Origin of the sequence: Streptomyces sp. NBC_01017 (genome assembly GCF_045162795.1) — a bacterium.
GTDB classification, from domain to species: Bacteria; Actinomycetota; Actinomycetes; order Streptomycetales; family Streptomycetaceae; genus Streptomyces; species Streptomyces machairae.
Genome location: NZ_CP108683.1, coordinates 10,528,731 through 10,644,073, shown reverse-complemented (window position 1 = coordinate 10,644,073; position 115,343 = coordinate 10,528,731). Strand labels below are relative to the sequence as shown.

General features: G+C 66.9%; 96 protein-coding genes and 13 pseudogenes (1 of these 109 only partly in view). 69 read left to right on the top strand and 40 right to left on the bottom strand.

Annotated elements, in window-relative coordinates; all coding sequences use genetic code 11:
• From OG331_RS48750 to OG331_RS48740, 3 genes and pseudogenes are all read left to right on the top strand, one after another.
• A pseudogene (locus OG331_RS48750) lies at nucleotides 1-16 on the top strand (transposase) (its annotated part extends 320 nt beyond the left edge of the window); the annotation flags it as partial.
• Nucleotides 17-31: 15 nt separating this feature from the next.
• Nucleotides 32-181 (top strand): annotated as a pseudogene (locus OG331_RS48745) (IS5/IS1182 family transposase); the annotation flags it as partial.
• Nucleotides 182-1,130: 949 nt separating this feature from the next.
• Nucleotides 1,131-2,735: a sigma-70 family RNA polymerase sigma factor gene (locus OG331_RS48740; RefSeq protein ID WP_406209683.1), complete on the top strand. Its 1,605-nt coding sequence runs from the start codon at nucleotides 1,131-1,133 to the stop codon at nucleotides 2,733-2,735.
• 150 nt (nucleotides 2,736-2,885) lie between these two features.
• Here the strand turns inward: OG331_RS48740 and OG331_RS48735 are convergent, their stop codons facing one another.
• Entirely contained in the window at nucleotides 2,886-4,208 is a 1,323-nt protein-coding gene (locus OG331_RS48735; RefSeq protein ID WP_406191488.1) for a transglycosylase family protein, read from the bottom strand.
• A 694-nt stretch (nucleotides 4,209-4,902) separates the two neighbouring features.
• Between OG331_RS48735 and OG331_RS48730 the strand changes: the two are divergent.
• The 3 genes and pseudogenes from OG331_RS48730 to OG331_RS48720 form a co-directional block, all read left to right on the top strand.
• Nucleotides 4,903-5,292: pseudogene (locus OG331_RS48730) on the top strand (transposase); the annotation flags it as partial.
• A 409-nt stretch (nucleotides 5,293-5,701) separates the two neighbouring features.
• Entirely contained in the window at nucleotides 5,702-6,262 is a 561-nt protein-coding gene (locus OG331_RS48725; RefSeq protein WP_406191490.1) for an ATP-binding protein, read from the top strand.
• A gap of 134 nt (nucleotides 6,263-6,396) precedes the next feature.
• Nucleotides 6,397-6,864, top strand: a complete 468-nt coding sequence (locus OG331_RS48720; protein WP_406191492.1) for a hypothetical protein — start codon at nucleotides 6,397-6,399, stop codon at nucleotides 6,862-6,864.
• 462 nt (nucleotides 6,865-7,326) lie between these two features.
• On the opposite strand, the gene OG331_RS48715 is transcribed toward OG331_RS48720, so the two are convergent.
• The 5 genes and pseudogenes from OG331_RS48715 to OG331_RS48695 form a co-directional block, all read right to left on the bottom strand.
• The gene (locus tag OG331_RS48715; RefSeq protein ID WP_406191494.1) at nucleotides 7,327-7,989 is read right to left on the bottom strand and encodes a DUF4360 domain-containing protein; all 663 of its coding nucleotides are present in this window, start codon (nucleotides 7,987-7,989) and stop codon (nucleotides 7,327-7,329) included.
• A 50-nt stretch (nucleotides 7,990-8,039) separates the two neighbouring features.
• Nucleotides 8,040-8,687: a DUF4360 domain-containing protein gene (locus tag OG331_RS48710; RefSeq protein WP_406191496.1), complete on the bottom strand. Its 648-nt coding sequence runs from the start codon at nucleotides 8,685-8,687 to the stop codon at nucleotides 8,040-8,042.
• A 2,172-nt stretch (nucleotides 8,688-10,859) separates the two neighbouring features.
• Nucleotides 10,860-11,008: pseudogene (locus OG331_RS48705) on the bottom strand (IS5/IS1182 family transposase); the annotation flags it as partial.
• A 937-nt stretch (nucleotides 11,009-11,945) separates the two neighbouring features.
• Complete coding sequence (locus OG331_RS48700) at nucleotides 11,946-12,875, bottom strand: RNA-guided endonuclease InsQ/TnpB family protein (protein WP_406191498.1); 930 nt, start codon at nucleotides 12,873-12,875, stop codon at nucleotides 11,946-11,948.
• A gap of 345 nt (nucleotides 12,876-13,220) precedes the next feature.
• The gene (locus OG331_RS48695) at nucleotides 13,221-13,562 is read right to left on the bottom strand and encodes an Lsr2 family protein (protein WP_406191500.1); all 342 of its coding nucleotides are present in this window, start codon (nucleotides 13,560-13,562) and stop codon (nucleotides 13,221-13,223) included.
• A 544-nt stretch (nucleotides 13,563-14,106) separates the two neighbouring features.
• Here OG331_RS48695 and OG331_RS48690 point away from each other — a divergent pair.
• Both OG331_RS48690 and OG331_RS48685 read left to right on the top strand, forming a co-directional pair.
• Complete coding sequence (locus tag OG331_RS48690) at nucleotides 14,107-14,934, top strand: transposase family protein (protein WP_406190463.1); 828 nt, start codon at nucleotides 14,107-14,109, stop codon at nucleotides 14,932-14,934.
• Between the two features lie 331 nt (nucleotides 14,935-15,265).
• Nucleotides 15,266-15,439 (top strand): hypothetical protein, encoded by a 174-nt coding sequence (locus OG331_RS48685; protein ID WP_406191502.1) that lies wholly within the window; start codon nucleotides 15,266-15,268, stop codon nucleotides 15,437-15,439.
• Between the two features lie 81 nt (nucleotides 15,440-15,520).
• Here OG331_RS48685 and OG331_RS48680 read toward each other — a convergent pair whose 3' ends face one another.
• A complete protein-coding gene (locus tag OG331_RS48680; protein WP_406191504.1) occupies nucleotides 15,521-16,570 on the bottom strand; it encodes a hypothetical protein in 1,050 nt (349 codons plus the stop codon).
• Between the two features lie 732 nt (nucleotides 16,571-17,302).
• Here OG331_RS48680 and OG331_RS48675 point away from each other — a divergent pair.
• From OG331_RS48675 to OG331_RS48660, 4 genes are all read left to right on the top strand, one after another.
• Nucleotides 17,303-19,498 (top strand): choice-of-anchor D domain-containing protein, encoded by a 2,196-nt coding sequence (locus tag OG331_RS48675; protein WP_406209498.1) that lies wholly within the window; start codon nucleotides 17,303-17,305, stop codon nucleotides 19,496-19,498.
• 64 nt (nucleotides 19,499-19,562) lie between these two features.
• Nucleotides 19,563-20,285 carry a choice-of-anchor D domain-containing protein gene (locus OG331_RS48670; RefSeq protein ID WP_406210836.1) on the top strand — a complete coding sequence of 241 codons (723 nt, stop codon included), beginning with the start codon at nucleotides 19,563-19,565 and terminating at the stop codon, nucleotides 20,283-20,285.
• A 271-nt stretch (nucleotides 20,286-20,556) separates the two neighbouring features.
• Nucleotides 20,557-21,567, top strand: a complete 1,011-nt coding sequence (locus OG331_RS48665) for a hypothetical protein (protein ID WP_406191508.1) — start codon at nucleotides 20,557-20,559, stop codon at nucleotides 21,565-21,567.
• Between the two features lie 575 nt (nucleotides 21,568-22,142).
• Entirely contained in the window at nucleotides 22,143-22,880 is a 738-nt protein-coding gene (locus OG331_RS48660) for a CAP domain-containing protein (protein ID WP_406191510.1), read from the top strand.
• Between the two features lie 165 nt (nucleotides 22,881-23,045).
• Here OG331_RS48660 and OG331_RS48655 read toward each other — a convergent pair whose 3' ends face one another.
• A complete protein-coding gene (locus OG331_RS48655) occupies nucleotides 23,046-23,672 on the bottom strand; it encodes a response regulator transcription factor (protein WP_406191512.1) in 627 nt (208 codons plus the stop codon).
• Nucleotides 23,673-24,449: 777 nt separating this feature from the next.
• Between OG331_RS48655 and OG331_RS48650 the strand changes: the two genes are divergently transcribed.
• The 4 genes from OG331_RS48650 to OG331_RS48635 all read left to right on the top strand — a co-directional run bounded on the left by OG331_RS48650 (nucleotide 24,450) and on the right by OG331_RS48635 (nucleotide 27,378).
• Complete coding sequence (locus OG331_RS48650) at nucleotides 24,450-25,907, top strand: ATP-binding protein (protein ID WP_406191514.1); 1,458 nt, start codon at nucleotides 24,450-24,452, stop codon at nucleotides 25,905-25,907.
• A 418-nt stretch (nucleotides 25,908-26,325) separates the two neighbouring features.
• Complete coding sequence (locus OG331_RS48645) at nucleotides 26,326-26,586, top strand: CopG family transcriptional regulator (protein WP_406191516.1); 261 nt, start codon at nucleotides 26,326-26,328, stop codon at nucleotides 26,584-26,586.
• Nucleotides 26,583-27,026: a PIN domain-containing protein gene (locus OG331_RS48640; RefSeq protein WP_406191518.1), complete on the top strand. Its 444-nt coding sequence runs from the start codon at nucleotides 26,583-26,585 to the stop codon at nucleotides 27,024-27,026. Before OG331_RS48645 ends, OG331_RS48640 begins: the two co-directional genes overlap by 4 nt.
• Before the next feature lie 106 nt (nucleotides 27,027-27,132).
• Complete coding sequence (locus OG331_RS48635) at nucleotides 27,133-27,378, top strand: hypothetical protein (protein WP_406191520.1); 246 nt, start codon at nucleotides 27,133-27,135, stop codon at nucleotides 27,376-27,378.
• A gap of 187 nt (nucleotides 27,379-27,565) precedes the next feature.
• On the opposite strand, the gene OG331_RS48630 is transcribed toward OG331_RS48635, so the two are convergent.
• The 5 genes from OG331_RS48630 to OG331_RS48610 form a co-directional block, all read right to left on the bottom strand.
• The gene (locus tag OG331_RS48630; protein ID WP_406191522.1) at nucleotides 27,566-28,765 is read right to left on the bottom strand and encodes an ABC transporter substrate-binding protein; all 1,200 of its coding nucleotides are present in this window, start codon (nucleotides 28,763-28,765) and stop codon (nucleotides 27,566-27,568) included.
• Nucleotides 28,766-29,281: 516 nt separating this feature from the next.
• A complete protein-coding gene (locus OG331_RS48625) occupies nucleotides 29,282-32,125 on the bottom strand; it encodes a helix-turn-helix transcriptional regulator (protein WP_406191524.1) in 2,844 nt (947 codons plus the stop codon).
• 66 nt (nucleotides 32,126-32,191) lie between these two features.
• On the bottom strand, nucleotides 32,192-32,362 hold the full coding sequence (locus tag OG331_RS48620) for a hypothetical protein (protein WP_406191526.1): 171 nt from the start codon (nucleotides 32,360-32,362) through the stop codon (nucleotides 32,192-32,194).
• 145 nt (nucleotides 32,363-32,507) lie between these two features.
• Nucleotides 32,508-32,942, bottom strand: a complete 435-nt coding sequence (locus OG331_RS48615) for a hypothetical protein (protein ID WP_406191528.1) — start codon at nucleotides 32,940-32,942, stop codon at nucleotides 32,508-32,510.
• Nucleotides 32,927-33,694, bottom strand: coding sequence for a DUF4255 domain-containing protein (locus tag OG331_RS48610; protein ID WP_406191530.1), 768 nt, complete (start codon nucleotides 33,692-33,694; stop codon nucleotides 32,927-32,929). The genes OG331_RS48615 and OG331_RS48610 overlap by 16 nt, the downstream gene beginning before the upstream one ends.
• Nucleotides 33,695-33,883: 189 nt before the next feature.
• On the opposite strand from OG331_RS48610, the gene OG331_RS48605 reads away from it, so the two are divergent.
• The 19 genes and pseudogenes from OG331_RS48605 to OG331_RS48515 all read left to right on the top strand — a co-directional run.
• The gene (locus tag OG331_RS48605; RefSeq protein WP_406191532.1) at nucleotides 33,884-35,437 is read left to right on the top strand and encodes a phage tail sheath family protein; all 1,554 of its coding nucleotides are present in this window, start codon (nucleotides 33,884-33,886) and stop codon (nucleotides 35,435-35,437) included.
• A 21-nt stretch (nucleotides 35,438-35,458) separates the two neighbouring features.
• A complete protein-coding gene (locus OG331_RS48600) occupies nucleotides 35,459-35,902 on the top strand; it encodes a phage tail protein (RefSeq protein ID WP_406191534.1) in 444 nt (147 codons plus the stop codon).
• A complete protein-coding gene (locus tag OG331_RS48595; protein ID WP_406191536.1) occupies nucleotides 35,899-36,297 on the top strand; it encodes a hypothetical protein in 399 nt (132 codons plus the stop codon). The genes OG331_RS48600 and OG331_RS48595 overlap by 4 nt, the downstream gene beginning before the upstream one ends.
• Nucleotides 36,294-36,446, top strand: a complete 153-nt coding sequence (locus tag OG331_RS48590) for a DUF6760 family protein (RefSeq protein WP_406191538.1) — start codon at nucleotides 36,294-36,296, stop codon at nucleotides 36,444-36,446. The genes OG331_RS48595 and OG331_RS48590 overlap by 4 nt, the downstream gene beginning before the upstream one ends.
• Nucleotides 36,447-37,262: 816 nt before the next feature.
• Nucleotides 37,263-39,854: a DUF4157 domain-containing protein gene (locus OG331_RS48585; protein ID WP_406191540.1), complete on the top strand. Its 2,592-nt coding sequence runs from the start codon at nucleotides 37,263-37,265 to the stop codon at nucleotides 39,852-39,854.
• A gap of 13 nt (nucleotides 39,855-39,867) precedes the next feature.
• The gene (locus tag OG331_RS48580; RefSeq protein ID WP_406191542.1) at nucleotides 39,868-40,323 is read left to right on the top strand and encodes a phage tail protein; all 456 of its coding nucleotides are present in this window, start codon (nucleotides 39,868-39,870) and stop codon (nucleotides 40,321-40,323) included.
• A 28-nt stretch (nucleotides 40,324-40,351) separates the two neighbouring features.
• Nucleotides 40,352-40,813, top strand: coding sequence for a phage tail protein (locus tag OG331_RS48575; RefSeq protein WP_406191544.1), 462 nt, complete (start codon nucleotides 40,352-40,354; stop codon nucleotides 40,811-40,813).
• Between the two features lie 16 nt (nucleotides 40,814-40,829).
• Entirely contained in the window at nucleotides 40,830-41,543 is a 714-nt protein-coding gene (locus tag OG331_RS48570) for a LysM peptidoglycan-binding domain-containing protein (protein ID WP_406191546.1), read from the top strand.
• A gap of 3 nt (nucleotides 41,544-41,546) precedes the next feature.
• Nucleotides 41,547-43,490: a phage baseplate assembly protein V gene (locus OG331_RS48565; RefSeq protein WP_406191548.1), complete on the top strand. Its 1,944-nt coding sequence runs from the start codon at nucleotides 41,547-41,549 to the stop codon at nucleotides 43,488-43,490.
• Nucleotides 43,491-43,711: 221 nt separating this feature from the next.
• Entirely contained in the window at nucleotides 43,712-44,125 is a 414-nt protein-coding gene (locus OG331_RS48560) for a GPW/gp25 family protein (RefSeq protein ID WP_406191550.1), read from the top strand.
• Nucleotide 44,126: 1 nt separating this feature from the next.
• Complete coding sequence (locus OG331_RS48555) at nucleotides 44,127-46,073, top strand: putative baseplate assembly protein (protein ID WP_406191552.1); 1,947 nt, start codon at nucleotides 44,127-44,129, stop codon at nucleotides 46,071-46,073.
• 47 nt (nucleotides 46,074-46,120) lie between these two features.
• Nucleotides 46,121-46,609 carry a phage tail protein I gene (locus OG331_RS48550; RefSeq protein WP_406191554.1) on the top strand — a complete coding sequence of 163 codons (489 nt, stop codon included), beginning with the start codon at nucleotides 46,121-46,123 and terminating at the stop codon, nucleotides 46,607-46,609.
• 719 nt (nucleotides 46,610-47,328) lie between these two features.
• On the top strand, nucleotides 47,329-48,630 hold the full coding sequence (locus OG331_RS48545; protein ID WP_406191556.1) for an NADase-type glycan-binding domain-containing protein: 1,302 nt from the start codon (nucleotides 47,329-47,331) through the stop codon (nucleotides 48,628-48,630).
• A 278-nt stretch (nucleotides 48,631-48,908) separates the two neighbouring features.
• Complete coding sequence (locus OG331_RS48540) at nucleotides 48,909-50,300, top strand: hypothetical protein (RefSeq protein ID WP_406191558.1); 1,392 nt, start codon at nucleotides 48,909-48,911, stop codon at nucleotides 50,298-50,300.
• Nucleotides 50,301-50,907: 607 nt separating this feature from the next.
• A complete protein-coding gene (locus OG331_RS48535; protein ID WP_406191560.1) occupies nucleotides 50,908-51,627 on the top strand; it encodes a GNAT family N-acetyltransferase in 720 nt (239 codons plus the stop codon).
• Between the two features lie 424 nt (nucleotides 51,628-52,051).
• Nucleotides 52,052-52,751, top strand: a pseudogene (locus tag OG331_RS48530) (Tn3 family transposase); the annotation flags it as partial.
• A 56-nt stretch (nucleotides 52,752-52,807) separates the two neighbouring features.
• On the top strand, nucleotides 52,808-53,620 hold the full coding sequence (locus tag OG331_RS48525; protein WP_406191562.1) for a DNA integrase/recombinase: 813 nt from the start codon (nucleotides 52,808-52,810) through the stop codon (nucleotides 53,618-53,620).
• 455 nt (nucleotides 53,621-54,075) lie between these two features.
• Nucleotides 54,076-54,549 carry a hypothetical protein gene (locus OG331_RS48520; RefSeq protein ID WP_406191564.1) on the top strand — a complete coding sequence of 158 codons (474 nt, stop codon included), beginning with the start codon at nucleotides 54,076-54,078 and terminating at the stop codon, nucleotides 54,547-54,549.
• Between the two features lie 161 nt (nucleotides 54,550-54,710).
• Nucleotides 54,711-54,926, top strand: a pseudogene (locus OG331_RS48515) (Tn3 family transposase); the annotation flags it as partial.
• Between the two features lie 102 nt (nucleotides 54,927-55,028).
• On the opposite strand, the gene OG331_RS48510 reads toward OG331_RS48515, so the two are convergent.
• The 3 genes from OG331_RS48510 to OG331_RS48500 all read right to left on the bottom strand — a co-directional run bounded on the left by OG331_RS48510 (nucleotide 55,029) and on the right by OG331_RS48500 (nucleotide 58,783).
• Complete coding sequence (locus tag OG331_RS48510) at nucleotides 55,029-56,918, bottom strand: ATP-binding cassette domain-containing protein (RefSeq protein ID WP_406209495.1); 1,890 nt, start codon at nucleotides 56,916-56,918, stop codon at nucleotides 55,029-55,031.
• 67 nt (nucleotides 56,919-56,985) lie between these two features.
• Nucleotides 56,986-58,116, bottom strand: a complete 1,131-nt coding sequence (locus OG331_RS48505) for an asparagine synthase-related protein (RefSeq protein WP_406191568.1) — start codon at nucleotides 58,114-58,116, stop codon at nucleotides 56,986-56,988.
• Between the two features lie 538 nt (nucleotides 58,117-58,654).
• Nucleotides 58,655-58,783, bottom strand: coding sequence for a hypothetical protein (locus OG331_RS48500; protein ID WP_328689944.1), 129 nt, complete (start codon nucleotides 58,781-58,783; stop codon nucleotides 58,655-58,657).
• Nucleotides 58,784-58,922: 139 nt separating this feature from the next.
• On the opposite strand from OG331_RS48500, the gene OG331_RS48495 reads away from it, so the two are divergent.
• Entirely contained in the window at nucleotides 58,923-60,308 is a 1,386-nt protein-coding gene (locus OG331_RS48495) for a hypothetical protein (RefSeq protein WP_406191570.1), read from the top strand.
• A 26-nt stretch (nucleotides 60,309-60,334) separates the two neighbouring features.
• Here the strand turns inward: OG331_RS48495 and OG331_RS48490 are convergent, their stop codons facing one another.
• Complete coding sequence (locus tag OG331_RS48490) at nucleotides 60,335-60,505, bottom strand: hypothetical protein (RefSeq protein WP_406191572.1); 171 nt, start codon at nucleotides 60,503-60,505, stop codon at nucleotides 60,335-60,337.
• Nucleotides 60,506-60,982: 477 nt separating this feature from the next.
• On the opposite strand from OG331_RS48490, the pseudogene OG331_RS48485 reads away from it, so the two are divergent.
• Together OG331_RS48485 and OG331_RS48480 are read left to right on the top strand one after the other, a co-directional pair.
• Nucleotides 60,983-61,614 (top strand): annotated as a pseudogene (locus OG331_RS48485) (adenosylhomocysteinase); the annotation flags it as partial.
• A 5-nt stretch (nucleotides 61,615-61,619) separates the two neighbouring features.
• Nucleotides 61,620-62,231: an NUDIX hydrolase gene (locus tag OG331_RS48480; RefSeq protein WP_406191574.1), complete on the top strand. Its 612-nt coding sequence runs from the start codon at nucleotides 61,620-61,622 to the stop codon at nucleotides 62,229-62,231.
• Nucleotides 62,232-62,733: 502 nt separating this feature from the next.
• Here OG331_RS48480 and OG331_RS48475 read toward each other — a convergent pair.
• The 3 genes and pseudogenes from OG331_RS48475 to OG331_RS48465 all read right to left on the bottom strand — a co-directional run.
• Nucleotides 62,734-62,976, bottom strand: a pseudogene (locus OG331_RS48475) (transposase); the annotation flags it as partial.
• A gap of 126 nt (nucleotides 62,977-63,102) precedes the next feature.
• Complete coding sequence (locus OG331_RS48470) at nucleotides 63,103-63,672, bottom strand: response regulator transcription factor (protein ID WP_406191576.1); 570 nt, start codon at nucleotides 63,670-63,672, stop codon at nucleotides 63,103-63,105.
• A 285-nt stretch (nucleotides 63,673-63,957) separates the two neighbouring features.
• The gene (locus tag OG331_RS48465) at nucleotides 63,958-65,172 is read right to left on the bottom strand and encodes a hypothetical protein (protein ID WP_406191578.1); all 1,215 of its coding nucleotides are present in this window, start codon (nucleotides 65,170-65,172) and stop codon (nucleotides 63,958-63,960) included.
• Between the two features lie 789 nt (nucleotides 65,173-65,961).
• Here OG331_RS48465 and OG331_RS48460 point away from each other — a divergent pair.
• Complete coding sequence (locus OG331_RS48460; protein WP_406191580.1) at nucleotides 65,962-66,615, top strand: class F sortase; 654 nt, start codon at nucleotides 65,962-65,964, stop codon at nucleotides 66,613-66,615.
• 217 nt (nucleotides 66,616-66,832) lie between these two features.
• Here the strand turns inward: OG331_RS48460 and OG331_RS48455 are convergent, their stop codons facing one another.
• The gene (locus OG331_RS48455) at nucleotides 66,833-68,056 is read right to left on the bottom strand and encodes an AMP-binding protein (protein ID WP_406191582.1); all 1,224 of its coding nucleotides are present in this window, start codon (nucleotides 68,054-68,056) and stop codon (nucleotides 66,833-66,835) included.
• A 270-nt stretch (nucleotides 68,057-68,326) separates the two neighbouring features.
• Nucleotides 68,327-69,001: a GNAT family N-acetyltransferase gene (locus OG331_RS48450; protein ID WP_406191584.1), complete on the bottom strand. Its 675-nt coding sequence runs from the start codon at nucleotides 68,999-69,001 to the stop codon at nucleotides 68,327-68,329.
• 451 nt (nucleotides 69,002-69,452) lie between these two features.
• Between OG331_RS48450 and OG331_RS48445 the strand changes: the two genes are divergently transcribed.
• A complete protein-coding gene (locus OG331_RS48445; RefSeq protein WP_406191586.1) occupies nucleotides 69,453-70,013 on the top strand; it encodes a hypothetical protein in 561 nt (186 codons plus the stop codon).
• Nucleotides 70,014-70,437: 424 nt separating this feature from the next.
• Here OG331_RS48445 and OG331_RS48440 read toward each other — a convergent pair whose 3' ends face one another.
• The 4 genes from OG331_RS48440 to OG331_RS48425 form a co-directional block, all read right to left on the bottom strand.
• Nucleotides 70,438-71,586 carry a glycosyltransferase gene (locus tag OG331_RS48440; RefSeq protein ID WP_406191588.1) on the bottom strand — a complete coding sequence of 383 codons (1,149 nt, stop codon included), beginning with the start codon at nucleotides 71,584-71,586 and terminating at the stop codon, nucleotides 70,438-70,440.
• Between the two features lie 38 nt (nucleotides 71,587-71,624).
• Nucleotides 71,625-74,495 carry a CDP-glycerol glycerophosphotransferase family protein gene (locus OG331_RS48435; protein ID WP_406191590.1) on the bottom strand — a complete coding sequence of 957 codons (2,871 nt, stop codon included), beginning with the start codon at nucleotides 74,493-74,495 and terminating at the stop codon, nucleotides 71,625-71,627.
• A 395-nt stretch (nucleotides 74,496-74,890) separates the two neighbouring features.
• Nucleotides 74,891-75,082 (bottom strand): hypothetical protein, encoded by a 192-nt coding sequence (locus tag OG331_RS48430; RefSeq protein ID WP_406191592.1) that lies wholly within the window; start codon nucleotides 75,080-75,082, stop codon nucleotides 74,891-74,893.
• A gap of 98 nt (nucleotides 75,083-75,180) precedes the next feature.
• Nucleotides 75,181-76,419 carry an IS256 family transposase gene (locus tag OG331_RS48425; protein ID WP_406209691.1) on the bottom strand — a complete coding sequence of 413 codons (1,239 nt, stop codon included), beginning with the start codon at nucleotides 76,417-76,419 and terminating at the stop codon, nucleotides 75,181-75,183.
• Between the two features lie 16 nt (nucleotides 76,420-76,435).
• Between OG331_RS48425 and OG331_RS48420 the strand changes: the two genes are divergently transcribed.
• Complete coding sequence (locus OG331_RS48420) at nucleotides 76,436-76,606, top strand: hypothetical protein (RefSeq protein ID WP_406191594.1); 171 nt, start codon at nucleotides 76,436-76,438, stop codon at nucleotides 76,604-76,606.
• 327 nt (nucleotides 76,607-76,933) lie between these two features.
• Here OG331_RS48420 and OG331_RS48415 read toward each other — a convergent pair whose 3' ends face one another.
• Nucleotides 76,934-77,368, bottom strand: a complete 435-nt coding sequence (locus tag OG331_RS48415; protein WP_406191596.1) for a hypothetical protein — start codon at nucleotides 77,366-77,368, stop codon at nucleotides 76,934-76,936.
• Nucleotides 77,369-79,007: 1,639 nt separating this feature from the next.
• Between OG331_RS48415 and OG331_RS48410 the strand changes: the two genes are divergently transcribed.
• Nucleotides 79,008-79,550: a hypothetical protein gene (locus OG331_RS48410; RefSeq protein ID WP_406191598.1), complete on the top strand. Its 543-nt coding sequence runs from the start codon at nucleotides 79,008-79,010 to the stop codon at nucleotides 79,548-79,550.
• 263 nt (nucleotides 79,551-79,813) lie between these two features.
• The gene (locus OG331_RS48405) at nucleotides 79,814-80,086 is read left to right on the top strand and encodes a transposase (RefSeq protein ID WP_406209492.1); all 273 of its coding nucleotides are present in this window, start codon (nucleotides 79,814-79,816) and stop codon (nucleotides 80,084-80,086) included.
• 104 nt (nucleotides 80,087-80,190) lie between these two features.
• Here OG331_RS48405 and OG331_RS48400 read toward each other — a convergent pair.
• Nucleotides 80,191-81,415, bottom strand: a pseudogene (locus OG331_RS48400) (RNA-guided endonuclease InsQ/TnpB family protein).
• 25 nt (nucleotides 81,416-81,440) lie between these two features.
• On the opposite strand from OG331_RS48400, the gene tnpA reads away from it, so the two are divergent.
• A complete protein-coding gene (gene tnpA / locus OG331_RS48395; protein WP_406191600.1) occupies nucleotides 81,441-81,872 on the top strand; it encodes an IS200/IS605 family transposase in 432 nt (143 codons plus the stop codon).
• Between the two features lie 93 nt (nucleotides 81,873-81,965).
• Here the strand turns inward: tnpA and OG331_RS48390 are convergent, their stop codons facing one another.
• Nucleotides 81,966-82,226: a type II toxin-antitoxin system RelE/ParE family toxin gene (locus tag OG331_RS48390; protein WP_406191602.1), complete on the bottom strand. Its 261-nt coding sequence runs from the start codon at nucleotides 82,224-82,226 to the stop codon at nucleotides 81,966-81,968.
• Complete coding sequence (locus OG331_RS48385) at nucleotides 82,219-82,485, bottom strand: type II toxin-antitoxin system Phd/YefM family antitoxin (protein WP_406191604.1); 267 nt, start codon at nucleotides 82,483-82,485, stop codon at nucleotides 82,219-82,221. Before OG331_RS48385 ends, OG331_RS48390 begins: the two co-directional genes overlap by 8 nt.
• Nucleotides 82,486-82,710: 225 nt before the next feature.
• Here OG331_RS48385 and OG331_RS48380 point away from each other — a divergent pair, with 225 nt between their 5' ends.
• Nucleotides 82,711-82,962 carry a type II toxin-antitoxin system Phd/YefM family antitoxin gene (locus tag OG331_RS48380; RefSeq protein WP_406191606.1) on the top strand — a complete coding sequence of 84 codons (252 nt, stop codon included), beginning with the start codon at nucleotides 82,711-82,713 and terminating at the stop codon, nucleotides 82,960-82,962.
• Entirely contained in the window at nucleotides 82,950-83,348 is a 399-nt protein-coding gene (locus OG331_RS48375) for a PIN domain-containing protein (RefSeq protein WP_406191608.1), read from the top strand. The genes OG331_RS48380 and OG331_RS48375 overlap by 13 nt, the downstream gene beginning before the upstream one ends.
• On the opposite strand, the gene OG331_RS48370 is transcribed toward OG331_RS48375, so the two are convergent.
• On the bottom strand, nucleotides 83,287-83,583 hold the full coding sequence (locus OG331_RS48370; protein WP_406191610.1) for a transposase: 297 nt from the start codon (nucleotides 83,581-83,583) through the stop codon (nucleotides 83,287-83,289). The genes OG331_RS48375 and OG331_RS48370 overlap by 62 nt on opposite strands.
• A gap of 171 nt (nucleotides 83,584-83,754) precedes the next feature.
• On the opposite strand from OG331_RS48370, the pseudogene OG331_RS48365 reads away from it, so the two are divergent.
• The 3 genes and pseudogenes from OG331_RS48365 to OG331_RS48355 form a co-directional block, all read left to right on the top strand.
• A pseudogene (locus tag OG331_RS48365) lies at nucleotides 83,755-84,197 on the top strand (IS200/IS605 family accessory protein TnpB-related protein); the annotation flags it as partial.
• Nucleotides 84,198-84,371: 174 nt separating this feature from the next.
• Complete coding sequence (locus OG331_RS48360; RefSeq protein WP_406191612.1) at nucleotides 84,372-84,764, top strand: hypothetical protein; 393 nt, start codon at nucleotides 84,372-84,374, stop codon at nucleotides 84,762-84,764.
• A 5-nt stretch (nucleotides 84,765-84,769) separates the two neighbouring features.
• Nucleotides 84,770-85,438: a nucleotidyl transferase AbiEii/AbiGii toxin family protein gene (locus OG331_RS48355; RefSeq protein ID WP_406191614.1), complete on the top strand. Its 669-nt coding sequence runs from the start codon at nucleotides 84,770-84,772 to the stop codon at nucleotides 85,436-85,438.
• 264 nt (nucleotides 85,439-85,702) lie between these two features.
• Here the strand turns inward: OG331_RS48355 and OG331_RS48350 are convergent.
• Nucleotides 85,703-86,233, bottom strand: a pseudogene (locus OG331_RS48350) (IS6 family transposase); the annotation flags it as partial.
• A gap of 143 nt (nucleotides 86,234-86,376) precedes the next feature.
• On the opposite strand from OG331_RS48350, the gene OG331_RS48345 reads away from it, so the two are divergent.
• Together OG331_RS48345 and OG331_RS48340 are read left to right on the top strand one after the other, a co-directional pair.
• The gene (locus tag OG331_RS48345) at nucleotides 86,377-86,607 is read left to right on the top strand and encodes a FitA-like ribbon-helix-helix domain-containing protein (RefSeq protein ID WP_406191616.1); all 231 of its coding nucleotides are present in this window, start codon (nucleotides 86,377-86,379) and stop codon (nucleotides 86,605-86,607) included.
• Complete coding sequence (locus OG331_RS48340; protein ID WP_406191618.1) at nucleotides 86,604-87,005, top strand: type II toxin-antitoxin system VapC family toxin; 402 nt, start codon at nucleotides 86,604-86,606, stop codon at nucleotides 87,003-87,005. Before OG331_RS48345 ends, OG331_RS48340 begins: the two co-directional genes overlap by 4 nt.
• A 184-nt stretch (nucleotides 87,006-87,189) precedes the next feature.
• Here the strand turns inward: OG331_RS48340 and OG331_RS48335 are convergent, their stop codons facing one another.
• Nucleotides 87,190-87,981, bottom strand: coding sequence for an SDR family NAD(P)-dependent oxidoreductase (locus tag OG331_RS48335; RefSeq protein ID WP_406191620.1), 792 nt, complete (start codon nucleotides 87,979-87,981; stop codon nucleotides 87,190-87,192).
• 119 nt (nucleotides 87,982-88,100) lie between these two features.
• On the opposite strand from OG331_RS48335, the gene OG331_RS48330 reads away from it, so the two are divergent.
• Nucleotides 88,101-88,712 (top strand): TetR/AcrR family transcriptional regulator, encoded by a 612-nt coding sequence (locus tag OG331_RS48330; RefSeq protein WP_406191622.1) that lies wholly within the window; start codon nucleotides 88,101-88,103, stop codon nucleotides 88,710-88,712.
• 776 nt (nucleotides 88,713-89,488) lie between these two features.
• On the opposite strand, the gene OG331_RS48325 is transcribed toward OG331_RS48330, so the two are convergent.
• Both OG331_RS48325 and OG331_RS48320 read right to left on the bottom strand, forming a co-directional pair.
• Nucleotides 89,489-90,889, bottom strand: a complete 1,401-nt coding sequence (locus tag OG331_RS48325; protein WP_406191624.1) for a hypothetical protein — start codon at nucleotides 90,887-90,889, stop codon at nucleotides 89,489-89,491.
• Nucleotides 90,890-91,729: 840 nt separating this feature from the next.
• Nucleotides 91,730-92,704, bottom strand: coding sequence for an EAL domain-containing protein (locus OG331_RS48320; RefSeq protein WP_406191626.1), 975 nt, complete (start codon nucleotides 92,702-92,704; stop codon nucleotides 91,730-91,732).
• Nucleotides 92,705-93,070: 366 nt separating this feature from the next.
• Here OG331_RS48320 and OG331_RS48315 point away from each other — a divergent pair, with 366 nt between their 5' ends.
• The 4 genes and pseudogenes from OG331_RS48315 to OG331_RS48300 all read left to right on the top strand — a co-directional run bounded on the left by OG331_RS48315 (nucleotide 93,071) and on the right by OG331_RS48300 (nucleotide 98,027).
• A complete protein-coding gene (locus OG331_RS48315) occupies nucleotides 93,071-93,391 on the top strand; it encodes a hypothetical protein (RefSeq protein WP_406209489.1) in 321 nt (106 codons plus the stop codon).
• 903 nt (nucleotides 93,392-94,294) lie between these two features.
• A complete protein-coding gene (locus OG331_RS48310; RefSeq protein WP_406191630.1) occupies nucleotides 94,295-95,608 on the top strand; it encodes an alpha-amylase family glycosyl hydrolase in 1,314 nt (437 codons plus the stop codon).
• A 412-nt stretch (nucleotides 95,609-96,020) separates the two neighbouring features.
• Nucleotides 96,021-96,908: a hypothetical protein gene (locus OG331_RS48305; RefSeq protein WP_406191632.1), complete on the top strand. Its 888-nt coding sequence runs from the start codon at nucleotides 96,021-96,023 to the stop codon at nucleotides 96,906-96,908.
• 313 nt (nucleotides 96,909-97,221) lie between these two features.
• Nucleotides 97,222-98,027 (top strand): annotated as a pseudogene (locus OG331_RS48300) (IS5 family transposase).
• 7 nt (nucleotides 98,028-98,034) lie between these two features.
• Here the strand turns inward: OG331_RS48300 and OG331_RS48295 are convergent.
• Nucleotides 98,035-101,460, bottom strand: coding sequence for a response regulator (locus OG331_RS48295; RefSeq protein WP_406191634.1), 3,426 nt, complete (start codon nucleotides 101,458-101,460; stop codon nucleotides 98,035-98,037).
• Between the two features lie 285 nt (nucleotides 101,461-101,745).
• Here OG331_RS48295 and OG331_RS48290 point away from each other — a divergent pair, with 285 nt between their 5' ends.
• The 10 genes and pseudogenes from OG331_RS48290 (at nucleotide 101,746) to OG331_RS48245 (ending at nucleotide 107,617) form a co-directional block, all read left to right on the top strand.
• Complete coding sequence (locus OG331_RS48290; RefSeq protein WP_406191636.1) at nucleotides 101,746-102,768, top strand: BMP family protein; 1,023 nt, start codon at nucleotides 101,746-101,748, stop codon at nucleotides 102,766-102,768.
• Between the two features lie 90 nt (nucleotides 102,769-102,858).
• Nucleotides 102,859-103,338, top strand: a complete 480-nt coding sequence (locus OG331_RS48285; protein WP_406209487.1) for a helix-turn-helix domain-containing protein — start codon at nucleotides 102,859-102,861, stop codon at nucleotides 103,336-103,338.
• Entirely contained in the window at nucleotides 103,254-103,562 is a 309-nt protein-coding gene (locus tag OG331_RS48280; RefSeq protein WP_406210834.1) for a transposase, read from the top strand. Before OG331_RS48285 ends, OG331_RS48280 begins: the two co-directional genes overlap by 85 nt.
• Nucleotides 103,563-103,752: 190 nt before the next feature.
• A pseudogene (locus tag OG331_RS48275) lies at nucleotides 103,753-104,013 on the top strand (DDE-type integrase/transposase/recombinase); the annotation flags it as partial.
• 235 nt (nucleotides 104,014-104,248) lie between these two features.
• Nucleotides 104,249-104,497: a type II toxin-antitoxin system VapB family antitoxin gene (locus OG331_RS48270; protein ID WP_406191640.1), complete on the top strand. Its 249-nt coding sequence runs from the start codon at nucleotides 104,249-104,251 to the stop codon at nucleotides 104,495-104,497.
• Nucleotides 104,494-104,907, top strand: coding sequence for a PIN domain nuclease (locus tag OG331_RS48265; protein WP_406191642.1), 414 nt, complete (start codon nucleotides 104,494-104,496; stop codon nucleotides 104,905-104,907). Before OG331_RS48270 ends, OG331_RS48265 begins: the two co-directional genes overlap by 4 nt.
• An 85-nt stretch (nucleotides 104,908-104,992) precedes the next feature.
• A complete protein-coding gene (locus OG331_RS48260) occupies nucleotides 104,993-105,823 on the top strand; it encodes a hypothetical protein (RefSeq protein ID WP_406191644.1) in 831 nt (276 codons plus the stop codon).
• A complete protein-coding gene (locus tag OG331_RS48255; RefSeq protein ID WP_406191646.1) occupies nucleotides 105,820-105,942 on the top strand; it encodes a hypothetical protein in 123 nt (40 codons plus the stop codon). The genes OG331_RS48260 and OG331_RS48255 overlap by 4 nt, the downstream gene beginning before the upstream one ends.
• Before the next feature lie 885 nt (nucleotides 105,943-106,827).
• Entirely contained in the window at nucleotides 106,828-107,010 is a 183-nt protein-coding gene (locus OG331_RS48250) for a hypothetical protein (RefSeq protein ID WP_406191648.1), read from the top strand.
• A gap of 124 nt (nucleotides 107,011-107,134) precedes the next feature.
• Nucleotides 107,135-107,617 (top strand): hypothetical protein, encoded by a 483-nt coding sequence (locus OG331_RS48245; protein ID WP_406191650.1) that lies wholly within the window; start codon nucleotides 107,135-107,137, stop codon nucleotides 107,615-107,617.
• A gap of 72 nt (nucleotides 107,618-107,689) precedes the next feature.
• On the opposite strand, the gene OG331_RS48240 is transcribed toward OG331_RS48245, so the two are convergent.
• Entirely contained in the window at nucleotides 107,690-108,073 is a 384-nt protein-coding gene (locus OG331_RS48240; protein WP_406191652.1) for a hypothetical protein, read from the bottom strand.
• 159 nt (nucleotides 108,074-108,232) lie between these two features.
• Nucleotides 108,233-108,604 (bottom strand): hypothetical protein, encoded by a 372-nt coding sequence (locus OG331_RS48235; RefSeq protein ID WP_406191654.1) that lies wholly within the window; start codon nucleotides 108,602-108,604, stop codon nucleotides 108,233-108,235.
• Between the two features lie 1,006 nt (nucleotides 108,605-109,610).
• On the opposite strand from OG331_RS48235, the gene OG331_RS48230 reads away from it, so the two are divergent.
• Together OG331_RS48230 and OG331_RS48225 are read left to right on the top strand one after the other, a co-directional pair.
• Nucleotides 109,611-110,213, top strand: a complete 603-nt coding sequence (locus OG331_RS48230; RefSeq protein ID WP_406191656.1) for a hypothetical protein — start codon at nucleotides 109,611-109,613, stop codon at nucleotides 110,211-110,213.
• Between the two features lie 239 nt (nucleotides 110,214-110,452).
• Nucleotides 110,453-110,611, top strand: a complete 159-nt coding sequence (locus OG331_RS48225; protein WP_406191658.1) for a hypothetical protein — start codon at nucleotides 110,453-110,455, stop codon at nucleotides 110,609-110,611.
• A gap of 47 nt (nucleotides 110,612-110,658) precedes the next feature.
• Here the strand turns inward: OG331_RS48225 and OG331_RS48220 are convergent, their stop codons facing one another.
• Entirely contained in the window at nucleotides 110,659-110,952 is a 294-nt protein-coding gene (locus tag OG331_RS48220; RefSeq protein ID WP_406191660.1) for a transposase, read from the bottom strand.
• Nucleotides 110,953-111,502: 550 nt separating this feature from the next.
• On the bottom strand, nucleotides 111,503-114,319 hold the full coding sequence (locus tag OG331_RS48215) for a hypothetical protein (RefSeq protein WP_406191662.1): 2,817 nt from the start codon (nucleotides 114,317-114,319) through the stop codon (nucleotides 111,503-111,505).
• A gap of 660 nt (nucleotides 114,320-114,979) precedes the next feature.
• Between OG331_RS48215 and OG331_RS48210 the strand changes: the two genes are divergently transcribed.
• Nucleotides 114,980-115,162 (top strand): hypothetical protein, encoded by a 183-nt coding sequence (locus OG331_RS48210; RefSeq protein ID WP_406191664.1) that lies wholly within the window; start codon nucleotides 114,980-114,982, stop codon nucleotides 115,160-115,162.
• Nucleotides 115,163-115,343: the final 181 nt, after the last annotated feature.

Below are 115,343 nucleotides of genomic sequence, written 5' to 3'. Positions count from 1 at the left end.
GTCATCGCTATCCCACAGGCCAGGAGCCGCGTTGGTTCCGCATCCTGCCGCACTCGGCTTGCCGCACGCCTTGGTCCAGTGGGCCGCGATGCTCATCGTCACCCGAGGGTGACCGTTGTCCCGCGCGCCGCCCTGCCGTGGTCGGCTGGTGCACCTACGCAGGCACAACACGCTCGCGCGCAACTACTGGGCTACGGACCTACCTGCCACGACTGTGCCATGTTCCACTCGGGATTGCAGGTCCGCAGAGTGAGCCATGCACCGTTTGCCGGCGAATTGCCCTTGTTGGTACTGCACTTCGCCCATGCATGGTCCACATGCGGTCTTCGTCGTAGAACCTCTGCGGCCGGGAATCGCGTAGAGGTTGCACGTCTTCGTCCGTCACTCGATGGCCAGGGACGGATTGACGATCCTCGGCTCCAGGGCGCGAGACGTCGGCTGCTCGTGTCCCGCCTGCCTACAGCGCGGGATTCCTTGGGCGAAGACGGCTTGCCTCACTCGTTTGTTGCGCGTCTTCTTTCTTCCGCGACTGCTCACGCTACCGCCGCCGAGCAACCGCGGTGTTGAGTTCCACAGCCGAGCAGCGGCTGTCCTGCTCCGGCAGAAGTTCGCAGCGTCCTCCCTTTGGGGCGGCCGAAAGGGAGGACATCCGGGTGTGCCGGGTCGTCCTTTGCGACCGGCTGGACGGACCGATTACAGTCACCGAGCACCAAGCAGGGCGGGGCGCTCCAGGATGCGCCCGCCGACCATGCGACGGTCGCCGCGTACACGGTCGCCATGGGAGGCGGCTGCCCCGGCCCATATGGCGTCGGCAGACGGCGACTTGAGCGATCTTGAGGGGAGAACGGACGGGCGAGGGATCAACGTCTGCAGGCCTCCACAGCGGTCGCTGCACCCGTCACAGCCGGCACGGTCCGAGATCGTTCAGCGCCTCCCGGCATCAGCGGTCTTGACACCGCCTGCAGGTCTCCACATGCCTCTCATGCTGCGATTCACTTGTGGCGCCTGACTCTCATCCCTCTCGCCGATACCGCCAAACAGCACACGATTTTTGTTATCTCGCAGCCGCCCCCGGGGCTCCCAGACGAGGGCTACATCGCTGCCCGCGGACAAGCAGGGTTGATTCAGACATGCATACACAACTGGAAGTCGAACTGGTGAGGGCCGCACAGAATGGTGATGCGCAAGCACAGGAGGAACTCGTCACCATGCACCTCCCGCTCGTCTACAACGTGATCGGGCGGGCGCTCAACGGTCGTCCGGACACCGACGACCTGGTCCAGGACACCGTGCTGCGAGCCATGGTCGGCTTCAGTGCCCTGCCTTCGGCCGGCAGCTTCCGCTCCTGGGTGGTGGCGATAGCGATGAACCGTGTGCGGGCCTACCGGCAGGATCACCACACCCACCGCGAGGGTTGCGAAGGCACGGGCCTGGAGGCCGCTCGCGAACTCGACGACCCCTCAGCGGACTTCGTTGCCCTGACCGTCACGCACCTGAAGCTGTCGGGCCAGCATCTGGAGACGGCGGAGGCTTCCCGCTGGCTGGAGGGCGAAGACCAGGACTTGCTGTCGCTGTGGTGGCTGGAGTGCTCGGGCGAGCTGACCCGTGCAGAGGTCGCGCAAGCAGTGGAGCTGTCCGCCCAGCACACTGCCGTGCGCGTGCAGAGGATGAAGGCGCATCTGGAGTCCGCCCGCGTTGTGGTGCAGGTGTTGCAGGCGACGACGCCGTGCCCGGAGCTGTACGAGACGCTCAGAACCTGGAACGGGGAACGGAGCAGCCTGTGGCGGAGGCAGATATCCCGGCACGCAGAGAGCTGTCGGCGCTGCTCCGAGCTGCAGCGAGGTATGTCTCCGCCGGAGGGCCTGTTGGCAGGCCTGGCCCTGGTGCCTCCCAGTGCCGCTCTGACCGCTGCCACCCGGGAGTTGACCACGCAGGTAGTCGCGTCGCTCCCGCTACACAGCACAGGGTCGGCAGTTGCGTCGTCGAGGGGACCACGCAGTGACCGCCTGCAGACCCGACGACGCCAGTTCCGCCGTCGTGCCGCCGTGGCCGGGGTGGTTGTGGCACTGGCGGCATCCGGCGTCGCGCTGTATGTGTTCCTGCACCCCGGCGGCTCGGCCTCGAGCGGCAATCACATCTCCGATGCTGAGCTGCCTGTCGTCTCCCCTTCCCCGGCCGTCAGCCGCACACCTTCACCGCCCGTCTCCAGATCCGCTTCCGCGAAGCCGTCGGTCTCGCGGTCCAGCATTTCGGCGCCTCGTCCCTCCGCCCCAACACCCAAGGCGCCGCCATCGACGCAGCAGCCCGCAGTCCCGGCCCCCGCGCCCGAGTCGGCGCCCGACAACGGCGGTGCCTCCGGCGAGGAAGGGCAAGTCATCGCGCTGGTGAACAAGGAACGGACAGCGGCGGGCTGCGGTCCTGTGACCTCCAGCGCCCAGCTCGCCGGCGCGGCCGTGAACCATTCGAACGACATGGCGGAACGGGGCTTTTTCGACCACGTCAGCCCGGACGGGACAGACCCCGGTGACCGCATCACCGCTGCCGGATACAAGTGGTCCACCTACGGCGAGAACATCGCGAGGGGCCAGCAGACGGCCGCGGAGGTCATGGACGGCTGGATGAACAGTCCAGGCCACCGTGCCAACATTCTCAACTGTTCTTTCAAGGAAATCGGCATCGGCATACATGACGGGGCGGGCGGCCCGTGGTGGACACAGGCATTCGGGGCCCGCTGAGGCATCCGTCCGGCAATGCCGGACGGAGGCAAGGTCCCGGGCGGATCCGGTGCCCTGGCCGATGCGGCAAGTTCTGCGCGACGCACGGGGGGCGCCGGGCACGGACAACGTGCTCGGCGCCCCCCGTGCGACCCGGTCGTGGCGGACTGCCTAGATCTTCACACCGTGGCTGCGCAGGTAAGCCAGCGGGTCGACGTCCGAACCGTAGCCAGGGCCGGTGCGGATCTCGAAGTGCAGGTGAGGGCCGCTGGAGTTGCCGGTCGAGCCGGACGATCCGATGCGGTCACCTGCCCCCACCGCCTGGCCGGTACTGACATTCAACGAGGACAAGTGGGCGTACTGGCTGTACATGCCATCGGCGTGCCGGATCACGACCTGGTTGCCGTAGGCGCCGCCCCACCCGGCGGATACCACTGTGCCGGCCCGAACAGCCGTGACCGGTGTCCCTGTGGCAACGGGGAAATCCACTCCGGTGTGATAGCCGCTTGACCAGCTCGAGCCGGCCGCGTGGTACGGAGTGCTGACCGCTGTGGAACCGACGGGACCCGTCAGCCCTGCGGACGAGGCCGGTGAGTCGGCTGCGCTGCCCGACTGGGAGCTGCCCCCGCTCGCGCGATGCTTGCCTGTTCCAGTCTTGTGGGCATCCTCCCCGCCGGTCCGAGAGGTGGAATCGTCTGCCCGGTGCCGTCCGGGCCCCTCCGACGAGGCCGCCGCCTTACGCATGGTCAGTTCCTGCCCGGCGTAGATGAGATCAGGATCGTTTCCGATCACGTCCCGGTTCGCGGCATACAGTGCAGACCAGCCGCCGCTGACGCGATGATCATGGGCAATATGCGACAGAGTGTCACCGGACACCACGGTGTAGGACCGCGTCGAGGTGCCAGAAGGGTGCCGCGAGGCCTTGTCACCGGCATCCGGGTCCGCTCGCGGCTCCTGTCTGTCACGCTTCTGGCCGTGATCTTGTGAAGGCGGCGACGATTCAGTGGTGTCCGGCTGGGCGCTTGATGGCGCCCCCCCATTTTCCCGTGTCAGTCCAGCCTTCGCAGAACAGACGGGCCATGCGTTCGGCCCCTGGCCAACGAGAACCTTCTGGGCAATCGCGATCTGCTGTTCCTTGGTGGCCAGGTCAGCGCGCGAGGCGTACTGGCCGCCGCCGAATTCCGTCCAGGTGCTCTGCGTGAACTGCAGTCCTCCGTAGAAGCCGTTGCCGGTGTTGATACTCCAATTCCCGCCGCTCTCACACTGCGCGACGCTGTCCCAGACACTTGCTGTACTGGCGCTGGCACTTGAACTGCCCAGTGCCGAAGGAGCGAGGAAGGCTGCCAGCCCGATCAGACCGGCAGCCGCGGTGCGGGGAGGCTGCTTCTTCCAGGGCGGGTCGGACTTGCGCGCATGGCGCGGCTCGTAGCGGGCCCTGCGGCCCGAGGAGCGCGTCCTCGGCACGGCCGGAGGCGCGGGCGGGGTGGACGGCATAGACGATCTCCTCATCTTCTTACGCAACGTCACGGGATGCGTGCAGCGGCGAACAGGCCGACGCCACGGCTGACAGTCAGATCGGTGGTGACTTCTGCACCGAGCGGTGATCGCGTCAACGGATCCGCATGCCCCAAGGGAGGGTCACGTGAGACCCGTATCGAACCGACTGCCGGGACACCTCGGGAGAGAAGCACATCAGCCACTGTGTGCGGAACAACTCATTTCCCTGCCTCCCCGAGGGCCGTAGGCACACGACGGGCCGAAGGAGCTACATGCCGCCGCAGGTTTCCTGCCGCGCCAGGGAGTTGGGCAGGAAGCAGCCGTCGACGCAGACACCGTGCAGAAAATGGGTGATCCGGCTCCGTCCGGAGGGGCCCGCGTTTCATGTCGGGAGGAGGCGGCGTGAGGTGTCTGCCCATTGAAATCCGAGGAACACGAGATGGCCGTGCGGGACTGCGTCACTGCCCGCCGTGTAGCCCCCCAGGGCAACCAGGCAGGACGCGAGGGGATCGCTCATCCCAGCCCAGCGGATGGCGTCCCGCCGAGTGGTGTAACGGATCTTGTGCTGGGAAGTGCGCCGTTTGCGTGCTCTCGCGTGCGTCGACTGCCGGTGAACGCTCCCCTGGGAACGGGGCAGGCCACCGTGCAACTGTCCTTGGTGAACTGCCAGTTCGGTCCAAGGGGGTGCCCGGTGGCCTTGTCCCGGCATGACCTGCTTCGCCTGCTTGAGTCACTACGTTCGGCAGATGGTCTTGAACTCGTCCGCGAGGTCACTGAGCGGCTTTTGCAGGAACTGATCGAGGCCGAGGCCACTGCCCGGATCGGTGCGCAGTGGGGCGAGAGGACCGACACCCGCACCACCTCGCGCAACGGACACCGGGAGGAGACCGTGACCACGCAGGCCGGCGACCTGGAGCTCGCGATCCCGAAACTGCGGACAGGCAGTTTCTTCCCGGGCCTGCTCGAGCGTCGGCGCCGGATCGGCCAGGCCCTCTACCCGGTCGTCATGGAGGCATACGTCCACGGCGTCTCCACCCGCTCGGTCGACGGCCTGGTCAAAGCCCTCGGCTCGGACACCGGCAACCACGTTCGCAGACATGCCACCCGTGAAGCGGTCCGGCATCGCACCCCACCGGGCGATCATCAGGCTCCTCATCAGCGGTCAAGCTGTGCCCCGAAGCCCGGCGGCACCCCCCAGGTCATCCGTACTCATCCTTACGACAGGGGGCACACCGCCATGCCAGACCCAGAGGCACCGCTCCCGCCCCGCTGCCGACTCACTTCACGCGACGAGATGGTTACCTCTCGGCCTGACGGTGTGCCGCTCATGGGCACGTCATGCAGGCTCTCGGCACCCGTCCCCCTGGAACCCTGGGGACCCCCTGCCCTGTCCTCCTAGGGACTGACTAGGGACACCTCCCGAGGCAGGCGACCGTCCCTGGTCGGCACTCTGAAATAGCACGGATTTTCCGATTTCGGAGTTGATCCCCATGCTGACAGTCTCCACCATCCGCTCCGGCCAGGGCCGCATGGACACTGCCGGGACGCCCCACGACACCCGGCCTGACCAGCACAACAACATGGAAAGCCGCAGCAAAGCAAGCGCTCAGCCGGCGCCGGCCGGAGGTAGGCCCCCCAAAAGGGACAGCCACGAGACCTGCCAGTGCGTGCACCTTTCCCACCGGCCGGCCGCGGCGCGACACGCCCGTGAAGCCATTCAGCACGAGCTGCACAGCCTGGGGCTGGACGAGGCGAGCGACGCGTCCATCCGCGAATGCGCTGACGCCGTTCTCCTTATCGTCTCCGAACTGGTCACCAACGCCTGCCGCCATTCTCCCGGGCCGGCGGACCTGCGCACCAGCTGGCACGACCGCGTCATGACCGTGGAGGTGGACGACTACGGCCGAGACCTGCCTGTGGTTGTTGATGATGACAAGCGGGGAGCAGAGGGAGGCTTCGGCATGAGTCTCGTCGATGCCCTGTCAGACGGCTGGGGCTTCCGGTCCCGGGACGGCGGCAAGACCGTTTACGCCCACGTCTCCTTCCCCTGATTACAAATGCTGCAACTCATCCCGTCTGCAGATCATGCCGCGCCCTCATTCCGGCAACCGATACCCGCGCGGCCAGCCCCACTTTCTCGACCCGCCCTCCCCCCTCCAGTAACTGTCGCAAGGACTGATCAAGCATGTCGACTGCCCTGATCGCACGGCCGACGCCCTCCGGATTCACCGGACGCTTCTGCACCCGGGGAGGGTCGCCAGACCGGCTGGAAGGCCTGCTACTGCGTGCCGTGACGCACTACTTTCATGGCCACGTCGCAGTCGCCCAGGCCTACTTGATCGACGCCCACCCAGCCGGCTGGTACAGGATAGGCGGCGACTTCACCTCAGAAACCGGCTACCGGCACGACAAGAAGGAAAGCCTGGCCAACCTGTGCTATTGCCACGGAGAGACCAAGGCCCCGCCCCGGGAGCTTGACGCCACCGGCGCCGCGGAAGCGGGTGTTGACTGGGCCTACGTTCTGGAAACGGACCATCTGAAGATCCTCACGCCCGTCCGGAACGGCTGGTACGAAGTCCGCAGCACCCCCTGGCCCTACCTGCCCCTGGCCGTCCAGCACTCGGACCTCATCCCCGCGATCAGCGCAGCCTAGTACTCCAGTTGCAGTTCGCTATCGCCGCTGGTCAGGAGCCTGTTTCCGAGTGCAGCGACCTGACGGCCTCTCATGTGGCGGGAGTTCGTGACCGGCCCGGGACTTGAACGGTCGCCCAGTGCTGGACCGCGGCGCTCCCTTGACTGTGCCCTGTCCGCGCTGGTTGGCAACCGCGCACTGCGCTTGTTCCGCTTTGACAGACACCAGCGGTGTGTTGGTCAGGCTGCGAGTGCGGTCTCATATGCGGCGGGACTGCGGTAGTCGAGACTGCTGTGAAGCCGGTGCAAGATGTACCAGCTCTCGAAAGGGGCAGGCCCGCCGATGGCATCGGCGGGCCTGCCGTTTTCTTTGTGTGGCGCAGCTTGAGGGGTGGAAGCTGCGTCACCGGGGGTGGGCTATCCGGGACACCTGAGCGCTCGTGGTCCGCTCGGCTGTCCCGATGTCAGGTTTTGGCGGTGCAGGTCAGGCCGGGTTTGGGCATTCCTGCCAGGCCAGGTGGTACACGGTGCTGACGCTGCCGTCGGTGGAGTCCATGGTCATGAAATTCGTCTGGGTCAGCGGGTCGGAGGTGCCGGCATTCACGCGGAGCTCGGTGTTGATGTTGAAGTTCCGCTTCTCCCCGCAGGGCGCCCACACCAGGTCGGCGTATTCGGTGCGGTCGGTCGTCTGCCAGTTGTCGTCGAACGGTCCCTTGAACTGGTGGGACTTGTATGTCGTCTGGGGCATGCCCTGGAAGTAGTAGCTGGCCCGTTCTATGGCGTTGGCGCCGGGTTGCAGGAAGGCGTATCCGCGGTAGTCGGCCTGCACGATGGCGTAGGTGAAGCCGGACGGCACGTGAACGCGGAGGTTGAGCTGGCAGTTCTTGCGGAAGTCCGTGGGAGAGGCGTTGGAGCCCACCTGGGCGAGGTAGTCGCTGTAGGTGACGGTGAAGGCTGTGTTGTCGGGGGCCACGGCCACCTGGGCGGTGCCTTCCGGGCAGCCGGAGCCGTTCACGGTCGCCACCTCAATGACGATCTTGTCGGGTGGCACGGTGATGCCCGTGGGGGTGTGGGAGGCACTGTGTGCAGGCGTGGCGAGGCCGAGCAGCAGGGCCGCCGCACCACCGGCGATCATGGTCCGGTGCATGGTGTCCTTTCTTGGCCTTTGGGAGACTGCGGCGAGGTGGAGCGCAGCCGTCAGGTGGCCGGACACTCCTTCCAGCGCAGGTGGTACTTCGTGCTGACGCTCCCGTCGGTGGAGTCCATGCTCATGAAGCTCAGCCTGTCGGGGCCGGAAGTGCCGGTGTAGACGCGCAGTTCGGTGTTCACGTTGAGGTTGCGCTCCTCGCCGCAGGGCGCCCAGACCAGGTCTGCGTAGGAGGTCACGTCGCTGGCCTGCCAGTTGTCGGCGTAGGGGCCGTTGAACTGGTGGGTGATGCGGGCCGTCTGGGGCATGCCCTGGAAGTAGTAGCTCGCACGCTCCTGGGCGAAGGCCCCGCGCTGAAGGTAGGCGAAGCCCCGGTAGTCGGCGCGGGCGATCGCATAGGTGAAGCCCTGCGGGATGTGGAACTTGAGGCCCAACTGGCAGTTCTTGCGGAAGTCGATCGGGTTGGAGCCGGCACCGGCCTGCGCGAGGTAGTCGCTGTAGGTGACGGTGAAGGCCGTGTTGTCCGAGGCGGTGGCCACGTCAGCGGTGCCCAGCGGGCAGCCCGAGCCGTTGACCGTCTGGACCTCCACGGTGATCTGGCCGGGCGGATTGGTGGACGGGGACTGCGCCTGGGCGGGGGTGACGCTCAGAGCGGCCCCGACGGCCAGGGCGCCGGCCAGCAAGCGACGTAATGCCATGACTTCTCCTCAGATGGATGACGCTATGGCGACGCCAGCCCCACTTGTGAAGCTAGCGTGGGCATGCCATCACAGAGATGTGGGTGACGTGAATATCCGTGCAGGATCCGGCCCGCTGCGCTAGGGGAGCATGACGAGTTCCCATCACGGGCCCATGATCTTGGCAAGCAGCGTCTTACCGCGCCCAGCTGGCCGGTAACCGAGCCGCACGGCATACAGCTCGGACCAGGTCCAGGCCTTTCAAACGGCCGAAAAGAAGGCTGCTCGGTGCAGGGCAGCGAGCGGAAAACGCCGCGCGGGCAGCGGTCGCCGGCCGATCCGCCCAGGGAACTGCGGCACGGCCCTCCTGCGGCCACCGCAAGCAAGTAGTCAGGCCGCGGTAGCCCGGCGGGCGCCGACTGTCGGTGACAAGAGAAGAAGAGCCAGGCCCTGATCTCACAGAGCCTGGCAATGACATCACCGGATTTGACCGCGGACATAGAGGAGTGACGCCTTGGTCCTCCGGTGGTGATCTCGGCAGTCACCCAACATTGACCAGGTGGAATTGGGCCTCGGATACACTCCCTGACCGCACAGCGCGATGCATAGCCTGGTTCACCGCTTGCGCGGCAGGCACGGATGACCGGCGACACCGCCCGCCTCACAGCTGGCGCGTGAACGCGGTGGCGTGCATCCCGCCACGTCCTTCAGACGTGCATACCGCTTGAGGTGGCCGTCAGTCCGATGGACAGTTGGGGATATGAGCCCCCGCCGACCCGTGCACAAGTCCCCATGGTGGATCGCCGGAGGCGTCACCGTGCTCGCGTTGAGCGGCACCGGTGTATTCATGCTGGCAGCCGAGGACGACAGCACACCACGACCCGTGTCATCAGCCACCGGTGACCTGGTCCCGCCCACCGCCAGGACACTGTCCCCCGCACCGCAACCAGAAGCATCCAGCACAGCAAAACCACACACCACAACCACACCCAGTCCCCAGCCACCGCCAACAGCGACGACCTCACAGCCCCCTCCGACGAGCACCACGACGGGGCTCTCTCCCTCGACAGCCGAGCCATCGACCCAGCCACCGCCGAAGCCGGCGGACAGGGAGACAGCCACACCGCCTCCCCCCTCGCCCACCGCCAGCACACCCCCCGCCACGATGTGGGTCACCTCCCCAACTGCCGTCGCCGCCGCTCAGCGCATGTACACCTCAGGAACGGTCGGTGACCCGGCATGCTCCCTGTCGGCCGTGGGCAGGCCCGACCCCCGCCTCGTTCCCCCAGTTCCCCGCATCGATGTGGGCGTTTACCGCGACTACTGGTGCCTGATCTGGAAGCCCTGACAACAGACCAGAGGGTCGACGCCCGGGATCCGCGATCAGAGTCAATTGGCTCAACAGGCGACTCACCCAGCGGTGGCGAGCTTGACGTGCGAGAGCGCCTTCCACGGGCCGCCGGGATTGGATGACCTCGTCGTGAACAGGTCGATCGTCGTCTCCCTCAGGACGTTGACTCCTTGTACGTCAGCAGCGTGATCGGCCCGCCGTTCGGCTGCTTGCAAGAAGGCGGGGCAACTAGCCAGGTTCCGTCTTCAAAGATCATCTGGATGGTGGATCATGATGCCGCGGTACGTCGTCATGAACTCACTGACCAGAGTGGGATCTACCCGCTCCGCTGATACCTCGGGCCGCAACGGGGCGGCCTCGCGTGGAAGACCGGCAGGTCATCAACCGGATGGTCTACAAGATCCGCACCGGGATCTCCTGACGTGACCTGCCAGAACGCCACGGGCCGTGGAAAACCGCGTACACCCCCTTCCGCCGCTACACGCTCGACGGAATCTTCACTCGGGCCCTGCAGCAGACCCAGGCCCGTGCGGACGCGGACGGCAACATCGACTGCCTGGTCCAGATCGACTCCACCATCATCCGCGCCCACCAGCACGCCGCCGCCACCGGCCGAAAAAAAGGGGCGGCATCGTCGGGACGAACCGGACGATCACGCCCTCGGCCGATCCCGATGCGGACCGATCACCAAAATCCACCTCGCCTGCGACGGCAGGACCCTGCCCGCTCGCGATCCTGCCGACGCCCGGCCAACGCCACGACAATGTCTGCGCACGCCCTCTCCCGGAGCGGATCCGTGCACTCCGCACCGGCCCGGGCCGGCCGCACTGCAGGCCGGACCCTGGTGGTCGGCCGCCGCGGCAACCGTGCCTCAGTCGGTGCCGTTGCTGGTCGGTCTTTTCCGGGATGGGTGCGCAGGGCCGCGTTTTCGCAGGCGGGCCCAGAAGCCTCGGGAGCTGTAAGCCTTGTCTGCGATGACCTGGTCGGGACGACTTCCGCGGGATCGCCACCCGATACAAGAAGACCGCCACCTCCTACAAAGCAGCAGTCACTCTCGCATCATTCCTGCTCCGGGCAAGATCCGTTTGAAGACAGACCCTAGTTCTGGCAGGGTCCGCATGGACCTTCATGTCAGATAGAGAGTTACGTAACGAACTTGCTTCGGCGGCGAACCCGATTCAGTGCGACAAGAGAAGTCGCTTCCAACTACGGTGACGCGACCGCACTCCAGGAGGTCGGCGACTATTCGCTTGCTCAACTCCATGTGCGCGATAACGTTCCCGTCCTCGCCCGTCAGCTGAAGACCGACCTTTACATGGTTGGTCGTTGCGTGGGAATTGGGCATGACCCCTACCCCTCCAAGTGAGAGTGAAATGGAATGATTTGCGCGAGCGAGTCATTAGAGGCGGAAAGTCGCCAAACGCCCGCTTACGCTGATCCCCTCGGTCGAAGGTGGTCCTGCCAGGGGTCTTGTGCCGCCGCTCAGTACGGCAGGGGCCGTCCAGAAGGGGTTCGCAGATCGAGTGGGCGGTCACTGCTAGGAGGCCGCTGAGGGGGCCTGACACGGATCTGATGCATCGGGGCACCTCTAGGAGAGTGGTCGGGACGTCATCTGTTCGTTCCAGTCCACACGAGTCAGCCCTCCCTGGCGTCAGGGCTTGTCCCTAGTCCTCTCCCGGGGTGCTGCGTACGTCCGGCTAGGGTTCGGCTGTCGGATAGCCGGTTCTCCCTACCGGGAACCAGGGAGGGCCGTTTACGGGAGCCTTCGCATCAGGAGGCCCCGCGGCAGCTGAAGGCCTCCTGGACCGCACCATGGCACTCGCCGCCCTGCCGTAAAGCCGCAGGAGCCACGCCGCTGAGGGTTCTCAAACGGCGGTCGAGAAGCCGTCCCCGTCCCCGCGGGTTGTCCAGTTCCGTTGCTCAGAGTCTCAGTGACTCTCGGCTTTCCAGATGTTTCCGTCTGGAAGGTCCGTGTCGGTGTCACCCCTGCGTGGGTTGTGCTTCGGTGTCCTGACGACGGTCTCCCGTTTCCTTTGCCGCTGGTGCGGCAGGTTCGCGCCATCTGCCCGTCCGCCCCGGCCGGTGTTCGGGCCGGGGTGTTGGCGACGGGTCTCACGGTCGGCTCCACGGGGTTTCGACACGCGGGGCGTGTCCTGGTCTCCGGCCACTCGGGGACCAGTCGTGCGGGCCGCTGCGAGGGCGGCCAGGTTGCGGGCTGCGTTCTCGTCCCGGTCGATGACCAGGCTGCAGAGATCGCAGTGAAGACTCGGACGTGCAGCGGCAGTTTGGCTTTCGTCGCGCCGCAGTCCGAGCAGGTTTTTGAGCTGGGGAACCAGCGGTCGGCCACGATGGTGGGACACGCGTTGCGCCGGCCTTTGCAGAGCAGTTGGCGGCGGATCTTTTCCGAACCCGGCGTCGGCGACGTGGCGGGCGAGTCGCCGGTTGCGGAGCATTCCGGCGGCGTTGAGGTCTTCGACCACGACCGTGCCGTACTCGTTGCGGATGCAGGTGGTGAGTTTGTGCAGGGCGTCGGTGCGCAGGTTCGCCACCCGGTGGTGCACGCGGTTGCGGTCGGCGTTGGCTTTCTCCCACCGTTTCGAGGGCCTCCGCCCGCTCCTGCGGTCAGGGCCCTGCCGCCGTGCGACCCGGCGGGAATGCAACCTCAGCAGCCTGAGGGCACTGTCGAGGTGCCTGGGGTTGGGCTCGTAACGGATCTGTCCGGTGCTGTCGGCCAGGACCGCCAGGTGCTTGACGCCCAGGTCGATCCCGACCGCCGCATCCGGCCGGTCGACGCAGGTGATCTCCCGGGCCGTCTCCACCCGGAGGGACACGAACCAGCGTCCACGCTCGTGCCGCACGGCCGCGGACAGGATGCGGGCCGTGCCCGCCCGGATGCGAGCCTTGACACGGTGAGCGGGCTACCAGGAAGATCTTCGGACGCAAGCGGCACATCGTCACCCGGCCGCGGCAAGCCGACGCGCTCACGCATCAACGCGATGGCCTGGATGTGACGTCCAGCGATAACCAGTTCGTCCACTTCCCGCTGGTCTCCGACCGGAAGCCGACCCCGCAGAGCATCGTTCATCCATACATTGAACCGCTCAGCAGTATCAGCTGACTCACCAAATTTCCGCAGGTCAGGCATCACCCTCATCACCCCCTCGCCGGTATAAAACGTGAACTCGTGAGGGTGCGGGCCGAATTCAGTTGTGCGCTGCTTGGTACTTCTCAAGGACCTCCCGGGGAACCCGACCACGGTCGTTCACCGTCAGCCCCTGTCCCCTGGCCCACTCACGCACCTTCCCGGCATCCGGGCCGCCTTCGGCGCCCGATGCTCGCTGGCCTGTCCGGCGCCGCACATTCCCCTTCACCTTGCGTCCGCTCTTGAGGAAGGGGCCGAGGGCATCCAGCAGTTTCTGGTGGCTCTCCGTTCCCAAGTCAATCTCATAAGAGATGCCGTCCAGGCTGAACAAGTGCAGAGCGACGTCTTCTCCCTGCTTACCTGTGATGTCGTCCGTGTAGATGACGACAGTGCGCTGCGCCATAACTACCACCCCTCCGTCGTTTCGCCGAATCGTGCATGTTGCGATGGCTTGACAATACCCGAAAGGGGACGGTTGGTGGGATGGTCGGGGAAAATTGACCACGTTCGGCCAATCGGCATCGGATTCCGGGACCTCACGGATTCCGAGTCGAGCGTGATGCCGTCGAGCGCCCCGGATGGGCATCAACTGGATACACCCGCGACAGAAGATGCTGCACATCCGGCATCGGGGAGTGTTCGTCCCGGTGGGACATTTTGACTGAAGTTGAGATGGTGTCGTTCCCGGGATTGCTGAGCTCAGTTCTAGCGCAGCTCTCCAGGTGAGCTGATTTCGGCCGTGGAACCTGGCTGGGTCTCGGTAGCGGGCCACGGCCGAAGCCTCTCCGAGCTTGCCGTCGGGCAATGAGCCTTTCCCAGTAAGGGGTCGTCGCTCGCTGTGATCGCGATGCTGGTGCTGTGGCCCGTGGGCTCCCCAAGTCCGGGCAGGCGTAAGGCCCCTGGTAGGAACGATCTTGCGAAGGATTGTTCTGACCGAGGGGCCCCACGTGTCGACCAGTGTCACATACACCGCCGTGCTCGATGTGAAGCGGTCCACCGCCGAGCACCTCGCCCGGTTGCTGCGCGATCACCGTGTCGCGGCCGGGACCCGCAAGGGCAGGCGTGCACTGGGCTGCTTCCGCCAGGCGGTGTTGATCCTGCGCTGGTTCATCGACGGCACCCGCCTGTCCCAGCTTGCCCGCGACAACCGCCTGTCGGCCTCCACCGCCTACCGCTACCTTCATGAAGGACTGGCCGTTCTGGCGGCCGGGGCACCGGACCTCGCGACCGCGCTGGAGCGTGCGAAAGCGGCCGGGCTGACACACCTGAACCTCGACGGCACCGTCATCCGCACCGACCGCGTCGCCGCTCCCGGCCCCAACGGCGCAGACCTCTGGTGGTCCGGAAAACACAAACACCACGGCGGGAACGTGCAGGTCATCGCCACCCCGGACGGCTGGCCGATCTGGGTCTCCCCGGTCCGCCCGGGCCGCGAGCACGACACCACCTGCGCCCGCCACCACGGCCTGATCGACGCCCTCAGCCGGATCGCCGCCGAGCTGGACATGCCGACCCTGGTCGACCTCGGTTACGAGAACGCAGGTGACGGCTTCCGCCACCCGGTCAAGAAGCCCGCCGGAAGCGAACTGACAGAGGCCCAGCAGACCTACAACAAGGTCATGCGTAGTATCCACGGTGTCTGCGAGCGCGCCAACTCCCTGCTCAAGACCACCTTCAAGGCCCTGCGCAGGGTCAGCCTCGACCCCAGCCGCATCACGAAGATCGCTGCAGCGGCCCTCGTCCAGCTTCAGCTCGAGTACGACCGCACCATCTGAACGATCACACAACGTCATGATCCGTTACTGGGAAAGCCTCAATCTGGGTCGAAAGCGCACCGACGCGGAACCGCCCGGACTTGCGGGGCCGAGGACCCGGAATAGCCTCAGCCGGACCGCCTGTCTGGCCGTTTCACCACGGGCACGATCCGCGTCGACATCGACGGCCGGCACGTGACGCTGCCCCGCCTGGGCAGGATCCGTGTCCACGGGCCCACCGTGAAGCTCCTCGCACGCGTTCAGAGCGGGACGGCCCGCGTCCTGTCGGCGACCGTCCGGCACGAGCGCGGGCGCTGGTTCGTGTCCTTCCGGGCCGAAGTGAAGCGCGACCTTGCACGCGTCGACCCGTCCGGACGAGGCGGTCGGGATCGACCTGGGTGTGAAGACGCTCGCGGTGATGGCCGACAGTGTTGGAGAGATCCGTGAAGTGGCCAGTCCGAAGCACCTGGAACACCGGATGGGTGGCAGTGCCTGGCAGTGCGGCGCGAGGCACGTCTTCGGGTGATCCGGGTCCGGCGGCCGGGCAGGGCTCGACGGTGTCGCCCACAGTGCAGGCTGGGGCCTCTTCCTACCTCACCAGGCGGGGTCAGGGTGTGCTGGTGGTGCTCGATGACAGGGCGCTGGGGCTGGAGGCGTCGGGGGCGGGTGAGGTCTTGGTGGGGCTCGGCGAGGTGGGTGCGGGCGATGAGGGGGTGGGTGGCCTGGACGTCGTGGGTGGTCTGGACGTCGTGGGTGGTCTGGACGTCGTGGGTCTGGAGGGGAGGGGCGTCTTGGTCGCCGGCCGAGTGGTGGTGGGGGGCGGGGGCGACGTCTTCTTCGGTGCCTTCGCAGACGAGGAGACCGTGCTGGGCTGCGTCTGGAGTGCGGGGGGCGATGTGGCGCCGGTGGATACGGGTGGGAGGGCGGCTGCCCCGGCAGTGGTGCCCAGGGGAGCGGATGTGCCGTTGTAGTGGGTGATCCAGCTGAGCACGACCGACAGGTAGGTCTGGGACGGGTTGTAGGCGAGGATGGCCCTTCTCAGACCTTCTGGTGTGGCGAGGTCGCCTCCTGCCGCGCAGACGTATCGGGCCGCCGTTGACGCGGCGTCATAAATGTTTTGCGGATTCGGTGTCACTCCGGAACGGGTGCTGGTGGCCCAGCGTGCCCATGTGGAGGGAATGAACTGCAGGGGCCCGACGGCACGGTCCCATCGTGTGTCGCTGTCCAGCCGGCCGTCGTCGGTGTCGGCGATGGCGGCCGTGTTGTTCGAGCCGTCCAGCACGGGGCCGAGTATGGGCTGCAGGGTGGTGCCGTCCGCTGTCAGTGCGCCGCCGTGGGCGTGATCGGATTCGACTTTGCCTATGCCGGCGAGCACGGTCCAGGCCAGATGGCAGGAGGGGTTGCTGATCCCCGTCGCGTTGGCGGTCTGGATGTAGGCGTTGGCCACGGCGGGTGGGATGTCCGCGACTTGGGCGCTGGTGGACGTCGCGGCGGCCGCCATCGTCGGTGCACCGACGATGGCGGGACCGGAATTGGGTGGTGGGGAGGCGAACGGGATGCCTCCGCCGTCGGCGCCGGTGTCCGGGAAGGCCGGGCCCGTCCGGGGGGTGGAGAAGGCGACAGCGCCCAGGGCCAGGCCGAGAATGGCGATGAACACCAGCAAGCTCGTGTTCCGGGCGTACTGGGTGCGCCGTGACGGCCGTACGGCGGTCGTGTGCCGATGCGCTCGGTGCCTGGGGGCACTTTTGTGGGGGGCTGTGCCCATGGCCGCTCCCGGTGGGGCCGGCCGTGGACATGCGGGTGGATACCTGCGGTCGCGGCACGGCCGCAGCGTCGTAAGGGATGTTGGGCGTATGCCGGGCCGCGGTCCCCGGCATACGCAGGAAGTGTCGCCCGCGGGCCGGGCGGGTTCCAGGGCGTTTCAGGCAGACACTCGGCAGGCCTGATCATGCCTTTGTGGCTGGCCGGGAGGGCATCTTGGCCGGTGTTCGCCGAGAACGGCTCGGGAACGCCGGGTGCGGCCGCACTCGGCGTTGGATGCGGCGGGGACGGGCTGCCCTGGCGGGCCGGTGGAAGCAACCAGCGGTGGAATTGCGTGGGTTGGGAACCGCTTGCGGGCTGGTTGCCTTCTCGGCTCTGTCCCCGCCGCGTCCGTGCACGGTGTCGGCTTAGCTGCAGGTGCCCGGCACCGGGAGTGGGGCGGGCTGCCCTCGAGTGGGTGCGGGCCTCGGTGCAGCCGACGGGGAAATCTCAACGGTCCGAAGAGCGGGTTGGAAGGCGTCTGGTGCAGCGGCGCACGGCGAGTAGCGTCGTTCGTCCCGCCGGTATCGAAGGAGAGCGGATGTGGGCTGCATCGGACGTGGCAGTGTCGCGTCTTTCACGTCTGCTGATGGCTGTGGTGGTGCTGACCGGGGTGCTGACGCTCAGCGCCCGGTCTGCCCCGCGGGTCGCCGCTGTCGAGCCGTCCGCCGCGCCGGGTGTCGTGGAGACGATGTCCCGGGACGTGACCGGTGCTGCCCGCTCGGGCGGTGATGCCTCTGTATCGGCGGACGGACGGTATGTCGCGTTCACCAGTTCCGAGGAACTCGATTCGGATATCTCCACGCTTCGGCGCAATGTGTACGTGCGGGACCGCCTGGCGGGTGAGACGTTTCTCATCTCGCGCGGTCAGATCGTCGCCGGCGACCGGGTGTTCGGGGAGCAGAGCGCCGACGGCGACAGCTACGCTCCCTCCATCTCCGCGGACGGCCGGTACGTGGCTTTTATTACGACAGCCACGAATTTGCACACTGGGGATACGGATCGCAGCCCCGATGTGATCATCTGTGACCGCAATCCCAGGGGTGACGGGGTCTTCGACCAGCGAGCCCCGACCGGGTTCATGGATTACCGGTTCGTCTACGCAGGCAAGCCGACCATGGTCAAAGGCGAGCGCATCACGGGAAACCGGGAGGCGGTGCCCAGCCTGGCCGCGCAGGGCACGGCCGTGGCGTGGCAGAACGTTGTGCCCGCGGCCTCGGGGGGTCGCGAGCACAGCGAGGTGTTCGTCACCCGGCTGGCCAAGGACCAACGCGGGCGGGTCAATCCGGCCGGTGTCCACCGAGTCCGTGTCCGGGTGCCGGGGCAGCGTGTCGTGGAGGCTTCTTCTCCGGCGTTGTCCGCCGACGGGCGTGATCTGGTGGCCACGGTGGTGCTGGCGTCCTCTCCCACGACTGGGGTGAGTGGAGTAGTGGGCATCGATCTGGCCACCGGCCGGCAGTCGCGGCTGGATGTGGATGAGCATCATGCGCCCTTCAAATCCCGTCCCGGTGCTCTTGATACGCGGGCCGGGATGCCGGGCGCGGGGGAACCGGTGGTGTCCGGCAGCGGGCGCGTGGTGGCGTTCTCCTTCACCCCCTCCCCCGGCGCGCCCTCGCAGGTGGTCCTCGTCGATCGCGACCTCGACGGGAACACGGTTCTTGGGCCGGGCGCCGGTGAGGAAACGCAGTCCCAGGTGGTGTCCCGGGACACGGACGGCTCTGTCGTGGACGGGACGCGGCCGGGACTGTCCGCGGACGGCCGGTACGTGGCCTTTGTCAGCACCGACCCTCGCGCCTATGGGGTGGAGGGGCCGGCAAGGGGCGAGGCCCGGGTGGTGGTGCGAGACCGGCACGCGGACGCGGAGCGTGGCCGCGGCGCCCGGGCGGGGCAGCTTGGGCAGGCGGTCGCGGTGGATCAGGCGGTCGGCACAGCCGGCGGCGCGCCGGTGCTGTCGGCCGACGGTGCCGTGGTGGCCTTCACTTCGGCGGGCAGGAGTGCGGGCGACCGGCGGGTTCTCGCTCATGCGTTCCTTCCCGGCCTGAGGGCGTCCTCGGGGATGCGGTGGGAAGACACCGCCGTCACGCAGCACAGCGAAGGTGTGCTGACGCTGGAGCACACCGGCTTTGGGCCCTTGTCCATCGGGGCTGTGCGGGTCGGGGGGGTGCATGGGGACGATTTCCAGGTGCTGCCCTCCAGCACCTGCCGAAAGGCGGTGCTGCACCGGGGGGATACCTGCCGGGTGGCGGTCCGCTTCGCCCCCGAGGCGCCAGGAGTGCGCTCAGCCGCCGTCAGGGTGTCTTTCCGTGGGCCGGGTACGGGGCTGACCGTGCCGGTGCGGGGGCTGGCTCTGGCTGAGGTGCGCAGTGTTTCCGTGGACGACGAGGCGCCGGACTTCGGGGCGCGCGGTGTGGGCGGTGCGGCACTGGAGCGGCCGCTGACCGTCACCAACAGCGGCACCGTTCCCCTGACCGTCTCCTCCGCCAAGATCAACGGCCCCGGCCATCCGGACGACTACCGCATCACCGACAACACCTGCACCACCCCCCTGCCCCCCACCCACACCTGCACCCTCACCCTCACCCACACCCCCAAGCCCCCGGCCCCCGCAACGCCGCCCTCACCCTCAACACCACCGCCCAGGACCTCACCATCCCCCTCAACGCCACCGGCACCAGCGGAGCCCTCAGCGTCGACCAGAGCACCCTCGGCTTCGGGCCCACCGGCATCAACAACCAGAGCACCCCCCGCACCCTCACCGTCACCAACAGCGGCACCGATCCCCTGACCGTCTCCTCCGCCAAGATCAACGGCCCCGGCCATCCGGACGACTACCGCATCACCGACAACACCTGCACCACCCCCCTGCCCCCCACCCACACCTGCACCCTCACCCTCACCCACACCCCCAAGCCCCCGGCCCCCGCAACGCCACCCTCACCCTCAACACCACCGCCCAGGACCTCACCATCCCCCTCAACGCCACCGGCACCAGCGGAGCCCTCAGCGTCGACCAGAGCACCCTCGGCTTCGGGCCCACCGGCATCAACAACCAGAGCACCCCCCGCACCCTCACCGTCACCAACAGCGGCACCGATCCCCTGACCGTCTCCTCCGCCAAGATCAACGGCCCCGGCCATCCGGACGACTACCGCATCACCGACAACACCTGCACCACCCCCCTGCCCCCCACCCACACCTGCACCCTCACCCTCACCCACACCCCCCAAGCCCCCGGCCCCCGCAACGCCACCCTCACCCTCAACACCACCGCCCAGAACCTCACCATCCCCCTCAACGCCACCGGCACGCTGCCCGAGGTGGTGACCTCGTCGGCGGAGGCCTCGGCGGAGACAGTCATCACGGTCACGGGACGGTACTTCGCTCCTCGTCAGCGGGTCACCCTGCGCGTGGGTGACCGTGTCGAGCAGGCCAGAGCCGACAGGGAAGGGCAGCTGCTCGTGCGCCTGATCGCGTCGGCGGCCGGCACGAGTGGGCCCCGCGCCCTGAAGTTCCGCGTCGAAGATCCCGACGCTCAGGGGTCGGCCCGCTGCTGCTTCACTCCGACGCGTTGATGCCGCCTGGCGGCCTTCCACAAAAGAGGCCAGGTCACCCCGCAGATGCCGCGGCCCCGCCCTACCCCTGGTCCGCATCCCAGGGTCGGCATTAGGGCCTGCCCCCGATGCCTCGCTGGGGCAATGAAAAGTGTTCTTAAAGGCATACCGATGCTGCACCTGCCACACGGCACAGCGACCTCCTGACCTCTCAGCCGGCCTGCAGTTGCCCTTTCGCACCCGCACGCAGGGAACCATCCGCGCCGACGGGCCTCCCCCAGACAGGAAGATCATGGAACACGTTCCGTCCTCAGTCCTCCAGCGGCGCCGCGACCAGAAGCGGCGCGCTTACCTCGCCGCCATCGGAAGGCCTGCACTGTGTGCTGACTTCCAGGACGTCCAGGCATACATCCGCAAGCTGTACTTCGAGGGCGGAATGTCGGCCGAGCAGATGCACAAGCAGTCCGGTGTGTCACTCAACATCGTTCTCTCCGTCATCCGCGGCCACCGGGGCATAGGAGAAAACGGGCGCCCCACACCGATCGTGGCGATGCGCCGCACCACGATCGACCGACTGACGGCAATGCAGTACGAGCCCCCCATGATCAGCAAGCACGGTGCGGGGGCACGAGTCAATCCGCAGACCACCCTCCGCCGCATACAGACCCTGATCGCTCAGGGATACAACCTCAAATGGCTCAGCCGGCAGCACGACAGCGTCAGCGACCAGCACCTCTCCACGCTGCTCACCCAGACCAAGGGCCGCCGCTACATCATGGCGACCACCGCCCACGCCATCGCAGAGCTCTACGACAAGTACCACAACGTCGACCCCGCCCACGTCGGCATCAGCCAGGCCCACATCGTGCGGGCCCAGCACACCGCCCAGCGCCGGGGATACACGCCCCCCAGCTGCTGGGACGCCGACACCATCGACGACCCTGACGCCGTGCCCGAATGGACCGGCGCCTGCGGAACGGAAGAGGGCTATCTGATCCACAAACGAGAACGGCTGCCCGTGTGCCCCGCCTGCGCCGTCTACCGCAAGAACTACACCTACTCCCGAAAGTACCTAGCTGCCATGAGTTTCTCTGCCCGCAAGCTCGACCAGATCCTCAACGAGCCCGGACGCGCGCCCCTGCGGATAGCGCGATCACTGGGTCACCCCAACGGCGACACCCTCGAGATGTGGCGCAAGGGCACCCGCCGCCCGCAACATCGAAACGTCGCCAAGCTCGCCGCCCTGCTGGCCGTACGCCCCGAAGATCTGTGCGACATCCTCGCCCCGACCGCTCAGGGCTGAGGGCATCCCACGGCCCCTGCCCGGACGACCGTAAACGAATCCGGGTCCCGGTTGAATGCCGCAGGCACACCAAGGAGGCCATTCCCCGTGAATGCGTTCCCGATCCGCGGTCGGTACCGAGCTGCAGGACGGCTCACGGCCCCTTCCGCACACTGCCCGCACACGAACCGAATCGGCAGCGTCCTCGACCCGCCGCGCACCCGGTCTGGTCTTCTCCCCCGCGGCCCCGGCCCCGAACACCGACGGCCTGCCGACGACGGTGCGCCATGCCGTTACGGATCTGTTCCGGCAGCCTCCGTCAGCCCCACCAACTCCAGCTCCCTGCCCACCGGCCCGCCGTTCAAAGGGACACCCACCACGGCGGGCCGAGAAGCTCCCCGCAATCCCCGCCGCAGCACGTGCGTGATCACCCAATGCTCTGCGCCCCGCGCCTCCAGCAACCCTCCGGCAGCCTCCCCACGTCTGCTGCCTCCCGCCCCCCAGCAGGCCGTTGCGGGCAGCGCATCCCGCGCACCCGGTGATGGCCGCCCCCCACGCAGCGCCGCATCGTGTGCCGCAGCACCTCAGGGAGCCCTGTGGCCCCCGCGCCCCTCGGCGCGTGGATGAAAGCCAAGCGAGCTGCCGGACGGCGTCCCCCGGGCGGCCTGTACAAGCGGGCCAGACGCCGGCGGCGGGCAGCCGTCGCAGCGGTCATCGTCGCCCTGTGCGTATCCGCAGCCGGCGTGACACAGCTGCTGAGCCGTTCCACGCACACTCCAAGCTCTCCTCGCGGGCCGGTCACTCCCACGCCGTCAACCACCCTGCCCGAAGGCCTCCGGACCGGTCCGCCCGCTGTCACCCTTCCCACAGCAGCCGGGACCACGCCGGCCGTACCCTCGGCCGGCACCCCGACACCACACTCCACCACGCCCGGGCCGACCGACCCCGCCCTGCAGGTCATCACCCTGCTCAACGCCGAACGCACGAAGGGAAAGTGCCGGCCGATCACCTACAACAGCACGCTGGCCAAGGCGGCCCAGGTCCACTCGGCCGACATGGCTCTGCGCGGGTACTTCGATCACGTCGGCCCTGACGGCATCGGCCCCGGTGAACGCCTCACAGCAGCCGGCTACCGCTGGAGCGCCTACGGCGAGAACATCGCCCGGGGCCAGGCCAATCCACCAGCGGTCGTCAAAGCCTGGGTGACCAACCCGCACAACCGGGCGAACATAGCCAACTGTTCCTTCACGCAGGCCGGCGTCGGCATGTACTCGGCACCCGGCGGCCCGTGGTGGACACTGATCCTGGCCTCCACCGGAGCACGGGCGCAGTGAGCCCCAGCCGCCCACCGCTGCTGCGACAACACCATCCCGTCCGGCGGTTCGTCCGCTACCCACCGGTTGTTGCTGTGCCGGGGCCGCACCGGCAGACAGACACTGTCAGGACGGGCGCCAAGGGGCTCGATGGTCCGGCGGCGGTGCAGGACGGCCGGAGGCGGGTCAGATCCATCCCTCCCGCGTTGCGAACGCCACGGCTTGAGCCCGGTTCTTCAGGTGGTAGCGACTAGTGACGTCGTGCAGCACACTCTTGACCGTCCGCTCCGAGTAGTTCAGACGCCGAGCGATCTCGCGTGTGTCGAGCCCTTCGGAGACGAGACGCAGGATGCGTGTCTCTCGTTCCGACAGGCCCGTGGGGGTTCCGCCGAGCGGAACGGGGGCGTCGCGCTGCATCCGACTGATCTGCTGAAGCAGCCGCCCCAGCAGGTCGGATGGGAATGTCGCCTCCCCCGATGCGACACTGACGATGAGCTCAGCAAGCCGATCAGCCGTGGCCTCACCGCGCCGCACGAAGGCACACACCCCGGCCTCCACCGCTTCGATCAGTCTGTCCTCCGGCAGATCATCCGTGATCAGCACGACCCTTGAACACCCTTGGCTGTTCAAGGCATGCAAGGCCTTGAGTGTGGTGTCGGTGAACGGGTCCGCGACTTCCACCGCAACTGTGCGGCTGCCTATCTCCGTGCGGTCGATGAGCGTGACCTCAGGCCGGCTCGTGAGCGCTGCTTCCAAACCCGCCTGCGACAGAGGGTCTTCGGCATGAACGAACGCCGGTATCCGCGTGGTCACTAACGCTCCCGTCCTCAGCTGCACCCAGAACCTGGCCACATGTGAGAAGGCAGGGCGCGCGCCACCACTGGCTGGCTTCATATCTCCTCAAGCGCAGCACGGTTGAAGCGGCGGCAGTGACGCAACAAAGTTTTCGCTGGAGACATGTGTTCTCCATAGGTACCAGGCAGTCAGCACGCGAACGATGTCCAAAGGGGCAGTCATTGGGGCATACTTCGACGCGGCCCGTGTCGTCCCGCGGGAGGCGCCTGCCGGAAAATCACGATGCCCCTTACGGGCGATCCGCCTATGCCTGCACCCGGCCCTCGCCGCAACCGTCATACTGGACGGCACCGTTGCTCAGAGTCTCAGTGACTCTCAGCTTCCAGACGTTTCCGTCTGGAAGGTCCGTGACGGTGTCACCACTGCGTGGGTTGCGCTTCGGTGTCCTGACGACGGTCTCCCGCTTCCTTTAATCCCCGTGTGAGGCCGGTCCGGGTACGGGGCGCCGCCCGCCTTGCCGCCACCACCCTGCCCGGAGCAGTCTCCCTCGACCTCGCAGTCGTACAGGGCTGCTCATTGTGTCCGGACTCCCGGGCCAACTCACGAAGCAGCTCCAGCCACCAGCGTTGGATCGAGGCGACAGCGAACGCCCGCGGGTCGTGACCGGTGTCGAGCGGCGAGGGCCGACACATCCACGCTACGACCGACGTACGCGGGAATCAAAGATAGGTGCGCGTATAATAGGTGCAGTAATTATTGACCGGGAGGAGGTGTTTGGTGGAGAAGCCGGCAGGCATGTTCGATCGCAATTTCGAATGGTCGGAGCTGGTGCGGTTCGCCTCCTACGGGGGACCGGAGGCGACGCTCGGGGTGGTCTCCGGGCGGCGACGTCAGGGCAAGACGTACTTGCTGGACGGATTGTGCCGTACAGGAGGGGGCTTCTTCTTTGCGGCGAGTGAGGCGACCGAGGCAGAGTCGCTGCGCCAATTCGGGGTGGCATTGGCGCGCTACGAGAGGGGGCGGGTGCCGTACCGGTTCGCGCACTGGGAGGAGGCGGTGGAGGTCATGATGGGCCTGGCCACTCCCGGAGCGGGGCCGCTGGTAGTGGTGCTGGATGAGTTCCCGTTCCTGGCCAAGGCGTCGCCCGAGCTTCCCTCGCTGCTGCAACGGGCGTTGGGGCCGCAGGCCCGGCACGAGGGTGGTCCGGTGCGGCTGCTGCTGTGCGGTTCGGCGCTGTCGTTCATGGGGAGCCTGCTGTCGGGGACGGCCCCGCTGCGCGGGCGGGCCAGCCTGGAACTGGTCGTGCCCACGTTGGATTTCCGGCTGGCCGCTCAGTTCTGGGGGATCGCCGATCCGCACCTGGCGCTGTTGGTCAATTCGGTGCTGGGTGGGACTCCGGCGTATGGGCGGGAGTTCGTATTGGGGGACGCGCCAGCGGATCTGGCGGACTTTGGGCCCTGGGTGCTGCGCAATGTGCTCAACCCGGGGCGCCCGTTGTTCCGCGAGGCCCGGTTCCTGCTGGCGGAGGAGCCGGATCTGCGGGACACCGCTCTGTACCACGGTGTGCTGGCCGCCATTGCCCAGGGCAATCACACGCGCGGCGGCATCGCCAGTTACCTGGAGCGCAAGTCCACCGACCTGGGGCACGCACTGACCGTGCTGCAGGACACGGGGATGATCATCCGCGAGCCGGATGCGTTCCACGGTAAGCGCTCCGCCTACCGCATCGCCGAGCCGATCCTGACTTTTTACCACGCCCTGATGCGTCCCGAGTGGAGCGACCTGGAGCGTCCCGGGCAGGCCCCGCGGGTATGGGAGCGGTCGCAGGCAACGTTCCGCAGTAGGGTCGTGGGCCCGCACTTCGAACAGATCTGCCGCACTTGGATCCGCTGGTACGCCACCGAGGACACACTGGGCGGCCGTCGCACCCGCGTGGAGTCGGGCACCGTTCCCGACCCGGCGGCCAAGACCAGTCATGAGCTCGACGCCGCAGTATTCGGGCGTGACCACGAGGGCCGCGAGGTGCTCCTGGCCATCGGAGAGGCCAAGTGGAACGACACCATGGGCCTGGGGCACCTGCGGCGCCTGGAGCACATCCGGGCCCTGTTGCAGGCCCGCGACGGCGTGCAAGCCCAGCACACGCGCCTGTTCTGCTTCAGCGGAGCCGGTTTCACCGATGAGCTACGCGCCCTCGCCGAACGGGACCGCGGCATCCAGCTGGTCGGACTGGACAGGCTCTACAACGGTGATTGACGACGCGTGAGGCACAGGTGGCGGACCTGCTCGGTCGGTGAGCGGTGCCACGCCGTCACGCCTACGGCCGGTGAGAAGGAGGAAGGGCCACTTAGCACCATCCTTGCGCAGCCGCTTGAGCTCCTCGCGCTCGGCGCTGGTCAGCTCACCGGCCTCGCCCTCGCCCCGGTCCGCCAGGTCCGCGAACAGCAGCAGACGATCGAGACCGTTGCTCAGAGTCTCAGTGACTCTCAGCTTTCCAGACGTTTCCGTCTGGAAGGTCCCAGGCAGGACACGCCATCAGGCACCGTTCCCCACTCGGAGAACCGCACACCGTCACGGCACAAGACAGCAGAGACCGAGACACACTGATGGACTACTCAGCAGCTGCCACCCCTGCCGGTATACATCAACCTGGTACATACGCTACGTTTGGTACATGTCCATGAAGCGAACCAATGTCTACGCCGATCCGGAAGACCTCGCCATCATCAAGGAAGCTGCGAAGCGGCGCGGCATCAGCGAGGCCGAGATCATTCGTCAGGGCATCCATCTGGCAGCCATGGCCAATCGTGTCTGGGACGAACCCCTCTTCTCCCGCACCTTCGAAGGGGCTGGTCGCACCCCCAGTAAGCATGAGGTGCGCAACACCGTCGCCGACGCTGTGCGTCGCGAGACGGGGTCCGGGACGGCTGCGTGATCATTGTCATCGCGGACACGTCCGGGCTCCTTGCAGCGCTCGACTCCGCCCATCCCGAACACTATGCGTCGAACGAAGCGATCATGGCCGCGGGCCTTCTGGTGATGTCCCCGCTGCTGCTTGCCGAGATCGATCACGTCGCCACGCGTGAAATCGGCCGTGACGCGGCGCTCAGCGCAGTCGACGACATCCGGCACTGGATGCATCGAGGCCGTGTCGTCATGCCCGAGATCACGGAAGACCACTTGGGTGTCGCCCAGTCGGTGCGCGCCCGCTATCGCGACCTGGACCTGGATCTTGCGGATGCGGTGAACGTGGCCCTTGCCGCTGAGTACGACACCGACGCCGTACTCACTCTCGACCGTCGCGACTTCCGGGCTGTGCGCCCGCTCGGCCATCACAAAACATTCCGGGTGCTGCCCGACGACCTTCCGCTCTGATTCGGCGGCGTCCGGCCGGGCACTGTCAGGTTGAACGGGCTCGGTCTTGGACTGCGTAATCGTCCGTCTGGTCGAGGCCCCTCACTGGCCGCTCAGGCTGGCCGCTATGTTCGGCCTTTCCACCGCCGGCGCCGAACCCGACTGCCTGTGGCAGGCCATTGTCGGCAGCAGCACACCCGCCGCCGGGCAGCAGCACCGGGCCACGGCGCCCCAGCCCGCAACCGGGCACACTGCCACCACCACCGTCTACCACAACCATGACGGGGAACGGGATCGGAGCGACGTCTCGTGGGAGACGGTGCCGCCGCGCTGCCGACATGAGCTCATCGACCTCGCGGTAGCTGAGGGGTAAGCGGAAGTACAGCCACCGCACACAGTGCGAGATCACCTCGACCGGGTACCGGTGGTTGCTGCACGACGGCACCACAGGTGACACGACGACTTCACTCCCGGACACGGACACCCCGAAGGTCATCCCCTGCCCCACCCGACAACGTGACAGAACCCTCTGGTCGGATGTAGGCAGCCCTCTGGCTCTTTCAGTTCTCAGGGAGGCCGTTGGCGGGCGGCGGGGCGGAGGGGGCGGTATAAGGCTGTACGGGGCCGTCTTCACTGTCGGTAGTCAGGGGCGTGCCCTGCGGTACGATGGCGTTGCCTTTGATTACGCCGATCTGAGTGCCGGTGTAGCCGGCGTGGGAGGTACGGCTGTAGTCAAGCGGTGTGACCCCCGGGCCGGATGAGAAGCCGCCCTTTTCCAGCGTCTCCACCAGCGACTGCCGGGTGAGGTCTCTGCCTGTCCGCTGCAGTGCTTGCACAAAGAGGTACGCGGTGGCTACACCGATCTCCGTGTAGCGGGTCAGAGGCTGTCCCGGCAGGTAGCGATCGCGGATCATCTTCACGAGCTGGATCCATTTGTTCGACGTTTCGGCGATCGGTACAAGCCAGGCATCGGTGACGATCCCTTGGATGAGAGGGTTACCCTCGCCGCGAGGACCGTCTCCAGGAGCCGCGGATTCAAGGAGGCTGGACAAAGTCGTCGGATCAGAGCCGGAATAGCTCACCACCAGTTTTGCGGTGTTGCCGGACTTCTGTTGGGCCAGGCGAAGCAGCGCTGTATAGCTGGGCAGGGAGAAGCTCACAATGACGTCGGCCTTAGCGCGGTCGATCGCCTGCATCTGCTGGGTGATGTCATTGAAGCTGGGCTGGTAGCTCTCGCGGGCGACCACAGAGATCCGTGGGATGACCGTGTCCAAGCCTGCGACGCCGCTTTTACCTAGGTCATCGTCCTGGTAAAGGTAGGCCACTCTTTTCCCGGGGAAATTCTTGTTGATATAGCTACCCAGAATTTTCCCCTCCCGACGGTAGTCGGAATACCAGCCGAAGAGATATGGAAATTTTTCAGGGTTGTTCCAGCAGGGGCAGCCAGAAATCGGAAACAGGTCAGGCACCTTCTTGTCGTTCAAATAGTCGACGACTGCCTGGTGGGTGACAGTACCGAAGCCACCCATGACGGCGAATACCTTATCCCGTTCCACCAGACTGCGCACGACCCTCACAGTGTTGTCGGGACTATAGGCGTCGTCCCGATAATTGAAGATAATCTTACGGCCATGGATGCCGCCGTTGCTATTGACATAATCGAAGTACGCTTTGGAGGCTGGGGCGATCTGGCTGGCGGCAACAGCTATCGGTCCGGTGAGCGACGTGTGACTGCCAATGGTGACCGTCGTGTCGCTCACGCCGGGAGTCGATGACTCTTTATTCGTGTCGCTGCAAGCTGTCGCAGCGACGACGAGGAGTGCCAGTGCCGCAGCGACAACTGAACGCCTTTCCATGGCCCCTCCTCCGCCTCTGACAGCCCGGCCGATGGAGACGGGGCGACCGTCTGTGCTGCCTGGTGCCAGCATCACCACAGTCTGCTGCTCGGCCAGGTTGAGCAAGTCGGCCCGCACGGCGCCGGCTGCATCCTGCAGTCAGTCGGGGCCGTGCGTCGATCCCCCCACCCACCGCCACCTCATGACAGCCGGCCGGTACCGCTTCGAGATGATGATCCGCTTCACCCTCTGGAACCACATCACCGGCCGGCACCGGCCTGCCCGCCACGACCTGAACCACAGGCCCCCGGCCCCGTCACGCCCTCAGCCGACCACGCCCCCGACAACGTGACAACTGCCCTTTCGTGCCCGCCCGGCCTCGCGCGTGTGGACGCCTGCTCACAGCGAGCGTGCAACGCAGAGTGACAAGGGGAGCCGGCTTCATGGCGTGCGGGCCGACGGGTCGGTCGGCGGCTGACCGAGCGCGGCGCGGAGCTGGCGGCGGGAGCTCAGGCCGAGCTTGGTGTAGACGTGGCCGAGGTGGTATTCGACGGTTTTGATACTGACGTAGAGCCTGTTGGCGATTTCCTGGTTGGTGTGGCCCTGGGCGGCCAGGTGGGCGACGGCGTGTTCGCGTTCGGTGAGGCTCGTCAGATCGGCGGGGTTGTCGAGGCCGCCTGTGGGCGGATGCAGTCCGCAGGCGATCAGATCCTCGGTGGTGCGCTCCAGGTAGGGGGCTGCGTCCAGGACTGTGAAGGCCCTGTGGGCGCGGCGCAGTTGGTCCGCGGCGCTCTTGCGGTCTCCGGTCGCCAGCAGCAGGCGGCCGTGGGCTTGGTGGAGCAGGGCCCGGTACAGGGGCAGGTCGTCGTGGGGTGCGGGGGCAGTGAGGGCTGCGGCGTAGTGGTCGAGCGCGGCGTGCGGGTCACGGTGGGCCTCGGCCAGGCGTCCCTTGAGGTAGGCGGTGGCCGAGTGGAGGCAGGCGGCGGTGGCTTGCGCTGACGCAGTGAACGCGTCCAGCCGCTTCAGGGTCTGCTGCGCCTGCTCAATGCGGCCGGCGCCGATGAGTGCCTCGGCCTCCAGGGGGAGCCACCACAGTTGCCAGGCATGCAGAAACCCGGGAGCGATGTCGTGCAGGGGACGCAGGGCGCTGTGCATGTCGTTGGGTTCGCCGCGTGCCTGGGCCACTGTGGCCTGCGCCAGCAGGGAGTACAGGCGATCGACGCGGCGCCAGCCCTGAGGGGGGTCGGCGCGGCAGTGGTACGAGGCGACCTGCCAGCGGCCACGCCCGGCGGCGACGGCGGCGGCCACGGCGTGGGCGGGGGCCATGCCGTAGGGCAGGTCCTCGAGCTCGGTCAGGGTCAGGGCGTAGTCGGCGGCGGCGGTCGCGTTGTCCCAGTCGCCCAGCAGGTAGTGGCAGATGGCGAGCATGTAGTGGTCGGCCGGGTAGACGGTGGGGGCATGTCCGGCTCGGGTGCGGGCGATGAGCGTGGTGAGATCCCCGCGTGCCGCGTGCAGGGCGCCGGCCATTACCTGGCAGGTGCCCCGGGGCCGCAGCAGGGGGGTGGCGGTGGCCGGCACGCGAGCCGGCTCGGGAGGCAGGTGCGTCAGTGACTGCAGTTGCTGCAGGCCGGCCTGCGGGCCGCTGGCCATGAGGGTGGCGGTGGTCAGCAGGGACTGTGCGCCTTGCGTCACGTGGCCGTAGGGGAAGCCCAGCTGCAGGGCATCGCGGATGGGAGCGAGGGCTGCTTCGCCGTTTCCTTGCGCGGTGTACAGGCTGCCCAGCCACATGTTGGCCAGGGTCTGTACCCAGGTGTCCTGGGCGGCGGCCGCGGCCTCGACGGCATCGCTCAGGTGCCGTTCGGCGGCAGCGGACCCGCCGGGGTGGTGTTGTGCGAGCTGTCCCAGGAGGGCCGAGCGCAGCGGGCTGGGTGTGCAGTGCTCGACGGCGTCGCGGAGTTTGACGGCGCGGCTGAAATCGTTGCCGAGGATGAGGTGGGCGGCGGCGTTCAGCAGGTCGTCTTCTTGTTCGGTGCGCTTCTGGGACAGATCAGCAGCCCACAGCAGGAGGGTTGCTGCGCGTTCCGGTCGGCCTGCTGCGGCCTGTTTTCCGGCTTCGGCGCGCAGGTCGTGGATCAGGGGCTGGTTGCCGCGGTGGCTTGCGGCGACGCGGTGGGCCCAGGCGGCCGAGTGGTCGACCACAGCTGCGGCGGCCGCGTGCAGGGCTCTGCGGCGGACAGGGGAGAGAGCTTGGTAGACCGTCTCGCGCAGCAGGGTGTGGCGGATCTGCACGGGTGTGGTGGGGTCGGTCGGCCACCATTGCACCAGACCTGACGTCAGCAGCGGGCCGAGTGCCTGTTCGGCGTCTTTGACTGCGGCTACCTGACCGACCGCCCCGAGCGGGACCCGCACGTCCAGGACCGCCAGGGCCTCGGTCAGGGCGCGGCTGTCGTCGGGGAGCCGGTCCAGCTGGCGGTGCACGACGGCCGACAGCGAGGAGGGGACGGGCAGAGCGCGTTCGGGGTCGGCGAGACTTTCGGTGGCTTGGGCGTCGGCGACGACGGCCTGGATGTAGAGGGGGTGGCCCTGGGTGTGCTGGTGCAGACGCTTGGCCGTCGCCGGTGCCAGGATGCGGCCTCGCAGCGCGGCCAGGTGGGCGACATCTTTGACTCCCAGCCCTTCGACGACGATGGTGCGGGCGCGTTCCACGCCGGCGGGCAGGCGGCTCCACACCGTGGTGGCGCTGTCTGTGCCGGGTACCTGGAGGGGGGGGTGGGCGGCGGGTGAGCCGGTGCGGGCCGCCATGATCAGGGTGACGAAGTCGGAGGACAGGCGCCGGGCGACGAAGCTGAGGACTTTCGCCGATGCCGGGTCCGCCCAGTGGGCATCGTCGATCACGATGGCCACGGGGGAGGACTGCTCGGCTTGTCCCAGGAGCTGCAGCAGCTGCGCGCCGACCTCGGCGGCGGAGGAGGAGGGCAGCAGGGCGTCCAGTGCGGGAAATTCCCTCAGGGCGGCGCGGTCGGCGCGGCGCAGAAGCTGATCGATTGCGCTCAGCGGCCAGTCCTGTTCGGCGGGGTCGCATCCCGCCCACCACACGGTGGTGTCCGCAAAGGCGCCCAGTGCCCGCCGGATCAGGGCGGTCTTGCCGATGCCCGAACGGCCCTGGACCACCACCAGCCAGGGCACCCCGCGGCGTCCCGCCTCGAGGCACTCCCGCAAGGTCTTCAGTTCCTCGTCTCGGCCGACGAACTCTCTCGGAGGGCCCGACCCGGCGTCCTGCGTCACCCTTCCGCCTTCCCGGCCATCCGGCCTACCGCGTTCATGCGATGCCCTACCGCACAGCGGCCGCTGTCATGGCTGCCGGCCAGGGGAACGCCCGTCGAGGTAGTTGTTGATGGAATCGGCCAGTCGGCGCAGCGCCGCACGGTCGAGCGTGTCCTCACGGCCGAGACTCAGCAAAATCTCGGCGCGGACCTTTCCCTGGCTGCGCCGGTTCTGCGCCAGTTGCAGATACGTCACCACACTGCCGTCCCGGTTCTTACGCTGTGTTCTTCTCAGGTACACCACCCATCATGACGCAAAAGCGGGCAATCTATCTGATTCTCCCCTCCGGCCTCTCTCCGGGCAGGCCGGCAACGGGTGCCCGGGGGTCCGAGGCGGACGCCGGTCACTGCCCGCGGGCCACCGTATTGGTGGTCTGGAAGATTGCCTCGCCCTGCTTGACCGGAACCGGATCGGGGATTGAGCCAAGCGGGGTGACCTGCATGGCCGGCGACTCAACGGTGAAGATCGCATCGAACATGGCGCCCTTCAGCAGCATCGGCTTGTGGTCGTTCGTGACCATCTGCGTCATGTTGATGGGCTGCAGGATGAGCTGCAGGGTTCCCGTTCCGGGGACCACGAACGGCGGTGAGATGTACGCCATCGGCTGCCTCAGCGCCGGGGGCAGTTCGTCACCGACCAGGCACGCGGCTCTCTTCGTGATCTTCACGGTGGCGCTGGTACCGGTCAGCGGACACGGTGCCTCCAGCTCGGGGACGACGGCGGGAGGGGTGATGGTGACCTGGAGCAGGTCACCAGTGACGATCAGCTGGTCTCCCATGGACTGTCTCCCCTTTCTTCTGCCGGCGCCTCGCTCGGCGCCGGCGGGTCGGTCTGCGGTGGGGGTGCGCTCGGGGCCGGCACGTCCGGATCGGTGCGGGTGCCGATGCGTTCCCTGATGCGCACGGTGGTCCAGCGCCGCACCGGCGAGGCGGCGGGCCCGGGCATGACGGGAGGGCGTGCCTGCGCCGGGTCGGAGGAGGGGGTGATGCCCAGATCCAGAATGTCGGGGGGGCTCGCGAGCTCCAGCGGCCGGTCAGGCAGCAAAGGCGCGGTCACGACCAGGTCGAGGCAGGCACGCGGGGGCATCTGCAGCGCCGACCACAGCTTCCATCCGGGCGCGACGGGGTCGAGGACGGCAGTCCGCAGGGGGACCGGCCGTCCGACCGCCGCCAGGGACGAGCTCAGGCACGCCGTCGGCAAGGACTCGTAGTTGACCAGCGCGGCCAGCACAGCTCCCAGCAGCCGGTGTTCGTCCTTGACCGACGGCGCCAGGGCGGTGACGAGGTAGGACAGGTCGTAGCGGCGCAGGGGCAGATGCCGCTTGATCACCTGGTGGTGCTCGTCGCGGACCTCCCCCCACCCGGCGGCACGCCCGCCGGCGTCTTCGGCCACGTGGTACAGGAACAGGCAGACCTGCGGTGCGTCGGGGCGTCCGTCGGCACCGGGCGGCGCGTCGAAGCTGACGGCGGTGCCCTCGGGCAGACGGTCCGTGAGGAAGGCGTGCAGGCTGGCATCCACTTCGTGGAACATGTCCGCCACTGTCTCGCGGGGCCGGGCCCGAACGCACTCCGCTGCGGGGCCGCCGGGCGGACACAGGCCGCTGCACGATGACGCAGAACTGGGTGTCTTGCTGGCCACCCTGCGGTCCATGGGAGAGGCCGGGTACGGGCTGACAGTCTTCCTGATGTCAGCCGAACCTTTGTTGCTGCAGGAGGGCATGTGCCCAGTTACCTCTCACCTGGTGTGTACATGGAGGAAGTTTCCTCCGGCTCAAAACCCATCGAGGGCGTGGGCACCGCGGTGTGCGCGTTTGTCGGCTTTGCACAGAAGGGCCCATATAACGAGCCCACCCTTGTGACGAACTGGACGCAGTTCACCCAGGCCTTCGGCGACTTCACAGAAGGGGCTTACCTCGCCCACGCCGTCTACGGGTACTTCCTCAACGGCGGCGGCACCGCCTATGTGGTGCGCATCGGAGGAGGGCAGGAGCAGGAGCCCGAAACGGCTTCGCCGGCCCAGGCCGAGCTGACCGCCGGTTCCGGGGACAGTGCCCGGCCTGCGCTCGTGGTGCGGGTCAAGGAATCCGACGCCGAGGCTGCGCCATCGCTGTCCGTGGTGGTGACCGAGCCGTCCGAGCCGGCCGAAGGAACCTTCAAGCTGGTGATCAAGCAGGACGGCAAGGAGAAGGAGACCTTCGACAACGTCACGGTCAAGAAGGGCCCCCGCAATGTGGTCCACGCCGTGCGTCAGCGTTCCCGGCTGATCGTGATCGAGGAGGCCAAGGGCGCCGCCCAGCTGGTGCCCAACCACGGCGAGGTCGACCTGCCGGCGCCGGCGGCACCGGATTCCGAGTCCGCTCCCGAACGGGTATCGGCCAGCGACTACGTCGGCGACTCCGGCGACCGCACGGGCTTTGCCGGCCTGGAGGCGATCGACGAGGTCACCATGCTGAGTGTCCCGGACCTCATGAGCGCCTACCGGGACGGCCTGATCGACCTGGAAGGGGTCAAGGCGGTCCAGCTGGGGATGATCGCCCACTGCGAGCTGATGGCCGACCGGATGGCCATTCTCGACCCTCCGCCGCAGATGAACGCCCAGCAGATCAAGACCTGGCGCTCGGAGACGGCCGGCTACGACTCGAAGTACGCCACGCTGTACTGGCCGTGGGTGAAGGTGATGGACCCGGCGGCGGGCAAGGCGGTCCACATTCCCCCCTCGGGCCACCTCGCAGGGGTATGGGCACGCAACGACGCCACCCGCGGCGTCCACAAGGCGCCCGCCAACGAAGTCGTCCGCGGAGCGATCTCCCTGGAACTGAACATCACCCGTGGAGAGCACGACCAGCTCAACCCCATCGGGGTCAACTGCATCCGCGCCTTCCCCGGCCAGGGCATTCGTGTCTGGGGCGCGCGCACCCTCGCCAGCGACGCCGAGTGGCGCTACATCAACGTCCGCCGCCTGTTCAACTTCGTCGAGGAATCCATTCTGCAGGGAACGAACTGGGTCGTCTTCGAACCGAACGACCAGAAGCTGTGGGACTCGGTGAAACGCACCGTCACCATGTTTCTGCGCGGCGTATGGCGCGACGGTGCCCTCTTCGGCCGGATTCCCGATCAGGCCTTCTTCGTCAAGTGCGACGAGGAGAACAACCCGCCCTCAAGCCGTGACCAGGGAATCCTCAATGTGGAGATCGGCATCGCCCCCGTCAAACCGGCCGAATTCGTCGTGTTCAGAATCTCGCAGTACGCCGACGGCGCGGGACTCGAGGAATAAAGCCGGTAAAGGAGACATGTAATGGCTCAACCGCACGATGCGATAACCGCCTCACGGTTCGCCGTGGTGATCGACGGATACGAAATCGCTTCCTTCTCGGAACTCTCCGGCATCGTCACCGAAGTGGAACCGGTGGACTATCTTTCCTCCTCCGACAAGGAAATCATCTTCAAGAAACTGCCCGGCAAGGCGAAGCCCCCCACCGTTGTACTGAAGCGAGGCAAGACCTCGGGCCTGGAGCTGTGGTCATGGCACCAGACGGTGCTGCTCGGCGACCTCACCGCCGCCCGCAAGAGCGCCTCACTGGTCATGTACAGCTCCGACGGCACCCCTGTCGCCCGCTATTACCTGCAAAACGCCTGGCCGTCCAAGCTGGAGGTCGGGGCGCTGCGGGCGGGCAGCAGTGAGGTGCTCATGGAGACCGTCACCCTCGTGTGCGAGCACCTGCAGCGGGTGGCGCCGTGACCGTGACCACCACCGCCGAGGGCGGCATGCGCACGCAGTACCCGTTCGTCCTGCCCCGCGGCTACGTCGACGAGGCAGGCCAGGTGCACCGCGAGGGGGTGATGCGGCTGGCCACAGCCCGCGACGAGCTGCTGCCGCAAACAGACCAGCGGGTGCGGCAGAACCCGGCCTACCTGACCGTCCTGCTCCTGGAACGCACCGTGACCAGTCTGGGGTCGGTGTCGGAGGTGGACACCTTCGTCATCGAAAACCTTTTCGCTTCCGACCTGGCGTTCCTGCAGGACCTCTACCGGCGCATCAACCAGGACGGCCACACCGAGGCCGCCGTGTCCTGCCCTGCGTGCGGTCACGACTTCGCCGTGGACGTAGCGGGTGATGCCTCGGGGGGATCGTGACGTACGCGGCTGACCGCCTGTGGGAGGAAGCCGCGTACGTCGCCTATTACCTGCACTGGCCGTTCGAGACGATCCTCGATCTTGAGCATCCGGTGCGTGAGCGTCTCATCGAGGAAGTCGGAAAGATCCATACCCGGATGGCCGGATGACCGGCAGCAACAGCACAGAAAGGAGTCGCCATGCGGTGGCCGCTTCGCCGTGCCGGCACCCGGCAACCGGCCGCGGATGGCAGCGTGCCCGACAGGTCGGCCAGTGACACGGCGCGAGCCGACGGGCAGGCCAGGGCCGGCCGGGACTGGGCAGCGCTGCCCGCCCTGCGTCCTTCGGTCCTTGCGCCGCCCGCGATCGCCGTACCGGTCGCCGGCCTGCCCGACGTCAGCGGCACCCGTTCTCTGCTGCACCGCACGGCGGTCCCCCTCGATGAGCCCGCTCCGGCGGGTCGGGTCGAGGGACTGGCCGCCCCGGCGCTCGCCCCCTCCCAGCCGCAGCCGCCCGCCGCCCGGCGCCGCGCCCTGCGCCTGCCCCGCACGGCGGCGCCCGGGCCCCCGACGGCCCAGGCGCCGGCGGTCGAACCGCTGCCGCAGCCCGCCGCCCGGCCGGTGCGGGCACTGAACCATCCTCGCCCCCAGCCGTCGGCCCCTCTGACCGAGGCGGTGGATGCCTGGGTGGGCCAGCCGCAGGAGCCCGCCGAGCCCTACAGGGCCCCTGGGTGGCTGCGGGCCGCCGGCAACGCACCCTTCTTCCCTGCGCTGGATCAGCCGGCCGCGGCTGTGCCGGACCAGCCGGCCGCGCCGTCGCTGCCCAGCCGGGACGAGCCGCTGAAGGGCATGACGTCCTGGACGGCGCCCTGGCCTCTGCCTTCCGACGAGGCCGCCCAGCCCCCGCCTGCCTCAGGCCCTCCGGCTCCTGCGCCACTGCAGCCGGCGCCTGGCAGCGGTGCGCCCAGGCCGTCCCGCAGGCGCAACTTGGGCCAGAGCCGCCGGCTCGGCCTGGGCGCGCCGCTGACCCAGCCGCCCGGCGAAGCCCCTCTTACCCATCCGGCCGAGGAGCAGCACAGCGATTCCGACGACGATGCGGAGGAGGAACCGGCCGCCGGCCCGCCTCCTGCTCCGGCGCCGCAGCCTGCCGCCGCACGGGAAACGCCTGCTGCGCCGCAGCCTGCCGCCGCACGGGAAACGCCTGCTGCGCCGCAGCCTGCCGCCGCACGGGAAGCCCCTGCTGCGCTGCGGCATCCGCCTGCGGCGCGTGAGACGGCCACGGCGGCGCCCACGGCGCCGGTGGTGCGCTACCAGCCCGGTCCGACTCCCGTGCAGCCCCAGCCGCATGCCCAGGTCGTGCTGCCGCCGGCCGACCCGCCCGGTGTCGAGCGGGTCCCGCCCGCCGTCGCCGCTACGTTCCAGGCCAGCTACCACACCGACATATCGCGCGTTCCCGTCTTCCGCGGCCCGGAGGCCGCCACCGAGGCCCGCAGCCGCAACACGCGGGCCTTCAGCCGCGGCGGGGCGGTCTTCCTGCCGGCCGATGAAGGTCCTCTGGACAGCCCCCGGGCCCGTCCCCTGCTCGGACACGAACTGGTGCATGTGGTGCAGCAGCGCACTCTGGGTGCCGCCCTGCCGCACCCGCACACGCCGCACGGGCAAGCCTTGGAAGCCCAAGCCCGCGCCGGCGAGGGAGTGCTGTCGGCCGGCGCCGGACCTGCCGCGGGCCCGGCAGAGCTGATGCACTCCCCCGCCCTGGATCCCTCCCGGTATATCGGCAAGCTCGCCGAAGAGCTGCTGCGGCAGGGCCTGGCCCACCATGACGGGGCCGGCCACCTCGTGCTCGGCTCCGGAGAGGCCCTCGACTCCGTCGACAGCTCCGCCGCCGTCACCCAGCACTTCGGCGAGGAGCAGCTGCTCCAGGTCAAACTGCAAATCCTCAGCGACCTGAACCACGACCGGTACAACCGGATCGAGGACCTGCGGGACAACTTCGCCATCGGGGTGCACGAGGCGGAGCTTGAAATCTGGAAACACGCGTCCAAGGAGGAACTCACCGATCCTGTCTGGCTCAAAAACAGGCGGGTCGAGGCGATGAACACGGCCGTCCGCTGGAGGACGGACGGAAAGACCGGGTTCACCGACGAAGACATCAGCCGTAAAGAGGAACGAGAATTCGACGCGGCGGTCCGGCTGTTCAACGAGCTCGAGGGCGACGGCAGCGGATACGGTTCCCTGCCCAAGATCCCCCAGATCATCGGGCTGACCTGGCGCGAGGCCGAGATCCAGCTGCAGCCATTGCTGAAAAAGCTGAGGAACCCGATCACCAGGCGCTACCGGGAGAGCACCTCCGAGAAAGACATCGTGATCGGGGTGTCACCCGGGGAGGGAAAGACCTACCTCGAGGAAACCCAGGTCATCGTGACGATCTCCAGCGGCCGGAGTCGGGACGCCGCGTTCAGCGATGCGGCCACCTCAACCCTCCAGACAGCCACCGCAATGCTGGGCCTGAAGTGGAAGGACGAGTACGCGCAGAACGTCCGCCAGCAGTTCGGCGTCTTCCAACGCGACGAAAAGACGGAAAAACCGGCTTCCGAGACGTCGGAGAAGTCCGGGAAGAAGTCCGCAGGAAAGACGTCTGCGCCGCCCAGGAAGGACGCAGAGAAGCAGACGGGGACGTCGCCCGGCACTTCCCCTGCCGCTACCGGCAGCCCGGGCACCTCCTCTGCCGCGCCGACCACGCCGGCCACGACCACGCCGGCCACGCCGGCCGCCTCCACGCTCCCCGTCCTGCCCACCGGATCCGCCGGGGTGGTGGAGGGGGACGGCGCGGCCGGCGCGGCAAGCGGTGCCGCTGCGGCCGAGAAGCCGGCCCGCCCCAGCGCTGCAGCAGCCAAGATGCCTTCGGCCTCCGACGAGCACCCCTTGCGGATGCCTCAAATCGTGGGCATGACACTGGAAGAAGCGAAAAGGGTACTGCAGCAGGCCGGCATCACCCACTACAAGATCACTGAACGGCCTTCGGCAAAAGCCGAAAAAGACATCGTGATCGAGGCCCCTCCGGAAAAGACATTCCTCGGCACGAAGAAATCACCTATCTATCCCTCCATCATTGTCTCTTCCGGGCACTCCTACGGAGCACTGGCCGCCGAAGCCGGCATGGAACTGGCCGGAACACTGGACGCCCTGACAGGCCTGAAAGTCTTCGGGAAGAAACGCAAGCAGATCCGACAGGCTTTCGGCGTCTTCGAGTCCCCGGGCGAATGGGTCGATCCCGCCCGCTCCGAAGCGGGCCAGGACGCCCTCGACCTCGACTCCGGCACCGAACCGGCCGCGACAGGCACCGCGGCGGTCACCACGACGGGCACCGCGACGGGCACCGCGGCGGTCACCGCGGCCACAACGGCCCTGACCACCGCAGTCGCATCGGCCCCGCAGGCCGGTAAACAGCAGATCGCCACGGACGCCCTGAACCTGGACGAACTGGCCGACCGGCTCTACAGCCGGCTGCGCAGCCGGCTGGCTGCGGAACTGAGAAACGACCGCGCACGCGCGGGCATGCTCAGCGATTACAGATGAGAAAGGAAATGAAATGGGCAACCTCGATCAACTCGCCCTTGCCAACCGGTTCAAGGTGGTTCTCGAAGACAACACCGTCGACCTCGGCTACTGGTCGTCGGCGTCCGGCTTGGACGTCTCATGGAATCTGTGTGAATACCGTGCAGGTGACTCGGGAAATCGCCGGACTTATTTTCCCGGGTCCACAAAGTACTCCGACATCGTCCTGCAGCGAGCGGCCTGCCAGGACACGATGAAGGTGCAGGATTGGCTCAAGAACTGCTCCTTCGCGAACTCCCGGAAGCGGTTCACCGGGACCATCGAGCTGGGCGACAGCGAGAACCTGAAGATCGCCAGCTGGGACCTGGTCAACGTCATGCCTCTGAAGTGGGCGGTGGAAAAGTTCGAGGCCTCCGCGAGCAAGGTTGCCATGGAGACCCTGACTCTCGTCCACGAGGGATTCCTCTCCGACGAAACGCAGTTCCAGTGACCCCACCGCAGGGAAGGCGTGCAGACCCATGACAGACGCTCCGCCCCTGGGCATCACTCAGAGGTTCCAGGTCGACGTGGACGGCATAGGCCTGGGCGGCTGGAAAAGCTGCAAGGGAATGACCGTCAGCTTCAAGCACAAGTTCCACTATGAGGGAGGACTCTACGACCAGCCGGCCGCAGTGCTTCCCGAACAACTCGAATATCAGGTCATCACGCTCGAGCGGGCCATGTCGGCCGTTGACTCCCCCAGGGTCCAGCAGTGGCTGAGGGATATCTCGCAGCTATGGATGGAGGATCCTACGGGGGGCACCTACCGGGGCTGTACGGCGACGATCAAACTGTACGACGCCTCTTTGACCGAGGTTGTTGCCGTCTGGACCCTGCGCAACGTGTTCCCTGCGAAATGGTCGGGTCCGTCTCTCGACGCCATGGGAACCGCTGCCGTCGCCCTGGAATCTCTGGACCTTGTCCACCAGGGATTCCTGTAGCCAAGGGATGTAGAAAGTGACTGCTCCTCCCCAATACACCAACTGGGCGCCTGGCCATGACCGTGCCAAGCTCGTGTCCATCTCGCCGGCGGCGCCCGGCTTCGTGCTGTTCAACTACAACCCCCTCAAGATCCAGTTCAAGCGGACCCCGAAGACCAGCTCGCGCGCCATGGCGGAGGGCGCCAGCCCCACTCTGCTGGAAAAGAGCCCGCTGGCCGGCATTTCGATCGGCGACATCATCCTGTCGGGCCAGGACACCAAGGCCCGCTGCGACTTGCTCATGGGCTGGTGCGCGCCCCCCACGATCCTGGCGTCGCTGAAGATACCGGGGTTCCCGATCGCCACCGAACTGCCCCTGCTGTCGTTCCAATGGGGTCCACCTGCCGCGGGGTTTTTCTACCTCGTCAGGCTGGAGGACGTCACCATCGCCTACGACCGCTTCGACAAATTGGGGCTCCCCCTGCGCGCTACTGTTTCCCTCTCCATGCGGGAGCAGCCCAACGTTCTGGGAACCCTGCCCACCAACCCCAGTTCCGGAGGGCTGCCCGGGCGCAGCAGCCATCTGGTGCGTGAGGGAGACAACCTCACACAGATCACGACCGAGCATTACGGCCATCCCAAGCACTGGCGGGCTCTGGCGAAGGCCAACGGGATCGATGATCCGCTGCGCGTGAAGCCCGGGCAGTACGTGTATCTCCCCAACATGTCCGAGATCACCGATGAGGGATGACTGATGTTCTCCAATCTTTTGTCGCAGGCCGCGGAAACCGTTCGTCCCGGTGTGCTGGTCGGGGAGGTCTTCCCGGCCGCGCTGCCGTTGTCGCCGCTGGTCTCGGACCGGCTTGTCCGCGTCTCCGTGGACACGCACCTGCACATGCCGGACATGTTCGAGCTGGTCTTCCTCGAGAGCAGCACGACCAACTCGGCGATGGAGAGCGGTCTGATGATCGGCTCCTGGGTGGTGATCACGGGGAAGGCAGCGGGCGTGCCCGACGCCAGTGAGCTGATGGGCGGAGAGGTCACTTCCATCGAGGCCGTGTGCGAGAACATGCAGGTCCTCACCGTGGTCCGCGGCCTGGACCGGTCCCACCGCCTGCAGCACGCCCGCCGCACCCGGGTCTTCACACAGGAGACGGACTCCTCCATCGCTATGCAGATCGCCGAGGGGGCGGGCCTGGTCCCGATGGAGGTTGAGCCGACGCTCACCATCCACACACACATGCCGCAGGTGAACCAGACCGACTGGGAGTTCCTCAAGCAGCGTGCGCGGGAGATCGGCTATGAAACCGGCGTGAGGGACGGGGTGTTCTACTTCCGCAAGGCCTCCGGCTCAGGGCTTTTGTCCCTGCTGCCAGGGTTCGATCTCACTTACAAGAAGAACCTGCTGTCCTTCCAGCCCAGCGTCACCTCCGCCAACCTGACGTCCATGGTCGAGGTGCGCAGCTGGGACAGCGACAATGCCAAGGCCATGGTGGCTCGCGAGGCGGTCAGCGGCTCGACAGCCGACCTCATGGACATCACCTTGAAACCCGCCGTTCTGGCATGGCGCGCCGCCGGCCTCAATGTGCCGATTCCGCCGCCGCCTCCAGCAAACCCCCGGCTTGCCGCGCAACTGCTCTCCCTGCCCAATCCCAATGCTTTCGTGGTCAACGACCGTCCTGCCGGCGACGGTCTCCTTCCTGAAATGGCTGTCGCCGATGCTGCCGCGGGGCTGGCCGAGCAGATCGGCAGCACGTATGCCGAGGCGGAGGGGGTCGCCATCGGTCACCCTGACATCCAGGCCGGCCGCGCCGTGAGTGTCGACGGAGTTCCCCTGCAGTTCGAGGGCAAGTGGTGGGTGACGCGGGCCCAGCATGTCTTTGATGCCGACGACGGCGGCTACCGGACACGTTTTTGGGTGAGCGGCCGGCACGACCGGTCCCTGCTCGGGCTGACCTCTATGGGCGCCAGCCAGGGCGCGCCGCCGCGTATCGAAGGCCTGTTGTGCGGCATCGTCACGGACACCGGCGACACCGGCCTGCCCCCCAAGGGCCGGGTCAAGGTGATGCTGCCCGTGCTGTCTCCCAGCTATGTCACCGACTGGGCGCGGGTGGTGCAGGTGGGCGCCGGAGCCGACGGCGGGGCGTACTTCCTTCCCGAGGTGGGCGACGAGGTTCTGGTGGGCTTCGAATTCGGTGATGTGCGCCGCCCTTATGTCATCGGTGGCCTGCTCAACAACAACAGCAGCTACCACTTGGACGGACTGGGCGGCCCCGCGGTGATGCCGCCCGTGGCCGGGCAGGTGGTCAGGCGGGGCTTCGCCTCTCCGACAGGAAACCGGCTGACGTTCCACGACGTGGCGACCGTCGGGGGCCCCAGCCTGCAATCCTCTGTGGTGCTGGGCACCAAGTCCGAGAACATCGCCCTGTCCATCGACCAGAAGATGGGCACGGTCACGCTGTCGTGCAAACCCGTGCCGCCGGAGAGCTCCAATCCCGCTGGAACAATCACCATTGAATGCGGCGAGGGCGGCACGATCAACATCAACTCCGGGCAGGGCGGCAAAGTCAATGTCGAGGGCGGCGCCGAAGTCGCGGTCAAGGCTCTCAAAATCAGCCTCACTGCTGAGACCTCCATCGAGATGAGCGCTCCCCAGTCGATCGCTTTGAAGTCTCCCTCCATCGACCTCGGAGCCTGACCCCGCATTCCCCGGAGAATCCCATGCACCTCTCGCGGCACCACTGCTCAACCGCCCACCCCGGCAGGCGGGCCCTGCTGTCCCCAGGCCCTGCCCGCAGCAGTGGGAGCCATCCGAGGCACCGGGACGGAACAGAGCGCGCATCTGCGCCGTGTGCGGCACCTTGCCTGCCCCGGGCACCGCACTGCACCCTCCAGGACCGGCCGAAGGAGGCGTGAGCGATGCACAACACTCGCCCCGACTTCACCGGCATCGGGTGGGCCTTTCCGATGAGTACCACCGCCAGCGGCGGCATCGCCATGGTGGCCAATGACGACTGCCTCATCAAGGCCATGCGGCTCATCCTGTCGACCTACCCGGGCGAACGGCCCATGCGCCCCGAGTTCGGCTGCCGTCTCAGGGACTATGTCTTCCGCGGCGCGAGCATCCAGACCGCCGCGGAGATAGCCGGTGAAGTGCACAACGCACTGTTGCGCTGGGAACCACGCGTCATTGTCGAGAGCGTCGACGCCTACCCTGATCCGGACGATCAGGCCCTGATCTATATCGACATCCGGTACACGACCAAGGCCACCAACGACCAGCGCAACCTGGTCTTCCCCTTCTACAGCATCCCCGACGAAGGGAGCGACTGACATGGTCCTACCTGCGCCTCACCTGGACGACCGCCGTTTCCAGGATCTCGTTGACGAAGCCAAGCGCATGGTCATGCAGCGCTGCCCCGAATGGACCGACCACAACGTCTCGGACCCGGGCGTCACCCTGATCGAGACCTTCGCCTACATGACGGACCAACTGCTGTACCGGCTCAACCGTGTCCCGGACCGCCTGTACATCAAGTTCCTGGAACTCATCGGCGTGTACATCCTGCCGCCCACCCCCGCACGCACGGCCCTGACGTTCTGGCTGTCCGCGCCCGCCCGCACCGACCACGTCCTCCCCTCCGGCACCCAGGCCGCGACCGTGCGCACCCAGACCGAGGACCCGATCGTCTTCACCACCGTCCACGACCTGCTGATCGTTCCCACTTCTTTGCAGCACGTACGCACCTATGCCGCCGCTTCCCAGTACGCCGTCCCGGACAGGCTCACCGGCAACACCGGCTTCCCTGCCTTCAGCACCACCCCCAGCCCGGGCGATGCGCTGCTGATCGGCCTGAGCGATGCCGCTCCGCAATGCTGCGTGCGGCTGAACTTCACCTGCCGTATCGACGGCGTCGGCGTCGACCCCAGCGACCCGCCGCTGACATGGCAGGCATGGGACGGCGAGGACTGGGCCGACTGCGCCGTCCTCAACGACGAGACCGGTGGCCTCAACCGTGACGGCTCCGTCGTCTTGCACCTGCCCCGCCGGCACGAAGTGAGCGTCATCGACAGCGAGCGAGCCGGCTGGCTGCGCGCCATCGTCACCGAAACCGAAGAGGGCCAACCCGCCTACAGCTCCTCTCCCCTCGTCCAGGACGTCAGCGCCGATACCATCGGCGGGTCCGTGGAGGCCATCCAGGCAGATGTCGTGCAGGACGAAGTCCTCGGGATGTCCGAAGGCGTGCCCGGACAGACCCTGTCCGTGCTGCGCACCCCCGTACTCGGCGGCTCCTACCCGGCACAGCTCAAGATCAGCTCCGATGACGGCTGGGACGACTGGGAGCCGGTCCGTTCCTTCGCCGCCAGCGGTCCCGCCGACCGGCACTTCGTGCTGGACGGCTATACCGGCACCGTTCACTTCGGGCCTGCCGTGCGCGAACCCGACGGCACCATACGGCAGTACGGCGCCGTCCCTGCGCGTGAGGCAGTGATCTGCCTGCACCGCTACGCCACGGGCGGCGGACGGCGCGGCAACGTCTCCAAGGGAGCGGTCCAGACACTCAAGTCATCGGTCCCGTTCGTGGCACGAGTGGAGAACCTTGATGCGGCCACCGGCGGAAGCGACGGCGAAACCATCGAGGAAGCCAAAACCCGCGGCCCTCTTTTGCTGCGGTCCCGCACCCGCGCGGTCACCGCCGAGGACTACGAGGTCCTCGCCAAAGGCGCAGCCCCCAGCACGCGCGTGCACTGCCTGACCGCCGGTGAACAAGCCGTCGACGCAGGCTCGGTCAAAGTACTGGTCGTCCCTTCAGCCGCCAGCGACAACGGCCGCGTCCGCTTCGAGGACCTCGCACCGCCCGCCGAACTGATGCGCCGCATCGCCACCCGGCTCGACCAGGTCCGGCTGATCGGCGTACGGGTCCTGGTCGAGCCGCCCCGCTATCAGGGCATCACCATCGTCGCCAGTGTCACCGCCCGCCGCCAGGCAGACCAGGCTGAGGTGCGCACCGCAGCGCTCGACGCTCTCTACAACTACCTCAACCCCATCACCGGCGGCCCCGACAGCACAGGATGGCCCTTCGGCCGCGACGTGCAGACCGGAGAGATCCACGCCCTGCTTCAGCGCCTTCCTGGCGTCGACATGGTCAATGAAGTCCGTCTGTTCGGAGCCAACCCGATCACAGGGGAACGCGGGCTGGAGACCAACCACCTGACCCTCGCGGACAACAGCCTCATCTACTCCTACCAGCATCACGTCCGAATCGAGGAAGCTCGATGAGAGGAAGCGTTCCCGGACTGGCCACTCCGTACCCGCTTGGAACCCTGATGCCGGCGGTCTACCAGGAGGATCCCTTCGCGATGCGCTGGTTGGCCGGGCTGGACGATGTCCTCTCACCCGTCCTCTCCACCCTCGACTGCCTCGCCGCCTACTTCGATCCGCACTACGCTCCCAGCGACTTCCTGGAATGGCTGGCCAGTTGGGTCGGCATCACCATCGACAGCAACTGGCCGACCGAACGGGCCCGCAAGGCGCTCGCATGCGCTGTCGAACTCCACCGCACGCGTGGAACCATCACCGGCCTGCGCGACTACATCGAGATCCTGACAGGCGGCACTGCGGAGATCGCCGACAACGGCGGCGTCGCATGGGCGACCGCCCCGGACATGCCGATGCCCGGCGAAGACACACCTCGGCTGGCCATCCGCGTGATCGTGCCCGACCTCGAAGCAGTGAACATCGCAGTGCTGGACGACCTCATCACGGCCGCCAAACCCGCTCACGTGGTGCACCGGCTGGAGGTGGTCTCAGCATGATCGTCTGCAAGCAGTGCGGGGCACACAACCAGCCATCCGATACCTTTTGCGGCTCCTGCGGCAGTTTCCTGGAGTGGACCGGGGAATCCGTCAAGAAGCCCGTCATTTCCGAGGAGGTCATCCAACAGGCCGAGGAGGAGGCCAAGGCACCGAAGCGGGGACTCCTGGCGCGCGTGCAGTCCATGATCTATGCCGACGTCGGAAAGGCAGAACCGGCTGCGGCGGCATCCGGGCCAGGCGGCATGCCCGGGCGTCCCGGAATGCCGGGCATGGGCGGCCCCCCCGGCATGCCCGGACCACCCGGCATGCCCGGGCGTCCCGGACCACCCGGCATGGGCGGCCCACCCGGCATGCCTCCACGCCCCGGACCACCCGGCATGGGCGGCCCACCCGGCATGCCCGGACCCCCCGGCATGCCCGGGCGTCCCGGCCCCCCCGGCATGGGCGGCCCACCCGGCATGCCCGGACCCCCCAGCATGAGCGGCCCCCCCGGTATGCCGGGCGCACCCCCACGCCCCGGACCACCCGGCATGGGCGGCCCACCCGGCATGCCTCCACGCCCCGGACCACCCGGCATGGGCGGCCCACCCGGCATGCCTCCACGCCCCGGACCACCCGGCATGGGCGGCCCACCCGGCATGCCTCCACGCCCCGGACCACCCGGCATGGGCGGCCCACCCGGCATGCCCGGACCCCCCGGGATGAGCGGCCCCCCCGGCATGGGCAAACCCCAGGACGAGGACGACGATCTCGACGACCTCCTGGACGACGAAGACGAAGACGACGACCTCCTGGACGACGAAGACGACGACGACGAAGACGACGACCTCCTGGACGACGAAGACGACGACGACGAAGACGACGACGAAGACGAAGACGACGAGGACGACGAGGACGAAGACGACGAAGACGACGAGGAGGACGAGGACGACGACGAGGACGACGACGACGAGGACGACGACGATCTCGACGACCTGCTGGACGACGAAGACGAAGACGAGGACGACGAAGACGAGGACGACGACGAGGACGAGGACGAGGACGACAGTGCGTCCTCTAAACCAACGGGCAGGGCAGCAGCGGCTTTGTTCCTGCCGGTCCGGCAAGCGCCAGACCTTCCGCAACGCATGCCCGGACCGGACAAGACTGCTGAACTGCCAATCGCTGATCAGCCCGAGCCTGTTCTCCCTCAGGTCGCCCCGAAGAAGCGTCCGGCCAAGGCCCGGAGAACGCAGCCCGGTCTGCAGCCGGGAGACAAGATCTGCGGTGAATGCGGTACCGGAAACTCCCCGGCCCGCAAGTTCTGCGGACGGTGCGGCACCTCCCTGGAGACAGCCGAGGTCGTGGGACTGCCTTGGTGGCGTCGTCTCATGCCGAAGCGGAAGCCGAGGACGCTCAAGGCAGGACAGCGTCCCGGCCAGCCCGGCGTCAAATCAAGGCGCGGGCCCGAGATGTCCAAGATTCTCCGCCCTCTCCGCCTGATCCTGGGAATAACATTTCTGCTTCTGACTATCACCTACGCAGTCCTTCCTCCGTTCCATACATGGGTAAGCCAGCACATCAATTCGATGAACCGGAAAGTTACGGCTGTCGTGCACCCACGTTACGACCCTGTGCGACCGACAGGGGTCACAGCCAGCTCTCAGCTGGCCACGCATCATGCGCGCCTCGCAGTTGACCAGTACAACAACACGTACTGGGCGGCCCCTCGTGCAGGGCCGGAAAAGTCCCTCACATTGAGCTTCAGTCAACCGGTGGATCTCGACCGCGCGCTCTTCACCAATGGCGCAAGTGATAAGTTTGCCGACTTCGACCGGCCCAAGGACCTGCACCTGGTTTTCTCCAACGGGGAGTCTCATGATGTGCAGCTCAAGGACCAGTCAGGACCTCAGCAGGTTCGCATAAAGAACGGCGGAGGTGTCACGTGGGTGGAGATCCACGTGCTCTCCACGTACAAGTCGGTCAGCGGCAACAGCGTTGCCGTCACAGAGATAGAGCTCTTCAGCAAGCAGCGCGCGTGAGCACCGCGTCGCGGTCGACGCTCCCCGTCCTCGAAACCCGTCTCGCACCGCCGCCTTGCCGGCATGGAAGGGCGCATCGGGCGCACTGAAGGGGCAGCGGCGGAGTCGCCCCGGGCCTTGCGCCCGTGCAGGACCCAAGCCGAGTCCGCTGTCACCGGCGGGCGCCGGCATCCCGCCTGACAGGCAGCCATCGCAGGTATTCGGGGCAGGAAGAACTGCCCTTGTTTCCACCTTCTTCGCTGATGTTTTGGTCGTTCCGCCACCGGAGCATGCTGGGCATGACAGTGCTCCTTTCAATGACCTCTGCCGAGGTGCAGGTGTCCCCTGGCGGGGAGGCCGTGTGTTCTGTTGAGATCCGCAACGTAGGGTTTGTCGTCGATCATTTCAGCATCGAACTGATCGGCGACTTTGCAGACTGGGCGGATATCGAACCCAAGGTTGTCAATCTGCTTCCCGACTCGGAAGTAACGGCACAGATCAAGTTCAAGCCCCCGGAAACGTCGGCGGTACTAGCCGGCGAAAAGCCCTTCGCTGTGCGAGTCACCTCGCGTGAGGACCCCGAGAGTTCTGTCGTCGAGGAAGGAACTGTCACCGTCGACAGTTTCACCAAAATATCTGCGGAGTTCACCCCCAAGGGTTCACGCGGCTCACGTAAAGGCCGCCATCGGCTCGCCATCGACAACGAGGGAAACATACCCACCCGGGTCGACATCACGCTCCTCGACCCGGAGCAGCAGCTGGACTTCTCCATAAAACAACGGTGGGTGGTGACCGAGCCTGGAACAGCGACGCTCATTCCGGTCAAGGCCATTCCAAAGAAGCGGTTCCTGAAGGGGCCGCCGAAGACCCATCCGTTCCAGGCGTCGGTCACCGGGAAGGGTTTCGATACCGTGACCGCCGATGCGGTCATGGTGCAGGAGCAGATCTTTCCCAAGTGGCTTCCCACTGCTTTGGTCGCCCTGGTCGCCCTCGCGATCCTTTTTGCGGTTCTCTGGCTGACCGTCCTGCGCCCTGTCCTGAAGTCGGAGGCACGGCAGGCAGCAGCGGCCCAGGCGAGCGAGCTGTCGCAAGGCGTGGCGCAGGCCAGTCAGCAAGCAGCCAATGCGAGCCAGAATGCGCAGGCAGCTTTGAACGCCACCGGAGCCACACCCGTGCCCTCCTCGCCTGCCGCCCCCAGCAGCGGGTCCTCAGGCGCGCCCAATGGTCAGCAGCAAGGCGGAGGGACGACGGGCGGGGACGGCGCCTCCACAGGTGGCGGCGCCGGTTCGGGCAGCACCCCGGGAGGCGGCGGTTCGGGAGGCGACGGCGGTAGCAGCGGCCAGCCCACCCCGGCCGCTCCCAGTCCCGTCGATTTCACCCTGCGCACCTTCGTTCCGGCCGGGAACGGAGGAACATTCAAGACCTTCAGTTATACGGCTCCCAAGGGGAAAACGCTGCTCATCTACGACTTCGTCCTGTCCAATCCGAACGGCGACACCGGAAACCTGGAAGTGCGCCGTGGAAACGTTATGCTCATGCCCTTCGGACTGGAGAATTTCCGAACCCAAGACCAGAACTTCACTCAGCCCATCAAGATTCCTGCGGGCCAGCCGGTTGTGCTCGCTGTCGACTGCCACAATGAATCCCGGGCGTGTACGCCTGCAGCGTACTTTTCCGGTCAGCTCCAGTGACTTCAGAAACGCAGAACGCGAGGTGCCCTTTGCCCCAGACGAACGGAGGAAGCGCGGACGATTTCCATCCGGACGATCCGCCGACAGACGATCCTCACGAGTTGTCCTGCGCAGTACCCGAAAATGCTGTCGGCGCCCCTCCCAACCACAATGCATACGCCGCCGCCTATCGCACTGGGATACTGCGGGCGTTTTCGTCCCCCGAGTACGCTCTGCTGTGCCGATCGGACGCTTCCCAGCAATATCTGGACAGATTCATAGACGAGTATGCGGCGGCCTACGCGGAACGCGCGTTGCGGGGGTATGAGCAGTGGCCACCGGCCAGCCTGCCGCCCTCCTGACCCGGGCCGGGCCCCGGGTGCGTGGCTCCCAGGAGTGCGTGCGCAGCCGCCTGCGCAGGATGTCTTCGAACGTGGGCCGGACAGGCACTCAGGGAGCGGCCCGTGTGTGTTGTCTCCCGGCGGGCCCGCGGCTTCCCCAAAGTCTGCACGTCGGTCTCTTCGGACATACCCCCCACGGCGGGACAGTGAAGCACTGTATCCGTCCGCGGCGTCCGGGGACATCGGCGTCTGCCGCCCCGACGCGACAGCGCGCCTAGGAGTTCACGATGCCGCCAGGCAAGCTGCCTCTCGTTGTGGACGCCCGGTCAGCAGGGCCGGGCGTCGTTCCTGCGCCGACCGCAGCCCATCCTGTCGTACCGGCCGGCATCACCGCGCATCGGTCTTTTGCCGTTGATGTGCCGCCGGCCGCCTCGGCGGGCTGCCGCGGCGCAGGCACGCCGCCGAAATCCGCTGCGTCGGGGCATGCTCCTGCCGCGCTGGTCTACCGCGAGCTCGACCTGCGCGCCTTCGTGGACGAGGCAACCGAGATACAGGGCCGAGCCAACGGCTTCACGGACGAGGAACGCGGCCGACGTCGTCGTGTGATCGCCACCCGGGCGGGCGAAGCGCATACGTGTGCCGTGGGCGCCTTCTCCGAAGGCCGGCTCGTCGGCTTCTGCTATGGAGCCCCCTTCACGCTGCAGTGGCCCTGGGCTGCCACGATCGCACCGGCCGTCCACAGCTGCAGCTTCGCTTTGCTTGGCACTCCGTTCGTCGTGCTGGAACTCCACGTCATGCCGTCCATGTGGCGGCTCGGCGTCGGCTCCGCGCTGCTCAGGCAAGTACACCGCCACACCAAAGCGCGCTGGACGATGCTCACCCGCAAGGCGTCCTCCCAGCAGGCCGAGCTGTTCTACCTCTCCCAGGGATATGCGGGGCTGCCGATCCAGCTGGGCCAGTACACGGTGATGGCTGCCCAACTGCCGCTGGGACATACCCGGGGATGATGTCCTGGGAAGACCGTTTCCCCCTGTCTCTGCCTTGCTTTCTTGAACCCTGCCAGCCCGGTTGTAACTTTCTGCGGATCCAGCGCACCAGGTAGGCGTTGATGCGCCGCAGGAGGGGCTTGAGGGCAGCTGACCCGCGACTGACTGCGACTTGCGGTCAACGCTGCGAACTGCGACGTGGCTGCTGCTGGTTGTCAGCGCTGATCGTCGTTGAGCACTCTTGCACGGCCCGGAGACGGCCCCGGGTGAACCGGTGCTGTCTTCGGGCCGTCCGGGCTCGGATCCTCATCTTCATCTCGGGTTCTGCGAGCTGTACAGGTCCAACAGCTGCTCGCGGAGGTCGCGCTCCTCTTCAGTCGGGTGTTCTCCGCCCGTCAGAGCCTCAACCCGCCTCCGCGCAACGCCGCGTGGGAGGTACGCTGCCCTCGAAGGGGCTGGCGCGGATGCGAAGGTCAGCATCGAGGTGCAGCCCAACGGGCGGGCCAAGCTCAACGTGGACGGGCTCGGAGCGCTCGGGGTACCCAAGTCGCTGGCCTGCTGCGGCGCCGGGTGGAGAAGATGCTCCCGAAGATCGACCTTCCGGACCTGCTGTTCGGGGTGCACTCCTGGACCGGGTTCCTGGACGCCTTCGTACACCTGGGCGACGGCAAGACCCGCATGAAGGACCTCACCACCTCGGTCGTCGCCTGCTGGTGAGCGAGGCGTGCAACATCGGTATGACCCCGGTGGTCAACCCCGGCCACGAGGCGCTGACCCGCTCCCGGCTGGTCCACGTCGACCAGTACTACCTGCGCGCCGACACCATCGCCACGGCCAACGCCGCCCTGATCGAGGCCCAGGCGAAGGTGCCGATCGTGGCGCACTGGGGCAACGGGCTGCTCGCCTCCGTCGACGGCCTGCGCTTCGTCGTCCCGGTGAAGTCCATCAGCACCGCCCCGAATCCGAAGCACTTCGGCTTCAAGCGCGGCATCACCTGGCTGAACGCCGTAAACGACCAGGTCTTCGGGATCGGGCAGATGGTGGTCCCGGGCACTCCCCGCGACTCCCTGCACATCCTGGACGCCCTGCTGAACCTCGACGGCGGGGTGAAGCCGGAGATGGTCGCCACCGACAACACCTCGTATTTAGTTACATGGACACCTTGCCTCTCGTTGAGGGGCAAGGGCGGCCGTCCGAGCCGTTGTGGCAGACGGAGGAGCCGCGCGAGAAGGCACTGGAGCGCACGCTCGCGCTGCCGTTCACAGCGGACACGGACACCAACCAGCGCACACGCCGCCGCGGTCTGATCAAGCTGCTCGACTGGCTGGAGGACCAGCCCGGCCGCACCTGGCAGGAACGCTGGACGGCCAGCGGAGCCGAGGAAGCCGGCCGGGAATGGCCGCGGGTGCCGATGCAGTGGCTCGCCGAGCACCAGCGAGCACGCAAGTACGACCGAGCCGATCTGTGCTGCGGCATGATCCCGCTGCTGGGCGGACAAGTCGCACGCCCCGCCTACCGGTGGCTGCTGCGGCAGCGCCCTTCCCAACTGCTGGCGCACATCCGCAGCGTCACCGATCCCGACGGCTTCGCGGCGCTCAAGGACCAGTTCACGGCCACCGGCCACGCGGGGGCCAACGACTGCAACAACGCGCTCAACCGCGTCACCTGGATCGTGACCTGCAAAGACGGCACCATCCGCGACGTCACCATCGGCGACTGCGTCGAACTGCAGCACGCCATCGGCGAGCACCAGACCAACGGCTACCACGGCAAGCACCTCTTCTATCAACTCCTGGCAGGACTCGGCGTCTTCGGGCCCCGAGGCCCCCGCCCGGCTGAAGACCGTGATGCTGCCCGGACAGTTAGCACCGGCGGCCCTGGTCGACCGGCTGGGCATCGCCTGCACCCCGATACGCGACCTCCTGGTCGACTACCTCACCGAGCGCGCGGTGGACGTCGACTACACCACGCTCGAGGACATGGCCCGCTCGTTGGCCGGACTGTTCTGGCGTGACCTGGAGAAACACCACCCCGGCATCGACTCTTTGCGGCTGGACGCCGACACCGTCACCGCCTGGAAGGAGCGCGTCGGCATGGTCCGTGACCGTCACGGCGTCCCCGTCCGGCCGCGTGTCGGCGTACACCATCTTCAGCTGGGTCCGGGCGTTCTACCAGGATCTCGCCCGCTGGGCTGCCGAAGAACCGGCCCGGTGGGGCCCGTGGGTCGCTCCCTGTCCGGTCCGCGACAGCGACACCGACCACAGCAAGAACCGCGCCCGCCGCAAAGCCGCTATGGACCAGCGCACCCGCACAGCGGCGCCACCGCGACGAGGTCCAAGCCCTGCGGCAGGCCCTCGAAGCCGCCCAGAGCGAGAACCTCGAACTGCGACGCAGCCTCGGCCCCCGACACACCACCCGCCCTGAGAGCCCCTACTCCTGACGCCCTCACACATCGATGGCCCTGCGGGCATGGCTCACAAACTGCTGCCGTTTATTCGACGCATGGCCGAGGTAACTCCTGATGCGATTCGACTGGTTCGCGTCAATCGCATCGCCGCTCTCCCGTCCAAGGATTCTCGCCTGAATCGCTGCCACACAAGCCGACAGCGACTGTCGCAACTCGCCAGCCATCCGGGCCAATTCCTCCGGACCTTCAAGCTCGACTGCGGTCTGGGTATCCGCCAGGTCCGCTCGAAGCAATCTGCGGGTCTCTTCGAGAAGGTGACGCAGTCCATCGAGATCATGACCTGGCCTGGCCAGCTCAGCCTCGATACCCCGCAGGGCCTCATGAACCTCGTCGGCCTTGCCCGTGAAGGCGGCATAGGCATCACGGCGGAGCTGACGACGCCAGTGACGATGCTCAGCTCGAACCTGCCGCTGCCCCGCTATCCCAGCAATAGTTGCAGCCAGGGTTGTCCCCATCACTCCCACCCCAGCTCCTAGAACCGCTGCCGTTCCAGCATCCATGCGAAGAGTGTGCCAGCGAGGCTCCCTGAGCGTTTGTCACCTTCAAAGTCGCGATCAGGGACAGTCACTTGCAGATGCGTCCGCAAGTGCTCTAGCTGCGCGAATACCAGCCGTTCACCCCCTTTGCCCCAGATACCCTCTTGACGACGAAGTACATTGACGCCGCGGTCGCCCAGCTGCGTGCTGAGGGCCACGAGATCAGCGATGAGGATGTCACCCGCCTGTCCCCGCTGAAGTTCAAGAACCTCAATGTCCTGGGCCGCTACAGCTTCACCCCCTCCACCCCGCGCGAGGGCCTGCGCCCGCTGCGTGACCCGGACGCCCTCGAGCTCGACGAGGACGACGACGGCAGTGGGGACGAGTGGACGCCTCCGGAAGCCGGATCGGCCCCGGTGCTGTCCCACGGGGGGAGGGCAGCACCGGGGCCGACGGTTGAATCACCCTAGCCGGATTGCTCACCGGTCTTGGGAGAGTTTGTACAGCTCAGCAAAGATTCCGCCCGCGTCCAGGAGCGCCTCGAACGTGTCGGACTCCGCGACGCGCCCCTGATCGAGGACGATGATGCGGTCCGCGATCCGGGCGTTCTCCAGGTTGTGCGTGACGAACACGGCGGCCTTGCCCACGGCGAGCTCCTTGAACCGGCGGATCACCAGGTGCTCGGCGCGCGGGTCCATCGCGGACGTCGGCTCGTCCAGCATCAGCATCGCGGCATCCCTGTAGAACGCTCGCGCGACCGCGATGCGCTGCCACTGCCCGCCGGACAGGTCGGTGCCGCCCCAGTTCGAGCTGGCGACCAGGGTGTCGAGCCCGTACGGGACCTTGGCGATGACGCTGTCCGCGCCAGCCGCCTTCGCCGCGTCCAGCAGCAGGGCGTCGTCGGCGGTGCGGGGCTGGCCGAGGTGGATGTTGGCGCGCAGGTCCATCGGCCAGCGGGTGTAGTCCTGCGGCACCAGGCCGACGCGGGACCACACGCTGTGCGGGTCGGCCCCGGCGAGGTCGGTGCCGTCCCAGGTCACCGTGCCGCCGCCGTTCGCCACGCGCAACCCGGTCAGCAGGGCGGACAGCGTGGTCTTGCCGCTGCCGTTCTCCCCGACCAGCGCGATCAACTCGCCCCGCCGCAGGGTCAGAGAGACGCCGTCGACCGCCGGGGCGTCGGCGCCGGGATAGGCGTACGTGACGTCCTTCGCCTCGATCACGGCAGGCGCCCCGGCCGGGATCACCTCGGTGCCACGTACGGCGCGCAGGGCCTTCGCCCGGCGCAGAAACACCTGCCAGTCGTCCAGATACAGCGACGTACGGAACAGTCGGGCGGCGGCCATGACCAGCGAGGTCAAGGCGCCGGTGGAGGTGCGCACCGCGATGAAGGCAGTCGCCGCGATGGCCAGGTCCATCCGACCAGTGGCCGCCAGCCAGCCGAGCGTGACCCAAGTCGTGCCGAGCATCAGCCCGCTGACGGCCGAGCCGAGCAGCGTGACCCGCAGGACCCTCGGTGCTGCCGCACGGTGGGTGGCCTTGATCCGGTCGGTGATCTGGCGGTACCAGGACTGAAGGAAGCCGGCCATGGTGGTGGCGCGGACCTCGGCGGCGGTGCGACGGTCGGTGGAGTAGTACCGCAGCAGGTAGCGCAGGTGGTTGTCCGAGATGTTCTGGTAGTCCGCCCGGTGCTGAATCCTCGCGGTGGTGATCGCCGCCGCGCCCTTGGGCACCACGGCCAGCACCAGAAGAGGCAGAAGCAGAGGGTGCAGGACCGTCAGAACCGAGGCCGCGGCGACGAGCTGGGCGAGCGCGGAGACCAGGGCCTGAGCGTCGCCGATCAGGTTCTCCGTCGCCTCGGCGCCCTTTCCAGCGGCCTGGAGCCGGTCGGTGAAGCCGGGCCGGTCGTACGCCTCCAGCTCCACCTCCGGGGCAGCAGCCAGGATCTGGAGGTCCGCCTCGGTCGCGACCTCCGGCGACAGGCGGGCAGAGGCGTACACGGCGAGCGCGTCGGCCCCGGCCCGTACGCCGGTTGCCACGGCGACCACGATCAGCGCGGGGGTGGCCGCGCTCACCCGGTCGGCGACCTGGCCGCCGGCGAAGAGGTGGTTCATCGCGCCGGGCAGCGCTCCGAGCGCGACGGCCGAGGAGACTGCGACGACCAGCTGGCACAGACCGAGCCAGAGCATCGCCGCTCTGTCGGCGGCCCAGCCGAGGCGGGCCGCGGCGGCGAGCGTACGGGGCAGCCGGGCGGCCATCCGCCACCAGGAGGCGTTCGCGATGTCCTCGAAGTGCGGGTCGCTCTGGTAGCCGACCTGCTGCGGGGAGCCGGAGGATTTCGGGGCGGGCGAGGACTGTGTCACCCGCCCCATCCTGGTGCGTCCGCCGGGACGGCCGGAGCCTTTTGAGCCGAACTCGCCTGCGTGGTGGACGCTGCGTCTACAGGGCCCGCAGAGCCAGCTCGACGGCTGTGATCAGGAACAGCCCGGTGCGGTACGGCGCCGCCTCATCGGGGCCGAGGGCCGCCCGCTCGACGGTCTCCGAGAGCACGGCCGCATCAAGGAATCCCTGCTCGACCAGGTGCAGGTCCTTGCCCCAGCCGCGGAGCAGGCCGCTGCTGTACTCGTGCACGGCCCGGTTCATCAGGTGACCGAAGTTCTCCCGCATCACCGGGTGCACGACGGCGTCGGGGAGGCCACGGGCGGCGAAGCGTTCGGTCAGCAGCTTCTTGTCGCGCTTCCACTCCAGTGGGAGGCGCTGGCCGAAGCGGACCAGGTCGGGGTCGGTGAACGGGGCGAGGGTCCACAGGCCCCGGCGCGCAAGGAGCGGGGTGGCGACCTCCAGGGCGACCAGCGCGGTCTCCGGCGCCACGGTGGCTGGGGAGATCCCGGTGTTCACCTCGCCGAGCAGGTCGCGGACCCGTTCGCCGCACCAGGCCGGCGCCTCCGGCGTACGGACGGGGCCGCCGTCGGGGCGGCGGACGCGGGCGACTTCGTCGCCGCCGAACCCGGCCACCACCGTGGTGATGCCGCGCGCCATCAACGCCTGGGCGAGCGCGTCGGCGGCCTCCAGGTGCGGCTCGTCCAGCGGACTGATCGCCTCGGGGCAGGCCCGGCGCAGCCCGCCCGGGGCGAGCGGCGGGTGGTCGGTCGCGGGCACCGTGATGTCCGGGGCGAAGCCGGTGTGGTCGATGACCATGCGGCGCCGCGCGATCTGCTGCGGCCCCGCCTCGCCGCCGATCAGCAGCGCGCACGGCGTGATCAGGCCCGGGTGCGCGAGCGCGAGGGAGACGGCGAGGTTGGTGGAGTCCTTCCCGCCCGACAGCTGCGCCGCGGTCTGTGCCGCGGTGAGGGGGCGGCGGGCGTAGATGTGGTCGACGAGCGCCTCGAACGCTCCCACCAGAGCCGGGCCGTCGGTGCCCTCGACGAGTGCGGAGGACTGGGCGTGCTCGGCCGCGGCCGGGTAGACCAAGCGCAGGCCCTCGGCGTCCGCGTACGCCGACGAGCGTTCGGACAGCCGCTTGATGCTGGTGAACAACGTGTCGTGCCCGTAGCGGGGATGCCCGGTCACCAGCCGCATCACCTCCCAGCCGTCCCGGGGCCTGGTGGGCGGACAGGTCCATCAGCTGCCACGACCCGGCCAGCCGCCCGTTCTCGTACGCGAGGTAGAGCGGGCACACCCCGCCAAGCCCGGTCTCCAGCCGCAGCCCGTCCGGGCCCGCCTCGACCCATACGGACTGGAGCGGCCACTGGCGGCACTCCTCTATGGCGCGGGCGTACACCGCGGCGTCGACCCGCACCGGCGCCATGGACCGCAGCAGGGAGGCACGGCCGGCAGCCCGCTCGCGTACCACCATCAGCGTGGTGGTGCCGTCGGTGACCGCCCGCGCCTCCAGCGCCAGATTGGCCAGCGGGCGGATGCGGTCCTCTCCCCGTACCCAGCAGCCTTCGCCCTGCTCACACCACTGCCACGGCCCCGAGGCCGTCCGCAGATCGACCGTGCATGTCAGCATCCCCTGACTCCCTTCGTTCCTCCGGTGGGCAAGCGACGGGGCCCGCGCGGCTCTCGGCCGAGCGCGGGCCCCGGTGGTGCTCGTGGTGCCGGTGGATCAGTCCTCGAACCGACCCTGGTCCGAGCTCTCCTGCGGCTTCTCCTCAAAGCGCGCGGTGTCACTGGGTACGGCGGTGATCTCCGGCCCGGCGAACACGGACTCCCACGGACGCGTCTGGTCCTTCATCACGGTCCCCTTCCACTCGACCCATCCCGTTGACGGAACGTCATCGGGCTTCGTCAATCAGTGAACTGGGCAAGGGAGTTGGCGGGTAGCGTACGGAGCACGCGGAGCCGTATATCGGGTATACGAGGGCGGGGACCCCATGACCCAGCGCACGGCGAACCACCAGCTCAAGAAGCTGATCGACGAATCCGGCCTGCCGTACGACGGCGTCGCGCGCGCCGTGAAGGCCGTCGCGTCGGAGAGCGGCCAGCGGCTGGGGACCAACAAGTCGGCCGTCCACCACTGGACACTCGGCGCCGTGCCGGAGGGGGCGACCCCCGGATACCTGGCCGAGGCGCTCTCCCGGCGCCTGGGCCGCCGGATCACCCGCGAAGACCTCGGACTCGGTTCCCCCATCGGCGGCGAGGATGAAAGCATCGGGCTGACGCTGGACTTCGACCCCATCGAGACGCTGACCGCCATCGGGAGCGCAGACGTGAACCGACGCCGTTTCCTTGCCGCCTCCGCCTTCTCCATGGCTGCCTCCGTCCTCCCGCTGGAGTCTGTCCAGGAAGCCGCCGCCCGCACCCGCACCGTCAGCGGCGGCGCGCTCGCCGGGCACGCCGACGTCACGGCCGTGCGCGACATGGTGAAGCTCTTCATGGACATGGATGAGCGCCACGGCGGCCAGCACGGCCGCTCGGCGTTCGTGCAATACCTGATCACCGACGTCCGCGACCTCTGCCGGGCCCGCTTCAGCAGCGAGGAAGCCCGCGCCGAGGCGCTGTCCGTCGCCTCCGCCGCGGCCCACCTCTGTGGGTGGAAGGCGTACGACAGCGGTGAGCAGGGCCTCGCCCAGCGGTACTACATGCAGTCGCTGGGGCTCGCCCGGGAGTCCGGAATCCCAGGTCAGGACGGGTTCGTGATGCGAACCATGTCGCAGCAGGGCATGAAGCTGCACCGGCCCGAGCACTGCCTGGCCCTGGCCGAGACCGGCTGGGCCAGGGCCAAGGGACGGGTGGACTCGCAGGTCGAGGCGCTGTTCGCCGTCACCCACGCGCACGCGCTCGCCAAGACCGGCCAGCGTCAGGCCGCGCTTGCCGACGTCGACCGCGCCCACGCCGCGCTCGCGGCCGGAGCGGCGACCGGGGACGAGGTGCCGTTCTGGGCGCTGGTCTGGGGGCCGCCCGCAGCCACCGTCCACTCCCGTACGGCGAAGGTGTTCGAGACGCTCGGCGACCGCGGCAACTCTGCACGGAGCTACGCGACCGCCGCCGCGAGCCGGCCCGGGGCAACGTACGCACGGATCATCGCGCTCGACCTCGTCGCCCAGGCCGAGCAGCAGGCCAAGCAGGGCGGCATCGAGCAGGCGTGCGCCACCTGGGACCGGGCCATCGACGCCATGGCCGGGGTGAAGTCCACCCGCACCCTCAAAGCGGTCCGCTCGCTGCGCGGGGACCTGCGCCCGTACCGCTCGCGCGGCGTGCCGTGCGCCGCCGAGCTCGACGAGCGCGCCCGCCTCTTCCTCGCCTCCCGCCCCAACTGACCGCCGCGCGGTGCCGCGCTGTAGCGTCAGCCGGACTGATCTCCGGGGCGGGAGGACAAATCCGTGACGGGCCCGCTCCGGTCTACCTCCGCCGACGCCGGGTCCTCTTCCTCGTACGTACCGAAGGGGCCCGGCTCCCCGGCGGGCACTCCGAGCATCGGGGCACCGCCCTTGGTCCGGTAGTAGCTGGCAAACATCGCACCACCGTACGACGCCCGTCGGGCGCGGATGGCCGGTCCGCCTTCATGCAGCCTGATGCGATGTCAGTGGCCCGCGCCACACTGGGCTCCTCGCTGATGAAGCAGGGGGCCGATGGCGTTCAGGGCTGTACACGCGCAGTGGGGGACCGTCTTCGCGCATCTGCCCGATCTCGGCTGCGGACGCGTCTGGGATGCGGTGTGGAAGGTGCGCCCGTCCGCGCCGCTGACGTGCGACGAGTGCGGAACACGCGATGTACGCGAAGACCTCCCGCGCGGGGTTACGGTTCTTCGCCCACGCCCCGGGCACCCCCACTTGCGCACTCGCCCTGGAGTCCGTCGCCCACCACCTGCTCAAGCTGGAACTGGCGAACGCCGCACGCGACGCTGGCGCGCACGCCGAACTCGAAGTACGCAGGCCCGACGGCCGATGGCGGGCCGACGTGCTGGCTACCGACCCCCTCACGGAGCATCGCCTTCCTCGTCGGACAGTCCGTGGTCTTCTCGACCGAGGCCGTCATGCGCGGCCGCGGCGACATCCTCCACGGACGGCCCGCCCTCGTGATCGGCTTCGGCAAGCTCGGCTCCTCCATCGCCCGGCTCCTGCAGGCCAAAGGAGTGCAGGTCACCGTCTTCGACATCGACCCCGTCCGCCGCACTCAGGCCCTGTCCCAGGGCTTCACCGTCGCCCGCGACCGCGAGACCGCCCTGACCGGCGCCAGCCTGGTGCTCTGCGCGACCGGCGCGATTCCCTGCGCGGCGAGGACTTCTCCCACCTGCGCAACGGCGCCTACGTCGCCACCGTCACCTCCAGCGAGGACGAACTCGACCTCGCCGAACTCCCCGACGTCTACACCCGCACGATCGTCGGCGACCACGTCACCCGCTACCGGACTACCGGCCACTGCTTCTATCTGGCGAACGACGGCAACGCCGTCAACTTCATCCACGGCGCCAGCGCTGGGCCGTTCATCTTCCTGATCCAGGCCGAGATCCTCGCCGCGATCAGGATGCTCACCCGCGAAGACCTCGCCCCCGGCATCCATGAGGTCCCCGCACCCGACCGTGAAGCCATCGCGGCGACCTGGCTCTCCTACTTCAACAGGTGATCAACATGCCCGTCACGGCCAACCACATCCGCACCACCCTCACCGCCTACCTCGACCAGCACCCCGAGGACAAACGCGAGATCGACGTCATCCGCGGCCTCCTCGACGACAGCGACGACCTCACCAGCCGCAAAACGTCCCCCGGACACGCCACCGCCGGGGCGATCCTCGTCGGCCCCGACGGCCGCATCCTGCACATCCACCACAACGTCACAAAGCTGTGGTTGCTGCCAGGAGGCCACCTGGAGCCCTCCGACGAGACGCTCCTGCAGGCCGCCGGTCGCGAACTCACCGAGGAGACTGGCATCCCGCCCCACGTCGTCACCCCACTCGGCGAGGTCCCGCTGCACGTCGATGTCCACCCCATCGACGCCAACCCGGCCAAGGACGAGCCCGCCCACCAGCACTTCGACTTCCGATTCCTCTTCCGCACCACCGCCGACATCGGCGAACTGCAGACCGAAGGAGTCTCCGACGCCGCCTGGCGCACCATCGACGAGATCACCGACCCGAAGCTCCGCGACCGCATTGCCACAGCCCTCCTAGACGCCGACAGCGACGCCGTGATGAACGGCCAGCTCCCACTCACCGAACCCTGGCCAACCGCAGATTGGTGACAGACCGACAGGTCTGCAGGGACTCAGGGGCTGAAGGGACAGAACTTCAGCCATCACACTGCGATCCGCGACCGCATCGACGGCCGACAGCCGCATTCAGAGGTGTCGGCCGTCGTCGTCCATCCAAAAGCCGGATTGTCAGTGGTGCGGGGGACCCTGATCCCATGAGCGCACCTTCGTCCCGCACCACGGCCTTCGAGCAGCAGATTCCCGACCGTCTGTCCGTCGTCGGGCCCGGCTGGCGTCCTGGGATGCACCCGCTTCCACGGGGATCCACATGGCACCTGGATCAGAACGCTTTGCGATCACTGCCGACGTGACCCTGCCAGATGCGGGTGACTCACAAGCCGGTCTCGAAAGTTGTCAGCGCCAAGTCCTGGATGGGCACACAACCCTCGGCAGACAGCGCCTTGCTTCTGTCTCATGAGACAGCCTGAGCGCGAAGAAAGGTTCCAGACGTTGTCGAAGGACTTCTGGATGTCGAGGTCGATCACCCAGTGCTGTCGAACGTGCCGGCCGCATCCCGCGGCACCTTCACCCCGACTGGGCCGACGTCGGTGAGCACGGTCTTCGTCCGGGTGCCGTTGCGGCTGTTGCCGCTGCCCGTCGCGTCGGGCTTGTCGCAGCCGACGTGGCCGGTGATCTCGCCCTCCGGGGCGGACTCCGGGACCCGCTTGGTCGGCTGCTGCAGCCCGCCCTCCCCGGTCAGCTGCGGCCCATCACTGCGGGCTCGGCCGACCGGCATCGCGACCAATTGGTCTCGCTCATCAGGGAAGCGTCTCCTTGATCACCGGATCCGCCGATGATTAGACACTCCCTCCCATCGCCCGTCAGTGGCCGAGCTGAAAGGGCTCAGTGCGTGAACGCCTTGTCAGATGAGGCCCTCGCGCAGTGCGTAGGCCACTGCTTGCGAGCGGTTCTTGAGTTGGAATCGGCTGGTGATGTCGTGCAGGACGTTCTTGACGGTGCGTTCGGAGTAGCACAGCTGGGCGGCGATCTCTCGCGTGTCGTAGCCGTCTGCGACGAGGCGCAGGATGCGCGTCTCGCGGTCGGACAGGCCGTTCAGGTGAAGGTCCATGGGGGTCAGAACCTGGCGTTGCAGGCGTCCGACCTGCAGCAGCAGACGTCCTAGCAGGTCGGGTGGCAGGACTCCTTCTCCCGCGGCGGCGCTCACGATGAGTTGTGCCAGGCGCGGTGCGGTGGCCTCCGAGCGGCGGACGACGGCACATACTCCGATCTCGATCACGGACATCAGACCGCTCTCGTCGAGTGTGCCGATGACCAGGACGATGCGCCGGCAGCCTTTGCGGCTCAGGCTGCGCAGGGTGCGCATGGTGGCCTCGTCCAGGCCCTCGGCCGCCTCGATGACGACCGCGTTGTCATCGATGTGTTCCTCGTCGACCAGGAGCACTTCAGGGCGGCTCTTGAGTGTGGCTTCCAAGCCTGCTTCGGATATGGGGTCCTCAGCGTGTACGTAGACTGGGATGCGCGTGGGCATGGATCGGTCGACCTCCCCGGAGGCGGGTAGTGCGGAGCCCTGCCGTTGGATGGTCGGGATGGCGCCAGGTGTTCTGGGCTGTCCTTCTCCGGCGGGGACCCGATGGATACCTGAACGGTTCGCTGAGCCGCAGTGGTGTGCCGGAGAAAGTTCCGGTAGTCCGCGATGTGCATAGCCTGCGCGACGTGTGCCCACCGGCACCCCAGGGGGCTGCCCTAGTGGTCCTTCCTAGGGACATGGGATGCGGTGGTGTCGTGCGCGGGTGCGATGTCCTGCCGGGCATCCACGCGGTCCTGGACGGTACGGCGCGGTCGGTGCGATACCGGCGGGCGGTTGTGGCGGCGCAGCATGCACAATCCCCCGCCCCAGAGTGCGCAGGACCGCCGACAGGTAGAGCAACGTTTGGGCTGCCGTGAGCGGGGAGGCAGGCAGTGGCTGAGGGCGGGGGGTCGGCGGCAGCTGCCCGGGCGGAGTGGCCGGGGCGGGGCCGGCTGTCCATCCTGTGGGGCTGAGGGCCCCGTCCGTCCAGCCCAGCAGTGGGGCGGGCAGGGCGGCGCTGGTCGTGTGCTGCGGCAGGTAGGCGGGAGGTGCCGGCAGGGGCAGGCCTGCAACGGCCGAGGACAGCCAGGCGGCCGGCAGCACGGGGCCCGGCCCGAGCTGGTCATAGATGAAGTCGTAGCGGTAGGGCACGAATCCGCGGGAGGCGTAGTGGGCGTAGGCGGCGTTGCGTGTGTAGCGCGCCGTCTGTCCGGGACGAGGCTGCTCGTAGAGGCTGAAGCGCTGGTGGGAGACCTCGTCCCAGCCTGCGAAGATCACCGTGTGGGGGGAGGAGAGAAGGATGTCTCCGGGTTGCAGGTCGGTGGCTGGGATGGGGTGGGCGACGGTGCCCAGGTTGCCGGTCCAGTAGTTGGCCCTCTGGTCCAGGCGCCAGGCCATGGACACATAGCCCGAGCAGTCCTGCCGGTAGGTGCCCAGTGTGTTCGTCCACCACGAGGTCTGGCTGTAGGGGACGCCCTCGATGACCCATTGCGCGGCGCGCTGGATGACTTCGGCACGGCTGATCAGGCCCAGGGGTGTGACCGGATACGAGGCAGGCGCGGGCGCCTGGGGCACGGGCCCGCCCTCGGGAGCCGGTTGCGGAGGTGGGGACGACATGGAGGGTGGAGGGGCGGCCGCCGACGGCTCCGCAGAGGTGGGGACAGCCGCCGGCGGCGGGGTGGGCTTGCGCGCCGGAGGGGTGGACTGGGGGGTGGCCGAGCCCGGCGACGGCGCGGGCGGCGGTGAGCTGTTGGCTGATACCGGGAGCGGCACAGAGGTCGAGGCGGCACCGCCCGTCGTGCCGGCGGCGGACCGGTTGCTCGGCAGGCCGGCTGCGGACGGAACCGCCCCGAGTGCAGGTGCCGCCACCAGCAGGACGGCGATCGCCGCAAGGAGCGCGCCCATCAGGCTCAGTGGGTTCGGGCACTGGAGTGCGCAGGGCATGCGGCGCCCTCTCATGGCAGGGAGGGCGTGGTGTCGGGGCTTGTGCCGGACAGCGGACCAGGGCGTTGACGCTTCGATCGCCCGTGTGCGCGGGACCGGCGCCAGACAGCGGATCCCACTGGCCACTCCTCTTGGTCGAGACGTTTTCCCGCACCCACGATGCCGCCCTCCTTCTTCCGCAAAGCGCAAGTACAGGGCCTGGGCAGAAAGGAACTGTCCCTCTCCATGCTGGGAATAGCGAGAAGTGGTGTAAACGCTTTTCGGGCAACTGTCAGGGTACGGAGAGGGGGGCGGGCGGCTTCCCGGAACGACGGGGCGGCAGGAGCCGGCGGAAAGGGTATGACGGGTGCGGCGGGAACGTGGCCGCGTTACCCGTGAAGCCGGTGGGCTGTGTGGGCGCCGGCCGGACCGCTTTTGGCGGGGATATGTCTGCCAGGCGGCGGGTTCCTCTTTCGGCCGCAGGTTGTTATTTGCTCCGCGGGTGCCGACACCTCGGCCCTTTCGGGCAGCGCTCACGGCCCTTCCTGCGGCATCCCCGCTCCTGCACGCGGGCCGACGCTCCTCCTAGCGTGGCTGATACCCCCCTCCCCGGGGGCCGTCCACGCCTGTCCGGTCCCCTCCCAGGTCGGGCGCTGGACGGCCCCGGGCGGGCTGCCGGCGGCAACTGTTTTGCGCGGTCGCCGCCGGCACCTGCCCCTTTTCGTCGGCTCCTCGTGGCGCTCAGCCCGCCATCTGGCCTCAGGACTGCACATGACCCTTGCCTCTTCCCCTCAGCCGACCCGCCATGGCCGGCAGCGGCTGTCTGCCGCATGGCTGGGAACACGCACGGCGGCAGCCATGATGGTTGTTGCTCTGAGCGCTGCTACGGCGGGCTGTGCCGATCTGTCTTCGCCCGGGACCACCGATGCTCCGGTTCCGGGGCAGTCTGTTCAGGCATCAGCGATGAAGGCGTCGGTGCCCCTGCGCGTCGAGATCCCCGATGCGAAGATCAGCAGCCGCATCATCTCGCTGGGCCTCAACAAGGACCGCACGGTCGCTGTGCCTCCGATCCAGAAGAACGACCCGGTCGGCTGGTACAAGAATTCGCCCACTCCCGGCGAAACGGGCCCCTCTGTGCTTCTCGGCCATGTCACTGTCGGGCGGTACGGCAAAGGGGTCTTCTCCCGGCTGGAAGCCGTCGACAAGGGCGATTCCATTCTGGTCACGCGCAAGGATAAAAGTACGGCACGGTTCACCGTGGACCGCGTCAAGAAATATCCGAGGAATAAATTTCCAACGGATCAAGTCTATGCGAACACGGCCACGCCGCAGCTGCGGGTCATTACCTGTGCCGGCAGCCTCAATTCACGAACCGGCCAGTACAAGGAAAACCTCATCGTCTTCGCCAGCCTCGCATCCGGCTGAGGCGAGGCCGGGGCCTTAACGTCGCCCCTCTGCGCTGCCCTGTCCGGCCCGCCCGGGGCGAGCGTCGGACAGCAGGACCGAGGCCGGATCCGGCAGCAGCGATGCACCGCCGGCTCGACGGCCCCGCAGCACCCCCGGGCAGCTCGCGTCGCCGCAAGGCGGCTTGGAGGCGTCTGGCCGCACCTGCGCCTTTCCGGCCGCAGGCAGCGGGCGGTGTTCAGCCTGTCGCTGCGGGCTGGTCCACGCGGCAGACCGTGTGGTGGAGATCGCCGTCGGCGTCGGCGTAGCCGTACTCACCCGAATACACGACCAACTCGGCCGCGCCTTGTGCGGTGTCGGCGGGATGGTGGCGGAAGACAGCGGCGGTGGCTTCCGGGTCACGCCAGTATCCCTGGGCGATGGTCGGCCCGCGGTGTACGAACTGGCCGCGGGTGCCCGGCGGGCAGGGCCGTCCGTTCTCGTCCACGACCAGGACGTCGCTGTTGGGGACGGGCCGGCCGATGGAGCGGGGCTTGGTGTCGATCAGAGGATGCTGCAGGCATGTTGTGTGCAGTGTCTCGGGGTGACCGTACAGGGCGAAGACCTCCACCTTGGGATGGGCGGATCTCATCGCCTTGAGCGCGGCCGGCGGCAGACCTTTCCCGGAGTGGGTGAGGTAGCGCAGACGGGGATAGGCCTCGCGCAGGAACGGGGAGCGGCTGCCGGTCAGGGCCGGCCAGAAGGAGGGCAGCAGGGCAAGTCCGGTGACCTCGGCGGTTTTGAGGAGATGGCACAGGCTTGAGGCGGAAGTGAAGCGGGGGATGACGACGGCGGCGCCGGCGGCGAAGGTGGCGAGCACCTGGTTCAGACCGTAGTGGCTGCTCCACGCAGGCAATGTCAGGACGCGGTCGCGTCCCGTCAGGCGCAGGCAGTCACACAGCGTGAACGCGCCGGCCAGGAGGTTGTCATGGCTGAGCATGACGCCCTTGAGGGGGTCTTCGGTGCCGGAGGGGTAGACAAGTGCTGCCAGGTCGTGGCCGATGACGCGCTGCACTGCCCTCAGCGGCGGTCCCGCAGCCGCATCCGCGGTGACTATGGATCTGCCGCCGGCAGAGTAGCGGCGCACGAGCGCGCGGCGGTGGCGGGAGGTGACCGCGAGGACGGCTTGGGCGTGCTCGATGATGCCTCCGACCCGGGGCGCGGGAAGCTGTTCGTGGATGAGGACCGGGATCAGACCAGCCATGTGGGCGCCGAAGAACAGGGCCAGGCTGCGGGTCTCCGGTGGCAGGACGAGCGCCACCCGATCGCCCGGGCGGGCTCGTCCGGCCAGGAAGCCGGCACATCTGCGGGCGAGCACGGCGAGTTCGCTGTAGGTGAGGGCCTGGTCGTCCTCGACGACAGCCAGAGCCCACGGGTTCTTGCGAGCTGCCTGCAACAGGAGATCGGGGACGACGTACTGCACCACACACCTCCCTGCGGTCAGAAATGAGAGCCGGGCGGCCCGGCCGCTCTGCGGTGCACCTCGGTACACCGATGAGGAAAGACTGGCGCGTGAAGTGACCGAGCGTGGTGCCCGAAGAGGTGGACCATCAGGCGCCGACGAGTGATGAGTTGGCCTGCCCAGCTGCGCCCACCGCGCGAAGTCCTCTGTCAACTCCTCAGCCACGGCACGGATGCGCCGGCTCTGCAGCCCGTCGCCAAGGAGGCCCAAGCAGACCTCGGGCAGCGGTCTTTACGGCCTGCGCTCGTAGGCGACCAGGGTATCGACATGGCAGAAGCCATGGGCCTGCAGGAAGCTGTCCATCGCGGCATTGTCGTGGTCGATGTACACCGCTACACGGCGCGCATCGCGGGTAATCGCCAGGTCGACGCATTCGCGCAGCAGGCGGCTTCCCATGCCGCGGCGGCGGTGGCCCGGGCTGACACTGAGCTGCCACAGCAGGGCTGTGTCATCCGGGCAGGCAAGGACGACGGCGGAGGCTGCCGTGCCTGCACCATGCCGTATGCGCAGCCGCCAGCCGTGCGGGCTGCGCACCCGGGTGACGTCGGTGGGCGGCTCATCGGGCAGGCGGGCGGGTCGCCCAGGGAGGAGGAGGTCGTCCAAAAGGAGATAGCGCTGGCGGGCGTACGGCACGAAGCGGGCGCCCATGAGCAGGTCTGCGAGCCGGTGGTGGTGCCCGACGGGCAGTCCCGGCACCAGCGCCAGGGCGCAGATCGCGGGCTCGCTGAAGGCATACAGGCGCCGCGGGCCCAGTGTCTGGCAGGCGTGGGAGAGCAGGGCCGATATGACGCCGGGGTCGTCGTCCTGGGCGTGCAGCCAGTGGATCAGCCCGCTGCCGTCGAAGGCCCGCTGCGACAGCGCCACGGCCCCGACGACAGCGCCGGACGGGTCCACGCCGGCGCACATCTCAAAGTGTCCTGGGGCAGCCAGGTGCTGTGCCGATGCAGCTGTCAGAGCAGGTTCCCCGGGCAGCCGCGCACGGTTGATCAACTCCCGCAGTGCAGGAAGGTCAGCGCTGTCGCCGGGGCGAATGGCCGGGAGGGCGGGCATGGCAGTGCGGTGCTGGGCCATTCATATCTCTCACAGGGTCGTGCGGCAGGGGCAGCGGCCGACAGCCGCACGCCTTCGACTGTGCCCCTCCCCCGGGACCTGCTGCCCCAGGGGAAGCCCCTAAGGAAATGGTTATGGGGCCACGTGTGGGCGGGGAGGGATCCGTCGCGGGACAAGCCCCGGTGGCATGCCGTACAGGAGACGGAAGCGATGTTTGCCCCTTCGTCTCCCCCAAAAGGAAGTGCTGACCAAAGACTCAAGCGTTAACCTCGGCGTTGCAGCCAGCACTTAAATGGAGGGCCTTGAGATGGAAAACTCTGAAGAAGAGTATGTTGACATGTACGGCTCCTCCGATAACGAGGACTACAATAACGAGAATTGGTACGCTACACCCGAGGCGGCGCCGACGCAGACCATTCCCAGCCGATATCAGCGCCTGGGTGAAGCAAATGCACTACTGAGTCAATTCACGGTTTCTGTTCTGTGCTTGGATAACAGTGGAAATAATCCGCAGACCTTCGGGCCGTTCACCATTGAAGAGTTCCTGGCACAGTTCGATATCGTCGGCGGCCAAATCCGGAACCGGCTCGCCGAAGGCTTTGCGAAGTGCATCGAGTCACGCGAGTGGAATTTTTATCTGTCGGAGACAGATAAGGTGGTGGTCACGCCGGACTGGGCACAGAAACACATGCAGATTGCAATAAACAGGGGTTACACAAAGGACAGCACCGACGAAGTAACCATCGCTCTTGACGTGTGGACAGCCATGAAGCTTCCTCCGGATCCGTCGGATGCCGGTCATCCAGATCTCTACGGAACAGGTTTTCATCCGGAATGGCCGGATGGAACCGAGTCGGATACCGACTGAACCTCTTTCATCCTGTGCTGCAGGGTGAAATGGGCTGTGGTGGTGACGTGGCAGAGCCCCTCGTCGTTGGCGTGGTGACTCCACTTGAGCCTCTTTCAACCTGTCACTGAGGGGTGAAAGGGCAGGTCGGGTGGGTCGTTGGTGACATGGCCGAGCCCCTTGTCGTTGGCGGTGCTGATCTCACTCGACACCGGCGCCAAGGGGATGCTCTGTTGGTTCCGTACCCTTCCATGCTCGACGTACCCGATGCTCGACCAACCGCATCGGCAGAGTGGTCGCAGCAGTCCACACCCTCCTCACCTGCGAATACGCAGGATGAAAGGTTCAATAACCCTCAAGATCGAGGTTAAAGATCAATAGGCGGATGGCCGCACATTGCTAAGCAGAACCTCTACGGAGATATCTACCGGCCGCTGGCACTGGATCACCGTTCAAGGAAGGTGAATTCCTTTTCCCACCGGCGGGTGATCTCGTCGGGGGTGTACCGACGGATATTGTCGCGCGCGGCGTCACCCAGTCGGTTACGCAGCTCGGCGTTGGACATCAATGCATCCAGGCATCGGGACAGTTCGTGGGTGTTGCCGGTCTGGGCGAGCAGCCCGTCCTCGCCGTGGCGGATGATTTCGTGGACTCCGGGGGCGCAATCGAACGCGGCGCAGGGCACGCCCGCGGCCATGGCTTCCGTCAACGCCAGTGGGAATCCTTCGCCTCGCGACGATCGCACGAAGACGGAAGCGCCGCGCAGTGCGCTGTAGATGTCGTGAGTGCGGCCGCACCACTCGATGCTGTCGTCGAGTCCCAGCATGGTGCACTGAGCTTTCAGCTCTGCCTTGTCCTCTCCGTCGCCGTAAATCTTGAGTCGCCAGTTGGGGTGATGTGGCGCTGTCGCCGCCCAGGTGTCCAGGAGCATGTCAATGCCCTTCTGGTCAGTGAGTCGCCCCGCCGACACGACTACCGGTTGGGTGCGTGGGGAGGGCTCGCTGGGGAAGGAGAGCAAGGCGTTTGGCATGAAGGACGCGTTGTTCATGCCGTCCCGGATCCAGCGGTCGGCATCCTCTCTGGTGAGGAGGTAGAGCCGGTCGACGTCGGCGAAGTGGCGTTTGACTCGGCCGTAGCGGGTCGAGGCGCGGGAGTAGGCGTAGGACTCAAGGCTCATGCCGATGACCGTCATCCCGTGTGTGTCGGCGAGGGCGACCCATTCCATGGCCCACACCTGGGTGACGATGATGACACCGCCGGGAAGGGCGTCGGCGAAGAGTTTTGTGAGCCGAGAGGCGTGCTTGCGCATGTCTGCCTCGTGGGCCCGCACCCGGTATGTGTGGACAGGGTCGAGTCGACCGCGCGTGCCGTGCCGCTTCGTTCTCTTGCGTGGGGCCGTGTCGTACAGGGTGGTGATGGGGTAGGTGGGTTGGCCTCCGAGGTTTTGCGGCACTTCGGCCATGGTGATACCGATGACGTGGACATGGTGACCGCGTTCGGTGAAGAGCCGAGCCATCTGGTGCGTCCAGGTGGTCGCACCGCCGAGTTCGTCGACGCTGTTGCTCACAAGAAAGATGTCCCGTGGTTCGGCCATCGAGGGTGCGGTGCTGTGGAGTGTCGTGGGGGCCGTGGTCACTGAGAGCCTCCGCGGTTGAAAAAGGAGCCGATGATGATGCGGGCAGCGTCGCCGTGCTCGTACTCGCCGAATTCGGCCACGAAGCGGGCCCGGGTGTCGGCGTCGGCTTCTCCCGCGTCCTTCAATGCGTCGATCGCGTTGAAAAACTCATCCTCGGTGAAGGTGACCGGTCCGGGCGCCTTGGACCGCAGGTCGAAGTAGGTGCCGCGTTCAGCGCTCGCATACTCCTCCCAGTCGTGCGCGTAAAAGACCATGGGCCGGTCCAGGAGGGCGTAGTCAAACATCACTGACGAGTAGTCAGTGATCAGAGTATCGGCGAGCAACATCAGCTGGGTGACGTCGTGGTGGGAGGTGACGTCGATGACGATGTCGCCTACGGAAGGCGGCAGTACGACACGGCTGAGGTAGTGGGCGCGCACGAGCAAGGTGTAACGGCCCCCGAAGCGTTCGGCGAACGCTTCCGCATCGAAGGGCAATGCGAAGTCGCGCACCTGGCCGCCGAACGTGGCCCGGAACGTGGGTGCGTACAGCAGTACATCCTTGTCGTCTGGGATACCCAACGCCTGCGCCAGCGGCCCGCGGTGTCGTCTGCCGGTTCGGCGCTCCTCCTCGCGTGCGGCCACGAGCGCGTCGTTGCGGGGGTAGCCGCTCTTGATGAGGGTCTCGTCGCGGAGATGGAAGGCCTTGGCAAGGGTGCGGACATCATGCTCGGAGCGGATGAGGAAGTGGTCGAATCGGTTCAGTGCCCGCTGGTAGTGAGCGCGTGCCGCCTGGCTGCGGGCCCGGTAGGTCGGCTCGTCGAATCCCATTCGTTTCAGGGCCGAGCCGTGCCAGGTCTGGATGTAGGTGGTGCCGGGCCGTTTGGCGAGCTTGAGCGGCATGCCCTGGTTGTCGATCCAGAAGTCTGCCTGTGCGAGGGCCCGCAGGTGCCGCCAGCTCCAGCGCCGTACCAAGGTTGCATCAGCGGGGAAGCCTTCGGGTCGGCTTTCCGCATGGGACCATACGGGCCGGAAGGCAACGCCTTGACGGCGCATCTCCTCGTACAGGGCACGGGGGCTGTCGCTGTAGTGCTTGCCGAGGTTGCTTTCGAAGACGACAAGCCCCTTACGGATCGGCAGGCGGCACAAGACCTTGTGATACACGCGGATCTTCGTGTCGCCGGAGTTGAGCCGTTGCTTGGCCCGGCGGCCTTTGCGTACCGCGTCCTTGATCAGGGAACCGGCCGGGCCCGCGATGGCCAAGCGCACCATCTCGCTCGAGTGCCGAGCGGCAGGGCCGTGCGCGGTCAGGACAAAGGAGAGGTGGCCTCGGCGCGAGACGCTCGGTTCCAGGCGGTCGGCGACAAGCCGGGTCAGCCGGGGCCGCACATGCAGCGGCGAGGCGTCGCTGAGCTGGGCGCTGGTCGCCGAAAGCCGGGTGCGCAGCGGTACGCCGTCGACGTCGAGCAGGAGTCGTACGTCCCAGACCGTGTCGATGACGCCGAGGGGACGCAGCTGTTTGGCGAGGTGCACCTGCGCCTGCCATTCAAGGGACTGCTCGGTGCGGCGCAGTGAGGTGAGGGGGAACCGGAAGGCCTTCGGCGATCGGCGCCGGGCGCGGAACTCCAGCTGGGCTCGAATGCGCGAGTCGCTTTTGATGCGACCCAGCGGGTTCACGATGCTACCGGCAAGCGAGACAGCACCCCGTCCGTCGTCTTCGTAGTGGGTGAGTTCGTTGCGGAGGAAGAGCTGCCGGAGGGGGCGGACGGGCCAGCCGGAATCGGTGACGTCGAGAATGCGGCGGCCTGCGGGATCGTCGAGGTGTTCGGCGCACCAGTAGATGCGGCCGTCCCGCTCGTTCAGCGGCGAGGAGAGTTTGCCCGGGTTGGTGAGCGAGTCCGCCGCCGGCAGAAGGTTTCGCATGTCCCCACGGGCCATCAGGTAGGCGCAGATCGCCTGGAGGGGCTGCGCCTCGGCGTAAGCGTCGGGGTGCAGGGCGGCGAGGTAGGGGCGGGCCAGATCGGCGATTCTGTGCCGGTTTTCGGCATCCAGCAACGGCAGATCCTGCAGGTGGAGGACGAGGTCGTGCTTGAGGAACTTCACGTCTTTGTGGAAGCGGAGGTCCGTCATGCCGTACTCGGCCAGCAGTTCGTCCACCCGACGGTGGATCTCCATGCGGTGCGCGAAGTTCGTGATCTCGTGGCGCCGGCTTGAGATGGACCTTGTCGTCGTCTTGTCGTACACGTTCCAGGAGTAGACATGGTTGGGGATGAGGGTGATGCGCCGCGCAGCGACATAAGCCTGGGCGGTGAAGAGCAAGTCCTCGTAGGGCAGGCCGGCCAGGAAGGTCAGGTCCCATTCACGAAGGAAGTCGCGGCGGTAGCACTTGTTGGTGGACAACGTATCGAACGCCAGAAGGCCAGGAAGCTCGGCGATGGACTCGAGGGTGCGGGTCTGGGAGTACAGCCACGGGTGCCACTCGACACGTTTGCCGTCTCTGGAGTCGACATGGACCCGTACGCACATGCCCGAGACGATGTCGGCGTCGCTCTGCTCAGCAGCATCCACCATGTTGCGGCAGGCGTCGCGGTGCAGCGTGTCATCACTGTCGAGGAACATCACGTATCGGCCGCGCGCTGCCTCGAGACCCCGGTTGCGCGGCGCGCCGCAGCCGCCGCTGTTCTCCGGCAGGCGATAGGCGCGGATGCGGTCAGGCCGGCCGGCAGCAAGGGATTGTGCCGTCTCCCACGAGCCGTCAGTGCTGTGGTCGTCGACGATCAAGACCTCCACACCTCGGTAGGTTTGCGCGACGACGGAGGCGACAGCGGCGGGCAATCGCTTGGCGTCGTTGTAGACGGTCACGACCACGGAGATGTCGGGAGAGTTCACATTCTTCCCATCTGCTACGTTCTGTGCCGCTTACATTACTTGCTGCAATGGTCGGGGCGATCGACTGCGGCAACGTCGGGAATGTCGTACGCAGGAGTTGCCCACAACCGGACCGGCACAACGCCAGTGAGCTCAGCGCTCTCCAACCTGCTGGAGTTTCCCCCAGGCCGGTGGTTAGCGTTTCCGCAGGTCCCGCACGTGGTTTCGTCATCCGGGTGATGGCTGTGCAGCGGCCCGTGCGGACTGTTTTGACGGTCTGCGCTGCGTGACGGGAGACGGGTGACTTCACTTTGCGGGTGCTGACGCGGGTTCGCCGTGCAGGCGCCAGGGGCGACGACTCGGCGGCCGATCTCCCCGATGCCCTGCGAAGACTCCTTGCGCACATACCCAGCAGGTCACGCGCGGTTTGGGGGGCGATGGTGAAGCCGGGAGCGGTCGGGAGCGGTGCCCGGCACGGACTCCGCCGCCTCGACCACGGTGCGGCGCAGGAGCCGGTAGAAGAGGTGAGCAGGGCCCACAATCTCCTGCTCGACGCCGGCCGGGTCGCGCGAGCGCAGGGCACGTCCCTGCAGGATGGTGTGAGGCAAGGCGTCGTAGTAGACCGCTCATGGCAAAGACGCACGAGACGGCCGGCGGGGTAACGGCGGGCATCCGGGGATGGTGTCCCCCGTCGTGGTGTTGCCGATCAACTGGTGGGCGTGTTCGGGGTGTTGGGTAGTGCGGGGGCGCTTTCGGGGCGTTCGGAGTAGAGCTCGTCCATGCTGCCTTCGGGGAGGTAGCGGCGGGGGAAGGCGATCCATTCGTCGTGCATCTCGAACAGCACGGCGGTGACGAGCCGCAAGAGCGCGTCGTCGTTGGGGAAGACCTGGACGACGTCGGTGCGGCGCTTGATCTCCCGGTTGATCCGCTCCAGCGGGTTGGTCGACTGGATCTTCTTCCAGTGCCTCGGTGGGAAGTCCGCGAATGCTGTCAGGTCTTCCTTCGCGTCGAGGAGCATGGCTTTGACCTTGGGGAACTGGGTGCCGAGCATGTCCGCGACGGTGTCGAGCTGGGTGCGCACGAGGCCGGCAGTGGGCTGGGTGAAGATCGTGCGGATCGTCGCGGCAACCATTTCACCGGAGTCCCGGTCGATCACGCCGAAGACGTTGCGCAGGAAATGAACCCTGCACCGCTGCCAGGCGGCGCCCAGCATCACCTTGCGGACCGCGGCGACCAGACCCGAGTGCTGGTCGGTGACGACGAGGCGGACCCCGGACAGTCCGCGTTCACGCAGGGAGCGCAGGAACTCCTTCCAGAACGCCTCGCTCTCGCTGTCTCCGGCCATCAGGCCCAGGACCTCGCGGTTGCCGTCCTCGGTGATGCCGGTGGCCACCACGACGGCCCGGGAGACAATCTGGTGGTTGACCCGCCCCTTGCAGTACGTGGCATCCAGGTAGACGTAGGGGAAGCGGACATGGTCGAGTGGGCGGGTGCGGAACGCGGTCAGCGGTTCGTCCAGCGCCGCGCAGATCCGTGAGACCTCCGACTTCGAGATGCCGCTGTCCCCACCCAGGGCTTTGACCAGGTCATCCACGCTGCGGGTGGACACACCGTGCACGTATGCCTCCATGATCACGGCATAGAGGGCCTGGTCGATCCGGCGCCGCCGTTCCAGCAGTGACGGGAAGAAACTGCCGGTGCGGACCTTGGGGATCTCCAGGTTCAGGTCGCCGGCCAGCGTGGTCAGCACCTTCTCGCGGTGCCCGTTGCGGATGGTGGTCCGCGTCGGCGTGTGCTCGTTCCACTCCGCACCGATATGGGCACTCGCCTCGGCCTCGATCAGCTCCTGCACCATCCGCTCGGCGATGGTGCGGATGAACTCGATTCCGTCGGTCGAGCGTAGTGACTCAAGCAGCCGTATCAGCTCAGACTGGGACAGGGCCATCGTGTACTCCTCGTGGTTGAACTGGCTGTTCACCAAGAAGAGTTACGCGGTGGCCCACCCCCTGTTCAGGGAGCGGCACTCACCCGTGGAAGTGCGCCCCGGGCAGACGCCCGCGCACTCCCAGCCGCTGATCCGCAACACCACGACGAGGGACACCATCCATCCGGGCGTGGTTGCCGGACGGTAGGAGCCCTCGAAGTCGGCGTCGGCGCAGGTGAGGCTCACCCGGGCTTCGATGATGCGCGCCGGGACGCCGCCGATGGCCGAGAGATGGGACGAGTCGTCGAGTGGCTGGAGGACCGGTGGCCGCAGGCGCCGGGAGATGCGGCCCGGGACCGTGCGCCGGTGGCGTGCACGGCGGCGAGGAAGTCCTTGCCGTCGAAACCCCGATCCCCCGGCACCGGCATCTCGGGGCCCAGACGGTGCGACACCCCGACGGCAGGGTGGGTGAGGAAAAGTCCCGCCCTCGCGGGAGGCAAGGGCGGGAGTGACTCGTCAACCGATGGCGGCGAGTTTAGATGTGCGTGACGGTGGCGACCACTCGTCCCGCTTCAGGGGTGCTGGGGTCGCCGTATCGGACTTCGATGCGGTGAGCGGTGTAGTCGGGCCGGAACATTGCGGCTTGCCAGGTGCCGACAGTCGACACCTGTACATCGTCGCCGACCGCGAACTTCCCGGCGTGCTCGGAGGTGTCGGGGTTCCAAAGGAAGTAGCGTCCTCCGGGCTCGACACCAGGGTCGCTGTCCAGGCGGAGCAGCCACGTCGTGGAGCCGCTGATAGTCGACATCGGGGTCCAGCGCACATTGTCAAGCTGCAGGTCAGCAGCAGCGCTGGTGACCGGTGCCTGCGGAGGAGAGGTGTCGGCAAATGCGGCTGGTGCGGAGAGTCCGCTCAGGAAAACTGTGGCAGCCGCCAGTGCTATGACATGGTGTCGCTTCGAGCGTGGCATGCGGTGTCCTTCCGTGGTGGGCCGGTTCTTTGGTGCCGGCCGTTGAAATGGGGCGCGCCAGCCTTGTGCCGGGTGGCGGCAGGCTTGTGCGACAGGCAAGGGGCCAGGGGGCCGCGTCCCTGTCGGCAGAGGGGGTCCGCAAGACTCATCTGGGCAAGCCGCTCGGCATGCACGCCTGCGGTTGCCCAGGTGATGTCAGAACGCGGGCGCAAGCTGCCAGCGGTATCAAAAGAGCGTCAGGGGCACGCTGTTCGCAGTGTCCGCCTGCCGGCTCTTTCGACTCCGGCACTGTTCACGTGGCACATACTTCGTCTCCGGAAGATCGAAGTCCGGTCAGCCTTGCACGCCGATTTCCACGGCAGCAAACCAGGGCGATCTTATTCAGCCCAGCCAGAACCCCTTTTGTGTGCCTGGCGAAGTGACTGCAGTTGGCTGGGATCCACCGTCGCGCGGCTGGTGCTTGTGCGGGATTCATCCCCTGCGTGCCCACGACTCTCAAGCCTGGGCTCCAGCGTGATTCAAGGGCCTCGCCGATGGATTGCCTGGACATTGCGACCCTACTGAAGGGCGGGGGCTTCGCCTTGGATGCACAGGATCCTGGCCGAATGTCTTCTGGCGGGTTCACACAGTGTGCAAAGCATCGACTCCATCGGGCATGGCCGGAAACAGTACGGTTGGTGGAGAAAAAGATTGAGCAGCGTCGGCACCGAATGCAGTGAGCAGTCCAGGAATACATCAACGGACTGCCCTATAGGGCAGTATAGGGCTCCCCATTCTGCTCGAAAGGGAAGGGCGGGGCTCGGTGCCTGGCTAAAGCGTCAACCGGCAAGCAGACGCCCCTGTCCCGAAGCTTTTTGGCCGACTGCGCGAAGATGCGCAGCTGCTTGAACTCCACCGCAGCCACTACCCGTACCGGACCACCCCTCGACGCCACGGGCTCCGGCCGACGCCCATTCAAAACGGTTGGTCATCGTTGCCGGTGGGCAGCCAATTCGAGTGGGTGGGACATCGTGGAACGCGTCGTTGCGGAGCATCGCAAACAGCACGTCGGCCCGCCGTCCCGTGAGGCACAGGAGCGCTTCGGCATGGCGCTTGCCCTGGGCTCTGTCCCTGTCGTAGTGGGCGCAGGCAGAGCTGATCGGTCCTGGCTGCGAACGCAGTAGGAAGAAGCCTGTTTGAGCGGCAGCGGGCCACCGGCGTCGGGCCAAAGGTCAAAATCCGCTGCAGGAGCGCGCTTGAGCCAACGCCTCATTCGGCACTGGCCGATAATGAACTCCACGATTGCCCGGCACCGATGCCGGCGATCTACGGTGTGCGCCAAGGTCGGACACGCAGCTGTACTGGCTGCGGTCGTGACGATTGGCCTACAAAAAAAGAGGTAGCAGTGTATTCAAAGCGCACACTCGTGGCGGTAGTAGCGACGTGCTGTGGAATCATGGGCGCCGCAGCACCTGCCGCGCACCCCGCCCCGTCGCCGGGTATCGCGGCGCAACCTCTGGCGACCGGCGAGACATTATCTCCGGCCGAGGTTTCCGGCCTCCGTCTGGACAACCTCAAGTGGGTACAGAGGGGCCAGCTCGGAGGTCCGCCGAGCTGGCGCCTCGTACTCGACAAGTATCCTGCAGTGGATGGACACGGGGTGTTCTTCACATACGACCTGCTTCACGAGCAGCAGGGCAGCGGTTTCGTTACCGGCGACATCGCGCGGTCGACCGTGGAGTCACCCTCGCTGGTACAGATCAGAAGGGGCGCGGCAACAAACGTAGCCGTTATGTATGGCGACCCCAACCACGTCGAAGAGGCGCTGTACATTGCGGGTGCGTACGACTCCGGCATCACCACGGCAGGCTCCTCGCACACACAAGGCACGGAGTTCCTCGCACACAATGCCGTGCGTAACCCCTCCGACACCTTCGACGGCAGGCCTCTGTTCCGCTTGATCAGCGATGCAGACCGCGAAGACGGGCAGGGCATCTACTTCGCCTACGTCCCCGCCACCGCACAGGTCCGTCCGGTCGGTCTCGGGCAGCACCACCCGCGGGAGTGGCGAGAGGTCATCTTCACGGTTGCACAAGGGGAGCGGAAGACCGAGATCCGCTACGGTGACCCGGCACTACCGGACCGCGCCGAGACCGTCGCATGGGTTGCTGCGGTGCAGCGTTCGGACGCGGCGACTGATTGAGAAACCCTTCGCGAATCCGGGTAGCGGCGTCATGATGTGGAATGACATTCGGATGGCGCGGTGATCGGAAAGATCGCGGCATAGCAACGGGACCTGGCTCTAGCGTGCGGGCTCTCTACTTCCGCAACACGCCGAAACCGAGGTCCCGTTGGTGCGCCTCAGTACATCCGAGTCCGTGGAGCCGGGCAAATCGGCTGCTCACGGCTGTGCCTGTATAGGCGCATCGAGCGGGGAACACGGCCGATGGCACGCTGCGGGAGCGCGTGTACTCCTCGGACCTCGCGGTGCTGTACCTGGTGAACAACGGGATCAAGTGGGCCGAGATGCCGGTGGACTTGCCGCCGTGGAAGGCGGTCTACCGGTTCTTCCGCCGCTGGCAGCACCCTTCAAGGTCATCGGTTTCGAGAAGGGCTCTCAGTTTCTGCTCGACCGTCGCGGTCTCGGGCGACGGATCCGCCTGGTCAACGGCGGCCACGAACTCGGTGACAGTGTCAGTCACTCGATGCCTCTTCCATGACCATCAATTACACCGGTGAGCACACAGACCCACTCCTCGCGGTTCATCCGGTTCTTGGGTCCGTCTGAAGCCGATTCCGTGCCGGGTGGGGCCGGGATCACGTGTCTTGAAATCCTCGCCCACCTAATGGAGGGCGATTCCCGTCTGGCTGCCGGATGTCCGGCTTGCGTTCGGGTGGGTTCCTGCTTCATCGCGCTGTGCGGGCACGGATGCCCGTCTTACCTGCGCTCCACAGGCTGAAACGGCTGGTCCAGCCGCCTTGGCGACGTTGACCGCCGCGTTGATGTCCCGATCGAGGACGGCCCCGCACGCCCCGCACGTCCATTCCCGGATGTGCAGCGGCTTGGGGCCGTCCTTGACGCCGCACTGCGAGCACACCTGAGAGGTCGGCTCGAAGCGGCCGATCTTCACGAGGGTGCGCCCGTACCGGGCGGCCTTGTACTCCAGCATCGCCAGGAACGCCGACCATCCGGCGTCGTGCACGGACTTGGCCATGCGCGTACGGGCGAGCCCCTTGACCGCCAGGTCTTCCACCGCGACCGCTTGGTTTTCGCGAATCAGCTTGGTGGAGAGCTGGTGGTGGAACTCGCGCCGTGCGTCGGCCACCTGCGCATGGGCACGGGCGACCTTGATACGGGCCTTGGTCCGGTTGTTGCCGGCCTTGGCCTTGCGGGACAGGCGGCGCTGTTCCGCCTTGAGCTTCTTCTCGGCCCGGCGCAGGAAGCGGGGGCTGTCGATCTTCGTGCCGTCGGAGAGGATCGCGAAGTGGGACAGGCCCAGGTCGATGCCGACCTTGGGCGTGACCTCGGGCAGAACCTCGTTCGCGTCGGTTTCCACGATGAAGCTCGCGAAGTACCGCCCGGCCGCGTCCTTGATCACGGTCACCGTGGACGGGACCGAGGGAAAGGAGCGGGACCACTTCACGCTCACATCGCCGACCTTCGGCAGGCGCAGCTTCCCGCCGGGAGTGATCTTCCATCCGGCGTTGGCGGTGAACCGTACGGCCTGCCGGTTCCTTACGGCTCTTGAAGCGGGGCGGCCCCATCCTGGGGCGCTTGCCCTTGAGGGAGTCGAAGAAGTTCCGGTACGCGGTGTCCAGGTCCCGAAGGGACTGCTGGAGGATCACCGAGGACACTCCACCGAGCCATGCCCGCTCCGGCGTCTTCTTCGACGCGGTGAGCCGCTTGGACAGCTCGCCGGCGGTGATGAACGGCAGCCCGGCGGCGCGGGCGTCCTCGCGGACGCGGAGCGCGTCGTTGAAGACGACCCGCGAGCACCCGAACGCCCTGGCCGGCGCCGAGCGCTGAGGGCCGTTCGGGTATAGGCGGAACCCATACCGAAGCTGCATAGCGATCATCATACATACTTGGTTCATGTCACCACGCTGGAACCCAAACCCCGATGTACGCACCGGCCGCCACGTCGTCTACAACCTGCACGTTCATTTGGTCTTCGTCACGAAGTACCGGCGCAAGGCCATGACGGACGCCATGCTGACGCGCTGCGAAGAGATCATGAGGGAGGTGTGCGCCGACTTCGAGGCCGAGCTGAAACAGTTCAACGGCGAGGACGATCACGTACATCTCCTCGTGCACTACCCGCCAAAGGTCCAGCTCTCCAAGCTGGTCAACTCCCTCAAGGGCGTATCCACACGGCTGCTGCGCAAGGAGTACGACGCTCACGTGCGCCGATACCTGTGGGGCGGTCACTTCTGGTCCGGCTCGTACTTCGCCGGAAGCTGCGGCGGGGCGCCCCTGACCGTCGTGAAGCAGTACATCGAGAACCAGAAGCGCCCCACGGGCTGAGGGCAACACTTCGGACCCGTGCCCACAGCGCGGGTCAGAGCAGTCCTGAGATGGCCTTCACCCCCGGCGTAAACGCCGGAGCACTGGCCAAGATTAAAGGTAGACGGTCGACCGGTGCCCGACGTGCACGACCCAGACGACCAGCTCGCCGTTGTCGATGGTGTAAGTGACTCGATAGTCGCCGATTCGCAAGCGGCGGCGCTCCGGCTGGGATACGAGCGCAGTGGTGTGAAAGCCCAGAGGGTCGCTCTCCAGTTCTGTCAGCTTGGCCAGGATGCGAAGAGCTGCGTCTCGGGGGATTTTCCGGAGTTCAGCCTGCGCCTCCGGACGGAAGACGGTGCGGTATTCACTCACTGCGTGCCAGCGTCTCCTTCATGACGTCCTCGATCGGAACACCGGCCGCGCGGTTCGTCATGCGCTCATCGACGATGCGGTTGATCTCGCGCTCTTCCCACTGCTGGTATTTGCGCAGGACGTCTATCGAGACGACGGCGGCGACCTCTTTGCCTCGACGGGTGATCACGGTTGGCTGGTCGTCGCGGTCGGCCCGCTCGACGACGTCGGCCAGGTGCGCGCGAACGTCACGGATGGACTCTGTGGGCATCTGCGTCATGCCCTCAAAGGTACCGGGTGTTCTATGTGTACACAACGGGTGAGTAGAGCTTCGACTGCATCAAGTAGGTCAGACACTGGCCCCCCGTTCCGATCTCCTTCAGGAGCTGCCTGAGCCCGGATCCACCGGCTTGATTCCGGAGTGATCATTTCAGAGAGGACAGTCCCCCATCAGAGGCTCGGCCGCCGCCTTGTCGGGTATCGGATTCTCTGAGAATATGAGGTCATGAAGATGGTGACCGCTACCGAAGCATCACGGAACTTCGCCTCCGTGTTGGACAGTGCGGAACGCGGCGAAACCATCGTGATCACCCGCGGGGGCAAACGCCTGGCCGTGCTCGGCCCGGCGCCCAAAGCCACCGGCCGGGCGATGAAGGATGCTCTCCTGCCCTACGTCGGCACCCTCGACGACGCCTTCGAGGGCGATGTGATGGGCTCCCGTGATCTGCTAACCCTGGACGATCCGTGGAACGACTGATCCTGGACACCGGCGTATTGATCGCGGTCGAGCGCCGGAAGGTCGTCCTCGACCATGTACTCGCGGACGATGACGACCCGGTGATCGCCGCCATCACGGCCGCGGAGTTGCTCCAGGGCGTCGAACTGGCCGACGACACCAACCGGCTTGCCCGCCAGTCATTCGTCGACGCCATCCTCGCCACAATTCCGGTCGAGGATTACACCGTGGACATTGCGCGAGCTCATGCGCGGCTGCTCGCCCACATACGCAGAGCCGGCCAGCCCAGAGGAGCTCACGATCTGATCATCGCGGCAACCGCCCTGACCACCGCACGCACAGTGGTCACCTACGACAAGCGAGCTCGCTTCGACGACCTTCCCGGTGTTCGTGTACGTCGGCTGTGACGGGCCCGGACGATTGACGGCACCTCGGCTGCTCACCTCGAAACCCGAAAACAATTCGACGAACTCCTCCAAACTGAACGGGAAATTCGGGCAGGCCCTTCAATCCGTCGCAGGCGACGATGCACACGTCCTCGATGCCGCGGTTGCGCAGCTCGGACAGGACCGTCATCCAGGTCGTGGCGCCTTCGCCCTCATCCCCGACCCACAGGCCCAGGACGTCCTTGCAGCCGTCCATGTCAACGCCGACCGCGAGGTGGACCGGCTTCGAAGCGACCGATCCGAGCTGATCGGGACCGGTGAGACCTCCACTTCGTACATGCCGGCGAGGTGGGAGCGGATGCCGCGCACGCTCATGCCACGGGCGTACAGCGACAGGATCTGCCCGTTGAAGCCCGCGAGCCGTCTGGCGTGCCGGGGCGAGGAGCGGCGCGACCGTATCGAGACGAAATGGGGCTGTCGCCTACCGCATCCACCTGGACGTGGAACCTGGCCGCTGGTACTTCACCGCGTCGTGGACCAGGCCCGTGGTGCAGACGATCTGGCTGGAGAGCGCACTGGCCCAGGGCATGGCCGGTGCGGACACCAACGCGGACCACTTCGCCGCCTACCGGCTCGACCGGCACGGCAACCCGACGGGCGATCCGCGGCGCTTCCCCTACGACCTGTCGGGCACCGCCGACCACCGCGACGCCCAGATCCGGCACGCTCTCACCCAGCTTCTGTACTGGACCAAACAGGCCGGGGTGAACGCGATCGGCATGGAGAACCCGGACTTCGCCGCCGAGAAGACCCGGGAGAAACACGGACGCAAGAAGCGGTTCCGGCAGCTTGTCTCCGGCATGGGCGTTGTCACGTTGTCGGCAGTGAGCTCGGCTGATGACGCGTCAGGACGTGCCAGGGCTCGGAGTAACCCGCCGTTCATGCCGTGGCGGACAGGCCGGTGGTGCCGGTGATGTGGCTCACCCCGGACACCGGCTCTCACGTCACGGCCCGTACCACTTCTCCCGCCCCCATAATGGACCCATGTCCTCCAGCCCACAGCACCCCGTGCCCGCCCCGAGGGACCTCTCGGGAGCGGACAGCCAGGACCTCGCGCTGTACCGGGAAAAGTTCCGGCGGCGTCTGCCAGAGTCGCTGGACGAGTTGCACGGCCCCACTCAGGGGGTCGTGGAGCTGCCGGTGCACATGGCCTGGTCGGGGATGACCTCGTACGACATGAGCAAGCCTCGCCAGCGCATGGGCCTGTACCGCACCGTCCTGCACGAGGGCCTACACGACGATCTGCCCCGCTACCTCAACCAGGATCTGCTCCTCCAGATGTGGCCCGTCCTGCGCACCCTCGTCGGTCGCACTGTGCGCACCGTATGGGAAGACGCCTTCCCCCAGCTCACGCTCCGCACCCGGGCAGCCGCGTGACGGACATGCCGGAGCTGCACACACGGCTCCTGGCGGATGTGATCGCCCTCGGGGCCCCATATCCCTTGGTCCTCACCGGCGGATATGCCGTGCGGGCGCACCGCCTCGTGAATCGCCCCAGCCAAGACCTCGATGTCGCCACCGAGAACCCGGCGCCCATGGCCGATATCGCGGCCGCGCTCCGTAGCGGTCTCGAAGCACGAGGCTGGCAGGTGCAAGCGCTGGAGACCGCCCCGCTGTCCGCCCGCTTCACCGTATCCGATCCTGAAACCGGGCAGGACTGCGAAGTCGACATCCTCAAGGAGATCTTCTGGCGGCCGGTCGCCCAGAGTCCGTACGGGCCCGTCCTCGCGGCGGAGGACGTGATCGGGACCAAAGTCCGCGCCCTGGCCGACCGCGGGGCGCCCCGCGACCTGATCGACGTTTTCGCGGCCTCTCGCCGCTGGGCCAACGCCGAGCTGGAGGAGTTCGGCCGCCGCCACGCCCGTGGCCGGTTCGAGCACGAGGATCTGCAGTCGAACCTCACAGGCGCCGAGTGGACTGACGACGAAGCCTTCGCCGCCTATGGGCTCGGTGACGCCACAATCACCGCTCTCCGCGCCTGGGCCGTGCAGTGGGCCGACGACCTCGCGGCGCGTCTCCTGGAAGAGGCCGATGGTCCGGACATCAACTGATCACAGCCAGATTCCATCCTGGCCCATCTGGCCGCTCCACCCGTTGTCTGAGGCCGAAGCCCGGCACCGCGAGCGGCGGGACCGTACCGACTGCGTTCACGGGCGGGCGGCGCAGGTCGGGCGGTGCGGATGTCGGGGCCGGCCGGGTGGGCTCCAGGGAAGGCAGCACCGAAGTCAAACCTCTCCAACACCAAGACCAAGTCGAGGCGCGAAATTCGCCGCGGACAAACCCGCGCTGCTCGCCGAGTTGGGACTCGCCTAGGACTGTTCGCGCTGCCTCGTCGGCTGGTGGGAGTTCTCCGCCTGGTTGTTCAGCTTTTTGTGGGAGCGGTGCTCCACCGAGGGCATCACCTCCCGGTGCGCGGCTGCGTAGGCGAGCTTGTCCGTGACGACCACCCGGGGCACCTGCCCGGTCCCCTTCAGCAGCCGGCGGAAGAATCGCCTGGCCGCGGCCTTGTCCCGCCGGTTCTGGACGAGGATGTCGAGAACATTGCCGTCGGCGTCGACGGCCCGCAACAGGTACTTCTGCACACCGTTGATCCTGATGAACACCTCGTCGAGATGCCACGTGTCACCCGGGCTGCGGACGCCTGCGGCGCAGCCCGTCAGTGTAGGCCTGGCCGAACTTCACACACCAGCGACGCACGGTCTCGTGGGAGACGACCACGCCGAACTCCAGCATCAGCTCTTCGACCTCGCGGTAGCTGAGCGGAAGCGGAAATACAGCCACACGCAGTGCGAGATGACCCCGACCGGGTAGCGGTGGTTCTTGTATGACGGCCCCGCATCCGACACCACCGGCTCCCCGCCCCGCAGAACGAGGCCGGCACCCCGACAGCTGCAGATATCCGACTGGAGAGGATGCGTAGGCGGGAGTGGGGTGCTGAGCCGGACCCACGGCATCTGCAGAATGCAGAATTTTTCGCTACAATGCAGGCATGACTGTCCTCACCATCCGGGACGTGCCCGAAGACCAGGTCCGCGTCCTCAAGACCCGTGCCGCCCAGGCCGGGAAGTCCCTCCAGGCTTACATGCAGGAACTGATCGTCAGGGAGGCCACCAAGCCCACCATCGCGGACATGGCTGCACAGCTGGAGCGCGAAGCCACTGCCCAGTACACGGCCGAGGACGTCCTGGCAGCGATCGACGAGGGACGAGTGGGCCGTTGATCGTCATCGGCACGTCAGCACTGGTGATCTTCCTTACCCATCACGGCACCACCGGCAGCGCCATCCGCAAGCGCGTCAGTGAAGCCACCACGGTCTATGCACCGACACTGATCGACTACGAAATCCAATCAGCGCTGCTGGGGCTGCAGCACGGCGGCAAGCTCACCGAGAAGCAGGTGACCAAGGCCATGGCTGACTTCACGGCGCTACCCCTGGACAAGCACAACACCCTCGCTCTGTGGGATCGGGTCCGCAGCCTCCACGCCAACCTGAGCGCCTACGACGCCCAGTACGTCGCGCTCGCCGAATCCCTCGGCGTCCCGCTGATCACTTGCGACTGGCGGATCAAACGCAGTGGCGCAGCCAAGTGCAGCGTCGAGGTCTTCGGCTCGAGCTGACCTCAACAACCTGCATCAACGGCGCCGGCGGCAACGACCTCATCTGCGCAGGAGCCGGCAGCGGCACCAACGCCATCAACGGCGGACCGGCAACGACCAGTGCACCCCCCTCGGCACCCAATGCGAAAGCGCTCGCCCCCTGACCTCAGTCACTGAGACTTTGAGCAACGGCGCTTCGCCGCGGTCAGCGGCTGGTTTCCTGGGCGCCGGACAGCTGTCGGGCGAAGCGGTGGATCGCTGCGCGCGACTGGACCTTCTCGGCGAGGGCGGGGAACTGGCCGGCGATGGCACTGAGTATCTTCAGCTCCGCCGGGGCGATGTTGACCTCACCGAGGTTGCGTTCGACGGCACGGACGGTGCCCTGCGCCACCTGGTGGGGGGAGACGGTGCGGATGCCGCTGGGCGGGGTGGCGCCGGTGGCGGCGAACATCCCGGCGTCCCGCACGAAGCCCGGCTGGATGAGGGAGACACCCACCCCCGAGCCACGAAGGTCCTGCCGCAGGCTCAGAGCGAAGCCGCGCAGCCCGAATTTCGTGGCGCTGTACAGGGATGTCATGGGGCTGGCGGCCTTGCCGGAGATCGAGCCGACCAGCGCGATGTGTCCGGCGCCGGTTTTGACCATGGCGGGAGCCAGCAGGCGGGCCAGCATCACCGGCGCCCGCAGGTTGACCGCGAGTGCCCGGTCCACCTGCTCGGGGGTGTAGCTGAGGAGTTCTCCGCTGGAGGGAAGGGCGGCGTTGGCGATGAGGATGTCGCATCCGCTGCTCTCCTCGGCGAGCCGGGTGACATCGGCCGGATCGGCCAGGTCAGCGACGATGGTCCGGGCGCCCAGGGGGCCGGCGCAGGCGGCGAGCGCATCGGGGCGGCGGCCTGTCAGCACGAGCTGCGCGCCGCGCGCGGCCAGCGCTGCCGCAAGGGCCTGCCCGATGCCGCCGGTCACGCCGGTCAGGAGAATGGTGGAGCCCTGGATGCGCATGCCTGCCCTCCGGTCAAACTGTTCGTTCGAACGAACGGTAGAGGGGCGGGGTGGCGCTGTCCACCCCCAGTGCGTGGGGCGGGCCGGCCGGCGCACGGGCACCGGAGACAATGGCGGGCATGGACAACGCCGCCCCTGCCCGACGCCGGATCGTGGACGCCGTCGTGCGCATCATCGGCCAGGACGGCATCGCCGCCCTCGCCAACCGCCGGATCGCCCGCGAGGCAGAGGTCTCTTTGGGATCCATCACCTACCACTTCCCCACCCAGCACGAACTGCTGCGCGAGAGCCTGGTGCAGTTCGTGGACGAGGAGATACGCCGCCTGACCCTGCTCGCCGATGCCTGCAGCGACGACTGGCAGGAGGTGGGCGGGGCCGCACAGGCGGTGGAGGAGGCTCTGCAGACGCCGGAGTCCGACCACACGTGCATCGCGTCCTTCGAACTGTATCTGCAGGCTGGGCGGGACGAGCGGCTGCAGGTCCCCGCCGCCCAGTGCTTCGCCGCCTATGACCGGCTGACCGCCCGGATCCTCGGCGCGCTGGGTGTGCCGGATGCCGAGCGCCTGGCCGGCACCGTCGTCTGCCTGGTCTTCGGGCAGCAGCTGCGCCGTCTGGCCACAGGCTCCGTCGCCGGCACGCTTGCCGACATCCTTGCGGCCCTGCCGCAGGTGCACAACGCCGCCGGCACCGCCCCAGGCTCTTGCAGCGGCCCCGAGCCCACCCCTGCCTAGACTGCGGCCCTTTCACGCTGTCCTGCATCTGCGGCCGGGAAAGATCACGGCATACCGCCCTTGGCCTGCGAGGGGCACACGCGTGCGGACGCGGGCTGCGGCTTCGCCCGGGACACGGGTGCGCGCACCGCTGCGGTGCCGGCGCTGTGGTGCTGAGGAGACCGCACCGGCCAGATCAGGGTGATCGCCGCCGTGACAGGGTGCCGCTGGCGACCTGCCACGGCGATCACCCCCGGCCCAGGCTCTTGAGGACCTGAAAAACGTGCCGCCTGCACAAACACCACAAGACCCTGAGCGGCGCATGCGCTCTCGCGTGCCCGCCCCCGTCCGGCCCCGCACCAAGACCGCCCCGCTTGCCGGACACGGACACTTCCTGAATCACCGTCCACGCACCCCTTGGTCGTCGTGTGTTGTCAAACGGCCGCCCCGCGGCCGTACGGTCGTGCGGCACAGGTCCCGGCCCGGCCGACTGCCGTGCGAGCACGGCATCTGCGAGCAGTCCGCACGGGAACAGGCGACCCGCTGCCGCAAACCCCTCATGGGTGCACCGGCTGCGGGGAGCGCGCACGGACACGGCGGCGCCGCGTGCCCCAGACCCGGCAGGCCCCGGCGTCCGGGCGCACCCACAGGTTCCCGCCCGCCGTCACCTGGCAGTAGGCCTTGCGGGGCAGCCTTCCTGCTCGCGAACGGCTCCCGCAGGGCTGCCCGTTGCGGCGTGCCTGCCCGGGCCCGGACCTGCGGCGAGGACGGGGGCCGCCCGCAGGCGGCTGGAATGCTCAAATCTCACTTGCCGCCACAACCTGAAGTTTGTAGCGGGGCCTGACGCTCTTCAGGAAATTCTCCCAGGCCTGCTTCTCCATGGCCTGGGCGCTCGTTTCCCTGCCTCGCGGGCCGACCAGCAGATGGCGCCGCACGAGGCCCATCTTGCGCGCCCCTCCGCTGAGGCACACCACTTCCATGAAGGGACGCAGCGCGTTGCTCCTGGCATCCCGCTCGGGCATAAGAAGAAGAGATCCGCCCACCGGCCAGTAGCGCATCCGGCTCCCGCCCACCGTGTCCCACACGGTCTTCGCGGAATCGAACTGCATCGGCACGAACAAAATGAACCGGCCCCCGCTCCGCCTGAGCACCAGATCACCCTGCTCGTCCCGCCCGATCTTGACTCTCCTCCTCTCTCCTTCTTCGAGCATGACGTAACGCTTTCCCAAGCGCTTGCGGAAGCTATCCAGCGTCAGCGGAGCGGGAATCAGATTGGCCGTTTGCATCAGGTCCACTATGTCGTTCGGGCTGACCGGCCTATTGGCCTTCACATTCCCGGGTATTTCTATTATCGTGTTCCGCTCGCTCATGACGGAAAGAGCCCGGTCGCGCTGCTGCGCAGAGCCGGGCCTTGCCGCTTCTTCGCCCCGGCCCGGTGCGCGTTCCTCCCTGCGGGCCGCCGCTCTCTTCCGGACCGCACCCATGACGGGCTTTTGCTGCTCCGGCTGGCCGTCTGTCCGCGCGCCGTCCGTTCGCGCCCGGCGTTCTGGGGCCTTGGCCCCTTGCTGGGCCGTCCCGTCCGGCCCGTCCTTCCGCCTCGCCCGGGCATGCCTGCGCCGCGGTCGGACGTCTGACTGACCAGGTGTGTCCGGCGTCTGGACTGCGGCACTCGTCCCGCCCGGGCGGGCGGGGCGTCCTGGTCCCTGGGCCGACGGAAGACCGACCTGCTGGGGCCCGTTGCCTCCAGAGGGGGCCTGCGTGTCGACGGTGCCGTAGACGGACGCCGGATACTGCACCGCAGGGGTCTGCACCGGGCTCTGCACCACACGGCTTTGGTTCCAGTCAAGATTTTCCTCGACCCACGCTCTGTGCTCCCAAGAGGGGTAGATCAGGATCAGTTCGTTTGCAGCCCACAGCAGACGGGAGCTGTCGTCGTTGCCGGATCCACTCTTGGGGAATTCGGGATTCTGAATTTCGAGGACGTCAGCGCAGGCTTGCTTGTTTGTTTCATCTTTGCGCAAGTGGCAGGAAATGTAGGTGGCCGCATACGACAGATCGGGGTGCCTGTCGCGGCACCACATTTCCCACAGCTCGAGGAGCTCATACAGTTGTTCGTAGAATCTTGAGACCTTGTCGAGGAAATTCCACATATCCCCGAGGTTTGTCTTGAGCTGTGTCTCGAGCTCGTCCGCTTCCACGCTCACCTCCACTGGCCTGGTCTGCGGCGCCGCCGGGGGCTGATGGGCATGGTCGACGGTGCATGGGATGGGAGGCAGCCTAGTGACGCCTCGATGAGGGCTCTGCGCGAGCAAGGGCGGGCCATCATGCCAAATCCGCTTCCCAAAAGGCTGGTCCGTCTCGGCCTGGCCGGGCCGGCGGCCTGTTCGCGCGGGGGCCTGCCCCGGTCGGCAGAGCCCTCTTTGCGGTGAACGGTCTGCCGGCCGCGCACACCGGCTGCGGGCGGTGGCGTCGCCACTCGGCGAACGGGCGGATCAGCCCCGTCGCCTACGAACAACAGTCAACTGCGATGACACCCGCATAAGCACGTGAGATGGTGTCCACTTCCCGGGTGGAAGGCCCGAGGGCGACCAGGCTCCGGCCGCGATACCGCCCCGGCGAGGCCCGCTGCGGCGCCTTCAGCCGGCCCCGCCAACGACGCCCGCGCCCTGCAGTAAGGACACTTTGCCGCCTGCTGCGCTCCCCGCCGCCCCCATACACGGCCGCCTTCCGGGCGCCCGCAGGCCGGGCGGCGAGCAAGAAGCAGGTCGTGTCCCGCGACGTGGTGCAGGGGATCAAGCGCTGGGCGTTCCGGGTTGGAGGTCCAGGGAGATCTGTGCGGAGGTGGCATTCCACGAAGCCTCCTGGTAGGGCGAGTTGGGCGCCCGGTCGGGCCGAGCCACCGTCCCTGGTCTGCGGATTCCAGTGCCTTGATCCCCTACACCTCCTGACGGGACGCCATCTGAAGCACACACAGCAGGCACCGGCCCTGCCGGGCGCGGGAGAGCACCAGAGCGGTGGCATCGGGCAGCGGGCACCGCTCAACGCAGGCAGGACGCATGGTCCTTGAGCCACTGCGTTGCCGCCGCACCGTGCAGGGGCCTGCACACCAGCCATCCCTGGACGAGACACCCGCCATAGGCAACCAGACGGTCCAGCTCCTGTTGGGTCTCCACTCCTTCAGCCACCACGGTCAGCTGCAGGCAGCGGGCCAGGCCCAGTGAGTAGCGCACGATCGCGGCATCCCGCTCATCAGTGATCATCCCCGACACGAACGACCGGTCGATCTTCAACTCGTCGACCGGAAGCATCCGCAGACGCGAAAGGGAACAATGACCGGTGCCGAAATCGTCCAGACTGACCGTCACGCCGTGAGAACGCAAAACCGCAAGGGCCCCAGCCGCCCGGCGGCCATCACGCAACTCGCCGTGCTCGGTGATCTCGACCTTGAACGCCTCCGGGGCCAGGCGATGACGCCGCAGACAGCGCAGAACACCAGCGGCGAAGTGCGGACGCAGCACGTCAGCCGCTGCAAAGTTGACCGCGATCTGCACAGCCCAGCCCTGCCTGTGCCAGACCGCGGCCTGAGCCACCGCGGATTCCAGCACGAAAGCAGTGACCCGCCCGCCCATACCGCAGGCATCAGCCGCCCGAAGAATCTCCTCCGCGCCCACCTCGGGCCGCCTCGGGCCGGGCCACCTCAGCAATGCCTCCATCGCCACCACGTCTCCGCCCACCGTCACCTGCGGCTGATAGTGCAGCTGCAACTCCCCCCTGGACAAAGCCAACCTCAGTTCCCCCGCGCTGACGGACGGCGCCGGCCCCACCCTCACCGCCACCGCACGCCGCACCCGCCCCGCACACCAGGCAAACACAGACATCCCCGCAACGGCCGCACACACCCACACCACATACCCGGCCACCCCTACCCGGCCACCCCCGACCAACACCACGAGGAACACCACCGACAACCCCCAAACCGTCAGCAGTCCCCCACCCACCAGCCAGCGCGCCACACTGAACATCCGCCTGTGCCCCGGCTGTCTCGCCATAGCCCACCCACCCAACCATCGCCTCGCTGTCCTGGGCCCTCCAGCACTACACGCAAATGAGCCCCCACCCAAGAGCGGCCAAGGCAGCTGAACGTGCAGGCCTCACCTCAGCCCACACCACACCCCCAGCCGCCCGCAGCAGGCCCCGTACCAGCAGGCCCCCCTGGCCGCTGCCGCCCGCATCACAGCCACCCTCACCCCGCCTCCCCGGGCAGGCGGGCGGGCCACCGAACCGGCCCGTTGTCCTGCCCCGCCCGCCCTGCCGCCACCACACCCCTTCACGCGACCCTCCCTGCACGGCACGTTCCCCCGACATCCACAAAGGCCCCCGTGGAAACTGACTCAGGACACACCCCCCACCCCCGCTGCGCCGGCACCGGATACAACCAGCGCACCCGCCCGGGTATCTGGGACCGAGCGGCCGACGACGACGCCCACCCGTGCGCCGTGCGAGCCTTCATCATCAGTTCCTGCGCCCTCATCCAACTGACCACCCTGTGCCTGCTCACCCTCAGCGGCAGCCTCCCCGCCCCCCACGCCTACCTCATGGCAACACCCCCCGCCGCCGCAGCCGCCACAAGCCTCCTCGCCCTGCTCACCGCACACAAAACCCGCTCCCCACAAACCCCTCAGCCCGAACTGCATGGATGAAACGAGCCGGCCGGCACGAGCGGCGGCCACGGGCCGAAGTCCTCCCCGTCCGGCGGTTCCTGTCCAGTAGACGGTGTACCTGGATTGATTTCTGGGGTCAGATGCGGTTGTTGGTGCCGCCCCCTTCCCTGCGACATCCGGCATGAACCGGCCGAGCACGTCTTCTGGCTCACCTGGCTTTGATCCGCTTTGACAGACATCTGAGATGGACGGGCCGGTCGAGCCGGCGGCCGACGGTCCGTTGTGGTGGACGTTGCGCCGCCCGTTGCACCCGTTGTCCTATCCGGCGGCTTACCGGATGCTCCAGCGGGTCAACGCCATGATCGGGGCAAACCGGAGCCTGCATGATCTGAGCACACCGCCGCCTACCGGATGGGGAGAGACCCGGGGACGCCACTGACCGAAGTCCAATAGGTCCTGGGACACGCCCAGTTGACCACCACACAGCTCTCTCTATGACGAGTCCGGCTCCTACTTCGCCAAAAGCAGCAGCGGGGCGCCCCTGACCGTCATACGCCAGTAAACGCCGGAGCACCGGCCAAGACCAAAGGCAGAACGTGCGCCGTTGCTCGGCGCGTTCCCCGCGGTGGCTGGGCTCGGTCTGCAACGCTGCGCGCGATGACGCCGTTGAGCAGCCCGGGCCGGATCACCGTGTCGAACTCCCGTCCCTTGGCTGGGTGGTAGGCAGTGAGGAGGGTCTTCCCGATGGCCTCTTCGTCTTGGACCAGGTCCTGAGGGCGAGGCAATCGGCGAGGTGCGGCCCTCTGTTCGCACAGCGGGGCTGCACGAGTGTGCACTCTTTACACACGATCGTTGACTCCTTCACCACTCGCTCACATAGCCTATGTGCAGCCGCCGGGCCGGAGTCCGGGCCTCTCCTCACGCACAGGAAGGTCAACGGGGGTGAATGCCAAGCACATTGAAATCCGTCGTTGGTGGCGCGATGCGGTGATCTACCAGGTCTACGTCCGCAACTTTCTTGACAGCGCCGACGACGGCATCGGCGAACTCGCCGGGGTCCGCGCGGGACTGTCGTATCGAAACATGCTCGGTGTCGACGGGATTCGGCTGAGTCGGTTCCACCCGTCGCCACGGCACGACCACGGCTACGACGTGGCCGAGGGCTGCGACATCGCCCCGCTCTTCGGTGACCTCGCCGAGTTCGGCCTGTTGATGGCGGACGTGCACCGGCACGGCATCAAGGTGCTGCTCGACATCGTCCCCAGCCACTGCTCCGGCGAGCATCCATGGTTCCGCGAGGCACTGGCCAGCGCATCCGGCAGCCCGGTCCGCGCCCGCTTGCACTTCGCCGACGGCCACGGCGCCAACAGCAGCGAACTGCCCCACAGCTGGCACGCCATGGAGCACGCCGAGCGCAACGGCCGCGAACGCCGGGTGACCGGCGAGGTGTCCGTGCCAACGACTGAAGGACAGGCGAAGTACCTCCGTCCCGGTGGGCTGCACCGGGCGTTCTTCTTCGACCTGCTCGGTGCTCTGTGGGGCACCGATGCCTTCCGTAAGGTCATCTCCGAGGCCATGCAGGAAACCGCCGCTTCCACGGTGACCTGGGTCCTCAACAATCATGACCAGGTCCGCGCCGTCACCCGCTACGGCGCACCCGCCGCCGAGGTCGGCGGCCTCGGCGCCCGCGCCCGCACGGCGGCCCTTCTGATTTCGGCGCTGCCCGGATCCGCCTCCATCGATCAGGGCGAGGGACTGGGCCTGATCGACGACGTCCTGACCCACCCGATCTTCCCCCGCACCGGCAGCCGGGCCCGCATCCGCGGCGGCTGCGGGTGCCGCCGAACTGATCCGGTCAGGCCGTTCGGCTTCACCCGGTGTCGCGGGGGTCAAGGCGTGGCTGCCGCAGCCGGAGTACCAGAAGGGACATCGATGATGATGCGACGACGTACCACCCTGCTCACCGGCTGCACCACGCCGGCGCTGACCCTCGGCGCCGGCACCTGCGGCGGCGGACCGCACTCCACGGGCGGCGGCGACAGACGCTCAACGGCCAGACCGTCATCGTGGCCGGCGTCTGGGCCGGCCCCAAGCAAAGAACTCGCCGGCCACCGAGGGTCTCGCCCTCGCATCGGCCCATCCGAACACGTCCAACCACGCGGCAGGCTCCGGCGGCCGGGCGCAAGCTCTCTGAACACCTCCTCACCCCGCCTCGCCCCTCGGCATTGCGGCCAATCTGAAGCCTGCGGCCTTTAACGCCTGCCACAAAGCCAGGGCAACCTGTGCTGCTCTGGTAGCCGAATCAGCACCGACTCGGCCCCGGTCGCGCCCTCACTGTCGGCCCTCAGCCCGGCGCGACAGCCCGAACCCGCCAGCCGCGAGAGAACCCGGTCCGACGAGAGCACTCACAAGCAGTGCGTTGCCTCGCTCGCATTAGGGCCGGTTCATGACGCTCCATGCAGTAAAGGACCCTCTGCACCGTGGCTCCCCTGCGGTGTAGCTACATTCAGCGCTCCGGCCTCACCTACCTCCATTGAGTTTCTTGGGCCATCATTCGCGATATTCACGATCTTCCGTTCGCTGCCGTCCAAATTTGTCTACGTTCCACTTGCCCAGATCCATCCGCACGCAAGACCTCGCCACAATTCACACCCGAAGGGAAAAAGCTATGCAGCTTTGGGAAAACGAGGACGAGCGTCACCTCATCCGTTACATCCACGAATGCGGCACCCAGATGCCGACCACGGACGGGATAATGATCCGCATTCCTCTGCAGTCGCCGCTGGAGACTCAGCAATGGCTGCGGCTTGCCTGTACTTGCTCACCTCTCGTTCTCGGCCTTCGAAGATTGGGCTATACGCTTGCGCAGCCGTCAATAAAAACCAAAGCAGGCTGGGATGCCTGGCTTGCGGAGCTACAAACGGAATGCCAAATCCGGCAAGTTCTTGCTTCCGAGGGAGAAAGCGCAGCCACCAGGGGCGCCCCTCTCGAGGGAAAGAGAAGCGACGAGAGAACGCCACCTGTTGAGAACACATGCGACCAGTCAACCCTACGCTGGCACACACCGGTCGAAGGCTTCCCGCCCGCCGATGATGCGACCAGTCACCTCTCCGCAAGCCGCCCCGGAAAGGCAGCAAGCCGGGCCCCACGGAACGGCACGCTTGGCGAATTTGCAGAAATCGCTGCCCGCTGGGCGCTCAGCTACGACAGAGTGACACTATTGCTTACGCATCTGTCGTCTCTGCCGGAGAAGGAAACCGGGACACCCCCCAATACCGCCCGGGAAGGAGTAGATACGCTAGAGGCGCTCAACGGCTTCATGGACGGTATCACGGACTGCTCCAGCCCTCATGAGTCCGACGTGAGCCGCCTGGACGAATTCGGATTAGAAAATGCCTTGACGTTCCTCGAGGAATTCCAGATTCTCTACACCCTCAGGTGTAAAGTGAACCTGCTGCCCTATTTTAGGGAAACGATACTTGCGGACATTGAAGTACTCATCAGTTTTTGTCGACTTCTGAAACGGAGCAAGCAAAATGATCGGCTCAACCCGTGAAGACCGCTTGCGCCATCCGTCACGACCCGACGTAACCCACACAGGCCTCGCATTTTCATGGAAGTGGGCTGTCCGACAGGCGCTCAGGTAAACAGAAAGTTCCAGTGTCACTTCCGGCGTCGCAGCCAGGCCCGAGCCCGCCGCTGCTCTTACCGACGCCGAGGCCACGACCCACACATGCGGTTGCAGTATTGATGATCTGCGAGCCCAAGTTACCGGTCTTGAGGTCAGTGAGCCTCTTTCATCCTGTGCTGGCGTGTGAAATGGGCTGGTCAGTGGCTGCGGTGACGAGGCAGGGCCCCTCGTCGTTGGCGTGGTGATTCCACTCAGCACACCGGCGACCGAAGGGGCCCTGTTGGTTCCGTATCCTGCCACGCTCGACGTCCCGCATGAGCTCGTTGAGCACGTCGCCTGGCTGCTGTACGAGCACCGCCGCGCACGTAACACCCGCTGGCGGAAGCTCCGCTGCTTGACCAGGCACTGCTCACGCTGGTCCACCTGCGCAAGAACGAGACGTTCGCCCAGCTCGGCGCCGGGTTCGCGATATCGCAGGCCACCGCCTGGCGCTACGTGGACGAGGCCCTGGAGGTGCTGGCTTCCTGGGCCCCAGGCCTCCATGAAGCCCTCACCGGCCTCGGTGAGGGCGACCACGTCATCGTTGACGGCACACTGATCCCCACCGACCGCGTCCGCGCCGATCAGCCGTACTACTCGCAGAAACACAAGAAGCACGGCATGAACGTGCAGGTCATCGCCCGCCCTGACGGCACACCGCTGTGGTTCTCCCGCACGACACCCGGCCGCACACATGACCTGACCTCGGCCCGCGCCCACGGCATCGTCCAGGCTTGCCTGACCCGGCAGATCCTCGTGCTGGCGGACCGCGCCTACCAGGGCGCCGGCGCCACCTTCCGCACCCCGTACTACCACCACCGCGAACAGCCCGAGCACTACCAGCAGTTCAACCGCGATCACGCCCGGCTCCGAGCCCCCGGCGAACGCGCCTTCGCCCGGCTCAAGTCCTGGCGCATCATGCGCAGAGCATGCTCCTCCACCCGCCGCATCAGCCGCACCGTCCAAGCCATCCACACACTCATGACCTGCGACTATTCAGGATGAAAGAGGCTCAGTGGCTCCTTCTGCGTATAGCTCCTCCGAGGCGGGAGAGGGTGGTGGCCAGGGCGTCTAGGCTGAGGGGCTTGGTGAGGTAGTAGTCCATGCCGGCGGCGATGCACGCTTCGCGGTCCTCCGGCATGGCGCTGGCGGTGAGTGCCACGATGACCGGTCGTTTTGCGTGCGGCTCCCGGTGGATGGCCCGGGAAGCCTCCAGGCCGTTCATCACGGGCATGTGAACGTCCATCAGTACGACGTCGTAGGTGTGGTTGCGCACTGCCTCAAGGGCCTGGGCCCCATCGCCGACCACGTCTGCCTCGTAGCCGATTTTGGCCAGCATGCGCAGTGCGAGCTGCTGGTTGACGGTGTTGTCCTCGGCCAGCAGGATCCGCAGTGGTGCGGGAGCGGGGCGGGCCGGGGAGGGGGGCGAGGCAGGCGCGGGTACGGTCCGCTGGGGCACCAAGGCCCGGTGGAGGCTTGCGTAGAGCTGGGCCGACTTGATCGGTTTGGAGTGATGGGCGGAGAAGAGCGTCAAGTCCTCGGGGCTGCCAGTGGATGTGAGCAGGATCATGGGTATGCCGTCCAGGTGGCGGCTGATGTGTCGTGCGAGGGTGACGCCGTCCATACCTGGCATCTGCAGGTCGAGGATGGCCACATCGAAGGGTTCCCCGCCGCGGACCCAGCTGAGGGCTTCCTGGGGTGAGCGGGTGGCGCGGACCTTCATGCCCCATGTTTCGGCCTGCCGGGTCATGATCGTGAGGTTGGTCATGTTGTCGTCCACGACCAGCATTCGCCGTTCTCGCAGGTCGTGGTCCGGTCCGGCTGAGCGGGTCGACGACCGGCGCAGGGATGCAGGCACTTCTCGAGTGGAAATGGTGAAGTGGAAGGTGGATCCGTGTCCGACTTCGGATTCCACCCAGATATTGCCGCCCATCATCTCGACCAGTCGCCGGCTGATTGCCAGTCCCAGCCCTGTACCACCGAAGCGGCGGGTGGTGGATGAGTCCAGCTGTTCAAATGGCTGGAAGAGCTGATCGATCCGTTCCTGCGGGATGCCCGGCCCGGTGTCGCGGATGGTGAAGCGTACGATCAGAGGTCTCTGAATGTCTCCTTCGTCCCCCATTGTCCTCGCTGCTGCCTCCGCCTTCTCTCGCGTGGTGTCATCACCCCGGGAGGCGGTGAGCAGGATCTCCCCGTAGTCGGTGAACTTCACAGCATTGCCGAGCAGGTTGATCAGGATCTGCCGCAGCCGCAGGCCGTCCCCGATGATTTCGTCGGGCAGGTTCGGGTCGATGACGTACGCCAGATCGACGGTGTCCTTCTCCCGGGTCTTGAGAGAGATCAGGCCGAAGGCCGATTCGATGCACTCCCGCAGATCGATCGGCCGCTGCTCGATCTCGAATTTCCCGGCTTCGATTTTGGAGAAATCCAGAATGCCGTTGAGGATCACCAGAAGGTCGTCGGCGCCGGTGTTTACGATTTCGGCGAGTTCTCGCTGGTCCGCTGTCAGTGGCGTGTCCAGCAGGAGTTCAATCATGCCCATGACGGCATTCATGGGGGTGCGGATCTCGTGGCTCATGGTCGCCAGGAAGGCGCCTTTGGCGCGGCTGGCGGCTTCGGCGGCGACAGCCGCGGACTCGAGTGCCTTGGCTGCGATCTCTCGTTCTCTCACTCGGCCGAGCTGTTCGAACAGGCCTTCCATCAGGTTGACGGTGGCCTCGTCGAGGGGTTCGAGACCGGTGACGAAGAACTCCACGACGGCCGCGGTGCTTCCGTGCACGACTACGGGACAGGCGATTGTTCCGGAAATGTTTGCATATGTGGTGAGTTCTGCGGCGAGAGCTGTCGGTGGCAAGCGCTCCGGGCCCTCCGGTCGCGTGCTGGCGCTGGCCCGTACGACTGCTGGGGACACCTGCGTGCGGGCGCTTTCACGCATGACTTCCTCAAGCCGGTTCGGCCATTCGTTGCGGACATACCAGACCGGGCAGGCCTCGAGTGTGACAGTGCCGTCTTCTCCTGCCGGGTCAGCGGTGTACGCATGGGCGGCGGGCCACCCGAGGTGATCGCAGATCAGCGGAAGTCCGGCGGAGAGGGCCTCGTCCCACGTCGTCGCCCGGTTCGCGGCGGCGGCCACCCCTCGATGCAGGCGCAGTGTGCGGGTGCGGGTGCGCACCTTGTCCTCGACGGCGGTGTAGCTCGCCTCCAGGTGTTCTGCCATGGTGTTGAACGTCCTGGCCAGCATCCCGATCTCGTCACGGCTGGTCACCTGGGCCCGCCGGTCGAGGCGGCCTGCGCTGAGTTCCCGAGCCGCGTGGGCCACGTGGCCCAGGTTGTGCGCGATGCGCCGGGACAACAAGGTGGTCAGCGCCACGATGAGCGCCAGCGACACGATGATCACGGTCAGCAGCGTGGTGTTGTAGTCCTCGGCGGAGGCGATCCGCGTGCTGAGCATGCGGTCCTGCTGATCGAGCAGAGCGTTCCACAGCCGGGCATTGGACTGGATGGCTGCATTGGTCAGCTGTCGTATGTCCGATGACGTCGTCAAACCGGGGGCACCGGCTTTCCCGAACTGCTGCTTGGCTGCGCTGATGAGGGGCTGGACGGTGACGGTTACCTGATCCAGCAGGGGTGCCAGCGTGGGCTGCAGGGCGGCATTCGTGCTGGAGTCGGAGACACTGTCGAAGGCGAGGCTGAGGGAGTCCTGCAGGCGGCCTAGCTGCTGACTGAGCAGCCCGGTGAGCTGGATGATGTCGAGGCTGGTCTGCCCGTCGGCCGGTAGGGAGGTGAGGACGTCTCCTAGATGGACGGTCTGATTGACCAGTTCGGGCTCTTCGGCAAGCAGCGCGTCAGCGGTGTAGAAGGTGGTCGGCTCGGGGTCCAGGTTGAGTCTGGAGACCCTGCCGAGATAGGGGAACAGCGATGTGACGTTGCTCACCAGCTGCGGTGAGTAACCGGTACTCAGCGCTGCCTTCGGCCCAATCGCCTTGACGCCCTTCCACTGGGCGTTGAGAGCCGACAGCATCAGCTCCCCTTTGCCTGCTGCTGTCACAACGGAGTCGAGCTGTTTCTGCAGCGACGGATCTGCCGTGCTCAGGCGGGAGAAATCCTTGTCTACAGCAGCCTCTGCGCTGGCAATTTGCTGGGGTGTTACGGCGACCCCGCCGGCAACGTCGGTGGACAGCGAACGGAAGCGGACCAGATCGAGGGTCAGCGAGCTCAGTGGGCGGAGGTACTGCACACCGCGGAGCTCGCTTCGGGCGGCATCGACGCTGTTGGTCTGCTGTCCGATCAGGTACGCCATGGCCAGGCCCAGCGGCACGAGAAACGCCAGAGCGATGGCGGCGAGCTTGTGCCCGATGCGCGGCTCGAAACGGCGTGCGCGCAGCCGTGCCGGGCCGGGCGGGGGGCCCGGTTCCGCATGCGGTCCGTCATGGCTCATGAGAGCGTCCTTGGGGAAGCCGTTGGCGCAGCCTCACATGATTGATGTCCGGCCGGCCGACAGATTCCATTCTGTGGGGCGGCTGTCCATGGCGTCGACCTGGCGTGTTGAACACACCAGCGAGGCCCCGACGTTGCGGCGGCGGTGATGCATCGCTCTGGGGGCGTGCTGTGACACTGCACCCCGACAGCCCCATGCACTCTCAAGTTCGGTGGGTAAAATAGACCGTACCCTACTGCCTTCCTCGAATGAATGACATGACTGGCACGATTCAAGGGGGAATCCGTGTATCGGGCAGTAAAGTTCATCATAGCGGTCACAGTCGGTGTCCTGGGTGTCACTCAAATCACCGCATGTGATTCCAGTGATAGTTCCGCAAAGAATATCAAGGTCGGCGTGGTCTGGGGAGGGCGGGGTGATCAATCGTTCTCCGACTCCGCCGCCAAGGGGCTCGACAGGGCCAAGAATCAGCTGGGCATCACAACTGAGGAGCTGACCATTCCCAGCACGGCAAGCGAAGCCGACTACGAATCCCTCCTGGAGCAGCCGATACAGAGTGGCTGTGACCCCATCATCGCGGTCGGATCACAGCTCGCCAGCGCCGTAAAGGTCGAAGCGCAGAAGCATCCGGAGATAAAGTTCGCAATTGTCGACGACAGCTCTGTCAAGCTACCCAACGTCACTAGCCTGGTCTTCAGCGAGGAACAGAGCTCGTACCTGGTCGGCGTGGCTGCCGCACTGAAGTCGAAGAGCGACATCATTGGGTTCATCGGCGGCGTAGATATTCCGGTGATCCATAAATTCGAGGCCGGGTTCGCCGCCGGAGTGAAATCAGTCAAGCCCGATAACAGAGTGATCTCAAAATACCTGACCAAGCCGCCGGACTTCGCCGGATTCATCTCTCCCGAACTTGGCAAAACCGCGGCGAACGACCTACTCGATGCCGGCGCGGATGTGATTTACAGCGCAGCCGGCGGATCTGGTGTGGGAGTCATCGCCGCCGTGAACGCCCACGGAGGCGCATGGGCGATAGGAGTCGATTCCGACCAGTACCAGCAGTCCAGCCTGGCACCCTACAGGAACGTGATCCTCACCTCTGCCCTCAAGAACGTCGACGCCGCAGTATTCGATTACGTCAAGTCAGTCGAGGACGGAAAGCCCCTCACCGGGATCCAGCGCTTCAGCCTCTCCAACAATGGAGTCGGATACGCTACCTCCGGGGGCTTCCTCGACGACGCAACGAAACAGCGGATAGGGAAAGCCAAGCAGGACATCATCTCCGGCACCGTGAATGTCCCCACCGAGTAAGAGACCATCTGGTTCTCGGAGCCCGCCGTGAATCTATGGATCTCTCCTCTGAACAGATGGCAGAGCTACGGGAGTTGGCCGGGTCGCGGGATGTTCCGGCCGGTGTGGCGCTTCGCGCACGGATCGTGTTGTGTCCGGCGAAGGGCGGCGGCGCAAGGACATCGCCGAGCTCGCCGGGGTGGCGCCGCTGACGGTGGATCGCTGGAAGGCCGGTATGCCGAGCGGGGCATGGCCGGCTTGGAGGAGCAGCGCCGTGGCGGGCCGCGTACCCAGGTGCCGCCGCAGGTGCGGGCTCGGGTGATCGCTTTGACCAGGATGTCGCCGCCGGCGGAATCCGGCCTGTCGCACTGGTCGACGCGGACCCTGGCCGACCATCTGAAGCGGCGGGAAGGTGTCTCCGTGTCGTGTCATTACATTGCCCGCATCTGGCGTGAGGAGAATCTGAAGCCGCACCGCTCGGGCGCCTTCAAGATTTCGAAAGACCGATCTACACCGCCGCCGCCGAGTCCGAGGCGCTCTCGGCACTCGACGAGCTGCGAACCGACTACGGCAAGAACTACCCCGGCCTGATCGCCAGTTGGGAGCGCGCCTGGGAGGAGTTCATCCCCTTCCTCGCCTTCGACCGCGAGATACGCCGCGTGATCTACACGACCAATGCCATCGAGTCCCTCAACTACCAGCTCCGCAAGATCACCAAGACACGCCGGCTCCTCCGACGCCGACGCCGCCGCCGCCGCCATCAGGCTCCTCTACCTCGGTATCCGCCGCATCGAAGGCCGCCACATCGACGGTGACGGCGCCATCCCCAAGGGACGCGTCCGCGGCACCGGACTCTCGGCTGGAAACGCGCCATGAACCACTTCATGCTCGCCTTCCCCGACCGCCTCACCCTCTGACCCCAGCAAGACCACCCAAAATAACCAACCCACGGATCCGATCAGCAAGACCGCATACCTCTACATACATAAAGGAATTGACAACCTCGTGGAGCACCGCTCGCACAAGGGACTGAACAACCGGGCGGAGAACTCCCACCAGCCGACGAGGCGGCGCGAACGCGCGATGAAAGGCTTCCGCAGCCCGGGCGCCGCGCAACGCTTCCTGTCCGCGTTCACCGGGATCTCACCCCACTTCCGCCCCCACCGCCACCTCATGACAGCCGGCCGGTACCGCTTCGAGATGATGATCCGCTTCACCCTCTGGCACCACATCACCGGCCGCATCGGCATGCCTGCCACCGACTGAACCACAGACCACCACCGGCCTCGCCGCGCCCTCGGCCGACCACGCCCCCGACAACGTGACAACGCCGTCCGGCCCCGTCCGTACGACACCGTGTCCACGAACAGCCCCTCCGGCGACCCCGACCAGGCAGATGATCATGCCACCGGGCAACGCTTCCGCTCACCTGATGACCACTGTGCGACCACCACCTCCATATATCTATGCTAGATTTTGGATATACGAAGAGAGGGACTGAATGGGCAAGACTCTGATCGAGATCGACGAAGACGCACTGGCCGTAGCGCAGGACGCGTTCGGCACCAAGACGAAGAAGGACACCGTCAACCGTGCCCTGCGCGAGGTCAGTGACCGGGTCAGGCGCCACGAGGCGCGCATGGCAGCAGAACGCATCGCCGCCGAAGCCCTGGAGCTCGATGCCCTGACGGACAAGGCCGCCTACCGCCCCGGCCCCACCGTCGGCGACGACAAGGGTCAGGCTGCGTGAAGTACCTGGCCGACACCTCAGCGGTAGCACGCTTCCTGCGACACGGCGCGGACGCCTGGGGATGGGGAGAAGCGCTGGACTCCGGACTGGTCGGCATGTGCGAGGTCACGGAGATAGAGGTCCTTCGCTCTGCACGGTCATCTGCGCACCACAAGCAGATGCAGCAGTATCTGAGCGGGTTCTACGCGTGGGCGCCAATCCCGGACGGCGCCTTCCGGCGGGCGGTGCAGGTCCAGGAGATTCTTGTCGATCACGGCGAGCACCGCAGCGCCGGTCCGGTCGACCTTCTTGTCGCGGCGGTGGCCGAACTGTCCGGCCTCATCCTGCTGCACTGCGACCGCGACTTCGAGGCGATCGCCCGGCACACCGGGCAACCCACGATGATGCTCATGGACGGCTCTCGGCCGTAAAGGGGCACTGTCACGTTGCTGCTGACGGGGTGGGATGATCTTCGGGTTGATGCCTTGGGGAGGGGAGCCGGCCGACGCACCGTCGGTGAAGATCGAATGGTCCGCCGCATCCAAAGCCGACTACTACGGCTCCCGTTCCAGCACCGGTACGTGGCACAGTTTCAGCAGCGACGGATTCGAAACTGACTTCGAGTCCATGACCGCAATGCCCGACGGGTCCGTGCAGTATATGGCGCGGAAGAAGTCGGACGGCTTCCTCTACCACAACATTCGCTACAGCAACGGCACTCTGCAGGGCTGGGCGAAGCCCAACGGCTACAACGGTGCCGCCTCCTTCAGCGGGCTGGGACCGGCAATCGCCGGCATGCCCGACGGCTCCGCCCAGGTCGTCGGAATCGGACTCGACGGCCGTCTCTACCACCGGATCCGCAACAACGACACAACCTGGACGCCCTGGGCCCAGATGCAGGGGCGGCCAGGTGAAAGCACCTTCCCCGCCAGGAAGGTGGCCATCGCCGGCATCGGCGACGGCACCGCCCAGGTCTACGCATACAGCTCCGACAACAACGGCCTGTACACCACCACCCGCAACGCGGCCGGCACCTCCTGGACCACCTGGTCACAGGTGGACCCCGGCGGCGACGGCGGCTTCGGCCCGGACCTGGCCGTCGGCGCAGGGGCCAACGGCCTGGCGATGCCGAACAACTCCAGCCAGTTCCTCGCCATCGGCACGGACGGCAAGGTCTACCACATCCTCCGCACCCCCACCGGCCCCGGCGGCGCCCCGTCTACAGCGGATGGGGAGCCCTCAACATCTCCGCCACCAGCGTCGCCATCACCGGAATGCCCAACGGCAGTAGCCAGACCCTCCTCGTCGACCAAAACGGCGACCTCAGGTTCAACATCCGCAACATGAACGGCAGCTGGACCGGCTTCAGCCAGGTCAGCAGCCCCGAGGGCCACGCCGTGAAACACGCCGGCATCGCCGGCGTCCCCACCAACAGCACCTCCCAGGTATTCGCCATCACCCCCTGACCCGACAGCACCCACCCACCGCATAGGGAGAACAACTCACCGGGCCCTCCCCCACCACGGGAGGGCTCACCCCCTTGCCCACCCCGCCAGGCCGCAGGACAAGGCAGAGTCCTCGTGTTCACCTCGGCCCCGCTCGGACAGTCCACGCCGGAATTGGGGCATCCTTGCCGCTCTCTCGAAACGGAGCGCCCACAAGCCGGAACAGCTCGAGCCGCGCCACAACCGCGCCAGATTGAACGGGGAACTCGCGGACAACAGCAGATGCCGGCGTAGCCCAAAGACTCAGCCGCCGAAGCCGGCACTGCACACGTCACAACCCAACCCGCCCCACCTCGCTCCGGTGAGACGGGCGACAACGCACCTCCGCCGAATACGGGTCGACGTTTGCGGGAGACCCGATACCCGTTGCGCAAGGCTGCACGTCAGATGCGGTGTGACGCAGGAGCGATCCAGTCCTTGCCTACCCGGGCTCCCCGTTCGGCCTTGCCCTGGTCGCCGAGATCCACCTGCCCACCAGAGCCTACGTACGGGCCGCCGTGGGTGTCACCGCTTATCCGGCAGGAAAACCGGGCCACCCCCGCCCCACACACCGGGTGCGCAGGCGACGTTGTCCGGCGGCCGTTTGTGCGACGGCGGCGTACATATCCCGCTCGGTGCCCTGCCGCACCCAGGAGGCTGCCTTGACTTGCGGCCCCACAGGGCAGCACCACCGCCTCCTTTCGTATCGACCATGGCACCATGTCGTTCTTCAAGCCCGATGACTACGCACCAGCGCTGCCACCGACTGCGCCGACGAACACCTGCACGCCAATGAGCGTTTTGTGAGCAGCAGTGTCCTGGCCCTTCCCCGCCTTGCTGGGCGTCACCGATCACTACGCAGGTTGGGTGACGTGCCGCTCCGGGGAGGACGACCCCAAGCGCATCAGCTTCGGGCTCTCCCCCAACCTGCCCATTACGCAAGGCGCCAACGAGGTGGGGCTCGAAGCCTTCACCTCCATCAGTCCCGGCAGCTCCCCCTTCCACTCCTGCGGGAAACGCACTTCGGTTTCCCTGTTCGTCTACGGGTGAACCGGGCGGCGTCGCCTGACAGGCGGACCCGGTGCTCATCGCCTGGGCCCGCGGATCCAGCAAAACCCCGCCGCGCCGCTTTGCGTTGCCTGTCGTACCGGCCCCGTGGCCGCAGGAGGTCTTGATGCCCGCCGAGACGACGGCCAAAGAGCCGGCCGCCGAAGGCGTCGTCCCGGTGCCCGCCGGCGGCCTGCCCGGACGGCAGGCGGCCGCTTCGGTGTCCTCGCCTCACGGTGCCCCCGGTGCCGCCGGCCCCTGTAGCACCCATGCAGTGCCTGCCGGTGGGGCAGGGCCGTTCGACGCAGCGGACGCCGAGGTGTTGCTGCACGCTCTCGCCATGCAGCTGCCCTTCGACCAGCTGCCCCCTCTTCTCGTCCGCCGCCCTGGCAGCACTGTGGAGTGGGCCGCTGCGGACACGGCGGCCTGGCTGAGCCGGGCCGCACGGCATTGTGCCCATCCCGGCGTCGTCACCTTCACAGCCTCCTGGCCCCTGCCGTCGGCTGCCGGCCCTCCGACCGCTTGGGCCTGGTGGAACGGGCTTCAGCAGTACCTGCGCTACCTCACCGCCTGCACAGCCGGGACAGCGGTGGCAGAGTTTTCCGCCTGATCAGCGCAAGCTGCGCGCTCACCCCCGTCAGCACCTACGTTCCAGCGGGGCGGGCGGCACGGGCGCGGGGCGTCAACCCTGCACGGCGGGGGTGAGTTCCAGCGTCACTCCTGCCTCGAAGAGCGGGATGAGAATCCTATGGGTGATGTCTGCAAGAGAGACCTGGCCGGTCACCGGATCCTGTCCCGGGGCGGGATGCCACAGCGCCTCCTGCGTGTGGAGGGGGAGAGTGAATCTGCACTTTCCCACCCAGTAGGCAAGCTCGTTGTAGATGTGCGGAAGGGGCCGGCGGCTGTCACCGTCGCCCGAGAGCACGCCCAGGAACTCCGCGGCGCAGCCCACGGCCCGCGTATGGGCGTAGCTGATGTCTTGCTTGCGGAGCTGAACAGCAAGGGCAAGCACCTCCTCGTAGCTGAAGGGCAGGGCTGCGTAGACCTGTGCATGGCTGGCTGTCATAGTCTGCTCCTCTCTTGTGGGGCGGGCGTGCATGCGCGCTTTCCTGACCCCTCCGGTGGCTCAGCCCGCGCCCTGGGGTGCATCCTCGACGGCCGCCGGCTCAAGGGCGTTCTCGCCGGCCGTGGGCTTGGCAGCCGACTCGACACGGTGTGGGGACTCTCAGCTGTGGCGGCTCTCCGCCGCGCGTGGCCATGCCACCAGGCGATACTTCTCGTCCAGGACGGTGAGCGAGGTGCGCACCAGCGTCCCGCCGCGGTCGCGGCATACGGCGGCTTTGCCGTGACGGCAGTCCTCCTCCACACCGACCACGGTGAGTTCGGCCGGAAAGGTCTCGTCCGCCGCGTCTATCAGTTCCCAGATCTGGCCGGGCGCGATCACGGTGTAGATGTTGCCGGTGGCGTAGGCGATGCAGGCGACGTTCAGGGCAGTCTGGTTGCTCAGCAGGTCCTCACGCTCCAGCCGCTCGCGGTAGCTGTTGATGAGTTCCGCCGCCCGGACGGAACCCACCACGAGGTCGAATCGGCTGATCAAGGTATCCCCCTGTGCGTGAGGTGCCGGGTTCTGCCGTTCATCGTGAGGCCCGGCGGTCACGTCACCGACGTCTGCCCGGGCCGTCTTTCGGGCCCACCGGCATGCCCCTTTACGCGGAGCGGGGGCACCGTGTGGAGGCCGGCAGTGCGGGGTGGGGTGCTGCCCTGCGCCGCTGCGCCACCGTCCACCGGCCCTTGGCTGATTTCAGCGGGTGAGTTCGCCCGCCGCAGCGGGTCACAGACGGGGTCATGTCGGCCGGCAGCGCGGTCACCCTGCGTGCACAGGCGTGGGCGGTGGCTTCGCCGGTCCAAAAGCCCGCGGCGATCTCGGCGAGGGTGGTGTGCTCAACACGGATACACCAGGGCCGCCATGGCCCCCTGGGCTGGCGCAGCCTGCAGCGGCAGTCACCCTCCCGGGTGACAGTCAGCGTCGACGCCCGCTCGAGCGGGCGCGTGCGGCGGGCCGAGTACGCAAGGGCAGTTCGCCCGCAGGCAAGGGCCCTGGCCGGCGAGTCGGGACATGAGACATGCCGCTCACCAGTTTCGAAGGCCTCCCCCTGCCACGCCCGCGCCCGTCACCCGGCGGGGGTCACTCGCAGATTCGGGTCACCTCATGGCGCAGACCAGGCAGGGCACAGCCCTGCACCCGGGCGAGGACATGCCGCCTCGAGGCGGAGGCGGGCCCGGTCGGACAGGACCGGTGTCGCATCGCAGCCTGTGGGTAGGTGCGGCGGCAGGGCGGCAGGCGCCGCTTTCGCACCGGCCCTGCCGCCGGGTCACCCACACGCATTGAACCGTCAAGACGGTGACAGACCGGGCAGGCCGGCTTGAGATGGGCGGCGCCGGGAGCACACACCCGGCGCACTTGCGGTAGCGGACGCCCGGGCCGCAGCCGAAATGATGCCCCGGCCGCAGCGGTACAGGTACCGAACCGGCCTGTATATGTGCTTGGCTGTGCCACGTACACGTGCGCTTGAGTATGAGAACAGCAAAGGAAGGTCATCTTCATGTCAGGCATGACGGCCACTGCCGCAGATGTGACATCCCAGTACACCACCCAGGTGACCAGTGACCTGGAACACAACGTCCAGGAGCAAGAACGCCTCGGCGCCGAGATCTCGGCGCTGCAGGAGAAGCTGTCCCGTCTGCAGCGCGACCACAGTGTCCTGGTGACCGTGGCTCAGGCTCTCGGCGTGAGCGCACCGGCACCTGCGGGCACGGGCGCATCCACAAGCCCGCTGCCTTCGCCGCGGCACCAGGAGCCCGCGCCGCTGGACGCCGAGCGGGACACGCCGGCAGTGCAGCCGCCCGCTCCCGCAGCAGCCACGCCCTCCACGACAGCCAAAAACAACGCGCGGCGCCCCTCGTCGGACACGGACGACAAGCCGACCCTGGTCGAACTCACCCGCCGTCGCCTGGCCGGGCAGGAGCAGCCGCACTCTGCCGCTCAGATCGCGCAGGCCCTGCAGGACAGTCACCCCGAACGCGGCATCAAGATCACCGTCGTCCGCACCACCCTGGAGAACCTCGTGGCCAAGAACCAGGCCCGGCGCACCAAAAAGGGTTCCTCCGTCTTCTACAGTGCGCCCGCCGCCCCGCAGGCCGACTGACCGGCACGCAGCACACCCCCGGCCCGCGGACAGCAAAAGGGCCGGGCGGGTGCGCCCCACACAGCCGGACCCAACCACCGGCGTATCTCCCGGCACCACAGGACAGACCTCCCCACACCACAGGGATCACGTCCCGCTCGGCACACAAACCGGTCACCCACGACGCTCCGGGCGTGCCGGGCCGGGCAGACTGCCGTCCTGGAAGTCAACAGGCAGGACGCGGCCCGAAACCCAGCGAGGTGACCACCACCGACGACGCCGCCACCACGACTGCCTGCACCAACGCGGGGACGCGGCAGCGGCCCACCGCGACGATTCCCCACGAGGAACTGCACACCAAGGGTTACCCGGTGCCGCATCAGCCGCATCAGGCAACGTTCGCCCGTCGGGGCGTGTAAGGGACTTGGGTCTTCCAAGGATTTCGTAGCCGGCGGTCGGTGGAGTGTCAGTCGAGCAGGATACGCCGGCGCAGGAGGGGGCGCTTGGCCCGGCCGTACATCTGCCGCTTGACCGGTTTGATCTTATGGTTGACGCCCTCGGTTCGCCCGTTGTGGTTCGACAAGGTGAGGGCGGCATCGACGGCGTCACGGTCACGTTCGAGGCCGGTCGTGCAGGAGCCAAGGAAGGACAGATGGGCGCCCCGGGCCCGGGTGATCCACGGAGTTGGCTTGTCGGCGTTGCCCTCGGCCGGGGCCGGCAGTTCGGCAAAATCACCTGCCAGGGCGGTCAGGATGGTCATTTCCGGGCAGGCACCGGCGAGTTGGTCGCGCAGGGTTCGCCGGTCCTCGCGCAGGTTCCCGGGTTGGTGAGCAGGAGGCCGGCGGCCCGGCGCCGGGAGAGGCTCGCGTGGCCGGCCTCGACACGCCCCTGGGTGACGCAGCGGACCAGGAATCGGCGCTGCCGGTGTAGCCCACTTCCCTGATCTCCCGCAGGGTGCGTGACGGGGACAGCCGGGTCCTCCGCCCGGCGCTCGCGCAGGTGCTCGCGGTAGGGGCCGACCAGGGTCGGCCGGTACTGATGCGCGAGGCCGAGATCTCGAGGATCAGCCCACGGTGGGCGGCTTCACGCGCCGCGATCCCACGGCCACGGTCGCTGCGGACCCGGTCGAGCGGGACTTCACCGCACCCGCCCCGAACCGGCTGTGGGTCACCGACCTCACGATGACTGCGACCGGTGAGGGGCCCTTGTGGCTGTCCGTGATCCGGGACGCGTTCTCACGTCGGGTGGTGGCCGGGGAGACCTCCGCCCGCGCGGACGCCGACCCGGTCCGGGGCCTGGCGGAGTCCAGGTTATTCCCTCACGAAATTGACTGGGACGTCATCGTGACCGAAGACGATCATGTACGTGCTGAACGCCTCTTCATGCTCTGCCGCGAGACCGTTGACCTGCAGCCTGTACCCAGAATCGCACTCGTCCTCAATCTTATAGATGAGAATCTGCATCCATCCCTTGTCCCAGGCGAGTTCGTTCTGCTGCTGCTGACTGTAGAATTGCGGGCTCGACGTTCCCCAGAGGATGAGCGTCCGGCCGGTGAAGTAGGCATAAACGAAATCGGCGCCCTCTGCTGTGCCAGCGCCGTCCACCACGTTCAAAGGTGCCTGGTCCAGCAGGGTCTCGTTGTGCAGGGTCAGACCGGCCAGGTTCAGGCCTTCGTCCCCCGGCAGGTTCAGACCGTCCCCGTAATACAACTGAGGGACTTCCGCACCGCCTTCTTCCAGTTTCTCGAGGTATTCTTCCTTTTCCGGGGACAGCCATGCCAGGCGGTCGGCGACCTGTGCGTACGCCTCCTGACCGATCAGGCGCTCCAGGTTCTTTGCGTTCACGTCCATGTCGTCAAGGCCCTTCGCGAGAACAGGAACCTTCCCCCACTCCTCGTCCGCCCACAGCAAGATGCAGCCAGCTGTACCGACTTCTGGCTCCTTGTAATCAGTCTCGAAAAATCGGAAGACCCGCGTCTGAGGGCCGTAACCGAAGACGAAAACCGGGTCCCCCTCCACGAGGGTCAGAAGCTCGGCAGCCGGAATTCCAGCCACCCACGCATTCCATTCATCGGCAGGAACCAGCTCAGGCCAGCCCGAATCGAACGGGCCCATAAACCCCTTCTTTCTGTCACCGTCCACAGACAACGTAAAAAATCTTCCCTCGGGTTCGCTTGTAACTCCAATCCCCCGGGTCAGCACAATAGAGTTCCAGGTGTAAGCGGTCATCCTGTACCTCCGCTCTCCTGAGCCAAAGTCAACTATTGCCTCATGGGTGTCCGGGTTGAACGAGCCCCACGGAAGACTCCATACCCATTTTGCATGCTCCTTCGTATGGCGAGGCGCAAAGGGACCGAATGAATCTTTCTGCTTGGTAAACGATACGAGAAGGATCTCTCCGTCCACCGTCGTCAGCTTGTAAGACTCCGTATGACGGGGCGAACAATTTTCCTCCGGCATTTTTATTACGCGCGACGTGCAGTCGACGCCTTTGTGGCAGAAGGAGATAACGCCTGCAGCTTCGTCGAACTTTGCCTCGTCGAACTTTGCGGTGATGGCCTTCCATTCCTGCTCCGTCATCAGTTCGGAGTGCGCTGCGGGATCGATGATCATCTTTTTTCGGCCAGGACCGAATTGCGAACCGGGTTCGAAGGCGAAGCATCCTGGAGTATTTATGGCAATTTTCCCCATTCGCGCTTCCGCGTCCACAAGGAATTTCTTGTACTCGTTGCGCTTGACGATGTATGCAGGCATGTCGTTGAGCAGGAGGACCAGGGTGCCGTAGCGGTGCAGCTTTCCCCTCATTGCGGGCAGCTTTGACTTCCACAGTGCGAATGGGTCAACGCCCGGCTTCATCGGCAGGAAGTACCTCCGGTCTGCGAGGGATGCAACAAAGACTCCATCGGATGCAAGAATCTTGTGGTATTTCCCCTCGGCTCCAAACTCCGGCTCGGCCGGCCATGTACCCTGCCACAGGTACCGCTGTTCTTTACCGCCTTCAGTCGTGACAGTGACGACCGAGTCTTTGAACACGCCCTCGGGGAGATCGTTCAGCCAGGTGTTCCATTTCTCCACGCTGAAGAGGCCGAGCTTCGGGTCTTCCGGCCGCACCGGCACGTTCCGGCCATCGATGTCGATCCGGTACCATCCCCCTGGTTGTTTCGTGTCGACACGAGTGGGGGCCAGCTTGAGGATTTGCTGGATCTTTTCCGGGCTGACCCGGTAGCTTACGTTGCCGGCGCGGAGCAGACCGTAAGAGATTTGGGCCTCGGGCAGCTTCATCAGGGCTCTGAAGTTCTGGTCGACCTTATACCGGTCGGCCAGACGGCGCGTCGCGCATATGTACAGCCGGCCGTCTTTCCGTGCCGCCAGGAAGAATCCTCCGGGAGAAGCCATGCCAAGGGCCTGCTCGGTCCACAGGCCTTGGAAGGTCTTCGCGGGGTGGAAAAAAGTGGTAGGGAGCGCGTAGAGGTCCGTGTTCTCGCCACCGGGCTGGACCAGCCAGACCCCTTGCAGTTTCGGGTCGATCTCTATGCGGACTGGTGCGGCATATTCCAGCCGGTGTGCCAGCTTCCTCCTTTTCCTGGCTTCCATCCTGGCTATCGCATCTGCCTGTTCCCTCGAAAGCCCTGGCCTGTTCGCCTCCTTCTGCGACTTCGATGTCAGGTACTCCTGCTTTGCCGTTGCGTAGGCGGTTTCCATTGCTTCAACGGCCGCCGGCCACTGTTTCTTGAACTCCGCGCAGATTTGGCGCATTGAATCTTCGCGTCCTTCACCCAGCCAGTAGGCGACCTGACCCTGCAGGGCCGCCGCCACCCAATTGTCGACCGGGCCCGAGGCGTAAACATGGAGAGCCGTCCCGAAAAGGTCACCCGTACCGTATTCATTACCGGCACCTTCTTCTGGAGAAGCATGTGCTTTTCCGGACTTGTTCTCCACGGTGATGTGGAAGAGCATTTCCGGTGCCTTGTAGACGCTCAAGGCCTTGCTCATGGAGTGATTCGTCCACACCACACCATCGATGACCATCTCCGGTGGGCTGTAGGGGCGTTCCGGCTTGGTCAGAGGCTGTGAAGCTTCCATCTCTGCAACTTCCTCGTCGGTGATAGGCGTATGGCCGAGTTTCACGTTCACTCCCCCGAGCGGCCAAGAAAAGAGACGAAAGGGAGACAGTCCGTGCCAACCAGGTGTTCCTGCTGCTCGCCATGTCCGTCGCCAGGGTTTGGCGGGGAGGCTGGGACATGGGACACGTCCCGTGTACCGAGGGACGTCGCGGACGGCTACGGATCGCCCTGTCGGGACGCGTCCCCTGCCCGGCGGCAGTGAATACCGCTCCGGGCAGGCGGCCGGCAGATCAACGCCAAGGCACGCAGCCGGTCACGTTGCGGGTCGGACCACGACCCGAAGCGGCACCGGATCAATCCTCCTTACCTTCTTGCTTGGGTTCGTCCTGGTCCTTCGTCCGATCGGGAGGCCCAGGGGTTCCGGGTGTGGCTGCCATCTTCATGCCGTTGGTGTGGCTCACTGTGACTGGCCGCCCGGAGCCCCGCGACGACTCGGCCGCTCATTGGGATGTGCGAACTGGATCGCTGTGTAAGGACACGTCGGCGAGGTCGTCTGCTGGGACATATGACGGACGACGATGGATTGCTCGCAGCCACTGTTGCATCGACCGGTTGAATCCAAGACGTCTTTCTTCGCGGCCGAGCGCGACCGGCCACACACACGCTCGTAGCGTTCATCGACGAGCACAAGGACCGCTTAGGCGGCGTCGAGCCGATCTGCCGTGTGCTGACCGCACGCGACTGCAAGATCGCCCCCTCCGCCTACTACGCCCACCACAAACGCCGGGCCGAGCCCGCCGCCCGCACCGCCCGCACCGTCCGCGACGTCGAGCTGAAGACGCTGATCACTCGGGTGTTCGAAGCTAACTACGGTGTCTACCGGGTCGTGTCCCGCAGTGTGGTGTAGCAGCGATCACAGCGAGGATGCAGGTCGCACACCCAATCAGCCTGCACGACTCCCCTTGGCTCTGGCTTCGGAGGAGGTCGCGTCATGGTCGGCAGTGTCGCGCCACAGGCACCACCAGCTGACGTAGCGTCAGATCCATCCGGCCGGCCGGCGCCTGCATCTGTCCCACGACCTGTACTTA

Bases quoted from the DNA above. Each gene is read 5' to 3' on its own strand.
- OG331_RS48675 (WP_406209498.1), top strand. From the start codon at position 17,303: ATGGCTGTGGTGGTGCTGACCGGGGTGCTGACGCTCAGCGCCCGGTCT.
- OG331_RS48695 (WP_406191500.1), bottom strand. From the start codon at position 13,562: ATGGCGCAGCGCACTGTCGTCATCTACACGGACGACATCACAGGTAAG.
- OG331_RS48520 (WP_406191564.1), top strand. From the start codon at position 54,076: ATGGCTCACAAACTGCTGCCGTTTATTCGACGCATGGCCGAGGTAACT.
- OG331_RS48600 (WP_406191534.1), top strand. From the start codon at position 35,459: ATGGCTCAACCGCACGATGCGATAACCGCCTCACGGTTCGCCGTGGTG.
- OG331_RS48285 (WP_406209487.1), top strand. From the start codon at position 102,859: ATGTTCCGGCCGGTGTGGCGCTTCGCGCACGGATCGTGTTGTGTCCGG.
- OG331_RS48715 (WP_406191494.1), bottom strand. From the start codon at position 7,989: ATGCACCGGACCATGATCGCCGGTGGTGCGGCGGCCCTGCTGCTCGGC.
- OG331_RS48720 (WP_406191492.1), top strand. From the start codon at position 6,397: ATGTCGACTGCCCTGATCGCACGGCCGACGCCCTCCGGATTCACCGGA.
- OG331_RS48545 (WP_406191556.1), top strand. From the start codon at position 47,329: ATGGGCAAACCCCAGGACGAGGACGACGATCTCGACGACCTCCTGGAC.
- OG331_RS48500 (WP_328689944.1), bottom strand. From the start codon at position 58,783: ATGAAGGACCAGACGCGTCCGTGGGAGTCCGTGTTCGCCGGGCCGGAG.
- OG331_RS48355 (WP_406191614.1), top strand. From the start codon at position 84,770: ATGCCGGAGCTGCACACACGGCTCCTGGCGGATGTGATCGCCCTCGGG.
- OG331_RS48710 (WP_406191496.1), bottom strand. From the start codon at position 8,687: ATGGCATTACGTCGCTTGCTGGCCGGCGCCCTGGCCGTCGGGGCCGCT.
- OG331_RS48425 (WP_406209691.1), bottom strand. From the start codon at position 76,419: ATGGCCCTGTCCCAGTCTGAGCTGATACGGCTGCTTGAGTCACTACGC.
- OG331_RS48560 (WP_406191550.1), top strand. From the start codon at position 43,712: ATGCACAACACTCGCCCCGACTTCACCGGCATCGGGTGGGCCTTTCCG.
- OG331_RS48510 (WP_406209495.1), bottom strand. From the start codon at position 56,918: ATGGGGCGGGTGACACAGTCCTCGCCCGCCCCGAAATCCTCCGGCTCC.
- OG331_RS48230 (WP_406191656.1), top strand. From the start codon at position 109,611: ATGTCAGGCATGACGGCCACTGCCGCAGATGTGACATCCCAGTACACC.
- OG331_RS48575 (WP_406191544.1), top strand. From the start codon at position 40,352: ATGACAGACGCTCCGCCCCTGGGCATCACTCAGAGGTTCCAGGTCGAC.
- OG331_RS48460 (WP_406191580.1), top strand. From the start codon at position 65,962: ATGACCCTTGCCTCTTCCCCTCAGCCGACCCGCCATGGCCGGCAGCGG.
- OG331_RS48540 (WP_406191558.1), top strand. From the start codon at position 48,909: ATGACAGTGCTCCTTTCAATGACCTCTGCCGAGGTGCAGGTGTCCCCT.
- OG331_RS48240 (WP_406191652.1), bottom strand. From the start codon at position 108,073: ATGACAGCCAGCCATGCACAGGTCTACGCAGCCCTGCCCTTCAGCTAC.
- OG331_RS48305 (WP_406191632.1), top strand. From the start codon at position 96,021: ATGCAGCTTTGGGAAAACGAGGACGAGCGTCACCTCATCCGTTACATC.
- OG331_RS48445 (WP_406191586.1), top strand. From the start codon at position 69,453: ATGGAAAACTCTGAAGAAGAGTATGTTGACATGTACGGCTCCTCCGAT.
- OG331_RS48245 (WP_406191650.1), top strand. From the start codon at position 107,135: ATGCCCGCCGAGACGACGGCCAAAGAGCCGGCCGCCGAAGGCGTCGTC.
- OG331_RS48255 (WP_406191646.1), top strand. From the start codon at position 105,820: ATGAACGGCAGCTGGACCGGCTTCAGCCAGGTCAGCAGCCCCGAGGGC.
- OG331_RS48645 (WP_406191516.1), top strand. From the start codon at position 26,326: ATGTCCATGAAGCGAACCAATGTCTACGCCGATCCGGAAGACCTCGCC.
- OG331_RS48295 (WP_406191634.1), bottom strand. From the start codon at position 101,460: ATGAGCCATGACGGACCGCATGCGGAACCGGGCCCCCCGCCCGGCCCG.
- OG331_RS48440 (WP_406191588.1), bottom strand. From the start codon at position 71,586: ATGGCCGAACCACGGGACATCTTTCTTGTGAGCAACAGCGTCGACGAA.
- OG331_RS48635 (WP_406191520.1), top strand. From the start codon at position 27,133: ATGTTCGGCCTTTCCACCGCCGGCGCCGAACCCGACTGCCTGTGGCAG.
- OG331_RS48385 (WP_406191604.1), bottom strand. From the start codon at position 82,485: ATGACGCAGATGCCCACAGAGTCCATCCGTGACGTTCGCGCGCACCTG.
- OG331_RS48415 (WP_406191596.1), bottom strand. From the start codon at position 77,368: ATGCCACGCTCGAAGCGACACCATGTCATAGCACTGGCGGCTGCCACA.
- OG331_RS48555 (WP_406191552.1), top strand. From the start codon at position 44,127: ATGGTCCTACCTGCGCCTCACCTGGACGACCGCCGTTTCCAGGATCTC.
- OG331_RS48650 (WP_406191514.1), top strand. From the start codon at position 24,450: ATGTTCGATCGCAATTTCGAATGGTCGGAGCTGGTGCGGTTCGCCTCC.
- OG331_RS48735 (WP_406191488.1), bottom strand. From the start codon at position 4,208: ATGCCGTCCACCCCGCCCGCGCCTCCGGCCGTGCCGAGGACGCGCTCC.
- OG331_RS48580 (WP_406191542.1), top strand. From the start codon at position 39,868: ATGGGCAACCTCGATCAACTCGCCCTTGCCAACCGGTTCAAGGTGGTT.
- OG331_RS48220 (WP_406191660.1), bottom strand. From the start codon at position 110,952: ATGACCATCCTGACCGCCCTGGCAGGTGATTTTGCCGAACTGCCGGCC.
- OG331_RS48495 (WP_406191570.1), top strand. From the start codon at position 58,923: ATGACCCAGCGCACGGCGAACCACCAGCTCAAGAAGCTGATCGACGAA.
- OG331_RS48665 (WP_406191508.1), top strand. From the start codon at position 20,557: ATGGAACACGTTCCGTCCTCAGTCCTCCAGCGGCGCCGCGACCAGAAG.
- OG331_RS48610 (WP_406191530.1), bottom strand. From the start codon at position 33,694: ATGTTCCACGAAGTGGATGCCAGCCTGCACGCCTTCCTCACGGACCGT.
- OG331_RS48380 (WP_406191606.1), top strand. From the start codon at position 82,711: ATGAAGATGGTGACCGCTACCGAAGCATCACGGAACTTCGCCTCCGTG.
- OG331_RS48335 (WP_406191620.1), bottom strand. From the start codon at position 87,981: ATGCGCATCCAGGGCTCCACCATTCTCCTGACCGGCGTGACCGGCGGC.
- OG331_RS48330 (WP_406191622.1), top strand. From the start codon at position 88,101: ATGGACAACGCCGCCCCTGCCCGACGCCGGATCGTGGACGCCGTCGTG.
- OG331_RS48480 (WP_406191574.1), top strand. From the start codon at position 61,620: ATGCCCGTCACGGCCAACCACATCCGCACCACCCTCACCGCCTACCTC.
- tnpA (WP_406191600.1), top strand. From the start codon at position 81,441: ATGTCACCACGCTGGAACCCAAACCCCGATGTACGCACCGGCCGCCAC.
- OG331_RS48450 (WP_406191584.1), bottom strand. From the start codon at position 69,001: ATGTGCGCCGGCGTGGACCCGTCCGGCGCTGTCGTCGGGGCCGTGGCG.
- OG331_RS48725 (WP_406191490.1), top strand. From the start codon at position 5,702: ATGCTGACAGTCTCCACCATCCGCTCCGGCCAGGGCCGCATGGACACT.
- OG331_RS48370 (WP_406191610.1), bottom strand. From the start codon at position 83,583: ATGGACGGCTGCAAGGACGTCCTGGGCCTGTGGGTCGGGGATGAGGGC.
- OG331_RS48270 (WP_406191640.1), top strand. From the start codon at position 104,249: ATGGGCAAGACTCTGATCGAGATCGACGAAGACGCACTGGCCGTAGCG.
- OG331_RS48550 (WP_406191554.1), top strand. From the start codon at position 46,121: ATGCCGGCGGTCTACCAGGAGGATCCCTTCGCGATGCGCTGGTTGGCC.
- OG331_RS48360 (WP_406191612.1), top strand. From the start codon at position 84,372: ATGTCCTCCAGCCCACAGCACCCCGTGCCCGCCCCGAGGGACCTCTCG.
- OG331_RS48615 (WP_406191528.1), bottom strand. From the start codon at position 32,942: ATGGGAGACCAGCTGATCGTCACTGGTGACCTGCTCCAGGTCACCATC.
- OG331_RS48345 (WP_406191616.1), top strand. From the start codon at position 86,377: ATGACTGTCCTCACCATCCGGGACGTGCCCGAAGACCAGGTCCGCGTC.
- OG331_RS48565 (WP_406191548.1), top strand. From the start codon at position 41,547: ATGTTCTCCAATCTTTTGTCGCAGGCCGCGGAAACCGTTCGTCCCGGT.
- OG331_RS48490 (WP_406191572.1), bottom strand. From the start codon at position 60,505: ATGTTTGCCAGCTACTACCGGACCAAGGGCGGTGCCCCGATGCTCGGA.
- OG331_RS48535 (WP_406191560.1), top strand. From the start codon at position 50,908: ATGCCGCCAGGCAAGCTGCCTCTCGTTGTGGACGCCCGGTCAGCAGGG.
- OG331_RS48740 (WP_406209683.1), top strand. From the start codon at position 1,131: ATGCATACACAACTGGAAGTCGAACTGGTGAGGGCCGCACAGAATGGT.
- OG331_RS48465 (WP_406191578.1), bottom strand. From the start codon at position 65,172: ATGGGCGCGCTCCTTGCGGCGATCGCCGTCCTGCTGGTGGCGGCACCT.